The sequence below is a fragment of the Ensifer sp. GW821-FHT05G01 genome (genome assembly GCF_059419585.1).
The window spans coordinates 57672-173014 of the sequence record NZ_JBWKSC010000003.1; the positions used below are offsets into that span (position 1 = coordinate 57672).

Below are 115343 nucleotides of genomic sequence, written 5' to 3' on the forward strand. Positions count from 1 at the left end.
CCCGGCGGACGAGGCGATCACCTTGCTTTCGCCTCGCCGTTCCAGTGAGCCGGCGATCACGCCTGCTTCCGTCCCGAAGATGAAGGGTGCGCTTCCGCTATCGTTGATGCTGATGAGCGCCGATGGCCGTCTGCCTCAGCAGACCGAGGCCGAAACCTTGCGTCGTTATCTCGAATACATGCGCGAGGACGACGACGCGTCGCAAGACCACGAAAGCGAAAGCCGGCAGGAGGACCCTGCCGGCGATGACGATGAGAGCGGCGCCGCCGCCTGAGGCAACGCAGTTCGTCTTGTCGGGTCGTTCAGTGGTGCGAGTGACCGCCGGTTGCGGCAGCACCACCGCCCGCCGTTCCCACGGCAAGCTTGGCATCGACCGTGCCGGCCTTCTCGAAGACCAGCGTCACCGGCACCGTTTCGCCTTCGGCAAACGGCTTCGACACCTGCATGAACATCAGATGCAGGCCGCCAGCCTTGAGTTCGACCGTTTCGCCAGCGGGGATGACGACGCCGTCATCGAGCTTGCGCATCTTCATCACGTCGTTTTCCATCGCCATTTCATGGATTTCGACACGGCCCGCGACCGGGCTTTCGACTGCCACGAGGCGATCATCGGCACCGCCACCGTTCTTGATCGTCAGGAAGCCACCGCCGACCTTGGCGCCGGGCAGCATCGCCTTGGCTGCGCCGCCTGAAATTTCGAGGTCGCCCAGCTTGATTGGCCCGTCAGCGGCCATATGGCCGGCGTGCTCGTCGCCACCGGTGGCCAACTTCACCGTCACTGTAGGAGCTGGGCTCTTCAGATCGTGTGCACTCTGCCCCTCAGCCGCAACCTGGTCCCAGACCACCTTGCCGTCCGTGCCGCACAACTGCACGGTCGGGAAAGCAAGCACCGTTTCCTTGTCAAAGCCCGAGACCTTACCCTTGACGACGAAGGTGTCGTAGAATTCGTCTGGCAGATTGCCACCCTTCCAGCGGATCTCGACCGGGCCGGACGAAACCTTGTCACCGTGATTGTCATAGGTCTTCTTGTAGTCGCCCTTGATGATTTCCAGCTCCCAGCCGGGCTTCGGCTGTGGCTTGGCGAAGACGAAGCCTTCGGGCAGCTTCACCTGCACTTCTGTCGTTGCCTTGCCGTCGCAGCCATGCGGGACTTGCAGCACCGCCTTGAAGCTCTTTTCGGCTTGGGCGGTGTCGCTTTCAAACGTCGCGTGGGCGTGAGCGATGCCGGCGGTCGTGAGCGCGAGGCCGAGGGTAAGCACAGTCAGTCTGGTCGTGTTCATGTCGTAATCTCCTGACCACGGGCCGGTGGGAGCCCGGTCCTGCCGTGGTCGATGCCGCCAACGCGGCGCATTGAATTGAATGCGTTTGGAAGCGTTACGACTGTTGAGGAGGTCCGCGCGGCGGCGGCAGGAGGCGGACCTGCTTGATGGCGACATCGTCGTGCGCCTGCTTCGAGCCGGCGAGCCAATTGCCGGTCTCGGCGCGTTCGCTTTGCTGTGGCGGCGTCGGCAGGAGGGCCGCGCCTGCGAGCCGGCAAGCTTCGCAGACTGGCGCCATGGATTGCGACTTGCCGCTATCGTGGTCGACGCCATCCGTTCCGAAGCAGATTTCGGCGATGGTTCCATCGGGGAGCTGGTAAGCTGCAATCTCACCGGGCGGCAGGCTTTTCGCCATCGCCGGCTTATGGGCGAAGGACAGGAACACAAGCGCGAAAGCGGCGACAATGCGCACAGCAATCGGCAAATGTCCCTTACACCTAGTCATTGTCGTCCCCGGTATCGATCCTGAGTTATCCTCAAGCAGAGGAGAATGCAAAGGCAGAATTGACGCACCCGTTTGTCGCGCCGGAAAATCGCTGCGACAAAAATGTGTTTGACCGCGACACCGCCCCCTTGCCAAGTTCACAGGTTCGCCGTTATTTGGAGGCGATCTTGTTGGGAGAAACCGGTTCGTTCCGGTGCCGAAGGAGCAACCGCCCCGGAAACTCTCAGGCCAAAGGACCAGCAAGGTGCCGGTAGGACTCTGGAGAGAAGCGTTTTTGACGCTCGCCGAAGGGATAACAATCTCAGGCAAAGGGACAGAGGGGGCTCGAATTTGACGGCGTCTGACGCCGGAAGTGTGAGCCGGCGCGCGTGCGCGCCAGACCTGGAGGCCGGAGTTGGAAGACATTTCCCATTTGAAACATACGCCGTTGCGTGCGCTGCACCTTTCGCTGGGTGCCCGCATGGTGCCCTTTGCCGGCTACGAGATGCCGGTTCAATACCCTGATGGCGTGATGAAGGAGCACCTGCATACGCGCACTGCGGCAGGCCTTTTCGACGTCTCGCACATGGGCCAGGTCATCGTCCGGCCGAAGTCCGGCAAGATCGAGGACGCGGCTCTGGCGCTGGAAAAGCTGGTGCCGGTCGACGTGCTCGGCCTTGGCGAAGGCCGTCAGCGCTATGCGATCTTCACCAATACCGAAGGCGGCATTCTGGACGATCTGATGATCGCCAACCGGGGCGACCACCTCTTCCTCGTCGTCAACGCCGCCTGCAAGGATGCGGATTTCGAGCACCTGAAGAAAGGTCTCTCCGACAGCTGCGAAGTCACGATGCTCGATGACCGGGCGCTGATTGCGCTGCAGGGTCCCCACGCAGAGGCGGTCCTTGGTGAATTGTGGGCCGATGTCTCGGCCATGCGCTTCATGGATGTCGCCGAAGCCGATCTGCATGACGTGACCTGCATCATCTCGCGTTCCGGCTACACCGGCGAAGACGGGTTTGAAATTTCGATTCCCTCGATCTCGGCCGCCGATGTGACCCAGCGTCTGCTCGAACACCCTGATGTCAAGCCGATCGGCCTTGGCGCGCGCGATTCGCTGCGTCTGGAAGCCGGCCTTTGTCTCTACGGCAACGATATCGACACCACCACGACGCCGGTCGAAGGCGCGATCGAGTGGGCGATGCAGAAGGCGCGCCGCGCCGGTGGCGCTCGCGAGGGCGGCTTTCCCGGCGCCGATCGCATTCTTGGCCAGTTCGCTCAAGGCGCGTCACGCCGCCGCGTTGGCCTGAAGCCCGAGGGCCGGGCGCCCGTGCGCGGTGGTGCCAATCTGTTTGCCGACACCGAGGGCAAGACGCTCGTCGGCAAGGTGACTTCAGGCGGCTTCGGCCCCACCGTCGATGGCCCTATTGCCATGGGCTACGTCGACGCCACCCATACCGACAACGGCGCGACCGTCTATGCGGAGGTGCGCGGCAAGTATCTGCCTGTCGTCGTCACCGCCCTGCCCTTTGTCAAACAAACCTACAAACGCTGATCAGGAGAGAGCGCAAATGTTGAAGTTCACCGACGAACACGAGTGGCTGAAGGTCGAAGCAGGCGTAGCAACGGTTGGAATCACCGAACACGCGGCCGGCCAGCTCGGCGATCTCGTCTTTGTGGAACTGCCGGAAACCGGCTCCACCTTCGCAAAGGGCGACACGGCCGCGACCGTCGAATCCGTCAAGGCAGCATCCGACGTCTATTGTCCACTTGATGGCGAAATCGTCGAAGTCAACCAGGCGATCGTCGACGACCCGTCGCTGGTCAACAGCGACCCGCAGGGCGCTGCCTGGTTCTTCAAGCTGAAACTCGCCGATCCGAACGCAGCCGACGCCCTTCTCGACGAAGCGGCCTACAAGGAGCTCGTCGCCTGATGAGCATGCCCAAGGACTTCACCTTTACCGACTACAAGCCGTATGACTTCGCCAACCGGCGTCATATCGGCCCGTCGCCGGCGGAAATGGATGAGATGCTGAAGGTCGTCGGTTATCCGTCGCTCGACGCGCTCATCGACGACACCGTGCCGCCGTCGATCCGTCAGAAGACTCCGCTCGCCTGGGGCGCGCCGATGACCGAGCGCGAAGCGCTCGACAAGATGCGCGAAACGGCCAACCGCAACCAGAAGCTCGTGTCGCTGATCGGCCAGGGCTACTACGGCACGATCACGCCGCCGGTCATCCAGCGCAACATCCTGGAAAATCCGGCCTGGTACACGGCCTACACGCCCTATCAGCCGGAAATCAGCCAGGGCCGCCTGGAAGCGCTGCTCAACTACCAGACCATGGTCTGCGACCTCACGGGCCTCGACGTCGCCAACGCCTCGCTGCTCGACGAAGCGACGGCTGCCGCCGAAGCGATGGCCATGGCCGAACGCGTCTCGAAGTCCAAGGCGAAGGCCTTCTTCGTCGACGAGAATTGCCATCCGCAGACGATCGCGCTTCTGAAGACCCGTGCCGAGCCGCTCGGCTGGCAGATCATCATCGGCAATCCCTTCACCGATCTCGATCCGGTCGACGTCTTCGGCGCCATCTTCCAGTATCCGGGAACCTACGGCCAGGTGAACGACTTCACCGGCCTGATCGCGCGCCTGCACCAGACCGGTGCTATCGCAACGGTCGCTGCCGACCCGCTGGCACTGGCGCTCCTGAAGTCGCCGGGCGAAATGGGCGCCGATATCGCCATCGGTTGCACCCAGCGCTTCGGCGTTCCGGTCGGTTATGGCGGTCCGCACGCCGCCTACATGGCCGTCAAGGACGCGCACAAGCGCTCGATGCCGGGCCGCCTCGTCGGCGTCTCCGTCGATGCCCGCGGCAACCGCGCCTATCGCCTGTCGCTTCAGACCCGCGAACAGCATATCCGCCGCGAAAAGGCGACGTCGAACATCTGCACCGCGCAGGTGCTTCTGGCTGTCATGGCCTCGATGTATGCTGTCTTCCATGGACCGAAGGGCATCAAGGCGATCGCCCAGAGCGTTCACCAGAAGACCGTTCGTCTCGCCATGGGCCTCGAAAAGCTCGGCTACACCGTCGAGCCGGACGTGTTCTTCGACACGATCACCGTCGATGTCGGCAAGCTGCAGGGCATCATCCTCAAGACTGCCGTCGCCGAGGAAGTGAACCTGCGCAAGATCGGCGAGACCAAGATCGGCATCAGCCTCGACGAGCGCTCGCGCCCCGTCACGCTCGAAGCCGTCTGGCGCGCCTTTGGCGGCGACTTCAAGGTGGAAGAGTTCGAGCCCGGCTACCGTCTGCCGCAGCCGCTCCTGCGCACCAGCGAGTACCTGACGCATCCGATCTTCCACATGAACCGCGCCGAGAGCGAAATGACGCGGTACATCCGCCGTCTTTCCGACCGCGACCTCGCGCTCGACCGGGCGATGATCCCGCTCGGTTCCTGCACGATGAAGCTCAACGCCACGGCCGAGATGCTTCCGATCACCTGGCCGGAATTTGCCGAAATCCATCCTTTCGTTCCCAAGGATCAGGCAGCCGGCTACCAGCACATGATCGAAGATCTGTCGGAAAAGCTCTGCGCCGTCACCGGCTATGATGCGATTTCCATGCAGCCGAACTCCGGCGCGCAAGGCGAATATGCCGGTCTCCTTACGATCCGCGCCTACCATCTGGCGCAGGGTAACGATCACCGCGACGTCTGCCTGATCCCGACCTCGGCGCACGGCACCAATCCGGCCTCCGCCCAGATGGCTGGCATGAAGGTTGTCGTCATCAAGGTGAGCGAAAACGGCGACATCGACATGGACGATTTCCGTGCGAAAGCCGAGCAGTACGCGGAAAACCTCTCGTGCTGCATGATCACCTACCCCTCGACGCACGGCGTGTTCGAGGAGAACGTTCGCGAGGTCTGCGAGATCGTGCACAAGCATGGTGGCCAGGTTTACCTGGACGGCGCCAACATGAACGCCATGGTCGGTCTTGCCCGCCCTGGCGACATCGGCTCCGACGTCAGCCACCTGAACCTGCATAAGACCTTCTGCATCCCGCACGGCGGCGGCGGTCCCGGCATGGGCCCGATCGGCGTCAAGGCGCATCTGGCGCCCTACCTGCCCGGTCACCCGGAAACGGACGGCAATGACGGTGCGGTTTCGGCGGCTCCCTTCGGCTCGGCTTCGATCCTGCCGATCTCCTGGAGCTATTGCCTGATGATGGGCGGCGAAGGCCTGACCCAGGCGACGAAGGTGGCGATCCTCAACGCCAACTACATCGCTGCCCGGCTGAAGGGCGCCTATGAGGTGCTCTACAAGTCGTCCAAGGGCCGTGTGGCGCATGAGTGCATCATCGACACCCGTCCACTGGTCGAAAGCGCCGGCGTGACTGTTGACGACGTTGCCAAGCGCCTGATCGACTGCGGCTTCCACGCTCCGACCATGAGCTGGCCGGTTGCCGGCACCCTGATGATCGAGCCGACCGAATCGGAAACCAAGGCCGAAATCGATCGTTTCTGCGATGCGATGCTGGCAATCCGCGAGGAAGCCCGCGCCATCGAGGAAGGCCGGATGGACAAGGTCAACAACCCGCTGAAGAATGCACCGCACACGGTCGAGGACCTGGTCGGCGAATGGGATCGTCCCTATTCGCGCGAACAGGCCTGCTACCCGCCGGGCGCCTTCCGGGTCGACAAGTACTGGTCTCCGGTCAATCGCGTCGACAACGTCTTCGGCGACCGCAATCTGGTCTGCACCTGCCCGCCGCTGGAAAGCTACGCGGAAGCAGCGGAATAAGCCTGCGAACAGCGGGGCGCGCCACGACGGCGCGCCCCGTTTTCACTCTATTGCTGAAGGATGGCGCCGCCAGGCGGCAAGGTGTTCTCTATCCAGAAGCGAACGAAAGCCTCGGCGAACTGCCGGTAGCCTGAAAGCGACGACGGCTTGGCCGCATAGGCGTTTGCTCCGGCCTTGTAGGACCTGACGACGTCACTCGGATTGGTAGACGAGGTCAGCACGATCACAGGCAGCACCGATGTGCCCTCATTGGAGCGTATGCGCTCCAGCAATTCCATCCCGTCGATCCCGGGCATCTTAATATCGAGAAGCACATAATCGAAGTGCTCGCGCGCGAGCCGCTGGACGGCCTCGTCGGCGTGGGTGACATGGACGATGTCCAGCGTGTCGTCCGTCTGCGAAAGCGCGCGCGTGACGAAACGCGCGTCGTGCGCGTTGTCTTCCACCACAAGCAATCGCTTCGGTGACTTGGCCAAGCCTGTCGCCTTATCTGGTCTTCCGCATCCGTTTCGGAAGGGTCACCACAAACCGTGCGCCTTCGACAAAGCCGATGTCAAGATGGATCGATCCGTTGTGGCTTTCAGCGATCCGCTTGGCGAGCGCAAGGCCGATGCCGGTGCCGCCATAGGTGTTCTCGTCGTGATGGAGGCGCTGGAACACTTCGAAGATGCGTGTGGCGAAGCGCGGGTCGATGCCGATGCCGTTGTCCTCAACCACAAACTCGACCTGCTGATCGGCGATGCGACCCTTGATGCGCACGACCGGCCGGCGGTCCGGGTGGCGATACTTGATGGCATTGCCGACCAGATTCTGAACGAGCCGGCGCAACAGTTCCGGGTCACCTTGCACCCTCGGCAGCGAGCCGACCTCGAAGCTGACATTCGCCTCACGGGCGTGGCCGTCGAGCACACTGAGCGTGTCGGCGACGATATCGTTGAGGTCAACGTCTGACCACGTGCTGATCTGATAGGCGATCTGCGAATAATCGAGCAGGCTGTCGATAACCCGGTTCATCCGTTTGGCGCTGTCGCGCAGGTGGCGGGCGCTGGCTGAAACTTCATGCTGGTTGCCGGCAGCCAACTCGTCTTCGATCATCTCGGAGAACATCGAGATGTGCCTCAAAGGCGCCTTCAGATCGTGAGAGACGGTTGCCGTGAACTGATCGAGCGCCACGTTCTTGTGCTCAAGCTCCTGTCGCTGGCGTTCGAGCGCCAGCTCTGCGCGCTTGAGTTCGGTCACGTCGACCCGCAGGACGACGGTGTTTCCGTCCTTGGTCTTGATGTTTTCCACCCGCAGCCACCGGTCGCCGGCGTAACTGTAGATCTTCGGCTGGTTGTCCGGTTGACGAAAGTCCTGCAGACGGTGCGCCACCCAGGCCGGCCACTCCGGGTTGCCGGGCAAGGCTTCGGGATAGTGACCTGCTCTCTGCGCAAGCAGAAGGATCTCTTCGGCCGTGATACCGGGGCGCAGCAAAGGGCCGGCCGGGCCGCAGATCGTTACATAGGCGCGATTGTAGACCAGCAGCCTTTCCTCCGCATCGAAGATTGCAAAACCTTCGGGCATGACGTCGAGCGCCGCGTCAAGCATGTCCGACGCCCGCTGCCGCTCCTGCACGGCCTTGGCGAGGTCCGAGACATCGCGAATGATGCCGATCAGGGCCAGTTCCCGCCCGCCGGCATCGACAAGCGGTGTCGTGCGCAAATGACCCGAGAATGTCGAGCCATCGCGCCGGACGTAGCTATAAGTCGAGGTGCGCGCGATCCTTTCATCGACGTTCGCCGCGCGATTGTGCAGGCGCCTCGCATATTCGCTGTCGTCCGCATAGATCAGGCGCGCTGGTTGGCCGATGAACGCATCCGCTGCATAACCGAATTGCGCCAGCGCCGCCGGGTTGGCCGAGCGAATAATGCGCGACGCATCAAGGATGATCACCGGATCCGGAAAGGTCTCATAGAGCGCCTTGAAGACAAGCTCCTCGTCGAACGCCGTCACGCCCTTCTCCCCCCGTCACCCGGCCGCATATCAGCAGAAAAAAGGCCCGGCGAAAAGCCGGGCCTGCCATCTCTAGAAACGCAATGAGCGTGTCAGTTCGCCGGCACCACGGCGTCGCCGCGCGCCGCAAGCGCTGCCAGGTCGGCCGGCTTCAGCTCGACCGATTCGCCGCACCCACAGGCGGATGTCTGGTTGGGATTGTTGAAGGTGAAACCGGAGCGAAGGGTCGTTACCTCGAAGTCCATCTGCGTGCCGAGCAGGTAAAGCACCGCTTCGGGCGCGACCCAGACCTTGGCGCCATCGCGTTCGATCAGATCGTCTTTCGCATTGGGTTCGGTAACGAGGTCAACGGCATATTCCATGCCGGCGCAGCCGCCCTTCTTGATGCCGACGCGGATGCCCAGGGCATCGGCACCGGCATTTTCCACGATCGACCGGACGCGGCTGGCAGCAGCATCGGTCAAGCTCATCACGGCAAAGCCCATCGGCCTTATCTCCTTGTCGCCACCGGGGTTAAGGCCCGGCGCCTTCCAGAATCAAATGTAGTGTCCGCAGCTTAACGGATCAATATGGCGCCTTGCGGTCAGTACCAGCCGATCGCCACTTGGGCCTCTTCCGACATGCGGTCCGGCGTCCACGGCGGGTCGAAGGTCATCGCCACTTCGACGCCCGACACGCCCTCAACGGCGCCAACCGCATTTTCGACCCAGCCGGGCATCTCGCCGGCAACGGGGCAACCGGGTGCCGTCAGCGTCATGTCGATCTTGACCATGCGGTCGTCTTCGATGTCGATCTTGTAAATCAGCCCGAGTTCGAAGATGTCAGCCGGGATTTCCGGGTCGTAGACGGTCTTCAGCGCGCTGATGATATCGTCGCTCAGCCGTGCCAGTTCTTCGGCCGGGATTGCCGAATGCACGATGCCCTCGCGGACGTCGATTTTGTCTTGCGTTGCATCCAGGCTCATGTCGGCCTCCTAGACTTTCTCTTTTGGTTCAGATGCTTGCATGGTAAGCCTGAACCATTTTTCAAACTCGATCAGGCGAAGAACTTACGCGCATGCTCCAGCGCGTCCGCCAACGCGTCCACTTCGGCCCGTGTGTTGTAGAGGCCGAAGGATGCGCGGCATGTGGAGGTGACGCCGAAGCGTTTCAAGAGCGGCTGCGCACAATGGGTGCCGGCACGCACTGCAACACCGGCGCGGTCGATCACCGTCGAAATATCATGGGCGTGAACGCCCGCAATCTCGAAGGAGAAGATGCTGCCTTTGCCGGGTGCGTCGCCGAACACTTTCAGCGAATTGATCCTCGACAGGCGCTCGCGGGCATAGTCCGTCAGGTCAGCTTCGTGTCGTGTGATCGCCGCCCGTCCGATCTTTTCCATGTAGTCGAGCGCATAGCCGAGCCCGATCGCCTGTACGATCGGCGGTGTGCCGGCCTCGAAACGGTGCGGCGGATCGTTGTAGGTGATGCGGTCTTCCGTCACTTCCTCGATCATTTCGCCGCCACCCATGAAGGGGCGCATTTCCTTCAGGCGGTCCATCTTGCCGTAAAGCACGCCAATGCCCGAGGGGCCGTAGAGCTTGTGACCGGTCATCACGTACCAGTCGCAATCGATGTCCTGCACGTCGACAGGCATATGAACAGCGCCCTGGCTGCCGTCGACCAACACCGGGATCCCCCGCTCGCGGGCGATGCGGCAAATTTCCTTGACCGGAACCACGGTGCCCAGCGCATTCGACATATGGGTAATGGCGATGAGCTTGGTGCGCTCCGTCAGGCATTTTACGAAATCTTCGATGTGGAAGGCGCCGTCGTCGTCGATCGGCGCCCAGACCAGCTTGGCGCCCTGGCGTTCCCTGATGAAATGCCATGGTACGATGTTGGAGTGGTGCTCCATGATCGACAGCACGATCTCGTCGCCCTCGCCGAGCTTCGGCATGCCGTAACCATAGGCGACCGTATTGATCGCCTCGGTGGAGGATTTCGTGAAGATGATGTTGTCGGCAGAGGGCGCATTCAGGAAGCGGCGCACCTTCTCGCGCGACGCTTCATAGGCTTCGGTGGCAGCGTTCGAGAGAAAATGCAGCCCGCGATGCACGTTGGCGTATTCATTGGAGTAGGCATGGCTCACCGCGTCGATGACGACCTGCGGCTTCTGCGCCGATGCGCCGTTGTCGAGATAGACAAGCGGTTTGCCATAGACGGTTCGCGACAGGATCGGAAAATCCCTGCGGATCGCTTCGACGTCGTAGGCGGGCACCGGCACAGTGTGTTCCATGTCATTCAATCCAATCAGACGCGCCGATCAGGCGTGCTTTTCGAGCCAGGCCGAGATCACGCTTTCCAGCGCTTCGACCAGCGGTTCGTCGTCGAGTTCCTCGACGATCTCGGCAACGAAGGCATTGACGAGCATCGCCCGCGCCTTGTTCTCCGGGATGCCACGCGCCATGAGGTAGAAGAGCTGCGTGTGGTCGATGTCGGCAACGGTGGCGCCGTGGCCGCACTGCACGTCGTCGGCGAAGATTTCAAGCTCTGGCTTTGCCGACAGATCGGCATCGTCCGAAAGCAACAGCGTGTTGCACGCCATCTTCGCATCGGTCTTCTGCGCGTCCTTGGCGACCAGGATCTTGCCCTGGAACACGCCCTTGGCGCGGTCGAACACGACGTTGCGGATGATCTCCGTCGACGTCGTGTGCGGCACGTTGTGGCCGAGCGTGAAGGTCACGTCCGTGTGGCTTTCGCCGCCGAGCAGGTTGATGCCCCGCAGCTTGAAATCGGCGCCCTCGCCGCTCGTCTTGCCGTGGATCTCCTGGCGCACCAGCTTGCCGCCGGCATTGATGAGGAACAGATGCAGCTTGGCATCCTTGGCGAGATCGAAGCGGATCTGGCCGAGATGGGTATCGGCCGCACCCTGCTGCTGCAGGACGATCCAGGTGATCTCAGCGCCTTCGCCGACCGTTATGTCGCTGACCGACGAGATCAGGCTCTCGGCGGCATTGGTCGACAGATGACGCTCGATGACGGTCGCCTTCGTGTTCGCACCAAAGGAGACCGGGAAGCGCGTATGCGCCTGGCCGAGGCTCTGAACCAGCTGGATTTCCAACGGATCTTCCAGCTCGGTACCATCTGCGATCACAAGCTCCAGGCCACCGCGCACGAGCCCGCCATTGATGCGGCCGATGGCATCGTCCGTGCCGAGCACGGCAAGGCCGGCAGCGGCAGAGCCGTCGAGCAGGCTGTCGGTGTAGGAGCGGATCGTCACGCCCTCGGGCGCATTGCCCTTGAGGTCGGCATGGCCGTTGCGCACCGAAAGCACGGTCGCGCCGGCGACAAGTGCCTCGACACGATCGGCGAACGCCGTCGGGTCAGCGGTCGGCACGGCCCGCAGCAGCGTGCGAAGGTCGGTATAGTGCCAGGATTCGACGCGTCGCGTCGGCAGGCCCGCTGTCTTCAGTTCGTGCACCAAGGTGTCACGCACCGACAGCACCGAGCCGTCGCCCGGCAGATCGCCGATCTGCGCGGTATAGGCATCGACGAGCGCCGTTTCAGCGGCCGTCATCTTGATTGCCTGTTGCATATTCATTCGAACACTCCTTCAACAGGCCCTAGGCTGCAGCTTCGATGATGTCAGCGTAGCCGTTGGCTTCGAGTTCGTGTGCAAGCGTCTTGTCGCCCGACTTGATGACCTGGCCCTTGTAGAGAACGTGGACGGTATCCGGAACGATATAGTCGAGCAGGCGCTGGTAGTGGGTGATGACGATCACGGCACGGTCGGGCGAACGCAGCGCGTTGACGCCGTCGGCGACGATCTTCAGCGCATCGATGTCGAGACCGGAGTCGGTTTCGTCGAGCACGCAAAGCTTCGGCTCGAGCAGCGCCATCTGCAGGATCTCGGCGCGCTTCTTCTCGCCGCCGGAGAAGCCGACGTTGAGCGGACGACGCAGCATTTCCGGCGCGATCTTGAGTTCGGCGGCGGCTTCCTTGACGCGGCGCATGAATTCCGGCGTCGTCAGTTCGTCTTCGCCGCGGTACTTGCGCTGCTCGTTCATCGCCACCTTGAGGAACTGCATGGTGGCAACGCCGGGGATTTCGACCGGGTACTGGAAGGCGAGGAAGATGCCCTTGGCAGCCCGCTCGGAAGCTTCTAGCTCAAGGATGTTCTCGCCGTTGTAAAGGATTTCGCCTTCAGTGACTTCATAGTCCTCGCGACCCGACAGGATGTAGGACAGCGTCGACTTGCCTGAGCCGTTCGGGCCCATGATGGCGGCGACTTCGCCGGCCTTCACGGTCAGGTTCAGGCCACGGATGATTTCGGTGCCGTCTTCGGCGATGCGGGCGTGCAGGTTCTTGATTTCAAGCATTTCTATCGTCCTCTTGGGAAACGAACGTCTGTTCGCGCGCAAGGCAATGCGCGCCATTCAATAATCAGTTCAGGGCGTCAGCCGACCGAGCCTTCGAGCGAGATGCCGATCAGCTTCTGCGCTTCGACGGCGAATTCCATCGGCAGCTCCTGGATGACTTCCTTGACGAAGCCGTTGACGATCAGCGCGATCGCCGCCTCTGTCGGGATGCCGCGCTGCAGGCAGTAGAACAGCTGGTCCTCGGAAATCTTCGACGTTGTTGCTTCATGCTCGAACTGTGCCGTCGAGTTCTTGGCCTCGATGTAGGGCACGGTGTGTGCACCGCACTTGTCGCCGATCAGCAGCGAATCGCACTGGGTAAAGTTGCGGGCGTTCTCGGCCTTGCGGTGGGCCGAAACCTGGCCGCGATAGGTGTTTTCCGAAACGCCGGCAGCAATGCCCTTGGAGACGATGCGGCTCGACGTGTTCTTGCCGAGGTGGATCATCTTGGTGCCCGAGTCGATCTGCTGATGGCCGTTCGAAACCGCGATCGAGTAGAACTCGCCGCGCGAACCGTCGCCACGCAGGATGCAGGACGGATACTTCCAGGTGATCGCCGAACCGGTTTCCACCTGGGTCCAGGAGATCTTGGAGTTCTTGCCGCGGCAATCGCCACGCTTGGTGACGAAGTTGTAGATGCCGCCCTTGCCATGCTTGTCGCCGGGATACCAGTTCTGGACCGTCGAATACTTGATCTCGGCCTCATCCAGAGCAATCAGCTCGACGACAGCCGCATGCAGCTGGTTTTCATCGCGCTGGGGCGCCGTGCAGCCTTCGAGATAGGAAACGTAGGCGTTGTCTTCGGCGATGATCAGCGTGCGTTCGAACTGACCGGTGTTCTTCTCGTTGATGCGGAAGTAGGTCGACAGCTCCATCGGGCAACGAACGCCCTTCGGCACGAAGACGAACGAGCCATCGGTAAAGACGGCGGAGTTGAGCGTCGCGTAGTAATTGTCGGTCGTCGGCACGACGGTCCCGAGATACTTCTTCACGAGATCGGGGTGTTCGCGGATGGCTTCGGAGATCGACATGAAGATCACGCCGGCCTTCTTCAGCTCTTCCTTGAAGGTCGTGACGACGGATACGCTGTCAAAGACGGCGTCGACGGCGATCTTGGACTTCTGTACGCCGGCCAGCATTTCCTGTTCCTTCAGGGGAATGCCGAGCTTTTCGTAGACCTTCAGAAGTTCGGGGTCGACTTCGTCGAGCGACTTCGGACCCGTCGTGCCCTTCGGCGCGGCGTAGTAATAGATGTCGTTGAAGTCGATCTTCGGATAGTTGACGCGCGCCCATGTGGGCTCATCCATCGTCAGCCAGCGGCGATAGGCGTCAAGGCGCCATTCGAGCATCCATTCCGGCTCGCTCTTCTTGGCAGAGATGAAACGGATGATGTCTTCGGAAAGGCCCTTCGGCGCCTTTTCGACTTCGATGGTGGTTTCGAATCCGTATTTGTACTGGTCCACGTCGATCTGACGGACCTGATCAATGGTCTCCTGCACGGCAGGCATGTCGTTCTCCAATCTTTCCGGATCCAAGGTCCGGTAGCTTGTCAACACGATGCGAACTTGGCGCACCGCTTATGTAATGGCTAAAAGGCGCTTTTCACCCCATTTGCCAAGCGGAAAATTGCTTTTCCGCAATTTCGTTCAACCGCACGTTCTCATGCGGCCTGACCTGTGGTTCGGCGCCTTGCGGCAACCTTGGCGAAGACCGTCGCGCAGCGCTCGATCTCGACTTCGGTCGTTGCCGGTCCGATCGAGATGCGCAGAGCCCCCTGGCGCGGGTCGTATCCCATTGCCGTCAGCACGTGGCTCTGGCCGACCTTGCCGGACGAGCAGGCCGAGCCGGCCGAAAGTGCCACCCCCTCGAGGTCGAAGGCGATCTGCCCGGTTTCCGCCTTCATGCCAGGAAGCGTGAAGAAGATGGTGTTGCCAACGCGCGAAACGTCGCGGCCATGGATGACCACATCCGGTGCCGATATCCGCATGTCCTGCTCCAGCCGGTCGCGAAGCGAGGAAATCGATCTCATTCGTTCCGTCAGGCTTTCGGCCGCCTTGCGAGCGGCTGCGGCGAAGCCTGCGATCGCGACTGCGTTCTCGGTTCCCGAGCGGTGACCCTTCTCCTGGCCGCCGCCCCGGATCAACGGCGCCGGCATCATGATCTCGCCGCGGGCGACAAGCGCGCCGGCGCCCTTCGGGCCGCCGATCTTGTGCGACGAGAGGATCAGAAAGTCCGCGCCGAGCTCTTCGATCGAAAGCGGCAACCGGCCGGCAGCCTGGACTGCATCGACGACCAGTATACCACCATGACCACGAACGATCTCAGCAATCTCGGCAATCGGCTGAACGACGCCGGTTTCATTGTTGACCAGCATCACCGCAACCATCGGCAGCCCGCTCTCGCGGTCGTGGTTGGCGAGGAGCGTACGCAGGGCCTCGAGGTCGACGATACCCGCAGCGGTCACCGGGATCTCCGACACGGCCTCGCGCCCAAAACGCCCGCCTTCACGCACCGCCGGGTGCTCGATCGCAGAGGCATAGAGCCTGCCGATCTTAAGCGGCGTGCGACCCATGCGGAAATCGGGCGTCAGCACCATGTTGGCCGCCTCGGTGGCACCGCTGGTAAAGATCACGCTGGCGGCCTTTGCACTGCAAAGCGCTGCCACGTCGCGGCGCGCATTTTCGATCAGCGTGCGGACCGTTCTGCCCTCGCCATGGACCGAGGAAGGGTTGCCGACCAGGTCGAGCGCGGACAGGCACGCATCGCGCGCTTCGGCAAGAAGCGGCGCTGTGGCATTCCAGTCCATATAGATGCGCGAGGTCGACATAATTTCCTTCGCTAGAACAATAGGCTCATCGCAGACAACCACTGACGATGCATTTTCCTTGAATTTTCCGCACCGCTTGCCTTATGAGACGAAACACGGCGGAATGCCCGCACAGAAGTTTTGAACGGTTCTAAACTAGGTTTTAGAAAAGCTGAGTGCTTGCGTCAAGACTCATCGCGATCCGAAACCAAGATTCGAACCAGGAACACCCCCGGAGAGCCAATGCCCGAAATTATCTTCAACGGACCTGCCGGCCGCCTCGAAGGCCGCTATCAGCCTTCGAAGCAGAAAAGCGCCCCGATCGCCATCATCCTGCACCCGCACCCGCAGTTCGGCGGCACGATGAACAACCAGATCGTCTACCAGCTTTTCTACATGTTCCAGAAGCGCGGCTTTACGACGCTGCGTTTCAATTTCCGGGGCATCGGCCGTAGCCAGGGCGAGTTCGACCACGGCGCCGGCGAGCTTTCGGATGCCGCATCGGCGCTCGACTGGGTGCAGAGCCTGCATCCCGATTCGAAGAGCTGTTGGGTTGCCGGTTATTCCTTCGGCGCCTGGATCGGCATGCAGCTCCTGATGCGTCGTCCTGAGATCGAAGGTTTTATGGCCGTCGCACCGCAGCCGAACACCTATGATTTCTCGTTCCTGGCGCCGTGCCCGTCGTCCGGTCTCATCATCAACGGTGATTCGGACAAGGTGGCACCCGAGAAGGACGTCAACGGACTGGTGGAAAAACTGAAGGCCCAGAAGGGCATCCTCATCACCCACAAGACCGTGCCTGGCGCCAACCACTTCTTCAACGGCCAGGTCGAGGGTCTGATGGCGGAATGCGAGGACTACCTCGACCGTCGCCTCAACGGCGAACTGACGCCGGAACCGGCTGCCAAGCGCATTCGCTGATCAAGATCCGGGCGGCTCTTACGGCCGCCCGATCCATTGTGGGACCTGTGGATTGACCACCGTCTGCGGCGCTGCGGCGCATTCCACGCGGTTGCGCCCGTTTTCCTTCGCCGCATAGAGAGCCTTGTCGGCCCGCTGCATCGCCAGTTCGAGCGGCTCATCCTTTGCAATGGCCGCCACACCAAAGCTTGCCGTCACCCTCGCCTGCTCCGCCAGGCCATCGATCTGCTGCGACATCATCGCGGCGCGCATTCCGTGCGCCACCACCCGTGCCTCCTCCAGCTCCGTCGACGGCAGGAACACGGCAAACTCTTCGCCGCCGAGACGACCGGCAACCGCGTGGTTCGGCATGACATCCTTTAGAACTCGCGCGAATTGGCGGATGACCTCGTCACCGGCGTGGTGGCCGTAGCTGTCGTTCACCAGCTTGAAACGGTCCAGGTCAGCCAGGATCAAAGTGCCCGGCAGGCGGCCTTCGCGACGTTGAAGCATGGGGGCGACCCGTTCGGTAAACCCACGCCTGTTGAAGAGCCCGGAAAGCAGGTCGATTTCGGATCGTGCGCGTGCGTCGTCGACGATTTCCATGACCATCACGCCAAGCATGGCAAGACCGGTGCCGACGATGAGGACCGCACCGAGCGCCTGGGAAATCAGCGCGAATGGGCTGGAAACATAGTCCTGCGCCGTTGCCCCCGAGCCGGCGACCACAGCCACAAAGACCTTCAGCACATAGTAGCCGGCGGTCAGAGCCAGCAGTGACAGCAATACTCGGTCCGCCGCCGAGCGTCGCTTGGAGCGGATGACGACGGATGCTGACCACGCCTGAATGATGAAGAACGGCAACTGATAAAGGGAGGAGTGCTGCAGCGTTCCTCTCGGCCATTGATAGATGACCAGATCAAGCGCGACCGAAGCCAGGAAAAACGCGGCAAGCACCTGCCAGTTGGCCGGTACGCGATAAAAGACACCCAGGCCGAACCGCAGCAGGCAGAAACCGGCAAGCACGCTCGCAAACGCGCCGATCGCGAAAAGACGTGGCGTGGATGTAAACGGCACGACGGTTTCGAACACCGCCGCAAGCGATGCAATGGCAAAACCGCCGGCGCAATAGAGTGCGGCCCGTCTGGACCGGCTCTTTGCCGCTATAACAAGAAATGCTGCAGTGAAAATCTGGGCGATGACGAAGTTCACAGCCAGCAGAGAAATCGCACCACCCATCGACGAACCTGAATTGTCTGTTGCTACGGCAGAGCCGCTTCGTGCCACCTCATTTGGCAGCGCCGGACGATACTAAGAGCGGCAGGCGAAAATTTGATTAATCGGTCAAATGCAAACGTGGCGGACGAAGCCTTCTGTTAGTGCGCGCCATGCAATGCGTACTTCCCGCCGGTAACCGGTTGGCGTACCCCGGTTGTGCCGGGATAGGTGAGTGGCAATCCTTCCCGGGCCCGAACAGCGAGATAGGCCCAGGCCTCCGCCTCCATCGAATCGCCATTGAACCCCATTGCCTCGGCTGACAGCACGTTTGCGCCGTGGGTTTTTGCCTGCGACCCGAGATCCCCCATGATCACCGGATTGAGCCGGCCGCCGCCACACACGATGTAGGCCCGGGGCGTTGTAGGCAGGTGACCGGCCGATTTGACGATTGCGGCTGCCGTCACATAGGCCAGCGTGCGTGCACCGTCTTCGAGACTGGCGTCTTTTCCCTCTGGTGCCGCAAAATCGTTGCGATCGAGCGAACGACGCCTGTCCGCCGAGAAGAAGGGATTGAGCAGATAGCGTTCGGCGAGTTCCGGCAGCACGCTGCCTTCGCTGGCAATCATGCCGCCCTGGTCAAAGGGAATGCCGGCATGTGCCTCGACCCATTGATCGATCAGCGTGTTGCCGGGGCCGCTGTCGTAGGCAATCAACCCGTCATCCGCGCCTATGTATGTCAGGTTGGAGATGCCGCCAATGTTGACGAAGACCACCGGCGCTTCCAACTTGCCATCCGCTGTGGCGTTGCGGGCAAGCGCCGCATGATAGACGGGAATGAGCGGCGCGCCCTGGCCGCCATGCTCCATGTCGTTGGCGCGCATGTCGTAGACGATATCGATGCCCGTTTCGCGGGCGAGCAGCGCACCGTCGCCAATCTGCACGGTCAAGGCGTCGTCGGGGCGGTGAAGAACCGTTTGTCCATGAAAACCAATGATATCAACAGCATCTGATTTAATATTGTTGTTCCGCATAAAGGTTTGAACGGCTTCGGCGTGCCTCAGAGTCAGCTCCCGCTCGAGTTCGGCCAGGCTACCTGGCCGTTGCTCGCGGCTTGTGATCGACTTTGCTTCTTCGAGGCCCTGTTTCAGCCGGTCGCGGAAACGCGGATCGTAGGCGTAGCCGGCAGAAGGGCCCCGCTCGACAAACGCGTCGCCATCGGTGCGCAGCAGCGCCACGTCGATTCCGTCCATGCTCGTCCCGCTCATCAAGCCGATCGCTGTCATGATCTTGCCCATGCATTCCTCCAAGGCGTTGCTTGTCTACATAGCAAAAACATCGCCCAAGCAAAGACGTGCACTTTTGCCCAAACAATGCTAAACGCCGCGCGCAGACGTTCTACCCAGCCGAAAGAGACAGGTCATGTCCGAGTTCAAGTCCGATTTCCTCCACACCCTCAGCGAGCGCGGTTTCATTCATCAGAGTTCCGATGATGCCGGTCTCGACCAGCTGTTCCGGACGGAGACCGTGACTGCCTATATCGGCTTCGACCCGACGGCCCCGAGCCTTCACGCCGGCGGCCTCATCCAGATCATGATGCTGCACTGGCTGCAGGCGACCGGCCACCGACCGATCTCGCTGATGGGCGGCGGCACTGGCATGGTTGGCGACCCCTCCTTCAAGGACGAGGCACGCCAACTGATGACGCCGGCGACCATCGACGCCAACATCGCCAGCATCAAGACGGTGTTCTCGAACTATCTGACCTACGGCGACGGCCCCAAGGACGCGTTGATGATCAACAACGCCGACTGGCTGCTTGGCATCAACTACCTCGAATTCCTGCGCGACGTCGGCCGTCACTTCTCGGTCAACCGCATGCTGTCGTTCGATAGCGTCAAGACGCGGCTTGAGCGCGAGCAATCGCTGTCGTTCCTCGAGTTCAACTACATGATCCTGCAGGCCTACGACTTCGTCGAACTGCACAAGCGCACCGGCTGCCGTCTGCAGATGGGCGGCTCGGACCAGTGGGGCAATATCGTCAACGGTATCGACCTTGGCCACCGCATGGGGACGACGCAGCTTTACGCCCTCACCTCGCCGCTTCTGACGACGTCGTCGGGCGCGAAGATGGGCAAGTCGGTCAACGGCGCAATCTGGCTCAACCCGGATATGCTGTCGGCCTACGACTTCTGGCAGTACTGGCGCAACACCGAGGATGCCGACGTAACGCGCTTCCTGAAGCTCTACACCACGCTGCCGATGGTCGAGATCGAGCGGCTTTCGAAGCTCGGCGGTTCGGAGATCAACGAGGTCAAGAAGATCCTCGCGACCGAAATCACCGCCATGCTGCACGGCCGCGCCGCTGCAGAACAGGCGGCCGAGACGGCCCGCAAGACCTTCGAAGAAGGTGCGGTGTCGGAAAACCTGCCGTCGGTCGATGTGCCTGCGTCCGAGCTTGACGCCGGTATCGGCCTGTTGTCGCTGGTTGTTCGCGCGGGACTTGCCGCATCCAACGGCGAAGCCCGCCGCCACGTTCAAGGTGGCGCCGTGCGCATCAACGACCAAGCGATCAGTGACGAACGCCGGCTGATCGGTAGCGGTGACGTGACTTCGGATGGCATCGTCAAGCTGTCGCTCGGCAAGAAGAAGCACATCCTGGTTCGCCCTGCCTGAGTTGAGCGAACGTCAGATCAAATCGAAGGCCGGCCGTTGCGCCGGCCTTTTTATTGGAACTCGAAGATGCTGCGGAAGACGCCGGGAGCGATGATCGAAAGCGGATTGATCGTCAGATTCGGTTGGTTGAACGGGCCATTGAGCTTGAAGGTGATGCCGAGCAAGCCGCGATCGCGGCCATTGCCGAGCAGAACGCCGATCAACGGCAATTCCCCGAAAATGCGGTTCAAGCCGTAGGCAGGCATGAAGGTGCCAGTCATGTCCATGATGCCGTTGCCGTCACGCACGGTTCCCTGGAAGGTTGCGCCGACATCGGTTCCCCTGAGAACGCCGCCATCGACGCGAATGGCGCTGCGATCGAGCGCCAGTTGGGCAAAACCGCGTTCGAAGCGCGCGGTGCTGACGTCAATGTCGCGTTTTACCGCCTGGTTGAGGCTTCGCCCGTCTTGGCCTGCCGGGGTTGACACCATCGACTGCAGGCGCTGCTCGCCGATCAGCGAAAACTTGCGGATGTCGATCGAGCCGCGCCATGATCGGCCGCCGCGGTCACGCAGCTTCAGGTTCAACAGGCCGCCGCGCATGTTGCTGTAGATGTCGGCAAAGCGGGCAAGCGCACCGGCATCGCCGGTCGTCAGTTCAAGGATGTTGTCGGCGCCGGATTTGGCGAGCTTGGCCACGAGCGCCTGGCCGCTACTGGTCACCGCCGACAGATTGATGTCCTCGATCTGTTGGCCGCGCTCCGAATAGGTCAGGTTGACGTTCGACAACACTTCGCCGTTGAAGCCGGAGACGCGACCGAGCTGCCCCTGGATCGTGATGTCATCGCCGCTGCCACCGTTGCCACCCGAGCCGCTCTTCATCTGGGCAAGGATCGGACGGATATCGGCTGCCGATCCGCTCAATGTCACGACGTGGACGCCCTTGCGGCGGTCGATGGCAACGTTGAAATCGTCGCCCTGCGCCAGACGGACATTGGTGAGCTTGGCGGCGACGACGCCGGCGCCGTCGACCTGCAGACTGCCGCGTGCGCCGAAACCATCGCCGGCGATCGCGAAGTCCTTGATCGTTGTGACGCTGTCGCTGATGTCGGATGTGAAGCGCACCTCCGCGGGGATGCCAGCGCCCTTGTTCCAGCCGATCCAAGGCAGAGACAGCCTGGCCTTGGTCAGATCGATGGTGACATGCTGCATATCAGACTCGTCGATCACCAGATCGACGACCATCGGACCAAAGATAATCTTCGACAGCCCGGGCGTCAGCTTCTCCCGAGCTGCCGCATCGAGCGTCCCGCTGATTTCGCGTCTGCGCTTGACCTTCGATTTGCTGTCGACAGGCTCTGTGAGCGCAATCCTGACCTTTGCACCTTCCACCACCGCATCGGCATCGAGAACCGCTTGCTGGTTGTCGACACGGAACGTGCCGGAAAGGTTGGAAATCTCACGACCGGCGATCGGGCGCGTGACAGTGACGTTCTCTAGCTGCATTTCCACTTGCCAGAGCGGCGGCGGAGGGTGCTGGTCGGTGACAAGGCCGAACCGCGCACCGACCTGCGCGGTCAGCGGGCCGGTAAAGTCGCCGGGAACGAAGGGTGTCTTTTGCAGCGCCTGTATCGGCTTGTAGGTGACGAGCTCGGCAATCGCATCCGCCTCACCACCGACCTCGATCTTCATCTCGGCAATCAAGGGTTTGGTGTAGACATCGGGAATGATGAAGTCGCCGCCGTTGAGCGCGACCGATCGCCCGGAGGGGAAATAGGCCGCCCCTTGTTTGACGCCGACTTCCATGCGCTGGCCGCTGAGCTTGAACGTGCCGGATGTGTCGCGCAGCGGCGGTATCTCGCCGGCGATGTTGATGCGTGTACCGTCGATGTTGAACGCGATGTTCAGTTCTTTTTCGTCAAGCTTCAGCTCGCCTTCGTTGGCAGCGATCCGCCCCTCCGCCACCGATACCTCGATGCGCGCATCTGTAACCGTGCCGCCGAAGAGATTGCGGATCGCCCAGCGGCGGGCGCCCTTGGCGAGCCACCACGGCCAGAGCTGCTTGACGGCCGTCGGCTGCATGCGATCGCTGATGGCGGCAAAGCTCACCTGCGGCGAGGTCTTGCCGAAGGCGATCGATAGCGACCCGAACATCGAGCCGAGCGGGCTGGAAACGGCGAGCTGATCAAAGATCAGGCGGTGACGCGCGTCGGATGTGAAGCGGCCGCTCGCCTTGGCGTCAAAGATCAAGGGGCGTTCCGCAATATCCTCCGGTGCTGAGCTTGCATTCTTGAACAGGAGATCGATGGTAAAACCCTGGTCGGTTGCGCCTGCGATCCGATCAAGATCTTTCACAGCGCCGGTAAAGGGGAAAACAGAGCGACCGACATTGACGGTGGATGGCAGGATTTCGACAGAAGCCCGCTCGAAATCATAGGCGATATCCATCTGGGAGGGATTGATCGTCGAGACGAGCCCGCCAGCGTGGAACGCGCCTTCGGACGTCCTGACAGCCACCCGAAGATCTGGCTTGGCGCCCTCGGCCGCGCGCTTCGCGGTGAGCGTCAGCCCCGCCGTTGCGTCGATGCCGAAGGCTGCCTCTTTTCCGAAGGGGCCGTGATAGAAGAATGGTTTCAATGGAACGTTGGAGATCGACGCTTCGAAACCAGCGACATGATTCTGTGCGCCAAGAGCGTTAGCGTTGGCGTTCAGATCGACATCGACACCGTCGACGGTGAGGCTGCCTTTGACATGCATCGAGCCATCGACGTCACGGTTGAACTCCAGTTCCTTCGCATCGACAGGCACGATGTAATCACGCGCACCGGCAACCGTGAAGGAAAAATTGGAAAGCAGGACCGTCTGGTCGCCCCGCCCCGCTGCCATCTGTGACATGCGATCGACGTGCGCAAAAAGCGTCTCCAGCGCCACGCCGACATCCGCGATCTTGATCTTCGTCAGATCGATCGGCTCGCCGCGTGGTAGCAGGCCGGTGTCGAAGTCACCGCCTTCCGCTTCCAGGCGCGAAACCGCAATCCGGCCCGTCAGCAACGCGATAGGGTCGAGCGCAATGGATATTGAACTCAATTTTGCGACCGGCTGACCGGATGTGGTTTCGCTCAGCGCCACCTCCCGCGCCTTCAGTGCCAGTGCCCCATTTGAGGTCATGCGTACGACGGTGCTGCCAACCTCGGCGCGATAGGCTCCGCCGAGTGCGGCGTTCAGCGCCGTGCGCGCGCGCGCGTTGAGTGTACTGTCGATTGCGCCGCTCTCAACGACGGCGATCAGGCCGGCTGCGATGATGAAGGTGAACAGAAAACCGCAAAGAGCTATCTTGCTGAGAAGGCGCAGCAGCCCGCGCTTGTGTGGTGCATGCACGATAACGGGTTCGTGTGCCTGCGCCGAGGGCAACGCATGCAACGCGACGATGTCTTTCTTGCGAAAGCCGACTTTTTCGCCGCGGATATCACTCATCGGCGCGGACGCCCTCCAATTCAAGACGGGAAAGTCCGCCTCTCCCATCGGCGCATCATGCGGCTATGGGGCGACGGGTCATTATCACCGTCACGTAGACCACATCTGTCCAGACGGTGTCACCACACCGCGCTGACCATGCTGTGGAAAGCATTCACACATCCGTGGGTTTCGTGTCAGCGAATGCCGGGCAAAGGGTCCTATCGGCGCAACCCGTCCGGAACCTGTCAAATCTAGCACAAATCCGCTGGACGCAGGTTGTCGAATTTCGATATGCCCTAGCCGGCGATTGTTCACAAATCTTGGCGCAAGGAAGGTTTATTCATGGCAGGACTCAACCCCGGAGATCTCGCTCCTGATTTCACGCTTCCTCGTGACGGTGGAGGTTCACTTTCTCTCTCGGCGTTTCGCGGTCGCCCAGTCGTGCTGTTCTTCTATCCGAAGGACGACACCAAGAGTTGCACTCTGGAAGCGATCTCGTTCACTGAACTTGCTCCTGACTTTGCTGCCGCAGGCGTCGAGCTGATCGGCATCTCTCCTGATTCGGTGAAGCGTCACGACCGTTTCGCCAAAAAACACGGCCTGACGGTTACGCTTGCTGCCGACGAGGAAAAGACCGCCATCAACGCCTATGGGCTCTGGGTGGAAAAGAGCCTCTACGGGCGCAAATACATGGGCGTCGAACGCAGCACGTTCCTGATTGCCGCCGATGGACGGATCGATCGCGTCTGGGAAAAGGTCAAGGTCAACGGCCATGCCCAAGAGGTACTCCAGGCCGCCAAGGCACTCTGAGTGCGAACGACGAGGCCAAGATGACGAGACTTCCCACCTTTCACAGTCTGCGCGGTGCGGCCGTCGAGGCGATCAGTGCGGCCGATCTCGACGTCAAGACGGAGCTTGCCCAGGAAGCAGCGCGCCGCTGGCAGCGCCGGGCGCTGTCGTTGCGCTCACCGCTCGACCGGCCTGTTCCGCTCAGGCCGGGTCGACCGGAAAAGCCTCTTCTGACACCACCAACCCAGGTGAAGAAGCGATCGCTGGGCTCGCTCAAGGGGCGGATCGCGCTTCTGCATTCGATCGCCCATATCGAACTCAATGCCGTCGATCTCGCGCTCGATATTGTCGCGCGTTTTGCGTCCGAATCAGTGCCGAATTCGTTCTTCGATGGGTGGATGAAGGTCGCTTTCGAGGAGGCCAAGCACTTCCGCATGGTCCGCCAGCGGCTGAACGACCTCGGCGCGGACTACGGCGACCTGCCGGCCCATGACGGACTTTGGCAGGCCGCGCACGCGACCCGAAACGATCTGACCGCCAGGCTTGCCGTTGTTCCGCTCATACTGGAGGCGCGCGGGCTGGACGTGACGCCGGCGCTCCAGGCACGGATGCGTGAGACCGGAGACTTCGAGACCGCCGCCGTCCTCGACGTCATCTACGAGGATGAGAAAGGCCATGTGGCCGTCGGCGCCAAATGGTTCCGCTTCCTCTGCGCGCGGGAAAGGAAGGATCCCGCGGCGACCTTCCAGCAACTCGTTCGCGCTAATTTTCGCGGTCCGCTCAAGGCGCCGTTCAACGACATCGCCCGTGCCGAAGCCGGGCTGACGCCGTCCTTCTATCGCTCGATGACGGCTTCCACCAACCTCTCGTAGTGCAGGCACTCAACCAAATATTAACCCTAACGAAGTGTAATGCCCGTCAAGCAATGCGAGACAATTCGCAGACGGCGGGAGTGGTGGAGTGTCTGAACGTTCGGCAAATCGCACCTTCGGAAAGCGCGCGCAAAACCATGTTCTGATCCTGGCGAGCGGCGACAAGGTCCGCCATATGACGGTGCGTCCGTGGATGGCCGCCTTTGCCGTTTCGGCAGTGGGCGTCTTCGGCATCGGCTACCTTGCTGCCACCTCCTATCTCGTCCTTCGCGATGATCTGATCGGTGGGACGATCGCCCGTCAGGCGCGCATGCAGCACGAATACGAAGACCGAATCACCGCGCTGCGGGCACAGGTCGATCGCGTTACGAGCCGACAGCTGCTCGATCAGCAAGTCGTCGAAGAAAAGGTCGAGAAGCTGCTTCAGCAGCAGCAGGCGCTTTCGTCTCGCAACGGCAAGCTCGGCGCGCTGATCGAGCGGGCGGAAAATTCCGGCCTGTCGACCGACTTCACCCAGCCGGCACCGGTCGAACCCCTCGCCTACGAAAAACGCGCCGATGTCACCGGTGGTGTGCAGGCAATCGAAAAGCTGATGGGGCTGAGCGGTGGGCAAACGGCAGCACCTGCCCGTGTCGCCGCCCTTGCCTACGCTCGGCCTTCGCCAAGTGAAAGCACCTCCGATCGCGCCGATCGGCTTTTTTCGAAGGTGACGCTCTCGCTGAAGGATGTGGAACGTGACCAGATGCAAAGGCTTGAGCAACTGACCGATGGCGCTGCCAGAACGTCGCAGGCGATCCGCAAGATCGTCGGCCGCACAGGTGTTGCCCTGCCGGAAAATGATGTCGCCGAACTGGCGCCCTCGGATGAAACCACGGGCTCCACGGACGCCGCGATCGGCGGCCCTTTCGTTGAGCCGGTTAACGACGACGGATTCGGCCAGTCGCTTGCAGCGCTCGATTCGGCCCTTGTCGAGCTTGAACGCACGCGTTCGCAGGTCCGGGAACTGCCCTTCGGCAACCCGTCTCCGGCAAGCGATATCACCAGCGACTTCGGCAACAGGCTTGATCCATTTCTCGGTCGCCTGGCGCTGCACGCAGGGATAGATTTTCGCGCCACGGTTGGCACGCGCATCCGGGCGACAGCCCCGGGGACCGTTACCAGTGCCGGCCAGACGGGCGGCTACGGAAACATGGTCGAGATCGACCACGGCAACGGCGTTGCCAGCCGCTATGCCCACCTCTCGACGGTCCTGGTCAAGGTTGGCGACCGGATCAAGGCCGGTGATGTTGTTGCGAAGTCCGGCAACACCGGCCGTTCGACAGGTCCGCACCTGCATTACGAGATCCGGCTGAACGGTCAGGCGGTCGATCCCATGCGGTTTCTCAACGCCGGGACCAAGCTTGCTAGCTACATGAAATGAGCAGGATACCGACGCGTTCTGCGCTCGCCACTTGACAAGAAACACAACAGATTCGTTGCCATCAACCTTTTCCCGCTTCAACGTGCTGGATTTCTTGACTTTCGACCGTATTCGGCTTAAGAGCCCGGCCACGCGGTGGTGTGTTTTCCACCGATCGAGCAGTGTTCTTATCGAACCGGAACGGAAACAGATTTCCCTTTGACCAATTTTGCTGACCTTGGCCTTAGCCAAAAAGTTCTCTCCGCAGTTACCGATGCGGGCTACACAATCCCGACCCCGATCCAGACCGGCGCCATTCCTCCGGCGTTGCAGCGTCGCGACATCCTCGGCATCGCGCAGACGGGAACCGGCAAGACGGCCTCGTTCGTGTTGCCGATGCTGACCCTGCTCGAAAAGGGTCGTGCACGTGCGCGCATGCCGCGCACGCTGATTCTGGAGCCGACACGCGAACTGGCTGCCCAGGTTGCTGAGAACTTCGACAAGTACGGCAAGAACCACAAGCTCAACATCGCGCTTCTGATCGGCGGCGTCTCGTTCGACGAACAGGATCGCAAGCTGGAGCGCGGCGCCGATGTGCTGATCTGCACGCCCGGCCGCCTGCTCGACCATTTCGAGCGCGGCAAGCTCTTGATGAGCGGCGTCGAGATTCTGGTCATCGACGAAGCCGACCGTATGCTCGACATGGGCTTCATCCCGGATATCGAGCGCATCGCCAAGATGATCCCGTTCACGCGCCAGACTCTGTTCTTCTCGGCCACTATGCCGCCGGAGATCCAGAAGCTTGCCGATCGCTTCCTGCAGAACCCGGAGCGCGTCGAAGTTGCCCGTCCGGCATCGACGGCGCAGACGGTTACGCAGCGCTTCGTCGCCACGCACGGGAAGGATTACGAGAAGCGCGCCGTTCTGCGCGATCTGATCCGCGCCCAGGACGACCTGAAGAACGCCATCATCTTCTGCAACCGCAAGAAGGATGTTGCCGACCTCTTCCGTTCGCTCGAGCGTCACGGCTTCTCGGTCGGTGCCCTGCATGGCGACATGGACCAGCGCTCGCGTATGGCCATGCTTGCCGGGTTCAAGGACAACCATATCACGTTGCTCGTTGCCTCCGACGTGGCGGCCCGCGGTCTCGACATCCCTGATGTCAGCCACGTCTTCAATTTCGACGTACCGATCCATGCGGAAGATTATGTCCACCGCATCGGCCGCACCGGTCGTGCCGGCCGCTCCGGGGCGTCCTTTACGCTGGTCACCAAGCGCGACACGAAGTTCTCCGAGGCCATCGAAAAGCTGATCGGCCAGAAGGTCGAATGGTTGAACGGTGACCTGGCGAACCTTCCCGAGCCGATGGAAAGCCACGACACCGGTCGTCGTGACCGCGGTCGCGATGGTCGCAAGGACCGTAAAAAAGATGGGGACCGTGCACCGCGTGGCCGTTCCGATCACAAAACCGATACGGTTCGTGCCGATAGTGAGGCAGAAATTGAAGCAGTCGTCGAAAGGGTGGAAGCGGTGAAACCGGCACGCAACGCAGAGACAAAGCAGAGCAACGGCCACCGCCCGGAACGTCCGGTTCGCGCGGCAAATCCTGCCAACGACGACAATCGTGATCGCCGCAATCGCCACCGTCGTGACCATGACGACGGCCCGACGCCTGTTGGCTTCGGCGACGAAATCCCTGCATTCATGCTGATCGCCGGCAAGGCCTGACCCTGAAATGGTCCGGCCGGGAATCGACTTTCCGGGCTTCGGCTGCGGACTGGCGATCATGCGCGACGGCAAGCTGCTGCTGTGCAAGCGCCTGAAGGCGCCCGAGGCTGGCCACTGGAACATTGTGGGCGGCAAGGTCGATCACATGGAGCGCAGCGAACTTGCCGCGCGCCGTGAGGCGGAAGAGGAAAGCGGCCTGTCGATCCGTTCGACCCGCTTTCTCTGCCTCAGCGAGCAATTGATCGAAGCCGATCGTCAGCACTGGATCTCGATGATCTACGTCACCGACGACTTTGCGGGCGAACCGCAACTGACCGAGCCGGACAAGCTGTCCGACATCGGCTGGTACGATCTCGATGCCCTACCCCAACCACTTTCGCGGTTTGCCGCTGACGCCGTCCGTGCCATCAGGGCGCAAACGAAGGCGCTCGCTGGCGCTGTCTGAGCGAAGCGGCTTCCCGCCAGGAATGCGCAGAAACAAACAGATAGAGCGTTTCCGTGGTTCTGTCCGAACCGGAAACGAGATCAGTATCTGCCGGCCTATTTCTTGGCCCGCAACGCCGCCTCGTAGGCTAGCCTGACCCATCGCGCCATTTCATCCGGATCGTCGTAGGCCTCTTCCGGGATGCTCCAATAGGGCATATTCACCGGCTTTCCCTTGCCGTCATAGGCCCATCGCCGGGATCCGGCCTCCTCGAAAGTCGGGCCCGTCCTGTCGTCACCCTTCAGGAGAATTTCTCCATCGACTTCGAGCGCGAAGATGACGCCTTCGAAATAGACGCCCTTGCCGCCGAACATGCGTTTGATGGTCACGGGCCCGAGCGTTTCGAACATTTCTTCGATTGCAGCATTGTCCAAGCGTCTATTCCTCCAAAGTTCCGCCGGCAGCGATGATTTGCTCAGGCGTGTCGAGGTCGAGACGGGCGGCAGCGCCTAACTCGACATCGATGACCGGCAGTCCGCATCTCTCGATGATATGCCGTGCGCCAACGTCGCCAAGCAATTGGCCGACGGCGGAAAATGTCTGGCGCGGCAGGACGACCGGGTTGCCGCGCTGACCTTCAGCCGTCGCGCGGATCACTGCACGCCCCCCTTCAGCATTGAACGCATCGGCGATCCGGCGCAGGTCGCCCGCCGTTATCCCCGGCATGTCTGCCAACATCACCAGCATGCCCCCGGCTGCGTGATCGAGCGCGGCAAGGCCAACCGTCAGCGACGACGCCATGCCGGACAGGTAATCCGGATTGGAGACGAGGACGACTGGCAGATCATCGAGCGCAGCCCGGATTTCGGGCTCGCGATGTCCGGTGACGACGATCACCCGGCCAATATCGGCTGCAAGGGCACTGAGGACGGTGCGGCGAATGAGCGGAACGCCATCGAAGGTCGCCAACAGCTTGTGGCCGGCCTCAGGACCCATACGGCTGGCGCGGCCCGCCGCCAGCACGACGATTTCCACCGGCCCCAAAACCATCGGCGCGACGGGCTCGCGCGGCTGTGGCCGGGTGGGTATTTCCTTCAGCAAACCACCGACGCCGAGCCCGGTGATGTCATGCGCGCTTGGCCACTCGCCCGCGAGAATGCGATCGAGCACCCAGTCGAAACCGTTTTCGCGTGGGCTGCGGGCACAGCCCGGCGCTCCGATCACCGGCACCGTTCCGACGCGGCCGAGAACGATGAGATTACCGGGGTCAACCGGCATGCCGACGTGATCGACAGTGCCGCCTGCCCTGCGGATTGCGGCAGGAATGACGTCGTGCGAATCGGCAACTGCCGACGCACCGAAGACGATGAGGAGGTCGTGGTCGGCCTTCAGGTCCGTGATGGCCGCAGCCACAGCGTCTTCCGTATGCGCAACGCGCCGCTCCGTCGCCAACGCGCTTGCGGATTGCCGCAGGCGCGCGGCGAGCACCGCATGGGTTTTGTCCATGACCTGGCGTTTCAATGAGGGCAACTCAGTTGCTATCAGTGCAGCATTGCGTGCGGAAAAGGGTTTCACCTCGAAGGCCGTGGCATCGCGAAGCAATATCTCCGCCCGCTCCACGAGCGTTCCTGCCACTGCCAGAGGTATGATCTTGATCGTCGCCACCATGTCGCCGGGCTGCACCGGTACATGGTCGGCGAGGCAGGCGAGCGTGATAGCCGGATCAATGCGATTCAGCCGGTCGACGGTTTCGCGGGTGGCGACGAATAGCCCGTGTACCCGCGAGTAGATATTGACGCGTCCGGTTGCCGCCGAGGAAAACCGCAGATGGTCGGGAGCAATCGCCGCGGCGATCCGGGCCGCCGCTTCATCTTCCAGCAAATCACCCCGATCCGGTTGGGCGACAATAATCACGTCGATCCCTGCCTGCATCAGCGCGGCAAGATCGGTTGAGGTGAGCACGTGCCCTTTCGGAAAGCGGAGATCGCCGGCTTTGACGGCATGCGCGAGCACGGCGCCTTCAGCCGCGGAAAGCTTGGTGGACCCAAATTTCATCGATGCGCCTCGCTACCGGACAGGATATGCCGCCGCCTGAGCGCTTCGATGATTTCGGCGAGAATCGCAACCGCGATCTCCGCCGGGCTCGCCGCGCCGATGTCGAGCCCGATCGGCGCCTTGATCTGGGCGAGCGCGTCGTCGGAGACCCCGAGCCGCCGCAGGCGCTCGACGCGGCTTGCATGCGTCTTTCTGCTGCCAAGGGCGCCGACATAGAAGCAGCCTGCGGCAAGGGCTACCCGGATCGGTTCGTCATCGATCTTCGGGTCGTGTGTGACGGCGACCACCGCCGTGAACCGATCAAGCGGCCGGGCCTTGAGGACGTCTTCCGGCCACTCCGCTATCAGCTCGACGCCGGAAAAGCGTTCGGCCGTCGCAAAGGCGGTTCGCGGGTCGACGATGGTGAGGTCGAAGCCTGCGACAGCCGCCATCCGCGCAAGCGCTTGCGAGATGTGGACGGCGCCAACAACGAGGATGCGCGGCGGCGGCAGGTACACATTGAGGAACAGGGACCGCCCGCCGGCCATGATCATTCCGGGTTTGCCAGACCGAAGTGCCGCCGTCATCGCGTCGATCCATTCGTCCGCACAGCGTTCACCCTCGACGCAGAGCACGCTTCGGTCGGTCTCGAGGTCGGTAAAGACGACGGCGGCTCGCCTGCCCGCGCGCGCTGCATTCAAGGCTTGAAGGGTTGCGAGATCCATGGTTCAGCCGTCAACCCGCTCGACAAGCACACGGATACGGCCGCCGCAGGAAAGGCCGACACGCCATGCGGTCTCGTCGGCTACGCCGAATTCAAGGATCTTTGCCTTGCCGGTCTCCAGAATATCCGCCGCTTCGCTGATCACCGCACCCTCGACGCATCCGCCGGAAACTGAACCTTCGAAATTGCCGGGCCCGTCGATCACCAGATGGCTGCCGACCGGGCGCGGTGCGGAGCCCCAGGTTTCGATCACCGTTGCAATTGCCACTTGGCGCCCTTCGCCAACCCAGGCTTCGGCAACCGCGAGTGGATCGAGGGTATCGACCAATGCCTGCATGTCACGTCCTCCCAGCCCGGCCACCCAGCACGGTGCGATGCTCGTCCATGAACCGTCGAGGGTCGGCCTCCCCGGACCTCTGGCCCGACAGCGATTTGACGAGCTCGCCCACGGACTCAAGATTGTGCACGGCTCGGAGTTCGTCAACATGCGGCAGCATCGCTTTGACGCCGCGGGCCCGTGCCTCGAAGCCGTCGAATCGCAACAGCGGATTGAGCCAGATCAGTCGGCGACAGGAGCGGTGCAGGCGATCCATCTCCCGCTCCAGATCCAGCGTGTCGTCCCGCTCGAGCCCGTCGGTGATCAAAAGCACGATGGCGCCCTGTCCCAGCACACGCCGCGACCAGCGTCGGTTGAACTCATGCAGGGTTTCGCCGATGCGCGTGCCACCGGACCAATCCTTGACCGCAGAGATGCATTCGTCGAGCGCGACATCCGGGTCGCGGTTTCGCATCGGCCTCGAAACATTGGTCAGCCGTGTACCGAAGAGGAAGGTGTGAACGCGCTGGCGTTTTTCACTGAGGGCATGGAGGAAATGCAGGAAGATGCGGGTGTATTGGCTCATCGATCCCGAAATGTCGGCAAGCACCACCAGCGGCGGATGAACGAGGCGCCGTTCGCGAAAGCGCGGCAGGATCAGTTCGCCGCCGAAGCGCATGGCGTCGCGCATCGTCGCGCGCGGATCGATGCGGATCTGCCGCGAGGAAGGCTGGTAGCGGCGCGTGCGCACCCGGTCGAGCGGCAGCACCAACGACGATAGCGCTCGCCTCGCCTCGGTGATCTCGGCAGCGGTCATCTGGGCGAAATCCGCCTTGCGGAAAAGCTCCCGGCCCGAAACGGTATAGCGGGCGTCGATCTCGATCTCGGGTTCCTCGCGCGGCGGCCGGGCATCATCATGACCGGACATCAAGGCATCGCTGACACGCGTCTCGCCCGCTCGTCGCCGCTGCCGTTCGCTGTCGCGTTCCGGTGCGAGCGGAGACATCATCGCGATCATCTTCTCGACAAGGCCACGCGAGCGCCAGAACAGCCGAAAAGCCTCGTCGAACACCGGCTGGTCCTCGTGGCGCTTGACGAAAATACACTGGAGGGCCGCGTAGAATTCGTCGCGGGCGCCGATGCCGATCAGCGTGACCGCGTCGATGGCGTCGGCCACTGCCCCAGGCCCGACCTTCATCCCGGCGCGCCTGAGGGCGCGGGCAAAGTACACGATGTTGTCGGCCAGCTTGCCGTCGCCGGGCGGGATCGGCGGGAGAATGGCACCATCAGGCGGATGTTCTCCCGGCTCCATTGTCAACCTGCCGCCAGCAGTTCGGCCTTGACCTCGGCAAGCAGCTTGCGCCCTTCGGCTCCGTCGATCCTGGCGATGTCGTCCTGGTACTTGAGCAAGGTGCCGAGCGTGTCGGCGATCGTTTCAGGGTCGAGCGCGAGCCGGTCAAGCTCGGTCAGAGCCGTTGCCCAGTCGATCGTCTCGGCGACACCGGGGTTCTTGAAAAGGTCGATCGTGCGGAGCCGCTGCACGTAGGCGATGATTTCGCGCGACAGGGCGGCGTTGCAGCCTGGTACCTTACGGCGGATGATTTCGAGTTCCTGTGCTGCCTTGGGATAGTCGACCCAATGATAGAGGCAGCGCCGCTTCAAGGCGTCATGGATCTCACGCGTGCGATTGGTGGTGATGATGACAACGGGCGACTCAGTGGCGCGGATTGTGCCGAGTTCCGGAATGGTGACCTGGAAATCCGAGAGAACCTCGAGCAGGAAGGCTTCGAAGGCTTCGTCGGTGCGGTCGAGCTCGTCGATCAGAAACACCGGTGCCCGTCCGTTCTCGGCGGAGATTGCCTGAAGGACAGGACGTCGGATGAGGAAACGTTCGGAAAAGATGTCGCTTTCAACCCTGCCCCGGTCGACTTTACCGGCCGCTTCCGACAGGCGGATCTCCAGCATTTGCGCCGGGTAGTTCCACTCGTAGACGGCGGAGGCGACATCGAGCCCTTCGTAACACTGCAGGCGGATCAGGGGTCGATCAAGGGCCCGGGCCAACACCTTGGCAATCTCGGTCTTGCCGACGCCGGCCTCGCCTTCGAGAAAGAGCGGGCGCTTCATCCTGAGCGCCAGAAATAGCACCGTCGCCAATGCCGTGCCGGCGAGATAATCCTGTGCCTCCAGCATCGCCATCGTTTCATCGATGGATTGGGGCAATACGCCTGTCGCCGGTGCCGCCATGCATCCTCCGCCACGGCCAGTTTCAGTCACTAGGAGTCTTGGTCGATATTATATTTTAGATCATGTACTTACAGGACTGTTCTCATGTTTTGATAGAGGATGTTTTATCCTCTCCTGAAAACCTACAGCGAGTGATATCCGCGGTCCACATAAATGAGTGGCGGACGCGTCGGGCCGAGCGCGACGTCGACAACCTCGCCAAACAGCACGAGATGGGTTGCGATAGTCTTGACCTCGATCAGCCGGCAATCGAACGCGGCCGTCGCATTGACGAGGATCGGCGAACCGGTTGCCAGTTGCGTCCATTGCCCAAGCGCGAAGCGGCGGTCCATATCGAGCTGATCACGGCCGGAAAAGGCATGGGCGAGCGCACGATGCTCGTCGCCGAGCAGGTTCAGCGCAAAGCTGTCGCCTCGCACGAAGATGTCGTTGCGTGGGTTGGCGCCGTTCAGGCAGACGAGAACGGTCGGCGGACTGTCGGAAACCGAGCAGGAAGCCGTGACCGTGACGCCGCGGCGCTCGCCGCCATTGGCGGCGGTGACGAGCTGCACGTGGCCAGCCAGGTGGCTCATCGCGTCGCGATAGCTTATCGGGTCCAGTCTGGTTCTCTCCAACACATCTCTCTCCAGGCGATGTCAGGCACATATAGCCGCTGGAGGAAAATATGAAACCCGCCGGCCGGAGATTCTTGCAGATATGCGACACAGCTATGGCGTGGATCGGATGTCCGTTGTTTCCACTTGCATCTTTTCCTTTGACGCCGGTGGCCACATCCTTAAAACATTCGGCAATTACAGCGCCGCGGGTGACGAAGGTCATGCCGGGGATGCCGTAGCCTTTTTAGACTCGCTGCATAATTTCTTCTTGAAACCATTCCGGGCCCGGAATTATGCAGCAGCGGGGAATTGCATGCGTCGATCGATTGTCTTGAGCCTCATCGTAGCGGGAATGGCGCAAGCCACACCTGCCGCCGCTGCCGGCGTCAAGGTCGCGGTTGTCGCTCCGGTCGAAGGACCGTTCGCCCTGCTCGGCAAACAGATCATCGATGGCGCCTCCTTCCAGGCGGGTGATCGCGGCAGCGAAATCGTCGTCATCCCGGAAACATGTGATGCGGCTGGTGCTGAGGACCTGACGAAGGCTCTTCTGGCGGCAGGCGTCGAAGCGGCCATCGGCTTTCTCTGCACCGAGAGCCTCGAGGCGACACTGCCGGCACTCGCCGAGGCCAACATCCCTGCGATGACCCTGAGTGTGCGCTCCGACATCCTGATGGAGGACGTGCTCAAGAAGAACTGGCCGCTGTTTCGCCTGGCGCCCAGCGGCAAGGCGGAATCGGCAAGCATCGTTGCCGCCATTACCGCGCTTTGGAAGGACAAGCCGATCGCCTTGATCGACGACGGCACCATCCATAGCCGCGAACTGGTTGAGAGCGTTCGCGTAGCGCTTGGTGAAATAGGGCTGACGCCGGTCTTCACGGATGCCTATCGCCCCGCCCAGGAGCAACAGGTCAGCCTCGTCCGCCGCCTCACCAAGAGCGGCGCCACCCATGTCTTCACTGGCGGCGACCGGCAGGATACCGCCGTGATCGCGCGCGATGCGCAGGAGGAAGGCGCAAACCTGACCCTGCTCGGCGGCGATACGTTGAACGCAGCGGACGTCAGCGTGCCGCTCGCCGATGGCGTTCTGGCTCTCACTTTGCCCGATGCGGCACAGTCCGCCGAAGGCAAGCCGGTCGCCGAGGCCATGCGTGCGGCCGGCATTGAGCCCGAAGGTTACGTACTGCCGGCATTCGGCGCCATGTCTGTGCTTGAACAGGCCAAGGATCAGGCTGAGAAGGACGAAAAACCGTTGGTGGAAGCCTTGCTCAAAGGACCTTTCCAGACCGTGCTGGGGCCGATTGCTTTCGATGCCGGACATGAGCGCGCCGACAATCCCTTTCGGTTGATGCAGTGGCAGTCCGGTCGCTTCGTGCCCGTTGCGGACGCTGCCGGAGCGCAATGATGCTGCCGGGCCCGCACAACCTGATCACCGATGTCGCCGGCCTTTCCGTCGGCAACGCCGAAGACCATCGTTTGAAATCCGGCGTCACTGCCATCGTTTGCGATCCGCAGGCAACGGCTGCCGTTCAAGTGCTCGGCGGCGCGCCCGGCACGCGCGAAACGGATTTGCTCGAACCGCACAACACCGTACAGACGGTCGATGCGATCATTCTGTCAGGTGGTTCGGCCTTCGGGCTGGACGCCGCCTCCGGCGCGCAGGCAGCCCTCAGGGAGATGGGGCGGGGATTTGCCGTCGGGCCGCACCGCGTGCCGATCGTACCGTCGGCAATTCTCTTCGACCTGATCAATGGCGGTGAAAAAGATTGGGGCAGGTTTCCGCCCTATCGCGACCTTGGCTATGAGGCCGTGCGCAAGGCCGGCCTGGGCTTTTCGACGGGTTCGGCTGGCGCCGGCACCGGTGCCCTGACCGCGACCTTCAAGGGTGGTCTCGGCTCCGCCTCGATCGTGCTGCCGAACGGGATCACCGTCGGCGCGCTCGTTGCCGTCAACGCACTCGGCTCGGCGACCGTCGGCGGCACCCGGCATTTCTGGGCTGCTCCCTTCGAGAAACTCGAAGAATTCGGCGGGCTCGGTCTGCCCCATCCCCTGCCGGCGGATGCATCCGATATTCGCACGAAACTGCGCCCCAACCTGTCGGCAGCTGCCAACACGACGATCGCGGTCATCGCGACCGACGCTGTTTTGACAAAAGCTGAGGCCAAGCGGCTGGCCATCGCTGCGCATGACGGTTTCTCCCGGGCATTGTGGCCGGCGCACACGCCGCTTGACGGTGACCTGGTCTTCGCGCTCGCGACCGGCGAAAGCGGCAGGACATTGCAGCTCGAGGATTTCATCGACCTCGGCGCTGCTGCGGCGGCGACCATGGCGCGCGCGATCGCCCGCGGTGTTCATGACGCGACACCTGCGGAAAACGATCCGTTGCCGTGCTGGTCGAGCCACCGCTAAAGTGCGATTGCCACCGCACGTGTTGTTTGCGCGGCTGCGGAGTGCTATTGCGCGGGAAACAGCCGGAGCTTGTCATGACCCATCCCATCCGCATTGCACCGTCGATCCTGGCGGCCGATTTCTCGAAGCTCGGACAGGAAGTCCGCGATGTCGTCGATGCCGGCGCGGACTGGATCCATCTCGATGTCATGGACGGCCACTTCGTGCCCAACATCACCTTTGGGCCCGACGTGATCAAGTCGCTGCGCCGCTACACCGATGCTACCTTCGATTGCCACCTGATGATCTCGCCCGCTGACGGTTTTCTCGAAGCCTTTGCCAAGGCCGGTTGCGATATCCTGACGGTTCATGCCGAAGCCGGACCGCACTTGCACCGCTCGCTGCAGACCGTTCGCTCGCTTGGCAAGAAGGCGGGCGTCTCGCTCAATCCCGCAACGCCGGAAAGCGCCATCGAATATGTGCTCGACACCGTCGACCTGGTGCTGGTGATGACGGTCAACCCCGGTTTCGGCGGCCAGAAGTTCATCGATGCGACGGCAGAGAAGATCCGCCGGATCAAGGCGATGATCGGCGACCGGCCGATCGAGATCGAAGTCGACGGCGGCATCGCACCGGAAACGGCTGCGATCGCGGCCGGCGCCGGCGCAAACGTGCTCGTCGCCGGTTCTGCGATCTTCAAGGGCGGTTCGGTCGATGCCTATCGCTCGGCCATCCAGGCGATCCGCGCCCCCGCTGAAAAGGCCCGCTGATGATAACGCGCCTGGCGACGTCGGGCCTGCTTATTGGGGCGGTTGCGCTTGCGGCGTCGCAGGCCTCGGCTGGTGACTACGCAGCCTTCCAGCCAATCGGTTTTTCCTCCGACGGCAATGTCTTTGCGTTCGAGGAATACGGCGTTCAGGACGGTTCGGGTTTTCCCTATTCGACCATCTACGTCATCGATACGCGCAACGACACGTTTCTTCCAGGCGCGCCCGTGCGCGCCGTCGGCCGCGAGGACGGCGCACCCTTGCACCGGACCAGGCACGAGGCCCATCGCCGCGCAGCGCCCCTGATCGATGCCTACCGGCTCGCCGACCAGCCGGGGTTGCTCGTCGCCTACAATCCGATTACCGAGGCCAACGCAACGCCGCTCGCGCTGACCTACGACGCCTTTGCAGCTGACGAAGCTTTCCGCGAGACCTACAGCCTTGCACTCGAAGAAAAGAGCTTCGAGCCGGGCGGGTTGTGCAAGGATTTCCTGAAGGAGGTCAAAGGTTTCCGCCTGTCGATGACGATGAAGGCCGGAAAGCCGGCAACCGACGTGCTTCAGGATGACACGCGTGTACCGGAAAGCCGGCGTTGCCCGACGGGTTACCGCATCGGCGGCGCGATGACCCATATGAATGATGACGGCACGCAGACCCATGTCGTGATGGTGCTCGTCAAGTCACTCGGGTTCGAGGGTACGACCGACGGACGATGGATTGCGGTTCCGACACGGATCGTAAAATGAATGAGACGGGCGCCAGGGCCGAGGCAAAATCAGCCTATGCTTCTGCGGCGGCCCTGAAGCGCTCACGGTTCCTGCGGGCGTTGCCGTCGGCGACTGAAGTTGTCGTCGGCACGCCGGCCTGGGGGCTGCTGATGGTGGCGTCTGCCTGGGTTGCGCTCTGGCTGCGCGAGGGCGCCCTGACCTTCCATCTGGCGGAACTCCTGGTGATGTACGGCATGGGGGGGATGCTTGCCTGGCCGCTTGCCGTTTTTCTGGCGCGTTTCGCAACGCTTGGCCGTCCCGCCGAGACCCGGTTCGCTGCCTATCTGTTGTGTCTGTCGCTCGGCACGATCGCAGTGACGGCGATGCTGTTTGCGCTCGACTATCGCGTCTTTTACGCGCGCTGGCATGCCGATACCGGTACCCGGACCTGGCTCTACCAGTTCGCGTTCACGTCGCTTGTCGCCTTCTACCAGTTCCTGGTGCTGGGCGTTCGGCTCTATCTTCCCGTCGGCGGCGCCGCACTTCTTGCTGTCAGCCTGTGGCTTGCGGGCTCGCAACGGCGTCAACAACGTTGAGCTTGCCGGGCATCTTTGCTAGAGGCACAGCCATCCTCCACTGATGACGAAAGCTGAGAGCCCATGATCCCCCGTTATTCCCGACCGGAAATGGTGGCCATCTGGTCGCCGGAAACCAAGTTCCGCATCTGGTTCGAGATCGAGGCCCATGCCTGCGACGCGCTGGCCGAAATCGGCGTGATCCCGAAAGATGCTGCAAAGACGATCTGGGAAAAGGGCGGCGCCGCCACGTTCGACGTCGATCGCATCGACGAGATCGAAGCCGTCACCAAGCACGACGTGATCGCGTTCCTGACGCATCTGGCAGAGTTCGTCGGTCCGGACAGCCGTTTCATCCACCAGGGCATGACGTCTTCCGACGTGCTCGACACCTGCTTCAACGTCCAGCTCGTGCGCGCGACCGACCTGCTGCTGGCCGATATGGACAAGCTGCTGGAAGCCCTGAAGCGCCGTGCCTTCGAACACAAGGATACGGTCACGATCGGCCGCTCGCACGGCATCCATGCCGAGCCGACGACCTTCGGCGTCAAGCTGGCGCTCGCCTATGCCGAGTTCGATCGCTGCAAGCAGCGCTTGATCGCCGCCCGTGAAGAAATCGCGACCTGCGCCATTTCCGGCGCTGTCGGCACCTTCGCCAATATCGACCCACGCGTCGAGGAACATGTCGCCAAGGCGCTTGGCCTGAAGCCGGAGCCGGTCTCAACCCAGGTCATTCCGCGTGACCGCCATGCGATGTACTTTGCCACCCTCGGCGTCGTCGCCTCGTCGATCGAGCGCCTGGCAACCGAAATCCGCCACCTGCAACGCACCGAAGTCCTGGAAGCGGAAGAGTATTTCTCGCCGGGCCAGAAGGGCTCTTCGGCGATGCCGCACAAGCGCAACCCGGTGCTCACGGAAAACCTGACGGGTCTTGCCCGCATGGTCCGCGCATTCGCCATTCCGGCCATGGAAAACGTGGCCCTCTGGCACGAACGCGATATCTCCCATTCTTCGGTCGAGCGCATGATCGGACCCGATGCGACGGTGACGCTCGACTTTGCGCTGGCTCGCCTGACCAACGTCATCGACAAGCTGCTCGTCTACCCGGACAACATGACGAAGAACATGAACAAGTTCCGCGGTCTCGTTCACTCGCAGCGCGTCCTGCTCGCCCTGACGCAGGCCGGCGTGTCGCGTGAGGATGCCTATCGCCTCGTTCAGCGCAATGCGATGAAGGTCTGGGAACAGGGCAAGGACTTCCTCGAGGAACTGCTTGCCGACGCCGAGGTTCGCGCGGCCCTGTCGGAAGCTGACATCCGTGAAAAGTTCGACCTCGGTTACCACACCAAGCATGTCGACACGATCTTCAGCCGGGTGTTTGGCTGAGACATGCCGCGCAAAGCTGCGCTGCGGCTTTGCGACAACGACAGACGCATGACAGAAGAGCCGGGCGCCAAAGCCGCCCGGTTGGTGCAGAACGAAGCACGTTTCTGTTGTAGTCCGTGATTGTGCCCGCATTTGATGCAGTTCGCTCGAATGCGGGCATTTTTGTTAGCAAGGAATTCAATCTTTGCGTGAGATGATCGAGGCTGATCAATCCAGATCGAGGTTTGACATGCCCTACAAGGACAGTGTTCAGCGCACGGCAGTGCGCACGCAGACGAAGATTACCGGGACAGTCACCGTCAAGACTGGCGCGAGCAACGGCATCGTCACGGATCTTTCCGCCGAAGGGATCTGCTTTCAGCTCTATTTCGACATCAATGCACGAACCGGACAGGAAGTGACGATCCGCAGCGAAGAGCTCGGATTCCTGACCGGAATGGTGCGCTGGTATCGCGGCGACAAGATCGGCATCAAGCTCAATCTCTCGTCGAACACCGCCGCCCAGATTTCCTCCTACTACAAGCATTTCAAGTAGGTCGAGCGATCCTTGCGCGAGAAAGGGCCAGCCTTCCGTGGGCTGGCCCTTTGTCGTTAACGCGCCCGGCTGCGAACTTGCGGCTCGACCATCTTGCGATACATGTGCCACGTCGCATGACCGAGGATCGGCATGATCACTGCGAGGCCGACAAAGACCGGGATTGAGCCGATCAGGAGGCCAGCCGCAACGATCAGGCCCCAGAAGGCAACCGGGATGGGGTTGACGAGGGTTGCGCGGATCGAAGTCTCGACGGCAGCCACGGCGCCGACGTCGCGATCGATCAGCATCGGGAACGACACGACGCTGATCGACAGCACGATGACGGCAAAGACGAACCCGACGGCGTTGCCGACCAGGATCAGATTCCAGCCCTGTTCGGTGCTGACGATGCCGTTCCAGAAGGCCGCGAGCGATGCCGGCGGTTCGGCACCGAAGATCCTGACATAGAGCGCCTGTGCGACCAGCAGCCAGGCGATGAAGATGACAAAAAGCATCGCCGCGACGGCGATGATGGATGGCAGCGCCGGAGAACGATGCAGACGCAAAGCATGAGGCCAGGACGTGTCCATGCCGAGTTCGCGCCGCCTGCTGATTTCATAGAGCCCGATCGCGGCGACCGGCCCGATGAGGGCAAAGCCCGACGCAAGCGGATAGAGCAGCGGCAGCATGTTAGCACCCGCGCTCCATGTCATGAGCACGGCGCCGGCGATGGGGTAGATCAAGCAGAGAAAAACATAGTGAGACGGCTTTTCGCGAAAGTCGTTGAACCCGAGGCGCAACGCGTCCATCACGTCCGCCACGCCGATCTTTCTTATTCCGGGATGGGCGACATTGGCGTCCGCTCCCGACAGAACATGGAATGTTGTCATGGCTCACACTCCTCAACCACCACAGGGCGGCCACGGACCAGCGACAACGGCAAAACTCGAGCCGCATCGACCGCGACCTGCATTGTCGATTATACATAAAATGCAGCCTCTGTCGCCTACGCCTTGACTTCGACGATTTTCGACGCCACATCGCGGCCATTATGAAACTTTCCGACGCCCATATCCTGATCGTTCCCGGTTACACCAACTCTGGCCCTGACCATTGGCAGTCCCGCTGGGAGCGTAAAATGTCCACCGCACGCCGCGTCGAGCAGGCCGAGTGGGCAAAGCCCGTTCGCGAGGATTGGGTGGCGCGCATGGTCGAAGAGGTCAATGCCGCCGAGAAGCCGGTGGTCATCGTCGCCCATTCGCTCGGCGTCGCCACTGCGGTTCACGCCCTGCCCCACATCGAGAAGAAGATCGCCGGCGCCTTCCTAGTGGCTCCGCCTGACGTGGCGAATGCCGGGATCCGGCCGAAGCACCTGATGACGTTCGGCCCCTACCCGCGCGATCCGTTGCCGTTCCCGTCGCTGATGGTCGCAAGTCGCAACGATCCGTTCGGTTCCTATGAGCATGCGGACGATATCGCCAAGTCCTGGGGTTCGCTGTTGGTCGATGCCGGAGAATCCGGCCATCTCAATACCGAGTCAGGCCACGGTCCCTGGCCCGAAGGCACGATGGTCTTTGCGCAGTTCCTCAGCCGTCTTCAGCCCTGACCCTTACTGCGAATAAGACGACTCGGCATTAATCCGAAGTTCATGGTCCGCGATCATGATCTGCCGGCAACAATGCTGGATCGTGGGACACGTGACCGGACCGAAAGATCCCATCAAGGGCGAACGCCGCGTGCCGGCGAAGCCGAAAATTGTGACACAGTCGGCGCTGGACCAGCTGCCGGTGGCGGTACTCGTCGTCGGCGAAAAAGGGGAAATCGTTTCCGCGAACCCCTATCTCCGTGACATTTTGCGCCTGCCGCTCTCTGAGTTGCTCAACCGGCATGTGCATGACATCGTTCATGCCGACGACCATCACGTTTTGGCATCAGCGGCGATGTCGCAAGCTTCTGGGTCCGCCCAGACAATCCGCTTGCATGGCGCAGACGACACCGTTTCGGTGGTCTGCACGTCTTCTGCAGTTGCAAACAACCGTTTGCTGCTGATGCTCCCGGTCGACCACCTGATCGGCGAGATTGCCCGGCTTCGCAACGACGAGACGCGGTGGAAATATGCGCTGGAGAGTGCGCTCGAAGGCGTCTGGGACCACGATTTTTCGACCGGAAACCTTTTCTATTCCGCGACGTGGAAGCGTCTTCGCGGCATGGCGGAAGATGCCGTCGTCGACGGCTCGCTCGATATGTGGATCGAGAACGTGCATCCGGACGATCGAGCCCACGTCCTTGCGTCGATCGAGCGTCAGGACACCGGGCAGGTTACCTACAACACCTTCCAGTACCGCGAACGCCATGCGGACGGTCACTGGGTGTGGATCGAAAGCCGAGGCGCGTCCGTCGCATACGGGCCTGACGGCAAGCCCAGTCGCATCATCGGCACCGATACGGATATTACCCCTCGAAAGGAGGCCGAAGCGCGGCTCGAGGAAATCTCGCGGCGCCTGCGGCTTGCACTCGACGTCTCGAAAATCGGCGTGTTCGACCACAATCTCGAAACCCAGGAGACCATCTGGGATGAACGTATCCTGGCCATCTACGGCCTCAATCCTGATGACGGCGCACCGAGCGGCCGCAGCTGGGAGGATATGCTGCATCCCGACGACCGCGAAATGGCGATCGCCCGCGTCAACGACGGGGTCGCGGCGGGGGCGCCCTTCACCAATGCGTTCCGCATCATCCTGGCGAATGGTGAAATCCGGCACATCCGTGCCAACACGGCATTTTACGTCGACCGTGACGGCACCCGCAAACTGATCGGGGCCAATTGGGATGTGACCGAAGACATCGCGATGCAGGAGGAACTGCGCAAGGCCAAGGCGGCAACCGAGGCCCGCAACCGCGAGCTAGAGGAAGCGCGCATCCGCATCGAATACAACGCACTGCACGATTACCTGACGGATCTGCCGAACCGGCGTTATCTCGACCAGATTCTGGCTGACGACCCGACGCTCAACGCCATCCTTCATCTCGACCTCGATCGTTTCAAGCAGATCAACGACACGCTGGGGCATCAGGCCGGCGACGCGATGTTGACCCATGCGGCCGCGATCCTGCGGTCTCATGCCGACCAGGACGATTTCATCGCCCGCATCGGCGGCGACGAATTCGTCATTCTTTGCCGGCGCGGCCGCAGCCTCGACGAGCTCGGCGATCTCGCTGCCCGCATCGTACACGCCTTCCGGCGACCCATCCCCTATGACGGCCAGCTTTGCCGGCTTGGCGCCAGCATCGGCATCGCGTGGAGGGGCGAGAGCGACACGGATCCCAAACAATTGCTGATGAATGCCGATATCGCGCTTTATCGAGCCAAGAGCCTCGGGCGCGATCGATTCGAGGCATTTTCCGAGCAGATCCAGAACCAGATCCTCAGCGCCAAGCGAACCGGCGACGATATCCGCCAGGCAATCGAGGAAGGGCAGTTCGTGCCCTACTACCAGCCGCAATTCGACGCCCGCTCACTGGAGCTTACCGGCGTCGAGACGCTGGTGCGATGGGACCATCCAGAGCGCGGCATCCTCGCTCCGATCCATTTCCTGAAGGTGGCCGAAGAGATCAACGCCCTGCCCGCGATCGACAAGAACATCGTCGAGATGGCCTATGCCGATTTTGAAGCCTGGCGCCGCGCCGGTCTGGTGGTGCCGAAGATTTCGGTCAACGTCTCCTCGCGGCGGCTGCGTGACCAGAGCCTGATCTCCGACCTTCGCGCCATGCGCATTCCGCCCGGCGTCATGTCGTTCGAACTGCTGGAATCCATCTTCCTCGACGATCTCGAAGACGAGATTGCCGAGACGATCGCCGCGTTGAACGCACTCGGCATCGAGGTCGAGATCGACGACTTCGGCACCGGCCACGCCTCGATCATCGGCCTGCTCAACCTCAACCCGGCCCGTCTGAAAATCGACCGGGCGCTGGTGGGACCGATCACCGAAGGCGCCAAACAAGCCAAACTCGTCCGTGCCATCATCGACATCGGCCATTCGCTCAACATCAAGGTGGTGGCGGAGGGGGTCGAGACCTGGGACCATGCGGCGATACTGAGGGATCTCGGCTGCGACATTCTGCAGGGCTACGCGCTGGCAAAGCCGATGAGCCGTCAGGATTTCGAAGATCGTCTCAAAAGCGGCTGGAAACCCTCGCCGCAGGGCGATGCGACGGCGCAGAAGCGGCCGCGCATGAGGGCCGCAAAATAAAAAACCGCCCGGCCTTTCGGCCGAGCGGCGATGCCAGGGGCTTTTGTCTGCCCGAAATTACTTGTTCTGGATCTGCTCGATCGCTTCGCCCAGAAGCTCGAGCATGCGCACGCGGATCTGCTCCTCGGTCTGCGCCACGCCGGCTGCGTCGAAGTCTGCCTTGATCTTGCGCACGACGTCCTCGTGGCCGGCTTCCTCGAAATCAGCGGCGACGACTTCCTTGGCGTAGGCTTCTGCATCGGACTTACCGAGCAATCCGGCAGCCCAAAGGCCGAGCAGCTTGTTGCGGCGTGCTTCCGACTTGAATCTCAGTTCCTCGTCCAGCGCAAACTTCGCTTCGAAGGCCTTTTCGCGATCCTGCATACCAGTCATCAATTGATCTCCCGTGAGAATTTCATGCCGTAAAGAGTTATGGCCATAAACCAAAACAGTGGTCAAAGTGCAATGCGAAGTTTTCTTGTTTGGCGACTTTCGTGGTACCGTAAGTGTGTCGCGGATAAGCGCGCAGCGGTTTTGAGATAACCGCATGCGACAAAGCAAGGATCTAGGGCGCGAGGAGCGAATCTGGAAGGTCGTGACACGCTTTAGGTAAATCAGGGGATCGGAAGATGCACCGATTGTTAAATCTGTTCATTTCAGCTATGGACCCCCGGAGAAGACTCCACTAGCGCGACCCAAGAGCGCCAACAACCACAGAGACAACATCCATGAATCGTCGCCGCCGTATCTACGAGGGCAAGGCAAAGATCCTTTATGAGGGTCCCGAGCCGGGCACGCTGATCCAGTTTTTCAAGGACGACGCGACCGCCTTCAATAAGAAAAAGCATGACGTCATCGACGGCAAGGGTGTGCTGAACAACCGGATTTCCGAGTATATCTTCACGCATCTGAACCGTATCGGCATTCCGACGCACTTCATCCGCCGTCTCAACATGCGCGAGCAGTTGATCAAGGAAGTCGAGATCATCCCGCTTGAGATCGTTGTGCGCAATGTTGCTGCCGGATCGTTGGCTAAGCGTCTCGGTATCGAGGAAGGCACCGTCCTTCCCCGCTCGATCATCGAGTTCTATTACAAGGCCGATGCGCTCGACGACCCGATGGTCTCCGAAGAACACATCACCGCATTCGGCTGGGCAAGCCCGCAGGAACTCGATGACGTCATGGCGCTGGCCATCCGCATCAACGACTTCCTGACCGGCCTGTTCCTCGGCGTCGGCATCCAGCTCGTCGATTTCAAGATCGAGTGTGGCCGGCTGTTCGAAGGCGACATGATGCGCATCATCCTGGCGGATGAAATCTCGCCGGACAGCTGCCGTCTGTGGGACATCGAGACCAAGGAAAAGCTCGACAAGGACCGCTTCCGCCGCGATCTGGGTGGTCTTGTTGAAGCCTACCAGGAAGTGGCCCGCCGTCTCGGCATCATGAACGAGAACGAGCCTGTGCGTGGCACCGGCCCGGTTCTGGTCAAGTAATTCTGATCAAGTTAGTTCGGGGAAATCGAAAGTGATCAAGGCACGTGTAACCGTGACGCTGAAGAATGGCGTTCTCGATCCGCAGGGCAAGGCAATCGAAGGCGCACTCGGCGCGCTCGGCTTCGACGGCATCGGCCAGGTCCGCCAGGGCAAGGTGTTCGATCTGCAGATCGAGACCGCCGACAAGGCCAAGGCCGAAGCCGACCTCAAGGCGATGTGCGAAAAGCTGCTCGCCAACACGGTGATCGAAAACTACAGCATCTCTTTCGCCTAACGGTGGAGAACGCTGCGGATCGCTCAATGTGTGGCTTGGTTGATCTCTGAGTTTTGAGCGGGCCGTCGTGGGCCGCTCAAGTAGATCGGGCCAAGCCCCATTGATGGGAATGTTGCCTCCGCGGCTCGATAGTTTCGAAGTAGCAGGATGCGTATTGCATCGTATATCGGCCCAATCGCGTAGAATTGCGCTTTGGCCGCATCGGAAACCGCCTCGAATTGCATGAGCTTCAAGAGGCGCAGGCAGGGTTTGAACCGCACCATGAAGTCAGCCGTCGTCCAGCTTCCAGGCCTCAACCGCGATCGTGACATGATCGCTGCCCTCACCAAAATCTCCGGCAAGGCGCCCGTGACCGTCTGGCAGACGGAAACGGAACTTCCCGATGTCGACCTGATCGTCATCCCAGGCGGCTTCTCCTACGGTGATTATCTGCGCTGCGGCGCGATTGCCGCGCGCATGCCGGTCATGCAGGCGATCAAGGCCAAGGCCGAACAGGGCGTCAAGGTTCTCGGCGTTTGCAACGGCTTCCAGATCCTGGTCGAGGCCGGTCTGCTGCCGGGCGCACTGATGCGCAATGCCTCGCTCAAGTTCGTCTGCCGCGAGGTCAAGCTCGAAGTCGTCAACGCCGATACCGATTTCACCCGCGCCTATGCAAAGGGTCAGATCATCCGCAGCCCGGTCGCCCACCACGACGGCAACTATTTTGCCGACGCCGAGACGCTGAAGTCGATCGAAGGCAACGGCCAGGTCGTCTTCCGCTACGCGGAAGGCACCAATCCGAACGGCTCGATGGGCGATATCGCTGGTGTTATGAACACGTCGGGCAACGTTCTCGGCATGATGCCGCACCCGGAGAACCTGATCGAGGCGGCCCATGGCGGCTCCGACGGTCGCGGTATCTTCGCTTCGGCTCTCGAAGTAATCGCCGCTTAACCGTCCCGCTGATAGAAGGCATCCGACCATCCCCTTAACGCAAGCGAGACCGTCGATGCCTTCACTCTTCACCGGACGCCTGATCGGCCCTGCTTGCGCGGCTTTCGCCGCAGCGTTTTTGGCGTCGTGCCAGTCGCCGCGCCCGCCGGCGCCGACCGCAAACTCGGCAGCGCTGCCGACGATGGAACGCGTCGCACTCGGCGCCAACAGTTGCTGGTTCAAGTCGGGCGATGCGGCCTTCAAGAACTACCGGCTCGCGCCTGAACTCAACTCGTTCTCGGGCCGTCCCCGCATCCTGATCGTGCCGCGCAAGTCACCCGAAGCTCGGCCCTTGGCCGTTGTTCAGGCGGAAGGTCAGCCAGCGCGGCTGCAGGCATTCGGGCCTCTCATGAGTGAACCTGTCGGCACGCGCATGAGCGCGGATATCCGCCGTTGGGCCGCCGGCGGCCAGGGCTGCAAGTAATCAGAGTACTGATACAAACGGGCGCTGCAGGTCTGACACCTGCAGCGCCCGTTTGTTTGCGTGCTTAGATTGCCGAGAGTCTGCCGCGGATCATCTCGGAAAAAGCCCTATCGCCAGAACGGCACCGACGATTCCCGCCGTGCATCCCTCTCGTTGACACCGATATCGCTGAGTTGCCAGTCGCTCATCTCTTCAAGAGCGATGCGGCTGCGCCTTTTGGCGGCGAGAAGGCAATAGAGCCGCCAGAGGTGCTGAAGCGTGTTCTTTGCACGCCCAGAGAATTCGACGTCAAATCCGGCCCTGCGGCGCGCGCGCGGGGCCTTGTCTACGGTTGACGAGCAAATTGTATCAATTGCACTCATTGTACTTTCCAATGCATCGATTGACATCATTGCATTGGTGATAATTGACATAAATCGCGGTGTAATCTAGATAATTGTCACTATGACAAATTGGCTCCCGGACATTCAGCAGGGTCATGGTCCGCTTTATGCGCGGATCGCCGACCAGATCGAACAGGCAATCGGCGACGGCGCCCTGCCCGTTGGCGCAAAATTGCCGCCGCAGCGCAACCTCGCCTATGACATTGGTGTCACCATTGGCACCATCGGACGCGCCTACAATATGGTGCGTGAACGTGGGCTCGTCAGCGGTGAGGTCGGGCGCGGAACCTATGTGCTCGATCACCAGGAGAGCCGCCCGCCGGAGCAGGCCGACCCGCTGACCACGTCCTTGGCCGGCACTCGGCCGCTGATTGCGCCCGCCGGCAAGTTGCGCTTTGACAGCACCGCAGCGCCGGATATCGGCCAGGGCTTTGTCCTCAGCGAACTCTTGAGCGAAATCAGCCGCGATCACCACGCAGACATAGCCAGCTACGCCCGCAACTTCCCGGATCACTGGTTCGAGGCTGGGTGCCAATGGCTGGCGCGCGGCGGCTTTCGCCCCTCGCCGGAAACGATTGTCCCGACATTGGGCGCGCACGCCGCTGTCATTGCGGTGATTGCGGCGGTCACCTCGCCCGGTGACCGCATTGCCTTCGAGACCTTGACCTATTCCCAGGTCAGCCGCAGCGCCGGCCTGATCGGGCGGCGCACGACGCTGATGGAATCGGATGAGTTCGGCCTGATCCCAGAGGATTTCGAGCGGGTCTGCGCACAGCAGCATCCCAAGCTCGCCTTCCTGATGCCCAGTGCCCAGAACCCGACGGTGGCCGTCATGCCGCTTGCCCGGCGGCAGGCCATTGCCGACATCGCCCGCAAGTATGGCGTCTGGCTGGTCGAGGACGATCTTTATGGGGCCATGACCGGCGATCCAACGCCGCCCTTGGCTGAGTTGGCGCCGGAGCGGACGTTCCTTGTCGGTGGTCTCTCGAAATCAGTTGCCGCCGGTGTTCGGGGCGGCTGGGTTGCCTGTCCGCCGCATTTCAGCCAGCGCATCCGCATCGCGCACAAGATGGTCAGCGGTGGGCTGCCGTTCATCCTGGCGGAGCTTTGCGCCCGCCTCGTCCTTTCCGGTTCGGCTAACATTCTGCGCGCCAAGGGCATCGAAGAGATAAGGGCGCGCGAGGCGATCGCCCGCGAGGTGTTCGATGGCATCGACTTCAGCTCGCACCCAAGCGTTCCCTTCCTCTGGATGAAGCTGCCGGAACCGTGGCTCTCCGGCACGTTCAAGCAGGCGGCCCTGCAGGAAGGCGTGCTCGTCGACGACGAGGACGAGTTCAAGGCCGGTCGCGCCGACCGCGTCTTTCACCGCATCCGTATCGGCTTCTCCTCTCCTGCCGATCGCGCCGAAGTGCGCCGCGGCTTCCAGACATTGAGGCGTCTGCTCGACAGCGGGCGGGCGGGCTACGATAGTTTCGAGTGATAACCCGATCTACTGGGTGACTTTCGCGCAAGGCTGAGCATCATGTGTTTTAGCAGTTTTGCGTAGATCGATTCGCTTCGGGAACTCGGCATGCCATCATTGCTTTTGGGCTCATCGCTCTGCCTCACGACATCGTCGCTCTTTCTCTTCGGTCTGTTATCGCCAGCTCCGGCCATTGCCGGCGACGGCATCTTCGATGAGATGCGCTTCGCAGCGACCGCCTCGATCAGCAACGGCGACAAGCGCGAAGACGGGGTCTTTCCCTCTATCACCGTCTTCCTTGATCCGCTCGACGCCGACGGTGCCAAGGATCTTGGCGAAAAGCTGTTGCGACCCCGCATCCATGCGGGAGCTGCCGTCGCAACGTCCTCCGAAGGAGCCAACCAAGTCTATGGCGGTTTGAGCTGGACCTTCGATGTGACGAAGCGCTTCTTCGTCGAGCTTGGCGCTGGCGGAACCGTGCATGACGGCAATCTCAACGCTGACGGCACATCCGGACCGAAGCTCGGCTGCCGCCTGCTCTTTCGCGAATATGCTGCGGCCGGCGTCAGATTCGACGATCATTGGAACCTGTCGGCGACGGTGGAGCATGCTTCGCACGCCGAACTTTGCGATGGTCCCAACGACGGCTTGACCCGGGCCGGCCTCGCGCTCGGCTACACGTTCTGACGGGTAAGCGCCGGCGAGGCGCATGGGCGCCTCGAAAAACGCCGCAACCGCTGTTGATCGCCCGTATTTTTCTGTCGCGCCGCGCCGCAGCATACGCTAAAGAAGCCGCAAAGCGCCCCCTGTGTCTGTTGCGGTTCGCACGCGCCATATCCCGTGGAAGGATTGCGCGCCGCCCGAAGGATTTGACGGTCGACGATGACGATTTCCAACACCCGCCCCATCACCCCGGAACTCATCGCCTCGCACGGGCTCAAGCCCGACGAATACGAGCGCATTCTCGGCCTGATCGGTCGTGAGCCGACCTTCACCGAGCTCGGCATCTTCTCCGCGATGTGGAACGAGCACTGCTCCTACAAGTCTTCGAAGAAGTGGCTGCGCACGCTGCCGACCAAGGGCCCGCGCGTCATCCAGGGGCCCGGCGAAAATGCCGGCGTCGTCGACATCGATGACGGCGACTGCGTCGTCTTCAAGATGGAAAGCCACAACCACCCGTCCTACATCGAGCCTTACCAGGGGGCCGCGACCGGCGTCGGCGGCATCCTGCGCGACGTCTTCACCATGGGCGCCCGCCCGGTCGCAGCGATGAACGCCCTGCGCTTCGGCGCGCCGGACCATCCGAAGACCCGCCACCTCGTTTCCGGCGTCGTTGCCGGCGTCGGCGGCTACGGCAATTCCTTCGGTGTTCCGACTGTTGGTGGCGAAGTCGAGTTCGACGCGCGCTACAACGGCAACATCCTCGTCAACGCCTTTGCCGCCGGCCTCGCCAAGAGCGATGCGATCTTCTACTCCAAGGCCGAAGGTGTGGGCCTGCCCGTCGTCTACCTTGGTGCCAAGACCGGCCGCGACGGCGTCGGCGGCGCGACCATGGCATCGGCCGAGTTCGACGAATCGATCGAGGAAAAGCGCCCGACCGTGCAGGTTGGCGACCCCTTCACCGAAAAGTGCCTGCTGGAAGCCTGCCTTGAGCTGATGCAGACCGGCGCCGTCATCGCCATCCAGGACATGGGTGCCGCCGGCCTTACCTGCTCGGCCGTCGAAATGGGCGCCAAGGGCGACCTCGGCATCGAGCTCAACCTCGACACCGTGCCGGTGCGCGAAGAGCGCATGACGGCCTACGAGATGATGCTGTCCGAGAGCCAGGAGCGCATGCTCATGGTGCTGGAGCCGGCAAAGGAAGAAGTCGCCAAGGCGATCTTCGTCAAGTGGGGCCTCGACTTCGCCATCGTCGGCAAGACCACCGACGACCTGCGCTTCCGCATCCTGCATCAGGGTGAAGAGGTCGCGAACCTGCCGATCAAGGAGCTGGGCGACGAAGCGCCGGAGTATGACCGTCCCTGGACGCCGGCCAAGGTGCCGACGGCCCTTGCGACCAACGATATTCCGCGGACCGATGTTGCCGACGCGCTGGTGCAACTGGTCGGCTCGGCCAACAATTCATCGCGCCGCTGGGTTTACGAACAGTACGACACGCTGATCCAGGGCAACTCGCTGCAGCTGCCGGGCGGTGACGCCGGTGTCGTGCGCGTCGAGGGCCACCAGACGAAGGCGCTCGCCTTCTCCTCTGACGTGACGCCGCGCTATGTCGAGGCGGATCCGTTCGAAGGTGGCAAGCAGGCGGTTGCTGAATGCTGGCGCAACCTGACGGCAACCGGCGCGCTGCCGCTGGCCGCCACCGACAACCTCAACTTCGGCAACCCGGAGCGCCCAGAGATCATGAGCCAGCTGGTCCATGCCATCAAGGGCATCGGCGAGGCCTGCACGGCGCTCGATTTCCCGATCGTTTCCGGCAACGTGTCGCTCTATAACGAAACCAACGGCCAGGGTATCCTGCCGACCCCGACGATCGGCGGTGTTGGCCTGATCAAGGACTGGTCGAAGATGGCGCGCATCCGTTTTGCCGCTGCCGGCGAAACGATCCTGCTTGCCGGTGCGCCTGAGGGCCTCGGTTCGCATATCGCCCAGTCGGTCTATATGCGCGACGTCCATGGCCGTACCGACGGTCCGGCCCCGCATGTGGATCTGGCGCATGAGCGCAAGGTGGGTGACTTCGTCCGCAGCCTGATCGTCGACGGTTTGGTGACAGCGGTTCACGACTGCTCGTCCGGCGGTCTGGCCCTCGCCGTTGCCGAAATGGCGATGGCGTCCGATATCGGCGCAACGGTCGATGCGGTCGAAGGTCATGATCCGATTGCTGTTTTCTACGGCGAAGACCAGGGCCGCTACGTGCTGACGGTCGGCGACGCCAACGTTGCCGCCGTTCGGGCCCGTGCGGAAAAGGCCGGCGTTGCTCTTCCCGAAATCGGCAAGACAGGCGGTGATGCCGTCAAGCTCGGCGCTGCTCGCGCCGTGGCAATTCAGCAATTGCGCTCCGCCCATGAATCGTGGTTCCCTGACTTCATGGACGGCTCCAGCAACGCTGCTGCCGCCGCAGAATAATAAAGGGAGTAGGCGTATCATGCCCATGGCACCAGGCGACATCGAAGACATGATCAAGGCAGGAATTCCCGGCGCCAAGGTCACGATCCGCGATCTGGCCGGTGACGGCGACCACTATGCCGCCGAAGTCGTGGCCGAAGCGTTTCGCGGCAAGACCCGCGTGCAGCAGCACCAGATGGTCTATAACGCGCTGAAGGGCAACATGGGCGGTGTTCTGCACGCGCTCGCCCTTCAGACCAGCGCGCCGGAGTAAGCTTGAGATGGCCGATCTGATCAAGGAACTGGTCAGTGGCGTCGTCGACAGCGCGCTGAAGGAAATCCTGAAGAAGACCGGCGTCAAGCGGACCGCGACGAAACGGACCAAGCGCCGGACGCGCAAGGCTGCGTCGGGCGGCATTCTCGGCGATATCCTGGAAGCAGCGATCGGCAAGCCGGCCAAGAAGCAGGTGAGCCGGCGGCGAACCGCCAGCGCACGCAGCAAGACACGCAGACGCTCGGCCTGATGAGTTGTATTAAAACCACATCTTGAGGCCCATCAATATTTGTTGCACTTGGGTGGTGAAAATCACCGATATGCATGCTATCTAAGGCCAAACGGATATCCGGTCCTTGAAACCGGCGCAGGAAGGATGAAAAGATGAGCGGAATTCACGAATTCATCGCGAACGAAGTCAAGACCAACGATGTGGTGCTCTTCATGAAGGGCACGCCGCAGTTCCCCCAGTGTGGCTTCTCCGGTCAGGTGGTCCAGATTCTCGACTACATCGGCGTCGACTACAAGGGCATCAATGTCCTTGCCGACGCGGATCTGCGCCAGGGCATCAAGGATTACTCGAGCTGGCCGACCATCCCGCAGCTTTATGTGAAGGGTGAATTCCTCGGCGGTTGCGACATTGTCCGCGAAATGTTCCAGGCTGGCGAACTCCAGTCGCACCTGCAGGAACAGGGAATTTCGGTCAAGGGTGCTGCCGCCTAAGTCAGGCCGCCAACTCCGATCTTGTCGGAAAAGGCGGGCGACCGCCTTTTTTGATTCCGGAAATAGATCCGGATCATCTAATTTTCGTTGTTCTTTTCTAGGTGGAACGCACTCTCGTTCTGTCATGAAGCGGTCGCGATAACTCGGCATAAGCAGCTTGAAAGGGCGTTTGCCCGCCCCACGCTCCGGCTTGGCCCGGCTGCCGTCGTCGAAAGTCCCTTTCGCTTCACATCGGATGCCGCTTGCACCGCTTTGCCGGACCAGGCCCGTCCCCTCAAACGACACTCGACATGCCGACCGGCATTTTGCCAGCCGACGTCGCCTCTTTCCGGAACAAACTCCGGTCTTGACCTATTTCGGTTGCGCCCGGCGCGCCGCAAGGATTTTGCCTATGACGAGCACGACAGACGAAGCGGCCGCTCCCGGCCTCAGCAAATTTCAGTTCATCGCGCTGATGGCGATGTTGATGGCCGTCAATGCGATCTCGATCGACATCATGCTACCGGGCCTGCAGCAGATCGGCGCCAGCCTCGGCGTGACCGACGAAAACCATCGGCAGTATGTCATCACCGCCTATCTCATCGGCATGGGCGTGGCACAGCTGTTCTTCGGCCCGTTGTCGGATCGCTTCGGCCGCAAGGCACCGCTGCTTGCCGGCCTCGGCATCTATGGTCTCTGCGCGGTCGCAATCGCCATCGTGCCGACCTTCAGCGCCCTGCTTGCTCTTCGCTTCGTCCAGGGCATCGGCGCAGCTGCCACCCGCGTCATCACCGTGTCGATCGTTCGCGACGTCTATGGTGGTCGGCGCATGGCCGAGGTGATGTCGCTGATCATGATGGTGTTCATGATCGTGCCGGTCGTCGCACCGAGCATCGGGCAGCTGATCATGATCTTTGCCGAGTGGCACATGATCTTCGTCGTCATCGCGGTCTTTGCCTTTACGATGGCAACGCTCGTCGTGTTCCGGCTTCAGGAGACGCTGAACCCGGATCATCGCCGCGCGTTCACGCCTTCGGTTATCCTCAGCGGCTTCAAGATCGTTCTGACCAACCGGTTGTCGCTTTTCTATACGCTGGCGACATCGGTCATCCTTGGTGCTCTCTTCGGCTTCATCAACTCGGCGCAGCAGATCTTTGTCGGGGTCTATGGGCTTGGATTGTGGTTTCCGGTCGTATTTGCGGCATTTGCCGGCATGATGGCGGTGGCGTCCTTCACCAACTCGCAGCTCGTGCGGCGTTTCGGCATGCGGGCGCTGTCGCACTCCGCTCTGCTCGGATTCATGTTCGCCAGCTTCCTCTGGATGGCGGCGTCGCTCTACGGGCCGGTGCCCTTCCCGCTCTTCGTGGTCCTCTATGGTGCTGCGATGTTCCAATTCGGGTTGATCGCGTCGAACTTCAACGCGATGGCGATGGAGCCGCTCGGCCATGTCGCCGGCACGGCCTCCTCGGTGCTTGGCTTTACGCAGACCATTGGCGGCGGCGTCATCGGCGCCTTCATCGGGCAGGCCTTCGACGGAACGACGACACCGCTGGCGACCGGCTATTTCACCGTCGCGGCGATCGCTGTCGTCTTCGTTCTGATCGCCGAACGCGGAAAGCTGTTCAAGGCACACAATCCGGCGGGCTGATTTGAGCCCGCCAGCAGTTACTCCTCCCAGATCCGCTCTTTACGGGTACGCACAATGACCACGATCACCACTCAATCAGACCATGTCGACGGGGTTTCAGGCGCCGCGCGCCTGAACATGGGCCTCCTCGAATTCATCATCACCATCGCCGTCATGACAGCGAGCGTGGCGATCGCCATCGACAGCATGCTGCCGGCATTGCCCAGCATCGGCCAGTCGTTGAACGTCGCCAACTCCAACGACACCCAGCTCGTCATCGGCGTCTTCTTCCTCGGCTTTGGCCTGTCGCAGATCTTCTTCGGCAGCCTTTCCGATACGTTCGGAAGGCGCACCGTGTTGCTCGGCGGCCTTGCTTTCTTCACCGTGTCGATGTTTGCAGCCGCCCTCACCCAGAGCTTCGAAATGCTGCTCGTCCTGCGCTTCGTCCAGGGTATCGGGGCAGCTGCCGTGCGGATCACCACCATGGCGATCGTGCGCGACTGCTTCGGCGGCCGCGAGATGGCGCGGGTGATGTCCTACGTCATGATCGTCTTCATGGTCGTTCCGATCGTCGCGCCGTCGATCGGCCAATTGGTCATCCTCTATGCCAACTGGCACTGGATCTTCATCCTGATCGGCATCATCGGCGCGATCCTGTTTGTCTGGGCGCTTGCCCGCATGAAGGAGTCGCTGCCGAAGGAAGAGCGCCTGCCGCTGTCCGTCAAGTCGGTCGCATCCGGCTTCAAGACGGTGCTGACCAACCGCATCACCTGCGGTTACATGATCGGCATGACCATGTTCACCGCCGTCATCTGCGCTTACATCGTCACCGTCCAGCAGATCTTCGGCGAGGTCTATGGCCTCGGTGAATGGCTCCCGATCGCTTTTGCCGGCACCGCCGGCGGCATCGCCGTTGCCAACTTCGCCAACGGCTTCTTCGTGCGCAGCTTCGGCATGCGCCGCATCTCGCATGTGTCGATGATCCTGTTCACGCTGATTTCGGTCATCGGCTTTGCCATGGCGCTATCGGGCACGCCGGCCTTCGTCGTCAGCTACCTGATGTTCTCGGTGCTGTTGATGTTCTTCGCTGTCATCGCCACCAACTTCACCGCGATCAGCCTGGAGCCGATGGGTCACCTTGCCGGAACCGCGACCGCGATCACCGGCTTCGTTTCGACGACGGGCGGCGCCCTTATCGGCGGTCTCGTCGGCCAGCTGTTCAACGGCACGCTGCAGCCGCTGCTCGGCGGTTTTGCGCTCTTCGGCATCGTGACGATCCTCGCCACCCTTTGGGCCGAGAAGGGCAAGCTCTTCACCCATCCGGGCGACAAGGACGTCTCGCTCGACCATGGCGGCGGCCATATGTGATCGCGACGCTACCAAGAAAAAAGCCCGCCCGGAGCGATCCGGGCGGGCTTTTTGTTGGCAGGCCAGTGGCCTCAAACGGTGAAAACTTCGCGGCGCAGCGTTTCCCAGCTGTCCTTGTCGGTGGCGAGCAGCAGGCCGCCATTGAGGTGGGCGGGCAGATAGGGCGAGCCGTCGAAGCGCGCGGCATAGGCGCCCGCTTCCTGCGCGATCAGCGTACCGGCCAGATGATCCCAGGGCATCAGCTTCTGGTACATCAGGAAGTGGATGTGGCCGCCGGCAAGGATGCGGTATTCGTGTGCAGCACACCGGTAGCTCGTAGCAATTCGCACCTTCGCCATGTTGGCCATGACTTCGCGCCGGGCCTCTTGCTTGTAGAAGCCCGTCGAGGCGCCGCCGACCATGGCCTCGAGCGGAACGCCTGCCGTCACCGCCATGCGCTCCTGCGAACCGTCGGGGCGGCACATCCAGGCACCCGAGCCCTTCTCGGCAATCACCCAGTCGTTCCCCAACGGATCATAGATGATGCCGGCAACCGTCTCGCCCTTGGAAACGACGCTCGCCATGACGCCGAAGAGCGGCAGGCCGGCTGCGAAGTTGAAGGTGCCGTCGATCGGGTCGACGACGACGGCGAGATCGGCATCGGCCAGCTTGTCGAGCAGGGCCGGATCGGCGGCGACCGATTCTTCGCCGATGAACACCGCACCCGGAGCGATCTCGTCCATGCGTGCCTTGATCAGGCGCTCGGCCGCCTCGTCACCTTCGGTGACGAGATCGATCGCTTCCGACTTCATCCGCACATCGCCCGCGCCGAGATTGCGAAACCGCGGCAGGATTTCTTTGACCGCGGCCTCCTGCAAGAGATTGGCAAGGGCGGCGATGTCGACGGAATGGCTCATTCTTTGGGCTCCGGTGTGAGGGACTGGAAGTCGAATAGCTTGGGGTCGAGCAGATGCGACGGGTTCACATGGCCAAGTGCGCGCAGCATCGTATCCTTGCGGCCGGGCATGCGTCGCTCGAGATCGGCGAGCATCGCCTTCATCGCGTTGCGCTCCAGCCCGTCCTGCGATCCGCAGAGGTCGCAAGGAATGATCGGGAACTCCATGGCTACCGCGAACTTCGCCAGGTCGTCCTCGGCGGCATAGGCGAGCGGCCGCAGCAGCATCAGGTCGCCTTCATCGTTCAACAGCTTTGCCGGCATCGAGGCGAGCCTGCCGCCGTGGAAGAAGTTCATGAAGAAGGTTTCGAGAATGTCTTCCCGGTGATGGCCGAGGACCAGCGCATCGCAGCCCTCTTCGCGCGCGATCCGGTAGAGATTGCCGCGGCGCAGCCGCGAACAGAGCGAGCAGTAGGTGGCACCCGTCGGCACCTTTTCCTTCACGATCGAATAGGTGTCGCGATATTCGATCCGGTGCTTGACGCCGATCGAGGCCAGATATTCAGGCAGGATGTGCTTCGGAAAGTTCGGCTGGCCCTGGTCGAGATTGCAGGCGACGAGCTCGACCGGAAGCAGCCCGCGCCATTGCAGGTCCATCAGCAGCGCCAGCAGACTGTAGCTGTCCTTGCCGCCGGAGATCCCGACCAGCCAGCGCTTGGCGCCTTTCAGCATGCCGAAATCGTCCATCGCCTGTCGCGTCTGCCGCAACAGCCGCTTGCGCAGCTTGTTGAACGAGACCGACGACGGCATGCGTTCGAAGATCGGGTGAAGGCCCGTTTCGATCTCGCCGTCTTCAACGGCATTGTCGATGGCGTCAGGCGAAAGGGCTGGCGAATGATCCATGGCAACGGTCCTGGAATGGCGGGCGCAGAGAAAAATGCGCGCGGCGCGTCATGGCCAGCACTTGCCCCGTTCCCACTGCAAGATCAAGGGAAAACGGCCTTTTGGGCTGAAATCAGGAACCGAACACCGACCAGCCAGTGCGCGCGGCCAACATCTCGAGCGCTAGCGATCCAAGCAGCGAATTGCCGTTCTCGTTCAGGCCCGGCGACCAGACAGCCACCGACGCCTTGCCGGGCGCGACGGCGAGAATGCCGCCGCCGACGCCGCTCTTGCCGGGCAGACCGACCCGGTAGGCGAAATCGCCCGAACCGTCATAGTGGCCGCAGGTCAGCATCAGCGCGTTGATGCGCCGGGCGCGCTGGCGCGACACGACCGAATGCCCGGACAAGGGATTGGTGCCGCCGGCCGCCAGGAACAGACCGGCCTTGGCGAGCTGGCTGCAGGTCATCGATAGCGCGCAGTGATGGAAATAGACGCCGAGCACATGCTCGACCGGGTGATCGAGCCGCCCGAAGGAGCGCATGAAGTTTGCAAGAGCGAAATTGCGGAAGCCCGTTGCCGTTTCGGAGCGGGCGACCTCATGATCGATGACGATGGCGTCGTCGTCGGCGAGGTAGCGGACGAACTGCACGATCTCGCCGATCAGTTCGCGCGGCGTGTGGCCAGCAAGGATCAGGTCGCTGATGGTGATGGCGCCGGCATTGATGAAGGGATTGCGTGGCTTGCCACCTTCCTGCTCGAGCTGGACGATCGAGTTGAAGGCCGAGCCTGAAGGTTCGCGACCGACGCGATGCCAGATGTTTTCGCCGTGTTTGCCGAGCGCCAGTGTCAGCGTGAACACCTTGGAGACACTCTGGATGGAGAACGGCACCTCGGCGTCGCCGACCCGGTGCACCTGCCCATCCGTTGTGACGATCGCCATGCCGAAGTGCTCGGGATTAACGCGCGCGAGCTGCGGGATGTAGTCCGCGACCTTGCCCTCGCCGAGCCGTGGTGTCAGCTCGCGGTGGATATCCTCGATGATCGCCTGCAGATCCTGCGGCGTCTTCTGCTCCGGCATGCGATTTCCCCTTCCGCCGCGCACGTCAGCGCTTTGTCCGTGACAAGGGCGATGCGCGACAGATCAAAACGCTACGATATCTGAAGAGATCTGAAGAGACAAAAAAACCGCCCGTTTCCGGGCGGTTTTCGAAACGTTCACAAGGCCAAGGCCCCGGATTAACGCGAGTAGAATTCGACGACGAGGTGCGGTTCCATGACGACGGCGTAAGGCACGTCGGAGAGAACCGGAACGCGGACGAAGGTTGCTACCATCTTGTTGTGGTCGACTTCGATGTAGTCAGGAACGTCACGCTCAGCGAGCTGAACCGATTCGAGAACGGTCACGAGCTGCTTGGACTTTTCCTTGACTTCGATGACATCGCCCGGCTTGCAACGGTAGGAACCGATGTTGACGCGAACGCCGTTAACCTTGACGTGGCCATGGTTGACGAACTGGCGTGCAGCGAAAACAGTCGGAACGAACTTTGCGCGGTAGACGATCGCGTCGAGGCGCGATTCGAGCAGGCCGATCAGGTTCTCCGGGGTGTCACCCTTGCGGCGGTCAGCTTCGGCGAAGATCGCACGGAACTGCTTTTCGCGGATGTCGCCGTAGTAGCCCTTCAGCTTCTGCTTGGCGCGCAGCTGCACACCGAAGTCCGAAAGCTTGGACTTGCGGCGCTGGCCGTGCTGGCCCGGGCCGTATTCGCGGCGGTTAACCGGCGACTTCGGACGGCCCCAGATGTTTTCGCCCATACGGCGGTCAATTTTGTACTTGGACGATTCGCGCTTGCTCATCGCATTTCCTTTCAGTCTGTTACACCGGTCTGTTGCCAAACCGGATCAAGGAAACACGCCCTCCTCTGAACCCATTTTGAGAGTTCTGACAGGATTCTCACGATCACGATGCCGGAGAAACCACGGGACATGTCAAATGAAACACCGGACATTTCTGCCCGGCGTTGGGGCGGCTTTAGGGCTTCCGATCGGCATTGTCAAACAAAATCGCCGTATTAGGGGCCATTTCAGGCGGGGTCGCCGGCCTGCTGGCTTTCCAGCGAAACAAGCAGCTTCTTCAGAAGCGCTGCCAGTGCGACACGTTCCTCTGGCCCAAGACCTCCGAGATAGCGCGCCTCGCTCGCCATGTCAGCCCGAAATGCGGCTTCTGCGAGCGCTACGCCCTTCTCCGTCAACCCAACCACGCTGCTGCGTCCATCCGATGCCGAACGCTCGCGCAGGATCAGCCCTGCCTTCTGCAACCGATCAAGCCGATGTGTCAGTCCGCCCGACGAAATCATCAGCAATGTATAGAGGTCGGTCGGCGTCTGGCGATACGGAGGGCCGGAGCGCCTGAGCGTCGAGATCACGTCGAATTCGCCGCGGTCGAGACCGAAGGAGGCAAAGGTCTCCTCGATCGACGGACGCACCAGATTCGAAAGCCGGTAGGCGCGCCCGAGAATGGTCATTGGCTCCGTATCGAGGTCCGGCAATTCGCGATCCCATTGCGCCCGCAACCGGTCGACGTGGTCCCTCTTCACTTGCTCATCCTGCATCGTCTACTCCGCGGCCTCCAGCAATATATCTTGACGAGAAGATATTTTGGCATAATATCTTCTCATCAAGATAACTCATTCGAACCAGCAAACCAACCCGATGGAGATCAGCATGTTTCATGTCATTCCGCGCGCAGAGCAGAAGCAGAGCCCTAACCGGACGATCCTGTTCGAGGGCGGACAATACGGCACGCCGGTTTCACTCTTCCTGATGAATGCGGAGCCTGGCCAAGGTCCGGCGCTTCACCTCCACCCCTATCCGGAGACTTGGCTCATTCACTCCGGCGAGGCGGAGTTCACGGTCGGCGAAGAGACGCTTATCGGCAAGGCCGGCGACATCATCGTCGTCGATCCCGGCACGCCGCACCGTTTCGTCAACAGCGGCGACACCCGGCTGGAGATGACCTGCATCCATGCCTCCGACCGTGTGATTCAGGAATGGCTTTGACGCCACGCACGCGACAGGCGGCGGCGTGCATCGCGGCCGTCTCGTCATTAAGCAACCGGAACTGAAGCCTCGAACGGAGGTCGCGCCTATTCAGCTGCAGCCGCGGACGGATCCATGGCATCCGGCCCGTTCGCGTCGCCCGGAGCGGTTTCGCAGCCAAGGTCGGGAAAGGCCACGATTCGCTTGCCGGTGAAATCGGCATGGACGACGATCAGCCCATTCTCCTCGAAATAGCCGAGCAGCCGCCGGGCGCGACGGGCGGAATGGGTGCCGTAGGCCCGTGCGATCATCGCGTCCGACGGGCATGCAAGGCCGCGCACGGCGGCCTGCGCCATCATCAGGAAAACGCCCTGCAGGTCCTCGGTGACGCGATCAGCTAGCCGGAGAGCAGATGCCCAGGCGTCCGTGGCTGCGGTCGCCGCATCGACGCCCGAGCGGGCGATTGCCATCTTGCGCCGGAAGGCGCTCAGCGACAGGGCTGCACCTGGCACGCGCCGGATTCGGCAGCGCACGAGAAAGTCCTGGAACAGCTCGGCATCAGGCCGGAATGCGGCATCGGGATTGGCAAGAATTTCGGCAAGCAGGCTGTCGAGCAGCGCGCCACGCTCTTCCGACGACATTTCCGGCTGAGCAGGTTTCACCTCGATCGGCGCCATAGGCTCCGGACGCGGACGCGACAGTTCGGCGAGAATATCTGTGGCCGGGCGCGGCGGTGGCGCGGCACGACGCACAAGCGGCCGGGTCAGTTCGTCGGCGTCGGGCGTAAAGATCAGGTCTTCCACATCCTGCGGCGCTTCCGGCAATGGCATCAGCTTGGGGCTCGTCGAGCGTGCCGAGGTCTCGACGGCGCCGATGGTCACTTTCAGCGGACGACGCGACAGCGCCGGGCCGAGGGCGACGAAGGAGCCGCGCTTCAGATCGCGGAACATTTCCGCGGTCCGGCGATCCATGCCGAGCAGATCGGCAGCACGCAGCATGTCGATATCGAGGAAGGTCCGGCCCATCAGGAAGTTGGACGCTTCTGCCGCAACGTTCTTGGCAAGCTTTGCCAGGCGCTGGGTGGCGATGACGCCGGCAAGCCCACGCTTACGTCCACGACACATGAGATTGGTCATGGCGCCGAGCGAAATCTTGCGGACTTCTTCGGTGACATCGCCGGCAACCGACGGCGCAAACATCTGCGCTTCGTCGACGACCACGAGCACGGGGTACCAGTATTCCCGGTCCGCATCGAACATGGCGTTGAGGAACACGCCGGCGCTGCGCATCTGCTGGTCGATATCGAGCCCTTCGAGCGACAGCACGCAGGAAACACGATGCTGGCGAATACGGGTGGCAATGCCGATCAACTCGGCGTCGGTGCGCTCGCCCTCGACCACCACATGGCCGAACTTGTCGGCAAGCGTGACGAAATCGCCCTCGGGGTCGATGATGCATTGCTGCACCCACGGGGCGGATTGCTCAAGCAGACGACGCAAAAGGTGCGACTTGCCGGAGCCGGAGTTGCCCTGCACCAAAAGACGGGTCGCCAGAAGCTCCTCGATATCGAGAGAAGCCGAAGTCCCTTCGGACGTCGCTCCCATGTCGATGCCGACTTTCATCTGTACCTCATCCTGCCTTTAGGGCGTTCGTCGTTTGGGCAGAGCAGCAGATGCGCTCTACCTCTGTTTTACGCATTTCCTGACGGAAAACCGCTTCGCATTTTCCTGGACATGCTCTGGCTGATGTCGGGCGCGCGCCCGCAAGCCCTGAGGTCTAGCACCCTTCCCCGCAGTTTTCCCGGTTCAAAGCGCGAAACCCACAGATAAGAAGACTTCGTTTACCGCACTGTCAGTCCGAAGCCCTGCATCAGCCGGCGGGTCGAAAAATCCGGCTTTCCTGAGGTGAAGATTGCCGGGTCCTCGCCGTTCAACGGTGCGAAGCCATTGGGCAGTGGCACCAGCGAGCGTGCGCGCCGCGCAATCGCCTCGGCCGGATCCAGCCAGTCGACCGGCCATGGCGCGAGCTTGCGGAACAGGTTGGCCATGAACGGATAATGCGTGCAGGCGAGTACGACGATATCGGTCTTGCGGCCGTCCATCTCGATGAAGCACGGCGCGATTTCGGCCAGCACCTCGGCGTCGTCGAGCTTCTCGCCACGAATATAGGCCTCTGCCATCCTGGCGAGGTTTTCCGAGCCGACCAGGCGGACATGACATTGGCTGGCGAAGGACTGGATCAGGTCGCGCGTATAGGCGCGCTTGACCGTGCCCGGCGTCGCCAGAACGGAAACGAGTCCGGAGCGCGTCCGCTCGGCCGCCGGCTTGATCGCCGGCACGGTGCCAACGAAGGTCATCTGAGGAAAAGCGGCGCGCAGATCGGCGCCGACCAGCGTGAAGGCAGTGTTGCAGGCAATGACGCAGATTTCGGGGTCGTGCTCGGTCAAAAGGTGACCGAAGAGCGCGATGACATGTGCCCGCAGCGCCTCCTCCTCCCAGCCCCCATAGGGGAAGCCGGCATCGTCGGCGATATAGATGAAATGCCGCTCCGGCATCAGCACCCGCGCCTCGCGCAGGACCGTCAGTCCTCCGATGCCGCTGTCGAAGACGAGGATGGGTTTCAGGTCAGTCGCTGTCACCGCTGTCTGATGCCTTCTTGTTTGCCTCCGCCCTGCTGCTATCGGCAGGAGCGCCGGAACCCCGGGGATGTTCGCGCGAAAACCGGTCGAGCGACGAGATCACGCCGCGCAGCACCCGGATTTCCGTTTCGGTAAAGGATGGTCTGGTCAGAACGGTTCGCAGATTTTCCACCAATTTCGGCTTTTTGTCGGCGGAGCGGAAATAGTTGCGCGCTTCGAGCGCATCTTCCAGATGATCAAACAGCCCCTGCAGATCGTCCTTCTTCGCCGGACGCTGCTCCAGCGCCTGGAAGGACGTCTGGTCTTCGCTTTCCATGCCGGTTTTCAGCCACTCATAGGACATGAGCAGCACGGCCTGGGCAAGGTTGAGTGAGGCAAAGGCCGGGTTCACGGGAAAAGTGACGATCTCGTCGGCAAGCGCCACCTCCTCGTTGGTGAGGCCTGTGCGCTCGCGACCGAAGATGATGCCGGTCGCCTCGCCGGCGGTGAAGCGTTGCCTCAGCGTACGCGCCGCCACGATCGGCGAGCGCACCGGCTTGTAGCCGTAGCGGTCACGCGCCGTCGTCGCATAGACGAAGTTGAGGTCGGCGATCGCCTCTTCCAGCGTGTCATAGAGCTTGGCGCCCTCGATGACGTGGTCTGCGCGGCTGGCGGCAGATTGCGCCTTTTCGTTCGGCCAGCCGTCGCGCGGGTTGACGAGGCGCAATTCCGACAGGCCGAAATTGGCCATGGCGCGGGCAACCATGCCGATGTTCTCGCCGAGCTGCGGATAGGCGAGAATGATCGCCGGCCCTTCGGTCAGGAGTTCTCGTTCGCTGTTCGTGCCTGCCATGTCTTTCGCCTTCGTCTTCTGTTCGGCGCTTCCCTCGCACAAAAGCCCGGAAAGTTAAAGTCCAGGCATCGGTGGAGGTCAGCCCACCGCTGGATGCAGGCGGTTGAGCGAGATGCCGATCATCTCGAGCCCCAGCCCGGCATCGTCCTTCGATATCGGCAGGTGGCGGTCGACCGGTCCGGCGACGCGGCCGACATCGTAGAAGTAGCCCGCTCCCTTCTCCTCGATCGAACGTACGAGCGCGAGGTTTTCGTCGATGTCGCTGAGGAATGTCGGGTCAACGGCCTCGTCGGCGACGCGTCGGGCAAAGACGCGCGCCCAATAGGTGCAGCCCATGAAGATCGCCAGTGTCTGCCGCACATGTCCAGGCCGCGTGACGAGTTGCCAGGACACGCCGAGCGGCTTTGCGGCGGCCGCAAGATCGCGGTAGGCGCGATCCAGCGCCTGCGACCGCACGATCAGCGCCATGCCCGAGGCACCCTCCTTGGCCGCTTGCAGCAGGCCAGTCAGTTCGCCGCACCAGGATTTGATGGCCAGATCGAGGGACGTTCGCGTTCGTGTCGGAAAGACGACGAAGGCAACCGCAGCACCGGCGATCGAGCCGATCAGGGTTTCCTCCAGGCGCAGCTGCAGCAACTCAGGCGTAAGCACACCCATCAGGCTGTAGAGCAGCGACAGGACGACGGAGACGAAGAACGTCATTGTCGCATAGGAAACAGCAAGGAAGTAGAAGGCAAGAAAGACGCAAAGCGCACTGAGCGGCAGCACGAGATAGATATTGCCGGCGACCAGGGTGCCGGCAACGATGCCAACCACGATCCCGAACAGCGTACCGGCCGAGCGCTGCAGCGCCTTGACCGCCGTGTCGCCGCGCGACCGCGTGTTGGTGAAGACGAGGAAGGCGGCCAGCACCGCCCAGAACCAGCGATCGCGCGACAGCATCAGCCCGAAGACCATGGCGATCCCTGCGGCAAGCGTGATCTGGATTGCGGACTTAAGCGCCGGATTGTCGAACGACAGGTTCAGCCGCGTTGCAGCCCGGCCGCTTTCGGGTTCGCTCGGGTCATCGAGGTCATGCTCGTCGAGCTTTGCCAGGCTGCCCGCCAGCCGCTGCCGGACATTTCGCAGCCATGAGAGCGCCTTAACCGTTTCGGCGAGCCGCTCGTTTGTTCTGTCGATGCGTGTAGTCTCCGCTTCGATTTCGGCGGAGTTGCGTGCAAGCATCGCTTCGATCAAGGCCACGGGCGGCATGGCCTGAAGGCTGAGGACGATCACACTCTCTGCTGCCAGATGCAGGTCGAAGAGGTTGATCACCACATCCGACGAGGCCAAGCCCGGCTCGGGCTCCGGGCGTCGGTTCTCCGTCGGGATGAAACTTTCCGCCATCAACACCGCCTCCTTGAGGCGTTCTTCCCTGCGGTGAAGCCGGGTGCGGTCGGTTTCGAGCAGCATCGGTTTGCGCGCGACGTCGAGCAATTCCTCCAGCATTTGGTCGACGCGCTGCTGGACGCTGGCTGCAGCGCGCATGAGATCGCGGTAGCGGTTGTCGGGCAAAAGGACGGTGCGGACGAGATGTGCAACCGTCGCCGAGACCGCAGCGCCAAGAAACAGTGCCGGCAACTGATCGGCGGTCGGGCGCAGATACGCACCGATGAAATAGGACATGAAGGCGAACATGCCGACGGCGAACCAACGCGCTCCGAACGATCTGCCATAAACCGCCAGGAAGATGATCAGCAGGAAGACGACATCAGAGACATAGCGATGACTCTCGAGCAGCGAGGCCAGTGCCACCATCGAGACGCCGGCGACGACGGCGATCACGCGGGTTACCAGCTGTTCGCCATGGGTGCGATCGCGCACGGCAAGGCCGCCCTCGATGGACAGAGAAACGGCAAGGCCATAGGCGGCCGGTGGCAGTGGCGCTACGAGATAATGGAAAGCCATCAGCAGCAGAACCGACGAAACGATCGTCGCGGTGATGCGCGTTGCCTGCCGCAGCCGGGAAAAGGCGGGGTCGTTGGCGAGAAGCCAGTCGCGCACGCGGGAGCGAATTTCCATCGGTTGCCTTTGCCTGCCGCGGCGGCCAACGAGCGGCGCCGCTTCGCTGCTCTCTTCTGATTAACGTCGCCTCCGATCTTTTCAAGGCATGAGACAGATTAAAACCCCTCGAAAATGCCGTCCGTCCCCCTGCCTTGAGGTCGTTTGAACCTCCACCCAAAGTTTCAGTCAAGCATGCTTTGCCTTGCCGTTTCACAATGCTATAGGGCACTGGATTTTTCTAAAGAGGAAGGGACATCGCTCCCGCTGTCCCGCTAAACTACGAGGCATATTCATGGCAAAGATCAAGGTCGCCAATCCGGTCGTCGAGCTCGACGGCGACGAGATGACCCGCATCATCTGGCAGTTCATCAAGGACAAGCTGATCCATCCCTACCTCGACATCGACCTCGAGTATTATGACCTCGGCATGGAAAACCGCGACGCCACCGACGACCAGGTGACGATCGATGCTGCCAACGCCATCAAGAAGCACGGCGTCGGCGTCAAGTGCGCCACGATTACCCCGGACGAAGCCCGCGTCGAAGAATTCAAGCTCAAGAAGATGTGGAAGTCGCCGAACGGCACGATCCGCAACATCCTCGGCGGCGTCATCTTCCGCGAGCCGATCATCTGCAAGAACGTTCCCCGCCTGGTTCCCGGCTGGACCAAGCCGATCATCGTCGGCCGTCACGCCTTCGGTGACCAGTACCGCGCCACCGACTTCAAGTTTCCGGGCAAGGGCAAGCTGACGATGAAGTTCGTCGGCGAAGACGGCAAGGAAATCGAATACGACGTATTCGACGCCCCGTCGGCCGGCGTTGCCATGGGCATGTACAACCTCGACGATTCGATCACCGAATTCGCTCGCGCTTCGCTCAACTACGGCATTCAGCGCAAGGTTCCGGTTTACCTGTCGACCAAGAACACCATCCTCAAGGTCTATGACGGCCGCTTCAAGGACATCTTCCAGAAGGTGTTCGACGAAGAATTCGCCGACAAGTTCAAGGAACTGAAGATCTGGTACGAACACCGCCTGATCGACGACATGGTCGCATCGGCACTGAAGTGGTCCGGCGGCTACGTCTGGGCGTGCAAGAACTACGACGGCGACGTCCAGTCCGACATCGTCGCCCAGGGATTCGGCTCGCTCGGCCTGATGACCTCGGTCCTGATGACGCCGGATGGCCAGACGGTCGAAGCCGAAGCTGCGCACGGCACCGTGACCCGTCACTACCGCCAGCACCAGAAGGGCGAGGAAACCTCGACCAACTCGATCGCCTCGATCTTCGCCTGGACCCGTGGCCTTGCCCACCGTGCCAAGCTCGACGGCAATGCCGAACTCGCGCGCTTCTCCGAAACGCTCGAAAAGGTCTGCGTCGACACGGTCGAATCGGGCTTCATGACCAAGGACCTGGCGCTGCTCATCGGCCCCGACCAGCCGTGGCTCTCGACCACCGGCTTCCTCGACAAGATCGACGAGAACCTGCGTAAGGCGATGGCTGCCTGATCGGCCCTATCCATCGAATGAAATGCGAAACCCGGCCTGGCGCCGGGTTTCTTTTTGCTCGGTTCAATGGGCATCTTAAAAGCCCGGTGGCGACTCATTATCTCCGTCATGCTCCGGCTTCACCCGAGAATCCGAGTCCAGCCACAAGCCCAAAGACATCGATGCGTTGGGGGTGACGCACCCCTATTTCAGCGGCAGATAGATCTCGCTCAAAAGCTCTGTCGGCGGCACGTCGCGCGGATTGTTGAGATATTTCTCGAACATCAGGCTGTCGCGCACCTCTCGGCCGGACTGCGGCAGCCACGTGCCGTAGAGCCATTGATAAGCCAAGGGCATGTCCGCATAGGGCCCCTTGTGACGCAGGACGGCGTAACGTCCACCATCGAGTGTCTGGGGTGTCAGCGGTGCATCCGAGGGCAAATCCCCTTTGGCCGACACGCAGGCGAAGGAACGCAGCTTGTCTGTCGGCACCAGTTCCGGATCATCCAGGTAGATGCCAATCATCTCCATGTCGGGCCTGAAGAGGTTGCGCGAAAACAGCGTGCCGTAGAGCGTCTCGAACGCCTTGCCGATGCCCATGTAGGACCCGGTGTGGGCGACGCCGACGACGCCAAAACTGTCGATTTCCTTGAGGGTGACTTCATACATGTCCGCAATTCCTTCCGATGAAGCGGTTTCGAAGGTTTTGTGGCTGCCCTCCCTCCGGTATCGCGCCGGCGGCAGTCCGTAGACTGCCTTGAAGGTGCGGTTGAAGGATTGAATATTGGGGTAGCCAGAGCGCTGCGCGATCGCTTCGACAGGAAGATCGGTTTGTACGAGATCGGCGGCGGCCTTCTGCAGCCGTAGCCGCTTGACCGTTGCCGCCAGTGTCTCGCCGTGAACGGCCCGGTAGATCCGGTGCCAGTGGTGCGGCGACAGGCAGGCGATCTCAGCGAGCCGATCTAGATCGAGCTCCTCATTGAGATGGCCGTAAATATAGTCGCTCACCCTGTGCAGACGTCTCTCATAGGTCGCCCAGCTTGCCTGCTCGTCCATGCCGAACCTTTCGCGTTTTGCTCACGGATCGGTAGACCATAGCCGAGTTTGACAAATCCTGCGGAGTTTTGCGGCGAACGAATGCCGTTGGACCGACGGCCAGTCGCCGCCACAAAAAAAAGGCGCCCGAACCGGACGCCTTTTCAAATTCCTGTGTGTGCGCCTGGTCTTAGCCGGCCAGCGCCACAGCAACAGCCTCGATCGCTTCGGCTGCCTTCTCGCCGTCAGGGCCGCCAGCCTGCGCCATATCGGCGCGACCGCCGCCGCCCTTGCCGCCGAGAGCGGCGGAGGCGACACGCACCAGATCGACGGCGCTGACCTTGGAGGTCAGGTCGTCGGTCACAGCCACGACGGCACTTGCCTTTCCGTCACCGGAAACGCCGACAAAGGCGACGACGCCGGAGCCGAGGCTCTTCTTGCCGTCGTCCGCCAGGCTCTTCAGGTCCTTGGGCTCAACACCGGAAACCACCTTGCCGAGGAAGCGCATGCCGGCGATGTCGCGGGCGGCATCGCTCGATCCCGCCTGACCGCCGCCACCGAGTGCCAGCTTCTTCTTGGCTTCGGTAAGCTCGCGCTCCAGCTTGCGGCGCTCGTCGAGAAGTGCCTCGACGCGACCGAGCACGTCGTCCGGCTGAACCTTGAGCGTGTTGGCAAGCGTCTTGACCCGCTCGTCCTGTTCGTTGAGGTAGGCACGGGCCGCCTCGCCCGTCAGCGCCTCGACGCGGCGTACGCCGGCGCCGACGGCGCTTTCGGAAACGACGCGCACGAGGCCGATGTCACCGGTGGCCGACACGTGCGTGCCGCCGCAGAGTTCGACGGAATAGGGACGATTGGCCTTGGAGCCGTGGATGCCCTGGCCCATGGAGACGACACGCACTTCGTCGCCGTATTTTTCGCCGAACAGCGCCATCGCACCTTCGGCAATGGCATCGTCGACGCTCATCAGGCGGGTGGTGACCGGCGTGTTCTGGACGATGATCTCGTTTGCCATCTCTTCGACGATCTTCAGTTCCTCGGCCGACATCGGCTTCGGGTGCGAGACGTCGAAGCGCAGGCGCTCAGGTGCGACCAGCGAACCCTTCTGTGCCACATGTGTGCCGAGCACTTCGCGAAGCGCCTCATGCAGCAAATGGGTGGCGGAATGGTTGGCGCGCAGGCGCGAACGGCGGGCGTGGTCGACTTCGAGCTGCGCCGCATCGCCGGTCTTGATCGTGCCTTCGGCAACGACGCCGAAATGGACGAACAGCCCCTCTCCGCGCTTCTGCGTGTCGGTCACGGTTACCTTGCCGCCGTCGGTGGTGATCGTACCGGTGTCGCCCATCTGGCCGCCCGATTCGCCGTAGAACGGCGTCTGGTTGAGGACGATCTGGACGGTTTCACCCTTGGCGGCCGACTGTGCGACAGCGCCATCGCGCACGATCGCCTGGATCACGCCTTCGGCAATCTCGGTGTCGTAGCCGAGGAACTCGGTCGAGCCATGCTTTTCGCGCAGCTCGAACCAGATGGTTTCGGTTGCCGCTTCACCGGACCCCGACCAGCTCGCACGGGCCTCGGCCTTCTGGCGCTGCATGGCGGTCGTGAAGGCGTCGGTATCGACGGAAATGCCCTTGGCGCGCAGGGCGTCCTGGGTCAGGTCGAGCGGGAAGCCATAGGTATCGTAGAGCTTGAAGGCGGTCTCGCCGTTGAACTGGTCGCCTTCGGAAAGGTCGGCGGACGCTTCGGACAGGAGGTTGAGGCCGCGCTCCAGCGTCTTGCGGAAGCGGGTTTCCTCGAGCTTCAGCGTCTCGGAAATCAGTGCTTCGGCGCGCATCAGTTCCGGATAGGCACGGCCCATCTGGCCGACCAGCGCCGGCAGCAGCTTCCACATCAGGGGATCGCGGGCGCCGAGCAGCTGCGCATGGCGCATGGCGCGGCGCATGATGCGGCGCAGAACGTAGCCGCGGCCCTCGTTCGATGGCAGAACGCCGTCGGCGATCAGGAACGCGGACGAACGCAGATGGTCGGCAATGACGCGGTGGCTGGCGCGCTGGTCGCCCTCGGCCTTGACGCCTGTTGCCTCTTCGGAGGCTGCGATCAGCGCGCGGAAGAGATCGATGTCGTAGTTGTCGTGCTGGCCCTGCAGCACGGCTGCCAGGCGCTCGAGGCCCATGCCGGTGTCGATCGACGGACGCGGCAGGTTGACCCGCTCTTCCTTGGTGATCTGCTCGTACTGCATGAAGACGAGGTTCCAGATCTCGATGAAGCGGTCACCGTCCTCATCGGCAGAGCCCGGAGGTCCGCCCCAGATCTTGTCGCCGTGGTCGTAGAAGATTTCAGAACAGGGACCGCACGGACCGGTATCGCCCATGGCCCAGAAATTGTCGCTGGTCGGAATGCGGATGATGCGGTCTTCGGTGAGGCCGGCGATCTTCTTCCAGAGGTCAAAGGCCTCGTCGTCGGTGTGATAGACCGTCACCAGCAGGCGCTTGGCGTCGAGGCCGTACTCCTTGGTGATCAGGTTCCAGGCAAGCTCGATGGCGTTCTCCTTGAAGTAATCGCCAAAGGAGAAGTTGCCGAGCATTTCGAAGAAGGTGTGGTGGCGGGCCGTATATCCGACATTGTCGAGGTCGTTGTGCTTGCCGCCGGCGCGCACGCATTTCTGCGCGGTCACGGCCGTCGAATAGGGACGCTGCTCCAGCCCGGTAAAGACGTTCTTGAACTGCACCATGCCGGCATTGGTGAACATCAGTGTCGGGTCGTTGCGCGGCACCAACGGGCTCGACGACACCACCTCGTGACCATTCCTGCGGAAATAGTCGAGAAACGTCGACCGGATTTCATTCACGCCGCTCATCTTGCGTCCTATCTGTGCACCAATTCAGGCCCAAGCCCCGGCATTTGCCGTGCCCCTTGCCGTTGTCCTTCAACCCCACAGCCATCGTCGACGGCTGCGCCCTCCAACGCCCTCGGTCGCCGGAACCACAGGCTTTTATCGTTCGCGTATCATGCTGTCCAGACGGCAACAAAAAACCGGCCGCCAATGATGGCGACCGGTTTTGAATGTATGAAGCCTGGCTTGCCGATTATGCTTCGGCAGCGTCGTCGCCGTCATCAGGTTCCGGACCGCCATTCTCCAGGAAACGGTCGGCGATCAGGCCGGCGTTCTGGCGCAGAGCCGTCTCGATCTCGCGCGAAAGATCCGGGTTGTCCCTGAGGAACGACTTGGCGTTCTCGCGGCCCTGTCCGAGACGCTGGCTGTTATAGGAGAACCAGGCGCCGGACTTCTCAACGATGCCGGCCTTGACTCCGAGGTCGACGAGTTCGCCGGTCTTGGACACGCCTTCGCCATACATGATGTCGAATTCGACCTGCTTGAAGGGAGGCGCCATCTTGTTCTTGACGACCTTGACGCGCGTCTGGTTGCCGACGACCTCTTCGCGCTCCTTGACGGAGCCGATGCGGCGGATGTCAAGTCGAACCGAGGCGTAGAACTTCAGCGCGTTACCGCCCGTCGTCGTTTCCGGCGAACCGAACATGACGCCGATCTTCATGCGGATCTGGTTGATGAAGACGACCATGCAGTTCGACTTCGAAATCGAAGCCGTCAGCTTGCGTAGCGCCTGGCTCATCAGGCGGGCCTGCATGCCCGGCAGGCTGTCGCCCATTTCGCCCTCGATTTCCGCGCGCGGCACGAGCGCTGCAACGGAGTCGATGACGAGAACGTCGATCGCACCGGAGCGCACCAGCGTATCGGTGATTTCGAGTGCCTGTTCGCCGGTATCGGGCTGCGAGATCAGGAGGTTTTCGAGGTCAACACCCAGCTTGCGCGCATAAACCGGGTCGAGTGCATGTTCAGCGTCGACGAAGGCGCAGATGCCACCCTTCTTCTGTGCTTCGGCGATCGTCTGCAATGCGAGCGTCGTCTTGCCCGAGCTTTCCGGGCCATAGATTTCAATGATACGGCCCTTCGGCAGGCCGCCAATGCCGAGCGCGATGTCCAGGCTGAGAGAGCCGGTCGAAACCGTCTCGATCTCGATGATGCTGTCCTTCCCACCGAGCTTCATGATCGATCCCTTGCCGAACGACCGTTCGATCTGGGAAAGTGCCGCTTCAAGTGCCTTGCTTTTGTCCACCGATTTGTCCTCTACGAGCCGCAAAGAGTTTTGTGCCATTTGGTCCACCTTTAGGTTATTGAAGCTACCGAGGCAATGAAGCCGCCGCACGAGTTTGTGTACATGTTTTGTTCCTCTTTTGCAAGGGCGGGTCAAGACGTTGAAAAATAGGAATTATTCGGATTGTGTTCGATTCATGTTCACGCTTTGAGGTGTAATTTTCCCGGCAAGACCTGGAACACCTTGAGATGATGAACGCTCCCGATCCGATTCGCCTGAGAGACAGCAGAGGAACATTCATGACGGAAGGCGAAATCGCGGTCTTTGGCGGCGCCCATATCGACAGGCGCGGCAGAATTAGTGGCGCGACCGCACCGGGCTCGAGCAATCCGGGCACCTGGTTCGAAGAGGCCGGCGGTGGTGGCTTCAACGCTGCCCGCAATCTGGCGCGCCTGGGCCATAGTGTGAGAATGGTCAGCACCCGCGGCGGTGACGCCGCCGGGGAGATGGTCACGGCAGCGGCCGCTGCTGCCGGCGTCATCGACACGCCCCTCACCTTTCTCGACCGCCAGACGCCGAGCTACACAGCGATCATCGAGAATGACGGCAACCTGGTGATCGCGCTTGCCGACATGGATCTCTACCGGCTGTTCTCGCCGCGCCAATTGCAGCGGCGCGCCTTGCGCGACGCGATCGCTGACAGTCGGCTGGTGCTGACAGATGCGAACCTGCCGGAAGAAACGATTGCCGCTCTCGTTGAGACGGCTTCGGCCGACCGGCGGATCGTGGCCGGCATTGCCGTATCGCCGGCAAAAGTGGTTCGCTTCCTGCCGGCTCTCTCCAACCTCGGCTTCCTTTTCATGAACGAGGCCGAGGCGCGGGCGCTGACCGGAAAGGATTGCCCGGATGCCGAGGGCTGGCCGCCGCTCCTACGCGCTGCCGGGCTCAACGGTGGTGTCGTTACCCGCGGAGGTCGGGCGGTCGTTGCCTTCGATCGCAATTCTGTCTGTGTCGCGACGCCACCGGCCTTGCCTGCACTTGCCGATGTCACCGGCGCCGGCGATGCCCTGGCGTCGGGTTTCCTCGCGGCGCGCTTGGCTGGCCACGGGCTCGATGAATGCCTCAGGCACGGCATGGCCGCTGCCGGCATTACCCTGCTCTCGCCTCTGGCCGCGTCGGAACAAATGTCGCAGGCCAATCTTGAACAGGCGCTTGCCCTTGTGCCGGCACCTCAAATGCTGGCATGAACGCCGCCAGCCGAACTCCCAAGGAAAAACCATGACCAAACCCGCTTCCCCCTCCCTGCCGATGCAATATTCCGACGAGGTTGCAGCCGCCAAGGCGCGTGGCGCGCCGATTGTGGCACTGGAATCGACCATCATCACCCATGGCATGCCCTACCCGGGCAACCTCAACATGGCTCGCAGCGTCGAAGCGATCATTCGCGAGCAGGGCGCCGTCCCGGCGACCATCGCCGTGATCCATGGCGTTCTGCATATCGGCCTTGATGATGCCAAGCTCGTTGAACTGGCACAAACGGAAGGCGCGATGAAGGTCTCGCGCGCCGATCTTGCCTTTGCGATCGCCGAGCGTCGTACCGGCGCGACCACCGTTGCCGCCACAATGATTGCCGCTGCCCGCGCCGGCATCCACGTCTTTGCGACCGGCGGCATCGGCGGCGTGCACCGTGGCGCCGAGCTGAGCTTCGACATTTCCGCCGACCTCGAAGAACTGGCCCGCACGGCCGTGATCGTCGTTTGCGCCGGAGCCAAGGCCATCCTCGACATTCCAAAGACGCTTGAAGTGCTGGAAACCCGCGGCGTGCCGGTCGTCACTTACGACAGCGACGTCTTCCCGGCCTTCTGGTCGCGCGATTCTGGCCTCAAGAGCCCGCTGATGCTGAACAGCCCGGCGGCGATCGCCAACTTCCAGAACATGCGCGAGCAGCTCGGCGTCGATGGCGGCATGTTGATTGCCAACCCGGTTCCCGCTGAAAGCGAGATCCCGCGCGAGGAGATGGAAATCTATATCGCCCGCGCGATCGACAACGCCGAACGCGACGACGTCACCGGCAAGGCCGTGACCCCCTACCTGCTCGACAACCTTTTCCACCTGACCGAGGGCCGCAGCCTCGAAACCAACATCGCGTTGGTCGAGAACAATGCCCGCCTCGCCGGTGAAATCGCTGTGGCGCTCACAGCGAAGTAAGAGCCTATTCGGGTTGGAGCGCTTCCGCTCCAACCGGGATCGCAGAAGCGTTATTTCCAGGAAATGTTCTCGACGACAAAGAGAAAGCCCGGCGCGCAAACGTCGGGCTTTTTGCTGGAACAGAGGCCGGCAACGACCTCAGGAATCGAGCATTTCGCGCACGGCCACCGCCAGTTGCTTCAGCGAGAACGGCTTCGGCAGGAAGCCGAACTTGGCATCAGCCGGCAGGTTGCGGGCGAAAGCGTCTTCGGCGTAGCCCGAGACGAAGATGAATTTCAGGTCCGGATACTTCTTGCGCAGTTCGGTCAGCAGCGTCGGTCCGTCCATTTCCGGCATCACCACGTCGGAAACGACGATATCAACCGCGCCATCGAGCTCGTCCATGATATCGAGTGCTTCGACGCCGGAGCCGGCCTCATGGACGGTATAGCCGCGTGTCTCGAGCATGCGCTTGCCGCCGCGGCGAACAGCCTCTTCATCCTCGACGAGCAGGACAACGGCCGAATCGCCGGTGAGATCGGTCGGTTCCTCGGTCTTGGCGACCGGCTTGGCAACCGTTTCGACCGGCGGCGCCATCGTACCAACGGAACCACCCTGAGCCTGCTCGCCCGCGACTTCGGGAATATCGATATGGCGCGGCAAGAGGATACGGAAAGTCGTTCCCTTGCCGACTTCGGATTCCGGATAGATGTAGCCGCCGGATTGTTTGACGATGCCATAGACCATCGAAAGCCCCAGGCCCGTGCCCTTGCCGACTTCCTTGGTGGTGAAGAATGGCTCGAAGATCTTGTCGAGAATTTCTGGCGGAATGCCTGTTCCCTGGTCGGAAACCTCCACCATGACGAAATCTTCTTCCGGCAATTCCCGACGGCCGATAGCTGCAATCTCGCTTGACGGCAGATTGCGGGTGCGAAGCGTGATGATGCCGCCTGAGGGCATCGCGTCGCGCGCGTTGACTGCAAGGTTGAGCAGCACCTGCTCAAACTGACCGAGGTCTGTGCGCACCGGCCAGAGATCGCGCCCGTAGTCGACTTCGACCTTGACGTTGGTTCCGGTCATGCGATCGACCAGCATGCGCAGATCGCCGATGACATCGGTCATGCTCAGCACTGTGGGCCGCATTGTCTGCTTGCGCGAGAAGGCGAGCAACTGCCGAACCAGCACTGCCGCCCGGTTGGCGTTGCGCTTGATCTCCATCAGGTCGGCGAAGCTTGCATCCGCCGGGCGGGCCGACAGAAGCAGGTGGTCGGACGAAAGCAGGATCGCCGTCAGAACGTTGTTGAAGTCGTGCGCGATGCCGCCCGCAAGCGTACCGACCGCATTCATCTTCTGGGTCTGCGCCATCTGGTTTTCGAGCGCCTTCTGCTCGGTGATTTCAAGCGCATAGATGATCGCCGCTTCTTCCGGAGCCTGATCGCTCTGGTCGATGACGGCATTGATATAGAAGCGGAAGTGGCGTTCGCCATCGGCCGGGTGCAAGGCGTCGATCGGTGCGATGTCGCCCTGGCGGTCCTTGGCAGCGGCAAGCGCCTCGTGCAGGCGCCCCTTTTCTGTCGGGTGTACGACCGTTTCGATCAGCGCGCCGCGCTCGACGTCGTCCTGGGAGACAAGGCCCGAGAACAGCTTGAGGAACGGGGCATTGGTGCGCAGGATGCGACCGTTGCCGTCGACGGATGCGATGGCCATCGGCGTGTTGTTGAAAAAGCGGGTGAAGCGCATCGCAGCGCTCGACGCCGACTGGTCCTCGTCCTCGCCGCCGTCACGCGACATGACGATCGTCCGGCTTTCGCCCGGCGCGCCGTCGCGTGCCGACGACACCCGGTGCACCATGCGCACCGGCAGGCTCTGGCCGTTGGACTTGCGCAGATCGAGGTCCAGCACCTTGGTCTTCTTCAGGCCAGGTTCGGCCTGCACCGACTGCACCAGCGTCAGCCCCTCGCCGGCAACGAGGTCGCCGATGCTCATCGAGCCCGGCTGGAACTTCGTCAGATCGATGCCGAGCCAATCCGCAAGCGTGGCGTTGATGTAGAAAATCTCGCCCTTGCGGCCGGCGGAGAAGAATCCGGCAGGCGCATGGTCGAGATAGTCGATGGCGTTCTGCAATTCCTTGAAGAACCGCTCCTGATCGTCGCGTTCGGTGGTGATATCGGCGATCTGCCAGAGGTAGAGCGGATTGCGGTCGCTGTCTTCGAGCGGCAGCACGCGGGCCTTCAGGCGGAACCAGTGGGCACCGGAGCCGCTGGCGGTAGCGCCCGTGGCCAGCGGCTTCAGCAGGCGAAATTCTTCGTGCCCCTGCTTGCCTTCGTGCAGGCCGTTGGTGAGGCGGTAGATCGCTTCGGTCGCCTCGCGGTTCCGCGACAGGATCGTTTCAAGCGACTGGATGCCGGCGGCGTTCTTCGCGCCGGTCAGTGCGCCGTAGGCGGCGTTGGCATAGATGATACGGCCCTTGCGGTCCGTTACGATCGTGCCGTCCTCGTGGCCGTCGAGAAAGGCGCGCGCCAACTCATCCGGCCGCGATTGTGGCATCACCTCGATGAAGCCGATGACCGAGGAAACGAGGAAAAAGATCCCGACCATGGCGAGAACGCCAAGAATGCCGAGAACGATCTCATTCTCCAACTCGTTCTTGAAGACCACGAAGGCGATCGCAGAGACGGTCAGAACGATCGCAAGCAGGACGATCCGCATGACGGTTCCTGGCCTGACACCACGGTCAACAACCGGCATCTGGTAGTCACCTGACTGCCGCAATTTCGTCATCGGGTCCTCATCTGCCGCCAATACCGCCCGGCGCAAAACCGATACGGTCCGGCGCTCCGGCCGGCATCCGCGCAATCCGCCAGGTGAATTCGGCCAATACCGACACGCCCTCGATCATTCGGATAGGAATCATCTTTAACGATCAGAGATAACAGCAAAAAGCACCTGTGCGGAAGCGCAGCGCTCAATTCACAGGGAATGTCGGCGAAGTCCTTGTCCAGGCCCGAAAAAAGCCGTCAAATACTGCCACTCGAAAGGCTACAAGGAGTTCAGCCTATGATGGAAACGATCGTCGGAGACAACGGTAGCCGATTCATTATCGCCGCCGGCGCCGTTGCGATCGGGCTTCTGTGCCTCGTAGCGGTGCTCTGGATCATGCGCAACCGGCCGTCTTCGCCCTTCATCCGCGGCGGCAAGAACAGGCAACCGCGCCTTGCGGTGCTCGATGCCGCGGCGGTCGACACGCGCCGTCGCCTGGTGCTGGTGCGTCGGGATGACGTCGAGCATCTGATCATGATCGGCGGGCCGACGGATATCGTCATCGAAAGCCGGATTGCACCGATCGACGAGAGCGCTTCCGTGAATGACGGCCCCGCTGTCGTCGAGCGCAAGCCCATCGAACCGGCGGTTGCCAACGGAACCGAGATGAAGGCCGCAGCGCCGGCGCAGTTGCGTCCCGCCGTCGCCCAGCCGGAAGTGACCGTCGCAACGCCAGTACGCCCGGTGGCGATGCTTCAGGAGCAGCCTGCAGTGCGCAGTGAACCGGCCCCGGCGGTTCGCGCTGTCGCCGAGCAGCGCCCGGCCCCAGTGATGGCCGTCGAGCCACGCCCGGTCGCAAGGGTCGCGCCACCGGCCCCAGAAATCGTTGCCGCAGAAGTCGTTCCCCAGGTGAGCCCGATCGGGGTGCAAGCAATCGGGGTGCAAGCAAATGCTGCCGATAAGGTCGAAGGCATCTTCGACGCGGCGCGCAACCGGGTGCTGCCGGCCCAGCCGCCGGTCCAGGAACGGCGCCCCGCGCCAGTTGCGCAGCCACAGCCCGCAGCTCAAAGTGCGCTTTCCGACTTTGAACGCATCCTCGATGCGGAAATCAGCGGAGACCTGCAACGGCTGACGCCGTCTTCCGCGGCGGCGCGTCCGGAAAACCGGGCGGCGGTGTCCGCCACTGGCCGCCAGGAGCCGCTGCTCGGTGCACCACTCGACGATGCCCGCAAGGAGCCGACGATCGAGGAAGAGATGAACCGTATGCTGGCCGACATCTCCGCTGGGCGTAAGCCCTGACGCAGGTTGCTGCGTCGCTCGGTTCGAACAGGAGCACAAAAGAAAAAGGCGCGGTCAAACCGCGCCTTTTTCTTTCTCTGATGACTGATCCGGAAACCGGATCTTATTCGTCCCTGTAGACCTTTTCCCGACGCTCGTGGCGCTCCTGCGCCTCGATCGAGAGAGTGGCAATCGGTCGGGCGTCCAGACGCTTCAAGCCGATCGGTTCTCCCGTTTCTTCGCAATAGCCGTAGGTCCCTTCATCTAGCCGCTGCAAAGCAGCATCGATTTTCGAGATCAACTTCCGCTGACGGTCGCGGGCTCTCAGTTCAATTGCCCGGTCTGTTTCGGAAGAGGCCCTGTCGGCGAGATCGGGATGATTGGCGCTCTCCTCGGCCAAGTGATCCAGTGTCTCGCGTGCCTCGCGAAGGATGTCGTTTCTCCAAGCATTTAGCTTGGCCCGGAAATAGGCCCGGTGGGTGGCATTCATGAATTCCTCGTCCTCGGAGAGAACAAAGGTACTAAGATCGATCTTCTCACTCAACGCGATTCTCCTGAAGAACATCTCATTGCGGCGGTGTATAGCCCCATGGAAGCCGCGATTCAAGCCTCGGATTAAACACTCAACCGTATTTTAACGATGCTTGCAATTCAGGCTAACTGGCGAATATTTCATCAAAATTACAGATGAGATCTTAATCGTAGAGATAATCACCTACCCGCCCTCAAGAAGACCGGTTGTAACTTGGATGTCCTTGCGCTGGCGCGACGCCGTCCTCGATCCGGTTTTGCCGCTCCGTACGGCAAGAGGGCAATCCCCTGAAAAAAGCGCCTCGCAGCTTGATCTTTGCATCATCGACGGGAAAAGGTGGTGATCCGCCGGCAGACGCGCAAGACCTGTTTCGGCGATACACGATCCGGTCGCGCCCCGCGACCGGCAGCCACCGGAACTCATGCATGCAAGACAGTGCCGCCAGGCCCTTCCGTCTCCTCCTTCTCCGTCATGCCCGCTCGGGCTGGGCTCTGCCGGGACAACGCGATTTCGATCGTGCGCTGGACGATGTCGGATTTGCCGAGGCAGAACTGATCGCGGAGCTGGCTGCCGATCGCGGCATCCGGCCGGACCTGATCCTGTGCTCAACGGCGGTGCGTTGTCGCCAGACCGCGGAACCCTTCTTCCGCACCGTCAGTGAAAACATCGACATCCGATATGTGGACGAGCTCTATACGGGCCCGGCCAGTATCTACACCGACATCATCGACGCAAACAGGCATCTGAATTCGCTGATGATCGTCGGACACAATCCGATGATCGACGAACTGTTCCACCGTCTTGCCGGAAACGAAGCGGCGGCCGAAGCGCTTCCGCATGGATATCCACCCGCAGCCCTCGCGGTTCTGGACGTCCAGGCAGGGATTGGCAGCGCAATCACCGCGACGCTGGTATCGCTGATGCTGCCGACCAGGGAAGTGAAATGACATGCCATTGTTGCGGTGCGGGAAATATTTCCTATATCGCCAAGGCAGCAAGGGCCCATCACACGTCTCGGCTCCAGACATTCGCATGAACGAAAGCGGCACGGTCCGCGAGGGATAGCACGACTTGGCGCCAAATCTGACCAGCTTTAAAGACGACGCCCTGATTGCATTCGACAATCTCACCGATCGTGCATCGGGGCTCGTCAATCCCTCCATCCGGCTTGGTGTCACAGGCCTTTCGAGGGCCGGAAAGACCGTCTTCATCTCATCGCTGGTGCATAATCTCTTGAACGGAGGACGGCTGCCGGTGTTCGAAGCCGTGCGCTCCGGCCGTGTTTCGAAGATCAGGCTTGAGCCGCAGCCTGACGACGCCGTGCCACGCTTTCAATACGAGGATCACATCGCCGCCCTTGTGCGCGATCGTATCTGGCCGGACTCGACGCGCGCGATCTCCCAGCTTCGCATCACCCTCGACTTCGAGAGCGCCAGCGGCTGGAATAGGCTGTTTTCGGCCGGTCGCCTGTCGCTCGATATCGTCGACTACCCCGGCGAATGGCTGCTCGACCTGCCGCTGCTCGCGCAGAATTTCAAGGAGTTCAGCGACAATTCGGTGGCCCGTGCTCGGGCACATGGCCGCGCCAAGCTATCGGCGGATTGGCTGACGCTTGCCCAGTCGGCGGGGCCGACGGCGATTGCGGATGAAAGCAGCGCGCGCCGGCTCGCCGAGAGCTTCACAGCCTACCTCAAGGCCTGCAAGGCGGATGCGAGTTCGCCTTCGACGCTGCCGCCTGGTCGGTTCCTGATGCCAGGCGATCTCGAGGGCTCGCCTGCCCTGACCTTCTCGCCCTTGCCCGACCTGCCCGAGGGCCGTGCTCCCAAAGGCTCTCTCTGGGCTATGATGGAGCGCCGCTACGAGGCCTACAAGAAACACGTCGTCAGCCCGTTCTTTCGCGAGCACTTTGCCCGGCTCGACCGACAGATCGTGCTCGTGGATGCGCTGCAGGCGATCAACGGCGGACCGGAAGCCCTGCTGGATCTGGAGCAGGCGCTGGCCGACGTGCTGGCCTGCTTCCGCCCAGGCACCAACAGTTGGCTCTCTTCGTTCCTGACGCGACGGATCGACAAGGTGCTGATCGCCGCAACAAAGGCGGATCACCTGCATCACGAAAGCCACGACCGTCTGGAACGCATTACGGCCCGTCTGGTCAGCCGGGCGGCTGCCAGCATCGGCATGAGCGGTGCCGGGCTCGAGGTCATGGCGATAGCCTCGGTCCGGGCGACGCGCGAGGCAACCGTCGATCATGGCGGGCATACGCTGCCGGTTATCGTCGGCACACCGATCGCCGGTGAGAAGATCAACGGCGACACGTTTGACGGAGAGCGGAAAACAGCTATATTTCCCGGTGACTTACCGGACGATCCTGAAGTTCTCTTCAAGGCCGTTGATGCGGATGCATCGGCAACGACCTTCGGCGATGCGCATCCGATGCCCGAACTCAGTTTCGTCCGATTCCGGCCGCCGCATCTGGAGGAGACCGGTGGTGGATTGAAACTGTCGGTGCCCCATATACGGCTCGATCGGGCGATGCAGTTCCTGTTCGGAGATCGGCTGGCATGAGCGATGATTTCAATAGCCGAGGCAGAAAGCCCGGTGCCTTTTCGGTCGGCCCCGATCCGGAGCCGAAGGCCTCCGAAAGCGCCCGGCCCCGTCGGGCGCCGGCGAGTTTCGACGACAAGGTGGTGATGACGCCGGACGCGGAGGATCCTTTCCGCGAAACCACGCTCGCGGTTGAGAGCCTTGCGCTGCCCGAGGCAAATCCCCGCAAACGCCGCCTGTCCGTCGGCAAGATCGCCATGGGCGCGCTCGGCATCCTGTTGTCATTGGCGGCTGGCCTTTGGGTCGATCGCCTGATCCGCGACCTGTTCTCCCGCGCCGACTGGCTGGGCTATGCCGCGATGGGTGTGGTTGCCGTCGGACTGCTGGCGCTGCTGGTGGTCGTTGCCCGCGAGCTTTCAGGCATGATGCAACTGACAGCCGTCCAGAGCTTGAAGGCTGAGGCGGAAAGTGCGGCCGCCTCCGGCAATACCAAACTGGCACGATCGGCCGCGGAAAAACTCGTGCATCTCCTCGCCGCCAATCCGCGCACGGCTCGCGGCCGGGCACGTCTCAAGGAAACCGAAGGGGAAATCATCGACGGCCCCCACCTTTTGGAGCTCACGGAGCGCGAATTGTTGACGCCGCTCGATCGCGAGGCGCGCCGCATCATCCTTGCCGCATCCAAGCGGGTATCGATCGTCACTGCCGTCAGCCCGCGCGCGCTGGTCGATCTCGGCTATGTGCTCTATGAATCCGCCAGGATGATCCGGGCCATGGCCGAGCTTTATGGCGGCCGCCCGGGCACGCTCGGCATGATCAGGTTGATGCGCGACGTCGTCGCCCATCTCGCTGTGACCGGCTCGATCGCCGCCGGCGACAGCCTTATCCAGCAGGTGCTCGGCCACGGCCTTGCCTCAAAACTCTCGGCGCGGCTGGGCGAAGGCGTGATCAATGGGTTGATGACGGCGCGCATCGGCATCGCCGCCATGGATTTGTGCCGCCCGATGCCGTTCAGGGCGCTGAAGCGGCCCGGGATCGGCGACTTTCTCTCCGACCTCGCACCCGGCGCCGGCCGCACGGTCGGTCAAAATGGCGACACCTAGAAGCCGGAACTAGATGCCCGCATACCAGTCGTAACCGAGATCTTCCCAGAAGCCGCCGTTGCCACGACCGAATGTCGACAGCTCCGAAACGACCTCGATGGCGCTGAGATATTTCGCCATCTTGTAACCGAGTTGCCGCTCGACACGCACGCGGAGCGGCGCGCCGTTGGCGACAGGTAGCGGCTTTCCGTTCAATCCATAGGCAAGGATCGTCTGCGGATGGCGCGCATCGATGAGATCGATCGATTCGTAGTAGGCCACCGAGCCGGAAAGCCCAAGGTTCATGCGATCGAAACAATGGAAGACGATATAGCGCGCATCCGGCTTGACCTTGGCCTCATCGAGGACCTTGGAAAGCGGAACGCCGGTCCACTTGGCAACACAGCTCCAGCCCTCGACGCAGTCATGACGGGTGATCTGGGTGCGCGACGGCATGTTGCGCAATTCGGTCAAGGTCAGGCTGAGCGGCTTTTCGACAAGCCCGGCAATAGCGAGACGGTATTCGGAGAAGTCCTGCTGTTGGAGGGCAATGTACTGTGGGTCGGTCGGATCGGTCGAGCCGTTCGGCCGTTGCCCCTGTCTGATTTCGCTTTCGCCGAACTCAGGTGCGAGCCGGTCGGCGTCCATCAAGAGCCTCTGCACGCGATAAGTCAGGTCGTTCGCCGCCGCTAGGACATCGCGGACAATGCCTCTGTTTTGCAGAATGCCATCGAATGCATCACAGCCGACAAGTGGCAACGTCGAGGCGGCGACGCCGGCGGCAGTTAGAAAGCGCCTGCGATTGATCAGAAGACGGCTCATCGTCCTGCCTCCTCGCGCTGCGATTCGGCATCAACGCGGTAGCGCCCAGTTATCATCGAGCGCAGTTCGTTGATCGGTCCAGCGGCAAAAACCATGAAAATGTGGACCGCAAAGAAAAGAACGAGCAACAGCATGACGACGAAGTGGATCGTGCGCGCCGTCTGCCGGCCGGCAAAGATGTCGGGCAGCCACGGCCAAGCTGCATCCATGCCCGGCGACATCGTCAGTCCGGTCAGGATCATCAACGGAAAGAAGATCAGCAAAACAGCTGCATACGAAAGCTTCTGCAAGCCGTTGTAACTGCGGCCGTGATCGAATCGGAATTGCAGGTGATTGATGACGCTTCGCGGCAAACCGCGCAGATCTGCGCCGGATGGCAGGATGTCGCGGCGCAGGTGCCCGTTGACCATGCTCGCCCCCATCCAGACGACAAAGACTGCCGCAAAAAGCCACGCGAAGAAGAAGTGTACCACCCGCCCCGTCGCCAGGTCCTGGTAGGAGGGAACTGTCAGCCATGCTGGGAAGGCTCTGTATGCGCGCCGATCGAGGGGGCCGCTGACACCGAGAACGCCAGTCGTGTCGAAACCCTGACCGAGCAGCGTCGTCACGCCCCTGACATCGCCGCCTTCCGTGCGCATGGCGCTGATGGACAGCACACCGTTGTCGAAGTCAAAACCCGATTGTTGCCCGAGGTAAAGCGAGGGATGGGCGTTGAAAATCTGCAGGCCGCTCAGGAGCAGAAAGAACAGGGCGAGTGCCCAGAGCCAATGAGTCAGCCGGGTGACAAGTCCATGACGGCGGATGATCAGTGCCATCGGGACATCCGCTCCCGAGGTGGTGTTGTCCGTCGCAGCCATCATGAAACCTCCGCGTTTCAAGTGGATACGTACGCCGATGCAACAGAGTTTCATAAACACGTTTGCGCCCATCGAAGCACATGACGGTGAGAACGCGGTGCACGCCTTGCGGCCGTGCGATCTGTGTCGCCCGAAGAGGCATCGCCGACACAAAGAAGCCTTGATATCCGCCCGAAAGAAACCGTCCATTAACCATTTGCGCGCAAATGTGGCTTCTAGTTTCGGACGTTGACCCATCAAGGATCGTTTATGTTCTCGCGCCCTTCTTTGATCGCTCGCGGCGCTGCCGCTTTCGCGCTTGCAGCAACCGTCGGCGTTGCGACGCCGGCCTTATCCGGCGGCAAGGACAAGGCTTTCTTCGAGAGAGTCTCCGGCCAATGGACAGGCCCCGGCGAGATCGTCGCCGGCAAATACAAGGGCACAAAGTTCACCTGCGACCTCGCTGGTGAACCGGCCGCCGGCGATGACGCCGGCATCAAGCTCGATGGCTTCTGCCGCGTCGGCGTGTTCAAGCAGCCGATGTCGGCGCTGATCACCCAAAAGGGCAACAGCTACACCGGCAAATTCCTCGATGGCGCCGACGGCAAGGGTCTCGACATCGTGTCCGGCAACGTCGCCAAGGACAAAGTCGTTGTCGGCATAAACCGCAAGAAGCTGAACGGCGCGATGATCGCTCGGCTTCAGAACGACAAGACGATGAACATCACGATCTCGGTCAAGGTCGAGAACACGATGGTGCCGGTAATCGGCGTCAGCCTCAATCGCCAGGTCGACAACATCGCCGTTGGCTCGATCAAGTAGACGACAATTCAGATCAACGACAAAAGCCCTGGCCGAACGCCGGGGCTTTTGTCGTTTATGCCGCTCGATCTCAGGCCTGTGCCCGCCACCAATGCCTGTCTTCGTCCGCCACCTCGATGCCAGTGACGTCGGCATCCGCCAGCCACTCTTTGACCCGCCGTCCGTTCACGCTCATGCCGGAAGCGAAGTCCGCAAGGGGCATCAGCACGAAGCCGCGCGCGGTCATGCGCGGATGCGGCAGTTCCAGCCTGCTCTCGGACAGGGACATGTTGCCGAAGGTCAGGACATCGATGTCGATTGTTCGCGGGCCCCAGCGCTCGTCGCGTACCCGCTTCATCTGACGCTCGATATCGAGGCAGGCTTCGAGCAATGCTTCCGGCCCGAGCGTCGTCTCGACTTCGGCACAGGCGTTGAAGAACCAGGCCTGATCGATCTTGCCCCAGGGTGGTGTGCGAAACAGGCGTGAAACGGCCCGAACCGTGCAATCCGGCCTTGCGTCAAGCATCTGCAGGGCATCGGCCATCGCCCTTCGCGGCTCGCCCAGATTGCCGCCGAGCCCCAGTGTCGCGATCGATCCGCTCATATCAGGCGACATGCTCGACAGTCACCTCGACATAGTCGAGCACGCCGGGCACAGGCGCGTTCGGCTTGCGAACCGAGACCTTCGCCCGCCGGATCTGCGGGAAGCGCACGCAGAGCGTCTTGGCGACCTCAAGCGCCAGTGCCTCGATCAGGTAGCGCCGACGCCCGGTGACGATGCGCTCGATCTCGGTAAAGGCGATCCCGTAATGCACGGTGTCGTCGATCGAATCGTCGACCAGCGCCGTGCCCTGCTCCACTTCAAGTTCCGCATCGACGAAGAACCGCTGCCCGAGGAACTCTTCCTCGTCGAGAACGCCATGGCGCGCGAAGAAGGCACAGTTTTTCAGGGTGATCGTATAGGTGGCGCTCATGGTTTTTCGTCCCGTCAGCTCTTCTTTGCAGCCAGCATAGCATCCGCCATCATCAGCGCATCCCTGCTGTTTGCGACATCGTGTACGCGGAAAATGGCGCCGCCCGCCAGCCGCAAGAGCGCCGTCGTTGCGGCGGTGGCGGCGTCACGGTCAGCCGGCTCTCGTCCGGTGATGGCGCCGAGGAAACGCTTGCGCGACGTGCCGACCAGAAACGGCAGTTCGAACCGGTGCAACTCGGCAAACCGCGCCATCAGTTCCAGGTTTTCTTCCGTATCCTTGGCAAAGCCGAAACCCGGATCGAGCACGATCCGTTCGCGCTCGATCCCGGCTTGCGTCGCGATTTGCAGCGAACGTGCGAGAAAGTGGAACTGGTCCTCGATCACATCGGCAAGCTTTTCGCGGTCTCGGCCGGTGTGCATGATGCAAAGCCCGGCTCCGGTCTGCGCCGCGACGTGTGCGATATCGGGTTCGCGCTGAAGGCCGTGCACATCGTTGACGATATGAGCCCCTGCCTCGACGGCAAAGCGTGCGGTTTCCGCCCTGTAGGTATCCACCGATATGAGCGCATCGGTCTCGCGCGCAAGCGCTGCAATGACCGGGAGGATGCGGCTCTGTTCCTCGTCGGCACTCACCGGTGCGGCATCAGGTCTGGTCGATTCACCGCCGACATCGAGGATCAAGGCGCCATCGCTGAGACAGCGCTTGCCCTGCGCGACCGCAGCTTCCGTGTCGCTGAAACGACCGCCATCGGAGAAAGAATCCGGGGTAACATTGATGATCGCCATCAAAACGCCACGCGGCCCCAGTTCGAGGCTACGGCCATGCGCCAGCGTCCAATGAAAATTTTGAAACGGATTGTAATTCATTCCACCTCACGATGGGCAGCAGCCAACCGTTTCGATTTGCTGTTGCACCCGCGCTGGCTATGCCCCAAGCTTGATTGAAGTTCAACTAAAGAGAACTACGCATTGATGTCTCGAGTACGCGTCCCGCTCAAAGCCGCCCTTCTTGCCCTTCTGGTTGCCATGCCCTTGGGCTCCGCGTCCGGCGAAACGGTGATGAGCAAGAGCTTCTCCTATTTCTCGATCGGCGGCCGCACGGCGGCGGATCTCGACAAGGCTCTGTCCAAGGCAGGGCCGATGATGAAGGCGACTGGCGCACGCCATCCGGGCGCAACGCGCATCAAGTTTGGCGGAACCATCACCTACGTCAACCGTGGGGGACGCTGCGCTGTTGGCGCGGCGGTCGTGACGCTCAACACGCGCATCATTCTGCCGCGTTGGAAGTATCGCAAACAGGCAAGCCGCGACCTCGCCTTGGTTTGGGATACGCTGTCGAGCGACATCAAGCGCCACGAGGAACGCCACGCCGAGATCGCGCGCAACCATGCCCGCAAGATGGAGAAGACGTTCCTGGCGCTCAAGCCACAAGCGGACTGCGAAAAAATGCAGGAAAGCGTGACGCGCGCCAGCGCAGAGGCCATCGCCGCCCACGACAAGGATCAGGCCCGGTTCGACCGGACGGAGGCGGCCAATTTCGACAAGCGTATCATCCGGCTGCTGCAGTACCGGCTGCAAACACTGCAGAAAACACAGGAATAGACAGGGCGGCGTTCCGTCCTCGTGACTGGCATAAGCATAGCGGGAATATACTTGACCGCTACCTGTTTAGCGCGCGCGCACCCACAGTATTTTATTGGTGAAATCTAGCGATAGCTGGAGCGGAACGACTCGCTTATATTCAAAACATGAAACGTGAGGGCGAGATGAAATCCAACCCTCCGTTGTCGGAAGCGATTTGGCGGGCCATGATGATCTCGCAGGACGTATAAATATTGCCGTTACTTGAGTTCGCCAGCGTCGGTTTGTTTGTTGAAGAGCAAAAGCCGATGCCGCAGCGGTACAGGTTCTCCTGGCGTGTCTTGATGCAGCAGATGTTCCCTCCCTCATCTGCGTGCGATACGCCCTCCTAGCCTCGCTCGTCACACGACCAGCGAGGCGCTTTTTTGGCAAATACGGCATCGGTGGATCGAAAAGCAGCAGCTGCGGCGCCGACGGCCGGCGATCAGGCCTGGCGTTCGGGCACGTGCACGACGAGCCCATCAAGCGCATCGCTGACCTTGATCTGACAGGAAAGCCGCGAGGTCGGACGCACGTCGTAGGCAAAGTCCAGCATGTCCTCTTCCATCGCTTCCGGCGCGCCGACGACCGCCGTCCAGGCATCGTCGACATAGACATGACAGGTTGCGCAGGCGCAGGCCCCGCCGCACTCGGCCTCAACACCGGGAACCGAGTTGCGAACGGCGTTCTCCATGACGGTCGAGCCGTTCTCGACATCGAGTTCGTGGCGCGTGCCATCAAAGGCAACGATCGTAAGTTTTGTCATGTCACTTTCCGGAATAAGCTGATGGGACTGGCCGATCGCGCAAAGCCGCGCGGTGCGGCGGGCGCAAATTCAGGGAAGGTTCTTCCAACAATTCGGCCATTCAGTCAACAACAGCCAGTGAGCGCATCGCGGACGCGGCGTTTCAGCGTGCGCGATGCGCCTTTCCAGCCGGTTGCGATCAGCGGCAGAGTTTGAGGATGAACAGCTCGGCCTCAAGCACGCTCGTTGCAAGCACGTCGGGCAGAGTTGGATCGGTCGGACGCTGCTCGATTGCGCCCGCGGCGGCCGCGACATCGACGGCGCCGACGGCAAGGGCTGCCCCTTTCAGTTGATGGGCGGCCTGCGCGCGTCCATTCCCCTCGCCTTCGGTGATTTCCTTCATCACCTTGCGCGCCTGACGCGCGAACAATTGCAGCACTTCTATTTCAAGCGCCTTGTCGCCCATCGTCTGCGCGGTCAGATGGGCAAAGTCGATGGGCTTCCTGCCGGAGGAAGAAGAGCTACCCGGAGTATCGGGAGCTTCAAAGGCAATTCTGAGGGCCGCCATCAGCCAATTTCCCTATTGTTTGTATAGTGTTGTCCATGTCCGCTGCCACCTTGCCGTCGCGCATAGTTTGCGCATTGACTGGAAAGGGTGGCACGGGCGCCATGCCAGACCGCGCCTGTTCACCAGGCGTCGTCACAGGACGATCGCTGCAGTTTCTGCAGCTATCATCCTCCACGGGCGGGCGCTGCTATCGGCTTAAAACGGGGCGCAATATAGGCAGGAATCTGGGAAAATGGTTAATGACCGTTAAACCTGCTGTTTTCCTTGTCTTTTCCGCCCTAACCCCCTCTATCGCATTAAGAATTCATTAGGATTTTAATGAAGCCGGAGTGCTCTTAATTGTAAGAACCCGGCTAATGTGTCACTACGATACGGTTAGGAACGGGCCTGCGTACGAAAATGGCAACCGTTCCGGTGGATAAGCGTTGCGGGTGGTGCCCTCGAGGCACAATTCCGACTATCCATCGAGGAAATGATGTGGGTGTTGAGTAGGGTATTGCGTAGATGTGATGCGCGTATCTTGCCGTCACCGCCCCGGTGAAGAGGGTGCCCGGCCGCAGTTGCGGTTTGAATGGGCACGCTTCGGCGGAGGCAAAAGGTAATGAGGCGTATCCCTATGGCGACGAAGAAGAGCAACGAGTCGATTGACGAAAAGGCCTTCCAGGCTCTGGAAGCGGCCCTTAAGATCGATTTTGACGAGCTTAAGTCGAGCCCTAACGACAAGACTTCCTTGGATGATCCGGAGGAAAATGTGTCTGACTCCACCCATCAGGCTGCCCAGCCCGATCACAGTCGAAATGCCAAGCCTCAGCAGGAACCACCCCGCGCCGCGCGAGCCAATGACGCCGCACGCGGGCTCGCTCCCGAACCCGCGCCGAAGTCGCCTCCCCTTTCCCCGGCAAACGACGATGGTCGCCGCTCGCCGGCAGCCATGTTGCGCGCCCTCGACGTACGCTCGAACCGTGCCGCCATCCGGGTCGCAGCCCTCGTCTCCATCGTCTGGGCCGTCGCCGGCCTTGGTGTCGCAAACCTGCTCTATGGTCCGCAGATCTGGCAGATCCGCACGCTGAGCGATCTCGCCGCCACCCCGGGTGCAGTCGGTGTTGCCATCGGCATCCTGCTGCCCATCATGCTCTTCTTCTCCTTCGCCATCATGATCGCCCGCGCGCAGGAACTGCGTAACGCCGCGCGTTCCATGGCCGAAGTGGCACTGCGCCTGGCCGAGCCGGAAACTGCAGCCGCCGACCGGGTCATGACCGTCGGTCAGGCCGTTCGCCGCGAAGTCTCCGCGATGAACGAAGGCATCGAGCGCACGATTGCCCGCGCTACCGAGCTTGAAACGCTGGTTCACTCCGAGGTCAACGCACTCGAGCGCAGCTACAGCGAAAACGAACTGCGCGTACGCACGCTGGTTCAGGAGCTGGGCCTCGAGCGCGAAGCCATCATCGGTCACTCCGAGCGTATCCGCTCCACCATTGCCGGTGCACACGGCAAGCTGAAGGACGATCTCGACCAGGCGGGCGAAGACATTGCCTCGCGCATCGCGATCTCTGGCGAAGCCTTCGCCTCGCTGATCGATACGCGCGCCGCGGCTCTCAGTGAAAAGTCCGATGCTGCCCTGCAGAACATCGGCACCATGTTGACGAACCGCACGGACTCGCTGCTATCAGGCCTGACCGCTGCCGGCCTCGGGCTCAGCAGCGAATTCGACACCCGCCTCGATCAGCTGAGCGATACGTTGACCAAGCGCGGCGAGCAGCTGCTCGGCCAGTTCGAGACCCGCGCCTCCTCGCTCGACGCCAACACAGAAAAGCTGAATGCAGCCCTGAACGAGCGTGCCCGCCAGCTCAATGAAACGCTGATTGCCCGCACGCGCGACCTCAACGAAAGCCTGAGTGTCGGCCAGAGCGCGATCGCCGGCGGTCTTGAGGACGTGCTTGCAACGCTCAATGCCACGCTCGACGAAAAGGGTGCACATTTCCGCCAGAGCCTGCGCTCCAGCGCCGACGACGCGATCATGGATCTCGACCTACGCGGCGGCTTCTTCGAGGAGAAACTGCAGACGACGGTCGGCCAGCTGGCTACCGCGTTCGACGAACGCTTCCACGAGTTCGCCTCGGCCTTCGACAAGCGGGCCAGCATGCTCGACACCAAGCTGATGGAAAGCCTGCACCGCATCAACGAAACGGTGACCGGCGGTTCGGATGCCATTGGCAGCGCTCTTGACGGCAGCATCGAGAAGATCGGCTCGGCCCTTTCTGATCAGTCGTTGTCGCTTGCGACCGCGCTCGGCGCCACGCACGACTTCATCGAGGAAACGATCGGCAGCCGCACATCCGACCTCAGCAACCTGATCGGCGGCGCTCACAGCCGCATCGACAGCGTGCTTTCCGAAAAGACCAGCAGCCTGATGGGTGCTCTTTCCGAGGCACAGGATCGCATCGAAAACGGTTTCGGCCAGCGCGCCGATGCGCTTGCCAATGCCCTGACCTCGAGCGAACAACGTCTGACCGAAGGCCTCGACACCCGCACGGCGCAGTTCGTTGACGGCTTGCAAGCGGCTCACGCTCGCATCGAGCAGACGCTGACCGGGTCGACCGACGAGATCACCAGTGCCATCGCTGCAAGCCAGCACCGTCTCGACAACACCCTGTCCGAGCGCACCCTTGCCCTTTCGACCGTGCTGTCGACCGGCACGGACGCGATCGAAGGCGCCGTCGGCGAAACGGCCGACCGGCTGGAGCGCGTTCTGTCGGAACGCAGCCAGGCGATTGCAGAAACCCTGTCAAACCAGACATCGGCGCTCGACGGCGTTCTTGCCGACCGGTCTTCCCACATCACTTCGACGATGACGGCCCGCGCCAACGAGATGGCGGAGTCCTTGAGCCGCCATGCCGAAGACGTCGCCGACAACCTGACGTTCCGCGCCACGGCCGTTGCCGAGACGATGACGGACCGCGTCGGCGAAATCGAACAGAAGCTGTCGGACAGCGTTTCCGTGATTGCCGAAAACCTCGGCGGCCGCGTCAGCGAGATTTCCGATACCCTCACCAACACCAGCGCCCGCATCGCCGAAGACCTGAGCGGTCGCGTCGGCAAGATTTCGGATGCGCTGACCGCCACGAGCGCACAGATCGCCGAAGCGCTGACGGCGCGCACGACCGAGGCGACCGCCTCGCTTGCCGGCAAGGCAACGGAAATCGAACAGACGCTCACCGGCCGTGCCGAGCACTTGCGCGAAACCCTGTCTTCGACCCACGAGCAGATCCGCGCCACGCTCGACGACCGGATCAACGCGATCAACCTCGCCGTCGATCAGGGCCGAGATCAGCTGGAAGGCATGCTGTCCGACCAGTCCATGTCGATTGCCACCAGCCTTGCCACCAGCGCCAGCATGCTCGAAATGTCGCTCGAAGAGCGCCAGGCCGCTCTTGCCGGCATCATCGACCGCAGTGGCGAAACGCTGGAAGCCCGCATGCGCTCGACCACCGGCAACATCGCCGAGCGGCTAGCGGAGACAGCGGGCCAGATCAGCCTTGCTGCCGACACTTTGACCAATCGGGTCGATATGTCGATCAACGGTCTCAACGACCGTCTCGACGACACCGGCCTGCGCATCGAGACGAGCCTTGGCGCGCTTGAAGAACGCATGCGCGACAGCGCAGAAAATGTCGGCATCATTGCCGATACGGCAGGTGTTCGTGTCGAGACCCGCTTGGGCTCGCTCGAAGAGCGCATGCGCGGCGGCGTCGATAATGTCAGTGCGATTGTCGACGATACGGCAGCTCGCATCGAAGCGCGCCTCGGCTCGCTTGAAGGCCGGATGCACGGCAGCGTCGACAAGGTTGGCGCCATCGTCGACGAAACCGGCAATCGCATCGAATCCCGTCTCGGTACGATGGAAGACCGCATCCGTGACAGCGTCGGCAATGTCAACGCCATCGTCGACGACACCGGCTTCCGCATCGAGGCCAGCATCGGCACGCTTGAGGATCGCATCCGCGATAGCGTCGGAAGCGTCAACGCCATTGTCGACGATACCGGCGCCAAGATCGAGACAAGCCTCGGTTCTCTGGAAGGCCGTATCCGCGGCAGCGTCGGCAGCGTCAACGCACTCGTCGATGACACGGGCCTGCGTCTTGAAACGAGCCTCGGCTCGTTGGAGGATCGCGTCCGCGAAAGCGTCGACGGCGTCAACGCGATCGTTGGCAGCGCTGGACAGCGTATCGCCGACAGCCTTGGCGAACGCGCGGGCGAAATCGACCGCGCCAGCGAGGAAGCCGCAAGCCGTATCTCCAGCGCCATCAATGCCGGCACGGACCGCATCGAAGAGCGCCTGGGCACCATGGACCGCGCCCTCAACATCGGCCTCGAAAACGTCAACCGGACCATCGAAGGCAAGGCAGCGGTGCTCGTCACCAGTCTGCGCGGCGCCGTTAGCGACGTAACGCACGAGATCGACGCCGAAGCCGGCCGCATCGAAGGCAAGACTGCGGACCTCGTCACCAGCCTGCGCGGTGCCGTCAGCGAAGTCACCCAGGAGATCGACGCCGAAACTGGTCGTATCGAGGACAAGACTGCCGACCTCGTTAGCAACCTTCGCGGCGCCGTCGGCGAAGTCACACGGGCGATCGACGCCGAAACGGGCCGCATAGAGGGCAAGACTGCCGACCTCGTCAGCAACCTTCGCGGCGCCGTTGGCGATGTTGCCCAGGAGCTCGACGCCGAGGCAGCCCGCATCGGGGGCAAGGCCGCGGGTCTGGTCAGTACCCTTCGCGGCGCCGTCAGCGAGGCAGCACAGGAACTCGACGCGGAAGCTGCCCGCTCAGCCGGCCTTCTTTCCAAGGCTGGTCAGGACTTTGCAAACGTACTCGCATCCCGCAACGCCGACTTCGCCAACGCGATCGAACAGACCGCAGCGTCAACGGCCTCACGCCATGCCGAACTCGCCCGGTCGGTCGCCGACGCCTCCGACAGCGCCACTGCGCGCCTTGCCGCCACCCATGGTCAGGTCGCCAGCCACGCCCAGAACATCCAGCAGGGTCTTGCCGATGCGGAGAAGGCATTGGAAGCGCGCAGCGAAGCAATCCGCAGCACGCTCGACGATCGCACCCGCGAACTCAACTCGATGCTCGCAGGTCGCTCGATGGAGCTGTCACGCATCATCGACGAGCAGGCTCGTCCGGTTATCGATCAGTATGCCGCAACCGGCCGCGAGGCTGCTGAGCGCATCGCCAGCGTGACGCAGGACAGCACCGACCGCCTGCGTGCGGAAAATGCCGCGCTGGTCAACGCCATCACCGAACGCACCGGCGAGACGCTCAACGCCATTTCGCTGCGCGCCGAAGAGACGGCGAAGGCGATGAAGATGGTCGAGAACCGTCTGCAGTCGACGGCCCTCGGCCTGATCGACCAGCTCGCTGCCAACAACACAGCGATTGCAACCGTCATCGACCAGGCAAGCAATAACCTCGGTGACATGGATCAGCGGCTCGAGGCGACGGCCAGCCGCTTCTCCGAAACCACGCGCCAGGCCTCCGACATGCTGTCGACCTCCACCCGCCTCATCGAAGGCAAGGTCGACAAGCTCTCGGACATCTCCGCTTCCACGCTGTCGCAGATCGGCGGTATCGTCGGGCGCTTCGAGGATCACTCCAAGGTGCTCGGCCAGGCTTCGGACCTCTTGGGCGCCGCCCAGTCGAACCTCGTCAGCACGCTCGAAGAACGTCAGGATGCCTTGCGCACCCTCTCCGTCGGCCTCGTGCAGCGCTCGGAGGAAATCGAGCGCACCATGCGTGCCCTCGAAGGCTTCGTCGATGGCGCCTTCCAGCGCGCCGAAGAGCGTTCGGGTCTGGTTGCCGGCAACCTGCGCAGCGGCATCCAGCAGTCCTTCTCGGATGTCGGTCGCCTGCTGTCGAGCACCGAACAGCGTGCAGCCGAAGCCGCCGAATCCATGCGCAATGCGCTGGCACAGGCCGGCGACGAAGCGGGTGCGTCTGTTGAAGCCGTCTTCTCGCGCGCCGAAGAACGGTCGCGCCAGATTGCCGATACGCTGCGCTCCGGCGTCGAAACCTCGTTTGCCGACGTCAACAAGACACTCACGGCGGTTGAAGGCCGTGCGCTCGGCGCCTCCGAAGCGCTTCGTCAGGCGATTGCCAAGGTTGGCGAAGATGCCGGCTCCTCGATCGAAGGTGCCTTCGCAAACGCCGAGGAACGCTCCAAGGAAGTGGCGAACCGTCTGCGTGGCAGCGTTGCCTCGTCGGTCTCCGATGTCGAGCGCATGCTCAACGAGAGCGGCAAGAAGTCCGACGGCGTGGCAACCCAGCTGCGCGACGCCGTTCGCATCGCGATCGACGAAGCCATCGGCCGCTTCAGCGGTGCGACCGACGACATCCGCCGCTCGGCTGGCGAGATCCGCAAGGAACTCGACATGACCCGCGAAGAACTGAAGCGCAGCGCCTTCGACTTGCCGGAAGAAGCCAAGGAAAACGCCGCCGTCATGCGTCGCGCCGTGGCCGAGCAGATCAAGGCATTGCAGGAATTGTCCGACATCATCGGCAAGTCCTCGACGCAGCTCGAAGTCGCCCAGCCGCTGCGCCAGCAGCCGGTTGCCGCCGCCCCCGTGGCTGCTGCACCTGTTGCTGTCGCCAGTCCGGTCGAGCAGCCGGCCGCGGAGCCGCGCCGCCAGGAACCCGCACCGACGCTGCGCGGCAGCCTCGGCATCGAGCAGGCAACCATTCAGCAGCCTGCCCCCGTCCAGCAGCCCGTCGCAGTCCAGCCTGTCCGCGCCCAGCCGGCCACACAGGCCGTCACCAGCGAGGTCGCAGAAGGCGGCGGCTGGATGCGCGACCTGCTGCGCGCCGCTTCCCGTGAGGAGGCCCCGGCGGCCGCACCGCAGCGCCCGGCTGAAAGCCAGCCTGCGACCCGCAGCGGCGACACCCGCAATCCGCGGCACGTGGTGGAATCGCTGAACTCGCTGTCGGTCGATATTGCCCGCGCCATCGATCACGATGCGTCGGTAGACCTGTGGCGCCGCTACCAGCGCGGCGAGCGCGACGTCTTCACCCGTAGGCTCTATACGCTGAAGGGCCAGCAGACCTTCGACGAGATCAAGCGCAAATACGACCGCGAGCCGGAGTTCCGCACCGCCGTCGATCGCTACATCGCTGACTTCGAAAAGCTGCTCGCTGACGTCGCGCGCAACGATCCGGACAAGCGCATCACCCAGACCTACCTCACGTCCGACACGGGCAAGGTCTACACGATGCTCGCCCACGCAGCCGGCCGCTTCAACTGAGGCAGCGTCAATCGGAAAGATCAGACGGCCCCATCGCAAGGTGGGGCCGTTTTCGTATCAACAGCCAGAGCGGGAGCCAAAGCCTCGTTGGCACTGGTTTGGCTGTCGCTAGAGCAGTATCGGCAATTGCGTTTCGGCTCCGGGCGAGAATGCCATATCTTACTCTGGTACCACAGAGTATCTTGATACCACATGCACTGCCGGTGCCCTTCCCGCGTCCTCACCGCCATAGAACTTCGCCCAACCGGTAGGCCGACCCTTGGGTTGCAGCACCTCCGACGGAATTGGGGCATTGGAGAGCGACCGCGATCCGCCTCGAAATTGCGATCGGTGCGGGATCTCTGCCCTTTGCGCTGAACATTTGTCGATTGCGACGTCGTTGTTACGGACCTTCGATCCTGCGAGCGACGTCTCATGCCGATACCGGCGCGGCGCTCTGGCATTGCGCATCACCGGCACCGCCGTGCCAGCTTCTGTTGCGCAAGCTGTCATGCCGCTTCGGCAGTGGTGCGATTAGGCGAGCCAGACAAAGCGTCCGCAATGGATGGCAAATTCACGGAAAACCATCGGTGGCAAGCTCCGCCTGCCGCCAAAACGCGCAGCATCCTTCCGGGGATCGGAACGCGAACTCTACCGCGAATTCCCACCGATAGGATTGCGTCTGCAGTCGGGACTAGATCTTGTGATCTGAACGCCGAACGACCATCAGACGCACCACGGATGCTGTTTGAACGACGGAAACAACCTTGGTCTCCGCTCCTTGCGGCACTGTTGCGCGCGTCATTTGCATCTGTCGGTTGCCTGATGCGGCTACCCTACGCTCGCTCTTGCGCAGCTGTGAACGGAACGGCGGTCCACCAACGCTTTGACCTCAACTTCCCACTGACTGCGCGTGCTTGCGGCCAGATCGACGGTTGAGGCGTGACATGCTGCTGACGCTGCTCGTGGAGACGACGGCATCACCGCGTGGCATGGATCCGCAGCGCGAGGCGGATTGCGGGATAACAAGCCCGCTTTCGGGCGCGAGAGCAAACGACGCGAAACGATGGTGCCGCGGTAGGCACGTCGCTGTGCAGACAGGGCAGCCCAGATGCCTTTCGCGGCGACGGGCGAAAACCACATCGCACAAAAGAAAAGGCCCCGGACGAACCCGGGGCCTTTTCTCGATTTCGATCACATGCCGGCCGAGCCGGCAGAAGATCAATGTTCCTTGTTGGCGTAAACCGACTTCTTGGTCAGGTAGATGAGACCGGTGAAGATCAGCAGGAACACAATGACCATGAAGCCGGTGCGCTTGCGATCTTCCAGGTGCGGTTCGGCTGCCCACATCAGGAAGGCCGAAACGTCCTTGGCGTACTGGTCCACCGTCTGCGGAGCACCATCGTCGTAGGTAACCTGATCGTCGGAGATCGGCTGAGCCATCGCCAGCGCCGAAGCGTTGGCGAAGTAAGGGTTGTAGTGTGTGCCTTCGGCGACCTGAACGCCTTCCGGCGGCTCATGGTAGCCGGTCAGCAGCGCATGGATATAGTCCGGGCCGCCTTCCTGGTAGGGCACGAACATATCGAAGACGAACTGCGGGAAGCCGCGCTCGATGCCGCGCGCCTTGGCAATCAGCGAGAAGTCCGGCGGTGCAGCACCGTTGTTGGACGCAGCAGCTGCTTCCTTGTTCGGGTACGGCGACGGGAAATGATCCGAAGGCACGGCCTTGCGGGTGAACATTTCGCCGTCTGCGTTCGGGCCGTCCTGAACTTCGTAGTTCGCGGCGAAGGCCTTCACCTGGGCGTCGGAATAACCGAGACCCGAGAGCGTGCGGAATGCCACCAGGTTCATCGAGTGGCAGGCCGAACAGACTTCGGTGTAGACCTTCAGGCCGCGCTGCAGCTGGCCCCTGTCATAGTTGCCAAACGGGCCGGCAAACGACCAGTCCTGCTGCTCGGGCTTGTGGATCGGATAGTGGGGCGTGCCGCCGCCATGCTCCGCGCCACCTGCAGCCTCTTCAGCGACAGCAGCTCCGAGACCGAGGCCAGCGACGACAGCAAGTGACAGAATACCTGTTACAAGCTTTTTCATTGTTGTGAGTTCCTTATCAATCGCTGTTCTGATCAGGCGCGTGCGGTGGCCGGCTGAGCCTTCGCATTCTTCTTTTCCAGCACCGCTTCGGTGATGGAGTTCGGAATGCGCTTGGGCGTCTCGATCAGGCCGAGAACCGGCATGATGACGAGGAAGAAGCCGAAGTAGTACAGCGTGCCGATCTGCGACATGACGACATACAGGCCTTCTGCAGGGCGCGAACCCAGCCAGCCGAGCATGATGGCGTTGACCACGAAGATCCAGAAGAACAGCTTGTACCACGGACGGTAGACAGCCGAACGGACCTTCGACGTATCGAGCCAGGGCAGGAAGAACAGGATGATGATCGAGCCGAACATCACCAGAACGCCGCCGAGCTTGGAGTCGATCGGGCCGACATTGAAGGTGATGGCGCGCAGCATCGCGTAGAACGGCAGGTAGTACCATTCAGGAACGATGTGAGCAGGCGTCTTCAGCGCATCAGCCGGAATGTAGTTGTCCGGATGGCCGAGGAAGTTCGGCTGGTAGAAGACGAACCATGCATAGATCAGCAGGAAGATGGAAACGCCGAGTGCGTCCTTCAGCGTCGCGTAGGGCGTGAAGGGAACAGTATCGGTCTTCGACTTCACTTCGACGCCGGTCGGGTTGGTCTGGCCGGTGACGTGCAGGGCCCAGACGTGAAGCACGACGACGCCGGCGATCATGAAGGGCAGCAGGTAATGCAGCGAGAAGAATCGGTTCAGCGTCGGCTGGTCGACGGCAAAGCCGCCAAGCAGGAACTGCTGGATCCACTCGCCCACCAACGGGAAGGCCGAGAAGAAGCCGGTGATAACCGTCGCGCCCCAGAAGGACATCTGACCCCAGGGCAGAACGTAGCCCATGAAGCCGGCAGCCATCATCAGGAGATAGATGACCACGCCGAGGATCCAGAGGATTTCGCGCGGTGCCTTGTACGAGCCGTAGTAGAGGCCGCGGGCGATGTGCAGGTAGACGGCGATGAAGAAGAACGACGCGCCGTTGGCGTGCATGTAGCGCAGCAGCCAACCGTGGTTGACGTCACGCATGATCTTTTCGACCGAGTTGAACGCAACGGTCGTGTCGGCAGCATAGTGCATGGCGAGCACGATACCGGTCAGGATCTGGACGACCAGCATGACGGAAAGCATGGCGCCAAAGGTGTATGCGTAGTTCAGGTTCCGGGGAACCGGATAGCTGATGAAGCTGTCGTGAATCATACGCGGCAGCGGAAGACGGGAATCAACCCATTTCTCAATGCCAGTCGTTGGCGTGTAGGTTGAATGTTCAGCACTCATTATCAGTAGTCCCCTCAACCGATCTTGATAACTGTGTCGGAAACGAACGAGAAGGTCGGCACGGGGAGGTTTTCCGGCGCCGGACCTTTACGGATTCGGCCAGCCGTATCGTAGTGCGAACCGTGGCAGGGACAGAACCAGCCACCGAAATCACCGGCCTGACCAAGCGGCACGCAGCCGAGATGGGTGCAGGAACCGATCATTACGATCCAGTTTTCCTTGCCTTCGCCGGCGGAGCGATCGAGATCGTTCGCCTCGGCGCTGGTCGGAAGGTTGGCGTTGCGCGCAACCGGGTCCTTGAGGTCGGCAAGAGCGACCGCCTTGGCCTCTTCCACTTCCTTCTCGGTACGGTTGCGGATGAAAATCGGCTTGCCGCGCCATTTGGCCGTCAGCGACATGCCGGCCTGAAGGCTCGACACGTCGACCTCGATCGAGGCGAGCGCGAGCGTCGAGGCATCCGGACGCATCTGGTCGATGAATGGCCAAGCGACCGCGCCGGCGCCAACGACGCCCGCCATGCCGGTGGCCAGGTAAAGGAAATCGCGGCGAGTGGGCTCGCCCGAGGTCTCGCTTGAAATGTCGTGTTCGCTCACGGCTAAACCATCCTCTCACGCAATGTTGCGGAAACCGCATCCGCCCAGCGAGATCCCTGCCCTTGCGGTTTGACCTAGGTCAAGGAAACACGCCCAATCAAAGTGCTGACACCTTAGCCGGTTTGCTGCTGCAAACACACTTTAGGCGCCAGAATCCGTAAATTTCTGCGCGCGCACGGCTCGCAGATTCCCCGTCAATCCGGCGCGTTCTATGCTTGATCGCAAATTATGTCCAGCCTTGACAAGGGTGGGTGGGCAGATTGTCGCGGGGAAAAGCGCGGCCAATTGGCACAAGGACTTGACGGTTTGCGCTACGGCCGTCGAACCACCTTGAAAAGGCAGTTGGGCCGCCCTACTCCGCCGCCTCTTCACGCGCCAGAAATCCGCCGGATTGTCGCGACCAGAGATCGGCGTAAAGACCGCCACGCGAGATCAGTTCGGCGTGGGTTCCGTCCTCGACGATCCGACCCTTGTCCATGACGACGAGCCGGTCGAGAGCGGCAATCGTCGAGAGCCGGTGCGCGATGGCCAGAACCGTCTTGCCCTGCATCAGCCGGTCGAGATTGGACTGGATCGCCGCTTCCACTTCGGAATCGAGCGCCGAGGTCGCCTCGTCGAGAACGAGGATCGGCGCATCCTTGAGCATGACGCGCGCAATGGCGATGCGCTGCCTCTGTCCGCCCGAAAGCTTGACGCCGCGTTCGCCGACATGGGCATCAAAACGCTTGCGGCCGCGCTGGTCCTCGAGGTCGCGGATAAACTCGTACGCCTCGGCCTTCTCGGCGGCCATGATCAGTTGTTCTTCTGTCGCATCCGGGTGTCCGAAGAGGATGTTGTCGCGGATGGAGCGATGCAGAAGCGATGTGTCCTGGCTGACCATGCCGACCTGCGCGCGCAGCGATTCCTGTTTCACCGTCGAAATATCCTGGCCGTCGATCAGGATGCGCCCGCCCTCGAGGTCGTAGAAGCGCAGAAGGAGATTGACGAGCGTCGACTTGCCGGCGCCCGAACGGCCGACGATGCCAACTTTCTCTCCTGGGCGAATGACGAGCGTGAAGTCGTCGATGACGCCTGCCCCCTTGCCATAGTGAAACTTGACATGCTCGAAGCGGATCTCCGGCTCGCTGACCGACAACTCCCTGGCATCCGACCTGTCGACCAGACCGATCGGCTGCGAGACGAGTTCGGCCGAATTCTGGATCGTGCCGATGTTGCGCATGATCGAGTTGAACTGCGTCATCATCCGCCCGAGCAGCATGTTGAGCCTGAGCACCAACGCCAGCGTGAAGGCGACAGCGCCCGAACTGATCGAACCGCCAAGCCACAGGTGAATGGCATAGATCGCGATCGCCGCAATCATCATGCCCGACAGAAGCGCCAGCGAGGCGCGCACCGCCGTGAGCAGCCGCGTAAACGGAATGACTGCCCGCTGGAAGCGATCGAAGCCGGCGCGGATATAGCGGTCGTTCTCGTCGTCGCGCCCGAACAGCTTCAATGTCTGGATATTCGAATAGGCATCCACCATGCGTCCGTTCAGCATCGAGGCCATTTCGGCCGTATCGCGCGCATGCTTGCGGATGCGAGGAACGAAATAGCGCGCCAGCGCCAGGAAGATGACGATCCAGAACGCGACCATGGCCGCAAGCCGCCAGTCGAGCTGGGCAACCAGCGCCATGGTCGAGGCGGTATAGATGACGATGAACCAGACGACCTGCAGCAGCGACACGATCAGGTCGCTGGTCGCCTGTGCGCCAGACCAGACTTTTGTCACGATCCGGCCGGAAAAGTCGTTCTGGAAGAAGGAAAGCGATTGCCGCGCGACGTGCGTGTAAGACTGCCAGCGCACCAGATTGAGGAAGCCGGTGATGATCGACTGCTCCTCGACGAGCGCCGCCAGCGACACCGCGACGAAGCGGAACACCAGCACCGTCAGCAGCATGAACAGCAGTTCGGGCCCGTTGGCGGAAATCAACCCGCTCCAGCCCGCTTCGGGCTTCACGGTGTCCAGCAGATCGACAAGCCGCCCGACGAAATAGAAGAGCCCCGCCTCCAGCATGGCGACAAGGCCGCCGAGGATGGCCATCGCCAGAAACGGCCCCTTGGCCTGGCGGGCATAGAACCAGGCAAATGCCCACAGCGACTTCGGCGGTTGCAATTGCTCCCGCGGCGCAAACGGCTTGATCCAGTTCTCGAAGATGCTGACGATGGCGCTGAGCATGGTTCCGATATAGGCGGTTCGGCGGCAACAGCAATCCGTTTCCACCATTGGGCGCATTACAAATGCGTAACGTCAATTCTGCAGTCCCGCCGCCACTGGGGCGGCGGGACTGCCGCGGATCACTCCGCCGCTTCTTCCTTTTCGGCATCGTCGGCGATGAAACCGCCCGACTGGCGCGACCAGAGGTCGGCATAGAGGCCACCCTTGGCGACAAGCTCTGCATGCGAACCGGTTTCAACGATCCGGCCAGCCTCGAGGATGACCAGTCGGTCCATTTCCGTCAGCGTCGACAGGCGATGAGCAATCGCGATCACCGTCTTGCCGGCCATCAGCGCGAACAGGTTCTCCTGGATCGCCTGCTCGACTTCGGAATCGAGCGCTGATGTCGCCTCGTCGAGGACTAGGATCGGTGCGTCCTTGAGGAAGACACGGGCAATAGCGATGCGCTGCCGCTGGCCGCCGGAGAGCTTGACGCCCCTTTCGCCGACCTGGGCATCGAGCCCCTTGCGCCCCTGGTTGTCCTCAAGCGCCTGGATGAACTCCCAGGCGTTCGCTCGTTTCGCTGCCGCCGTGATCGCTTCGTCGTCCGCTTCCGGATGTCCATAGGCGATGTTGTCGCGAATCGAGCGATGCAGCAGCGAGGTGTCCTGCGTGACGACGCCGATCTGGGCGCGCAGGCTATCCTGCGTGACGGTGGCGATATCCTTGCCGTCGATCCGGATTGCGCCCGATTCCACGTCATAGAACCGCAACAGCAGGTTCATCAGCGTCGTCTTGCCGGCGCCGGACCGGCCAACCAGACCGATCTTCTCACCCGGCTTGATGTCGAGCGACAGGTGATCGATGACGCCCTTCGCCTTGCCGTAATGGAAGCGAACGTTGTCGTAGGTGATCCCACCCTTTTCAGCCTTGAGCGCCGTGGCATCCGGCTCGTCGACGATGTCGTGCGCCTTGGTCATCATGCCGATGCCGTCATAGACCGTGCCGATGTTCTCGAACAGCGCCGAGACTTCCCACATGATCCACTGTGACATGCCGTTGATGCGCATGGCGAGACCGACGGCGATCGCGATCGCGCCGACCGAGATGGCGCTCGTCAGCCACAGGTGAATGCCGAGCGCACTGATGGCAAACAGCGCGATGCTGTTGTTGGCATAGACCAGCACGTGGAACAGCGTCACCTTGCGCATCTGGCGATGCACGGTGCTGAGGAAGCCATCCATTCCGTCGCGCGCGTAGGTTTCCTCGCGGCCCGCATGCGAGAACAGCTTGACGGTACCGATGTTGGTATAGCTGTCGACGATACGGCCCGTCATCATCGAGCGCGCGTCGGCCTGCTCCTTGGAAATCTTCTGCAGCCGCGGCACGAAATAGCTGACGATACCGATGTAGATCACCAGCCAGACGGCAAGCGGCGTCACCAGCCGCCAGTCGGCGGCGGCAACGACGATCAGCATCGTGACGAAGTAACTGACGACGTATACGAAGACGTCGAGGATCTTCATCACCGTTTCGCGAACAGCAAGCGAGGTCTGCATGACCTTGGTCGCGACGCGTCCGGCGAACTCGTTTGCGAAGAACGTCATGCTCTGGCGCAGCAGATAGCGGTGCATCTGCCAGCGGGCGATCATCGGGTAATTGCCGAGCAGTACCTGGTGCATGATCAGCGAATCGATTGCCACCAGCAGCGGCAGGCCGATCAACACCAGGCCGCCCATCCAGATGAGCCTGTGGCCCTCCGCTTCCAGGAAGGTGTCGCGATTGGCGCTCGACAGCCAGTCAACCATGTTTCCGAGAAACTGGAACAGCGCCACTTCGCCGATGGCGATCAGCATGGTGCAGACTGACATGATGAGCAGCCACGGAACCGCGGGCTTGGAATAGTGCCAGCAGAAGGCAAAAAGGCCTTTCGGCGGAAGCACGGGCTCTTCCGTCGGATAAGGATTGAGGCGGGATTCAAACCAGCCAAACATTGTCTAGCTCCTTCAGAGTATTTTGAAGGAAGGCGGGTGTCTCTCCCCGCATTCTTTATCGTGAAAATTTCAGTCCGGAAATGCTGTCCCGCAAAAGCGGGTCTATCTTCCGGAGTTCCGGAAGCGCGCATAAATCTCTTGAAAGATAGGTCGCGAAACCGGTCAGGCCAAACGGTGGCCCATCACTCCAGGAAGGCGTGTCAACATCAATACAGTCATCGTTGCCTCCGTCGGTTCGCGTTGAAGAGAGGTCCTGTCTACCTCCATTCGCGCAGAGATGCCAGATTGTCGCAGACACTTTCTTGCCTGTTTTTTCATCGCTTCGTCGGATGTTGCCAGTTCGGCACAGATTAGCGACTACAAAATCAGCGAGAACACGACCGACATGTGTAGGAAACACCCATGAATGCATCATCGACGCCCCCTATTGATTTGAAGGGGCAGGATTTCCTGCTGAGGCGCGCGCAGGAAAACGATGTCGAGGCGCGGTTGGCACTCGGGCGGGACCCGGAGATCTACCGCATGTTTGGCGGCGACGCATTCGTGACTCGCCCCTACACGCAAGCGGACGCCGAAGCGTGGTTGCGGGCCAATATCGAGCACCCGGCCGCCTGGATTATCGACCGCGACGGGTTGATCGGCGAGGTCAGGCTCGACAATATCGATCGGCACGACCGGCGCGCCTCTTTCGCCATCGGCATCCTTGATCGGAAATTGCTGGGCCAAGGGATTGGCACTGCCGTTGCGAAGCTTGTATTGGGCCACGCATTCGGTGCACTCGCCCTGCACCGGGTTTCGCTGCGCGTTCTTGCTTTCAACGAGCGTGCCATTGCCAGCTACCGCAAATGCGGCTTTTCGATTGAGGGGCGCGAGCGGGAGGCGGCGCTGGTCGATGGCGAATGGCACGATGACATCATGATGGGGATTCTCGCGCACGAGTTCTCCGCACCAAAAGACACACCGCAAGGAAAGTGACCAGACGTGAGTGACCTTCGCATTGCCCTCTACCAGCCGGACATTCCCGGCAACACCGGCACGATCCTGCGCCTTGCCGCCTGCCTGGGGCTTGCCGTCGATGTCATCGAGCCTGCGGGTTTCGATCTTTCCGACAGAAATCTGAAGCGCGCGGGCATGGACTGCATCGCCTCGGTCACCCTCACCCGCCACATCAACTGGGAACGGTTCGAGGCATGGCGGGCCTCTACCGGGCGAAGGCTCGTCCTGGCCTCCACCAAGGCCGCCGAACCCTACACCCGCTTCCAGTTCCGCCCCGATGACATCCTGCTCTTCGGGCGCGAAAGCGCTGGCGTGCCAGACCATGTGCATGATCGCGCGGAAGGCCGCATCCTCATCCCGATGGCCGAGGGGCAACGGTCGTTGAATGTCGCCATGTCCGCGGCCATGATCGCCGGTGAGGCCATCCGGCAAGTCCAGCTGGTCTGAAAAGCTTCGCATCGCTCTTCCCCGCTTTCCCGATGAGGTTTTGATGGGCGCCGCCGACGGCAGCGCCCATAAAAGTCAGGCAGCAATCTCGTTGTAGGGCGTCGACTTGCGCGCCTGCTTCAACGTCCGCGCCCACCAGAGAAGCCGGTCCATCATCAGGAACAGCGGCGCGCGCATCTCCTCGGGTTTATAGAGGTTGCCTGCCGCATCGAATTTCGACCAGGCCTTGGCAAACTGGACGCCGTCGCGCAGCGTCACAGCGTGCAACTCGCCGAAGACCTGCCGCAGCTGTTCGACGGCGCGGATACCGCCGGATGCGCCGCCATAGGAGACGAAGGCAATGGGCTTGGCATGCCAGGGCTCGTAGACCGAATCGATCAGCTCCTTCAGCGCGGCCGGGTAGCCGTGGTTGTATTCCGGCGTCACCACCAGAAAGGCGTCCGCTTCCGCGACCTTGCGCTCCAGCCACTCGCCGGGATTGACCGCAGCACCGACGCCGCGCGACGCCCGCAGCCGCGCCGGGTCGATGACCGTGAGATTGAACACGGTCGAATCCGAAATCTCGCGGATCAGCCAGTTGGCGACCGTATCGCAGAAGCGTCCCTGCCGGGCGCTGCCGTAGATCACCGCAAGCGTCATTTTCTCTGTCATGGGGATCAGCTCCTTGTTGTGACTTTCATGGAGCTCATGCTATAAAACCTCAACATTAGTTGAGGTCAATAGGCGTCATGACGATTGTCAGAAACAGCGAGATGCGACGTGAACTCACGGTCGGCGAAGTCGCCGAGCGCAGCGGCGTCGCCGTTTCCACTCTCCACTTTTATGAAGCCAAGGGGCTGATCAGCAGCAACCGCAGCCGCGGCAACCAGCGTCGTTATCCGCGCAGTGTTCTGCGTCGCGTGGCAGTAATCAAGGTCGCGCAGCGCACGGGGATTCCGCTTGCGGAAATCCAGGCGGCGTTGACGGTCCTGCCGGACGATCGTCCCTTGACTGTTCAGGATTGGGCGCGCCTGTCGGAGAGCTGGCATGAGCAACTGAACGAGCGCATTGCGAGCCTGATGGCGCTGCGCGACCATCTGACAAGCTGCATCGGCTGCGGATGTCTGTCGCTGCGGGAATGTCCGCTACGCAATCCGCACGACGTGCTTTCGATGGAGGGCGCCGGCCCGCGGTTGATGGATGCAACCGAAGAGGACGGCCAGCCTTAGAAGACTTGACTGTCCGAAGCTGTGCTCGCCGGGAGCATCAATCCGCGGTCGGGAGGCGGCGCATGGTAAATTCGATCTGGTCGCCATCAAGCTGACGCCAGCTTTCCACCTCGGTCCAGTAGGCGGCTTTCGGCCAGGTATCGAACCATTCGCGTGCCTTGGCACGGGCAGCACTTCGATCGAGCCGAAAGGTTTCACGCACGAAAAGGCCATCGCCTCGGGCTGGATTGTCCCGGCGATGCCGGGCGATCTGACGCCGCAAACCATCAAGCGGCGGAGCTGCGGGTATTCTCGCCATGGACCATACCTCTGAGGGTAAAGATAGTGTGGGTATGGATCCATTGCGAGTCCGTTTTACACCGTCCATCCGATGCGGCAGACTACAGCCCCGCGCGTCGAATATGATGCGCTAACGACGCTGTAGCACTTTAGACTTGCTGCATAATTTTCGCCTTGAATCGAATCCGATTTAAGGAATCTTGCAGCAACCCGATACGCCAACCGCCGTTGCCAATCCGGCGGAAATATGAACTGTGGCGCACATCAACGAATCGGCGGCTTTCCGGCGCGCAAAGCCGCGAACAGGACAAATTTTCATGGAACGACCGCAACTGCCCCAGGGGCTGCCTGCCGATATCGAAGACAAGAAGGCCGCAGCCAGGGCCTGGTTCGAAAGCCTGCGCGACACGATCTGCGCCGCCTTCGAAGCGGTCGAAGATGACCTGAGCGGGCCGTTGTCCGACCGTGAACCGGGCCGCTTCGTCGGCAAGGAGTGGAGCCGGGACGGCGGCGAAGGCGGCGGCGGTCGCATGTCGATGATGGAAGGGCGCGTCTTCGAGAAGGTCGGCGTACACACCTCGACCGTCTTTGGCGAATTCTCGCCCGAGTTCCGCGAGCAGATCCCCGGCGCCAGTGAAGACCCACGCTTCTGGGCATCGGGCATTTCACTGATCGCGCATCCCGTGAACCCGAACGTGCCTGCCGTTCACATGAACACCCGCATGGTCGTTACCACCAGCAACTGGTTCGGCGGCGGCGCCGACCTGACACCGGTTCTCGACCGCCGCCGCGTCATGACCGATCCGGACACGCAGCTGTTCCACCGCGCCATGGAGATCACCTGCAATCGCCACGCGGTCGCCGATCACGCCAAATACAAGCAATGGTGCGACGACTACTTCTTCCTGAAACACCGGAATGAGCCGCGAGGCACGGGTGGTATCTTCTACGATTGGCTGCGTTCCCCGGATGAGCAGGGCGGCTGGGAAGCCGACTTCGCCTTTACGCGCGACCTCGGCAAGGCTTTCGCTCTCGTCTATCCCAAGATCGTCCGCAGCAATTTCAACACGCCATGGACCGAGGAAGATCGCGACGAACAGCTCGTGCGCCGGGGCCGCTACGTCGAGTTCAACCTGCTTTACGATCGCGGCACCATCTTCGGGCTGAAGACCGGGGGCAACGTCGAGTCGATCCTCTCGTCCCTGCCCCCGGTCGTGCGCTGGCCTTGATATGCTCCGTGGCCCGACCGATCTGAGAAGAGATCGGTCGGGGTCAGTCTTGTGATGGGCGCTGGCAGAAAGCCGGCAGGACCGGCTTCCAGATTGCGAGTTGGGACCAGGCGCCCGTCAGCCTTTGCCGAACGCATCGGCGTCGCCATCTGAAACTCTCTCCGAACACTTCAACGTGCTGGTGACGACCAGTTCACTGCGCCCTGCGCCGTGAACTGCGCTCAGGCCCTTGTGCTTTTCCAGACCCATGAACATCTACTAGACGTGGTGCCGTAAAAGCTCTTCGCGCCGCTACGCAAGCATGCCGTTTTACAGAGATCCCAGTCCCAATCTGTCCGTCCCCATCGGCTCCGTTGCAATACTTGGATCTGGAGCATGATCCGGGTGGCGACGCGTGTCCCCAAAATGGCATCGACGGATGACAAGTCATCACCACGCGAGAAGGACGAACGTATGTCGAACGAGAACACGGCACCTGCTGCTGACCGGCGCAAGAAGCGCGTCCCGCGGTGGCTCAAGTTATCCGCGATCACGATCGCGCTGTTGGCCCTTCTCATCCTGACACCGCTTGCGTTTATCGCTTACCCGACGCTGAAGACCTATCCGACGGCTCCTCCCGTCCAGGCAGGCGTTTCGCAGCTGGACGCAAATAGGCAGGACCTCGCCCATTTGCGGCATTTTCCGGATTTCGAACGGAGCTTCACGCCGGAATCCAAGGCCGCCTTCGCGCTCGCCCTCAGCGAGATGGAACAACGCGCCGGGGATCTCGACCGGGCTGGACTGGCAATGGCGACGGCGAAGGCAGTGGCGCTCGCCGACAACGGGCACACCAATGTTGTCGGGCTCGTCGGCGGTCGCAGCTTCAATGCCGTGCCTATTCGTTTCGGCTGGTTTGCCGATGGGCTGTTCGTGATCGCCGCAGCTGAAGGTCAAAGCCACCTGCTTGGGAGGCAGATCCTCAGTGTGAATGGCAAAACGACGGATGCCTTGGTGGCGGCGCTGCGGCCATATGTTGGCGGCCCTGCCAATCTTGCAAAGGAGCTGGCGCCAAACTTCCTGATCTCACCGGAGCTTCTCCATGCCGCCGGCCTTGCTGAAACGGCGGCAAGCAGCACCTATGACATACGGCTGGCAGATCGGAGCGTCGTTTCGGTGGAACTCGCCGCGATGCCCGGTACCCAAGAGCCCCAGAACACCAACTTCTGGCCCGCACGTGATCTGAGCCCAATCGCGCAACCCGGCGGTACATCCGGGTGGCGACATGCCCTCGATGGTACAGTGCCGCCGCAATATCTCTCCCAACCTGATCGCAATTACTGGCACTCCTATCCTCTGCCAGACCTGCTTTACGTTCAAATCAACCACGTCCGCGACCAGGCGCCGCTCGATCTGTCCGCGTATCTTTCCAACATCCTCGATGAATCCGCTGAGAAGCCAATTCGCAACGCCGTCGTCGACCTGCGCTTTAACAATGGCGGCAACTACGTGCTCGCCGCTGACTTTGGCCGACGTTTGCCGGAGATTCTGCCACCGACGGGGCGGCTGTTCATACTGACCAGCGGGAACACGTTCTCCGCGGCGATCAGCACCGCAGCTTGGCTGAAACATTACGGTGGAGCCCGTGTCACTATCATTGGCGAGCCCGTGGGTGATCGCATGCAGTTCTGGGGCGAAGGAGGCCTCGCCGTTCTGCCAAATTCCAAGCTTGCGATCCGCTATACAACTGGCTTCCATGACTGGAAGAACGGATGCAGCCTAGCGCAGCTCAGGACGTGCTTTCTGTTGAACTACATCTATGACGTCCCGGCAGGCTCCCTTGAACCGAACGTGCCGGTCAAGCCGACCTTTGCGGACTATGTCGCCGGCGAGGATCGGTCCATGTCCGCTGTCATGGAGATGCTCGCGACCGGCCGCACACCCGGGTAATCAGCCCGCCTGCTTGTCTCGGTGATGACGTGTCAAACCTGCCACAACATGCTACCGAGGCCATGCAGGCGTCACTTGCAGATGCGCACCTTCTTCATCACCACCCGGCCATAGGCACCGTAGTTCTTTATTGTCTTGACGACACAGGTCTGTCGATAGCCGTAACTGTAGGTGCCAGCCTCGGCAGGCATAGTGACGGCAAAGGCGGTCGTCATCGCAGTAGCGATGGCGATGAAAGAATGGCGCATGGATGTTCCCCGTTCGAATTCAGCGGCCAGGAATGACGTGCGATCCGCATGTCAGAGCCATCGCATGAAAACCGATTTCGCACTGTTTCGATTGGAACAGCTGAACAAATGACGGTCGCTGGCGTTGTCCTTGGCAAGGCACGGAGGGACCCGGTCATGATCTTCAAGAAGCGCACATTCCACGGCATGGAGCCTGAGCGGACGGCGGGTGATCAGCCGGCGGAGCTGGAACGTCGCGTTGCTCACGGTCTGGCCGTGACACCGGGGCTCGATGCCGCCGATGTCATCGTCATTTGCACGGGAAATACGATCATGCTCTCCGGTCATGTCGCCACCCAGGCAGAGCGTGCGCGCGCCGAAGAGGCCGCAAGGTTGACAGAAGGTGTCGCCGAGGTCGTCAACCGCATCGAGGCGGCAGAAGTCGGACAGCGTTAACTCAGATCGAACTCAGCGTCCAACCGACGATCTCGGACGCGACGGTGGCGAATGCCTGGTCGAGTGCCTTGACGAAAGCCGGATTTCCGGTGCCCTTGACGCCGACTGTAGCGCGGAACGCCTTCTGCGCTCGCACGGTACCGTTCCGGTCGTTGACGACCTTTGCGAAGATCTCGACGACAGCCGTGTCGGAGCCTTCAGTCGAGATCTCGAAGGACCGGATTTCGCTGATCACCTGGTAGTCGATCGCCAGGCCTTCGCCCGGCTTGCCGACGCCGCCGACCTTGCCGGTATTCTCGAACGCCTGAACCAGCTTTGCCTGAACCATGCGCGGCAGGCGGTCGCTCCATTGCGCCTTGGAAAGATACTGCAGTTCCGAGCCGGACAGACGGATGACGATCTGGTCGCTGTCAAGCGCCTTCAAGGCCGTTGGTTCCGGCACCAGGATCTGCTTATTGGTCGACACGCGCCCTTCGACGACGGGGGACGAGGACAGGTTGAACGTGTCGTTGACGGCGGCACCGGCTCCGCAGCCCGCCAGCAACACAGCCAGCGTGAAGATCATCGCGGAGCGTTTCGCTCCGGTCTTACGCACACACACCAGCCCCGGAAAATTCATACTGCCCAAACCCTTGTCCAATACGCAGCACCTTAGAGCGCTCTTTATTGAAAGCAACCCGCCCGGCCCCGCGCCGGCCTTGTCTTACCTGATTCACCGTCGGGTGCGACCATCATATTGCTTGACCGTTTCGCCGCCGAACAGCAGGCGTTGCGGGTTCTTGTCGAATGTCGAAATCGTATTCTCGAGGCTCTGCACCGTCCGGCGCGTATCGGACACCAGCGCCTCGACATCGCGAAGACCTCCCCCGGAGAACCGCTTCAGATTATCGGCAATCGGTCCGATCTGGGCGTTGAGGTTCTCGGCCACCTTGCGGAACGATTCGAGAGTGCTGCGCGCCTCGGCCGAAAGCGATGGCGCGTCGGCATCGCCGAGGAAACCATCCACCTTGACAAGTATGCTGTCGACCCGGTTCGATGCTGCATTCAGCTTGCTCGCCATCTGGGTCACGTCGGTGATGGTGCGATCGATGTCCTGCTGGCGCGCCGTGATCTTCGCGGCAAACTGTGTGATGTTTGCGACCGCCTTGCGGGCATCGGCACTTGCCGCCGAGATGTCGTTGACGACCAGTTCGACCTTCTGCTTGTCGACGGCAGCCACCAGCGTATCGACGCGCTCGAGCGTCTTCTGCGCGTTCTTGCCGAACTGGTCATAGGTCTCGACCGTACGCTTGAACGCCGCAATGGTCTCCGAAACCCCGCCGGAGGCGGCCTTCAGGTCATTGCTCATCTGCTCGACATTGCTGACGATACGATCGATCTTCTTCGGATCCACCGACTTCACCAGCACATCGGCAGAAGCAAGCGTCGAATCGAGCTTCTTCGATGCCGCATTGATCGACGCAGAAAGCTCGGTGACGCTCTTCAGGAAATCGTCGATCGCGCCGGAATTGTCGGCAAGCGCCTTGGAGAATTTTTCGGCATTGCTGATTGTGCCGGTCAAGGGACCGCGCACGTCCTTGACGAAGCCCTGAATGTCGGTGATCGCGTCGTTGGCGCGGTCCATGATCTTGTCGGCGGTCGCAAGAAGGCTGGTAACGCTCGACTGGTCGGCGAGGATGCGCGCCT

At 61.8% G+C, this 115343-nt stretch carries 104 protein-coding genes and 1 riboswitch (2 of these 105 cut by a window edge); of the genes, 49 read left to right on the forward strand and 55 right to left on the reverse strand.

Annotated elements, in window-relative coordinates:
* Positions 1-274: the 3' portion of a hypothetical protein gene (locus AC07UR_RS09040; RefSeq protein WP_173420020.1), read on the forward strand. Its footprint begins 86 nt before the window's first position; 274 of the gene's 360 nt are visible here — the last part of the coding sequence; the start codon falls outside the window, past its left edge; the stop codon is at positions 272-274.
* 28 nt (positions 275-302) lie between these two features.
* Here the strand turns inward: AC07UR_RS09040 and AC07UR_RS09045 are convergent, their stop codons facing one another.
* Both AC07UR_RS09045 and AC07UR_RS09050 read right to left on the reverse strand, forming a co-directional pair.
* Positions 303-1280 (reverse strand): DUF1775 domain-containing protein, encoded by a 978-nt coding sequence (locus AC07UR_RS09045; protein WP_209791839.1) that lies wholly within the window; start codon positions 1278-1280, stop codon positions 303-305.
* A gap of 94 nt (positions 1281-1374) precedes the next feature.
* Positions 1375-1764, reverse strand: a complete 390-nt coding sequence (locus AC07UR_RS09050) for a hypothetical protein (protein ID WP_209791841.1) — start codon at positions 1762-1764, stop codon at positions 1375-1377.
* 161 nt (positions 1765-1925) lie between these two features.
* A riboswitch (glycine riboswitch) is annotated at positions 1926-2013 on the forward strand.
* A 145-nt stretch (positions 2014-2158) separates the two neighbouring features.
* On the opposite strand from AC07UR_RS09050, the gene gcvT reads away from it, so the two are divergent.
* From gcvT to gcvP, 3 genes are read left to right on the forward strand one after another with little or no spacing between them, the layout of a single operon-like run.
* Positions 2159-3298: a glycine cleavage system aminomethyltransferase GcvT gene (gene gcvT / locus AC07UR_RS09055; RefSeq protein ID WP_209791844.1), complete on the forward strand. Its 1140-nt coding sequence runs from the start codon at positions 2159-2161 to the stop codon at positions 3296-3298.
* A 16-nt stretch (positions 3299-3314) separates the two neighbouring features.
* A complete protein-coding gene (gene gcvH, locus AC07UR_RS09060; RefSeq protein WP_025427112.1) occupies positions 3315-3677 on the forward strand; it encodes a glycine cleavage system protein GcvH in 363 nt (120 codons plus the stop codon).
* Entirely contained in the window at positions 3677-6541 is a 2865-nt protein-coding gene (gene gcvP / locus AC07UR_RS09065; RefSeq protein ID WP_209791846.1) for an aminomethyl-transferring glycine dehydrogenase, read from the forward strand. The genes gcvH and gcvP overlap by 1 nt, the downstream gene beginning before the upstream one ends.
* Before the next feature lie 47 nt (positions 6542-6588).
* Here the strand turns inward: gcvP and AC07UR_RS09070 are convergent, their stop codons facing one another.
* From AC07UR_RS09070 to AC07UR_RS09110, 9 genes are all read right to left on the reverse strand, one after another.
* Entirely contained in the window at positions 6589-7017 is a 429-nt protein-coding gene (locus AC07UR_RS09070; protein ID WP_209791848.1) for a response regulator, read from the reverse strand.
* Positions 7018-7027: 10 nt separating this feature from the next.
* Positions 7028-8533, reverse strand: a complete 1506-nt coding sequence (locus tag AC07UR_RS09075; protein ID WP_209791850.1) for a sensor histidine kinase — start codon at positions 8531-8533, stop codon at positions 7028-7030.
* A 92-nt stretch (positions 8534-8625) separates the two neighbouring features.
* Positions 8626-9018: a Fe-S cluster assembly scaffold SufA gene (gene sufA / locus AC07UR_RS09080; RefSeq protein WP_209791852.1), complete on the reverse strand. Its 393-nt coding sequence runs from the start codon at positions 9016-9018 to the stop codon at positions 8626-8628.
* A gap of 98 nt (positions 9019-9116) precedes the next feature.
* Positions 9117-9497, reverse strand: a complete 381-nt coding sequence (locus tag AC07UR_RS09085; protein WP_173420028.1) for an SUF system Fe-S cluster assembly protein — start codon at positions 9495-9497, stop codon at positions 9117-9119.
* Between the two features lie 71 nt (positions 9498-9568).
* Positions 9569-10810, reverse strand: coding sequence for a cysteine desulfurase (locus tag AC07UR_RS09090; protein WP_209791854.1), 1242 nt, complete (start codon positions 10808-10810; stop codon positions 9569-9571).
* A 27-nt stretch (positions 10811-10837) separates the two neighbouring features.
* Positions 10838-12115, reverse strand: coding sequence for a Fe-S cluster assembly protein SufD (gene sufD / locus AC07UR_RS09095; protein ID WP_173420030.1), 1278 nt, complete (start codon positions 12113-12115; stop codon positions 10838-10840).
* Between the two features lie 22 nt (positions 12116-12137).
* Complete coding sequence (gene sufC / locus AC07UR_RS09100; RefSeq protein ID WP_112804995.1) at positions 12138-12893, reverse strand: Fe-S cluster assembly ATPase SufC; 756 nt, start codon at positions 12891-12893, stop codon at positions 12138-12140.
* A gap of 77 nt (positions 12894-12970) precedes the next feature.
* On the reverse strand, positions 12971-14440 hold the full coding sequence (gene sufB / locus AC07UR_RS09105) for a Fe-S cluster assembly protein SufB (RefSeq protein ID WP_173420031.1): 1470 nt from the start codon (positions 14438-14440) through the stop codon (positions 12971-12973).
* A 152-nt stretch (positions 14441-14592) separates the two neighbouring features.
* Positions 14593-15759 (reverse strand): cysteine desulfurase family protein, encoded by a 1167-nt coding sequence (locus AC07UR_RS09110; RefSeq protein ID WP_209791856.1) that lies wholly within the window; start codon positions 15757-15759, stop codon positions 14593-14595.
* Between the two features lie 222 nt (positions 15760-15981).
* Between AC07UR_RS09110 and AC07UR_RS09115 the strand changes: the two genes are divergently transcribed.
* A complete protein-coding gene (locus tag AC07UR_RS09115) occupies positions 15982-16659 on the forward strand; it encodes an alpha/beta hydrolase (protein ID WP_025427123.1) in 678 nt (225 codons plus the stop codon).
* An 18-nt stretch (positions 16660-16677) separates the two neighbouring features.
* On the opposite strand, the gene AC07UR_RS09120 is transcribed toward AC07UR_RS09115, so the two are convergent.
* Together AC07UR_RS09120 and AC07UR_RS09125 are read right to left on the reverse strand one after the other, a co-directional pair.
* Entirely contained in the window at positions 16678-17877 is a 1200-nt protein-coding gene (locus AC07UR_RS09120; RefSeq protein WP_209791858.1) for a GGDEF domain-containing protein, read from the reverse strand.
* A 137-nt stretch (positions 17878-18014) separates the two neighbouring features.
* Positions 18015-19151, reverse strand: coding sequence for an anhydro-N-acetylmuramic acid kinase (locus AC07UR_RS09125; RefSeq protein ID WP_209791860.1), 1137 nt, complete (start codon positions 19149-19151; stop codon positions 18015-18017).
* 124 nt (positions 19152-19275) lie between these two features.
* Between AC07UR_RS09125 and tyrS the strand changes: the two genes are divergently transcribed.
* Positions 19276-20529, forward strand: coding sequence for a tyrosine--tRNA ligase (tyrS, locus tag AC07UR_RS09130; protein ID WP_209791862.1), 1254 nt, complete (start codon positions 19276-19278; stop codon positions 20527-20529).
* Positions 20530-20579: 50 nt separating this feature from the next.
* Here the strand turns inward: tyrS and AC07UR_RS09135 are convergent, their stop codons facing one another.
* Positions 20580-23981, reverse strand: a complete 3402-nt coding sequence (locus AC07UR_RS09135) for a YhdP family protein (RefSeq protein WP_209791863.1) — start codon at positions 23979-23981, stop codon at positions 20580-20582.
* A gap of 324 nt (positions 23982-24305) precedes the next feature.
* On the opposite strand from AC07UR_RS09135, the gene AC07UR_RS09140 reads away from it, so the two are divergent.
* The 5 genes from AC07UR_RS09140 (at position 24306) to AC07UR_RS09160 (ending at position 29196) form a co-directional block, all read left to right on the forward strand.
* The gene (locus AC07UR_RS09140; RefSeq protein ID WP_209791864.1) at positions 24306-24773 is read left to right on the forward strand and encodes a peroxiredoxin; all 468 of its coding nucleotides are present in this window, start codon (positions 24306-24308) and stop codon (positions 24771-24773) included.
* 20 nt (positions 24774-24793) lie between these two features.
* Positions 24794-25624 (forward strand): ferritin-like domain-containing protein, encoded by an 831-nt coding sequence (locus tag AC07UR_RS09145; protein WP_173420038.1) that lies wholly within the window; start codon positions 24794-24796, stop codon positions 25622-25624.
* 88 nt (positions 25625-25712) lie between these two features.
* The gene (locus AC07UR_RS09150) at positions 25713-27044 is read left to right on the forward strand and encodes a M23 family metallopeptidase (protein ID WP_209791865.1); all 1332 of its coding nucleotides are present in this window, start codon (positions 25713-25715) and stop codon (positions 27042-27044) included.
* A 198-nt stretch (positions 27045-27242) separates the two neighbouring features.
* The gene (locus tag AC07UR_RS09155) at positions 27243-28751 is read left to right on the forward strand and encodes a DEAD/DEAH box helicase (RefSeq protein ID WP_173420040.1); all 1509 of its coding nucleotides are present in this window, start codon (positions 27243-27245) and stop codon (positions 28749-28751) included.
* 7 nt (positions 28752-28758) lie between these two features.
* Positions 28759-29196 (forward strand): NUDIX hydrolase, encoded by a 438-nt coding sequence (locus AC07UR_RS09160; RefSeq protein WP_209791870.1) that lies wholly within the window; start codon positions 28759-28761, stop codon positions 29194-29196.
* A 95-nt stretch (positions 29197-29291) separates the two neighbouring features.
* Here AC07UR_RS09160 and AC07UR_RS09165 read toward each other — a convergent pair whose 3' ends face one another.
* The 7 genes from AC07UR_RS09165 to AC07UR_RS09195 form a co-directional block, all read right to left on the reverse strand.
* Positions 29292-29609 (reverse strand): TfoX/Sxy family protein, encoded by a 318-nt coding sequence (locus AC07UR_RS09165; RefSeq protein WP_209791872.1) that lies wholly within the window; start codon positions 29607-29609, stop codon positions 29292-29294.
* A 4-nt stretch (positions 29610-29613) separates the two neighbouring features.
* Positions 29614-31230: an NTP transferase domain-containing protein gene (locus tag AC07UR_RS09170; protein ID WP_209791874.1), complete on the reverse strand. Its 1617-nt coding sequence runs from the start codon at positions 31228-31230 to the stop codon at positions 29614-29616.
* Positions 31227-31934 carry an XdhC family protein gene (locus AC07UR_RS09175; RefSeq protein ID WP_209791876.1) on the reverse strand — a complete coding sequence of 236 codons (708 nt, stop codon included), beginning with the start codon at positions 31932-31934 and terminating at the stop codon, positions 31227-31229. Before AC07UR_RS09175 ends, AC07UR_RS09170 begins: the two co-directional genes overlap by 4 nt.
* A 3-nt stretch (positions 31935-31937) precedes the next feature.
* Positions 31938-32270 carry an XdhC family protein gene (locus AC07UR_RS09180; protein WP_209791878.1) on the reverse strand — a complete coding sequence of 111 codons (333 nt, stop codon included), beginning with the start codon at positions 32268-32270 and terminating at the stop codon, positions 31938-31940.
* Position 32271: 1 nt separating this feature from the next.
* Complete coding sequence (locus AC07UR_RS09185; protein WP_209791880.1) at positions 32272-33561, reverse strand: vWA domain-containing protein; 1290 nt, start codon at positions 33559-33561, stop codon at positions 32272-32274.
* Positions 33562-33563: 2 nt separating this feature from the next.
* Complete coding sequence (locus tag AC07UR_RS09190) at positions 33564-34493, reverse strand: AAA family ATPase (protein WP_209791882.1); 930 nt, start codon at positions 34491-34493, stop codon at positions 33564-33566.
* A 122-nt stretch (positions 34494-34615) separates the two neighbouring features.
* Positions 34616-35065, reverse strand: coding sequence for a flavin reductase family protein (locus AC07UR_RS09195; protein ID WP_173421020.1), 450 nt, complete (start codon positions 35063-35065; stop codon positions 34616-34618).
* 337 nt (positions 35066-35402) lie between these two features.
* Here AC07UR_RS09195 and AC07UR_RS09200 point away from each other — a divergent pair, with 337 nt between their 5' ends.
* The 7 genes from AC07UR_RS09200 to AC07UR_RS09230 all read left to right on the forward strand — a co-directional run bounded on the left by AC07UR_RS09200 (position 35403) and on the right by AC07UR_RS09230 (position 41444).
* Positions 35403-36491, forward strand: coding sequence for a branched-chain amino acid ABC transporter substrate-binding protein (locus tag AC07UR_RS09200; RefSeq protein WP_173420048.1), 1089 nt, complete (start codon positions 35403-35405; stop codon positions 36489-36491).
* Positions 36488-37495: a P1 family peptidase gene (locus tag AC07UR_RS09205; RefSeq protein ID WP_412728403.1), complete on the forward strand. Its 1008-nt coding sequence runs from the start codon at positions 36488-36490 to the stop codon at positions 37493-37495. Before AC07UR_RS09200 ends, AC07UR_RS09205 begins: the two co-directional genes overlap by 4 nt.
* Positions 37496-37569: 74 nt before the next feature.
* Positions 37570-38244: a ribulose-phosphate 3-epimerase gene (rpe, locus tag AC07UR_RS09210; RefSeq protein ID WP_209791886.1), complete on the forward strand. Its 675-nt coding sequence runs from the start codon at positions 37570-37572 to the stop codon at positions 38242-38244.
* A complete protein-coding gene (locus AC07UR_RS09215; RefSeq protein ID WP_209791888.1) occupies positions 38244-38987 on the forward strand; it encodes a DUF2259 domain-containing protein in 744 nt (247 codons plus the stop codon). The genes rpe and AC07UR_RS09215 overlap by 1 nt, the downstream gene beginning before the upstream one ends.
* Complete coding sequence (locus tag AC07UR_RS09220) at positions 38984-39544, forward strand: hypothetical protein (protein ID WP_234941999.1); 561 nt, start codon at positions 38984-38986, stop codon at positions 39542-39544. The genes AC07UR_RS09215 and AC07UR_RS09220 overlap by 4 nt, the downstream gene beginning before the upstream one ends.
* A 63-nt stretch (positions 39545-39607) precedes the next feature.
* Complete coding sequence (gene purB / locus AC07UR_RS09225; RefSeq protein WP_173420051.1) at positions 39608-40909, forward strand: adenylosuccinate lyase; 1302 nt, start codon at positions 39608-39610, stop codon at positions 40907-40909.
* 229 nt (positions 40910-41138) lie between these two features.
* Entirely contained in the window at positions 41139-41444 is a 306-nt protein-coding gene (locus AC07UR_RS09230) for a PilZ domain-containing protein (protein WP_173420052.1), read from the forward strand.
* Positions 41445-41500: 56 nt separating this feature from the next.
* On the opposite strand, the gene AC07UR_RS09235 is transcribed toward AC07UR_RS09230, so the two are convergent.
* Complete coding sequence (locus AC07UR_RS09235; protein WP_173420053.1) at positions 41501-42316, reverse strand: DUF2189 domain-containing protein; 816 nt, start codon at positions 42314-42316, stop codon at positions 41501-41503.
* Between the two features lie 161 nt (positions 42317-42477).
* Here AC07UR_RS09235 and AC07UR_RS09240 point away from each other — a divergent pair, with 161 nt between their 5' ends.
* Both AC07UR_RS09240 and AC07UR_RS09245 read left to right on the forward strand, forming a co-directional pair.
* On the forward strand, positions 42478-43032 hold the full coding sequence (locus AC07UR_RS09240; protein ID WP_173420054.1) for an RBBP9/YdeN family alpha/beta hydrolase: 555 nt from the start codon (positions 42478-42480) through the stop codon (positions 43030-43032).
* Positions 43033-43123: 91 nt separating this feature from the next.
* On the forward strand, positions 43124-45676 hold the full coding sequence (locus tag AC07UR_RS09245) for a sensor domain-containing protein (protein WP_209791890.1): 2553 nt from the start codon (positions 43124-43126) through the stop codon (positions 45674-45676).
* Between the two features lie 57 nt (positions 45677-45733).
* Here the strand turns inward: AC07UR_RS09245 and AC07UR_RS09250 are convergent, their stop codons facing one another.
* On the reverse strand, positions 45734-46051 hold the full coding sequence (locus AC07UR_RS09250; RefSeq protein WP_173420056.1) for a DUF1476 domain-containing protein: 318 nt from the start codon (positions 46049-46051) through the stop codon (positions 45734-45736).
* A gap of 332 nt (positions 46052-46383) precedes the next feature.
* Between AC07UR_RS09250 and purC the strand changes: the two genes are divergently transcribed.
* From purC to AC07UR_RS09270, 4 genes are all read left to right on the forward strand, one after another.
* On the forward strand, positions 46384-47148 hold the full coding sequence (gene purC, locus AC07UR_RS09255) for a phosphoribosylaminoimidazolesuccinocarboxamide synthase (protein WP_025427151.1): 765 nt from the start codon (positions 46384-46386) through the stop codon (positions 47146-47148).
* A 31-nt stretch (positions 47149-47179) separates the two neighbouring features.
* The gene (gene purS, locus AC07UR_RS09260; protein WP_173420057.1) at positions 47180-47422 is read left to right on the forward strand and encodes a phosphoribosylformylglycinamidine synthase subunit PurS; all 243 of its coding nucleotides are present in this window, start codon (positions 47180-47182) and stop codon (positions 47420-47422) included.
* A gap of 261 nt (positions 47423-47683) precedes the next feature.
* Positions 47684-48355 carry a phosphoribosylformylglycinamidine synthase subunit PurQ gene (gene purQ / locus AC07UR_RS09265; protein ID WP_112815721.1) on the forward strand — a complete coding sequence of 224 codons (672 nt, stop codon included), beginning with the start codon at positions 47684-47686 and terminating at the stop codon, positions 48353-48355.
* Between the two features lie 55 nt (positions 48356-48410).
* Positions 48411-48818 (forward strand): hypothetical protein, encoded by a 408-nt coding sequence (locus AC07UR_RS09270; protein WP_173420058.1) that lies wholly within the window; start codon positions 48411-48413, stop codon positions 48816-48818.
* Between the two features lie 107 nt (positions 48819-48925).
* On the opposite strand, the gene AC07UR_RS09275 is transcribed toward AC07UR_RS09270, so the two are convergent.
* Positions 48926-49231, reverse strand: a complete 306-nt coding sequence (locus AC07UR_RS09275; RefSeq protein ID WP_234942001.1) for a DUF1127 domain-containing protein — start codon at positions 49229-49231, stop codon at positions 48926-48928.
* Positions 49232-49262: 31 nt separating this feature from the next.
* On the opposite strand from AC07UR_RS09275, the gene AC07UR_RS09280 reads away from it, so the two are divergent.
* The 8 genes from AC07UR_RS09280 to AC07UR_RS09315 all read left to right on the forward strand — a co-directional run bounded on the left by AC07UR_RS09280 (position 49263) and on the right by AC07UR_RS09315 (position 57736).
* The gene (locus tag AC07UR_RS09280) at positions 49263-50681 is read left to right on the forward strand and encodes an aminotransferase-like domain-containing protein (RefSeq protein ID WP_173420059.1); all 1419 of its coding nucleotides are present in this window, start codon (positions 49263-49265) and stop codon (positions 50679-50681) included.
* Between the two features lie 90 nt (positions 50682-50771).
* Positions 50772-51350: an acyloxyacyl hydrolase gene (locus tag AC07UR_RS09285; RefSeq protein ID WP_209791892.1), complete on the forward strand. Its 579-nt coding sequence runs from the start codon at positions 50772-50774 to the stop codon at positions 51348-51350.
* Positions 51351-51545: 195 nt separating this feature from the next.
* Positions 51546-53786 carry a phosphoribosylformylglycinamidine synthase subunit PurL gene (gene purL / locus AC07UR_RS09290; RefSeq protein WP_494700039.1) on the forward strand — a complete coding sequence of 747 codons (2241 nt, stop codon included), beginning with the start codon at positions 51546-51548 and terminating at the stop codon, positions 53784-53786.
* Positions 53787-53805: 19 nt separating this feature from the next.
* The gene (locus AC07UR_RS09295; RefSeq protein ID WP_053247510.1) at positions 53806-54039 is read left to right on the forward strand and encodes a BolA/IbaG family iron-sulfur metabolism protein; all 234 of its coding nucleotides are present in this window, start codon (positions 53806-53808) and stop codon (positions 54037-54039) included.
* Positions 54040-54046: 7 nt separating this feature from the next.
* Entirely contained in the window at positions 54047-54289 is a 243-nt protein-coding gene (locus AC07UR_RS09300; protein ID WP_173420062.1) for a hypothetical protein, read from the forward strand.
* Positions 54290-54423: 134 nt separating this feature from the next.
* Positions 54424-54762 carry a Grx4 family monothiol glutaredoxin gene (gene grxD, locus AC07UR_RS09305; protein WP_173420063.1) on the forward strand — a complete coding sequence of 113 codons (339 nt, stop codon included), beginning with the start codon at positions 54424-54426 and terminating at the stop codon, positions 54760-54762.
* 391 nt (positions 54763-55153) lie between these two features.
* Positions 55154-56389, forward strand: coding sequence for a multidrug effflux MFS transporter (locus AC07UR_RS09310; protein ID WP_173420064.1), 1236 nt, complete (start codon positions 55154-55156; stop codon positions 56387-56389).
* Positions 56390-56443: 54 nt separating this feature from the next.
* Positions 56444-57736: a multidrug effflux MFS transporter gene (locus tag AC07UR_RS09315; protein WP_209791894.1), complete on the forward strand. Its 1293-nt coding sequence runs from the start codon at positions 56444-56446 to the stop codon at positions 57734-57736.
* Between the two features lie 71 nt (positions 57737-57807).
* On the opposite strand, the gene AC07UR_RS09320 is transcribed toward AC07UR_RS09315, so the two are convergent.
* The 5 genes from AC07UR_RS09320 to AC07UR_RS09340 form a co-directional block, all read right to left on the reverse strand.
* Positions 57808-58632, reverse strand: a complete 825-nt coding sequence (locus AC07UR_RS09320; protein WP_112804919.1) for an inositol monophosphatase family protein — start codon at positions 58630-58632, stop codon at positions 57808-57810.
* Positions 58629-59513, reverse strand: a complete 885-nt coding sequence (gene ttcA, locus AC07UR_RS09325; protein WP_209791895.1) for a tRNA 2-thiocytidine(32) synthetase TtcA — start codon at positions 59511-59513, stop codon at positions 58629-58631. The genes AC07UR_RS09320 and ttcA overlap by 4 nt, the downstream gene beginning before the upstream one ends.
* Before the next feature lie 112 nt (positions 59514-59625).
* Positions 59626-60573: a glutaminase gene (locus AC07UR_RS09330; RefSeq protein WP_209791896.1), complete on the reverse strand. Its 948-nt coding sequence runs from the start codon at positions 60571-60573 to the stop codon at positions 59626-59628.
* Between the two features lie 158 nt (positions 60574-60731).
* A complete protein-coding gene (gene rpsD / locus AC07UR_RS09335) occupies positions 60732-61349 on the reverse strand; it encodes a 30S ribosomal protein S4 (protein ID WP_173420068.1) in 618 nt (205 codons plus the stop codon).
* A 227-nt stretch (positions 61350-61576) separates the two neighbouring features.
* The gene (locus AC07UR_RS09340; protein ID WP_209791897.1) at positions 61577-62104 is read right to left on the reverse strand and encodes a MarR family winged helix-turn-helix transcriptional regulator; all 528 of its coding nucleotides are present in this window, start codon (positions 62102-62104) and stop codon (positions 61577-61579) included.
* Between the two features lie 112 nt (positions 62105-62216).
* On the opposite strand from AC07UR_RS09340, the gene AC07UR_RS09345 reads away from it, so the two are divergent.
* Positions 62217-62552: a cupin domain-containing protein gene (locus tag AC07UR_RS09345; protein WP_173420070.1), complete on the forward strand. Its 336-nt coding sequence runs from the start codon at positions 62217-62219 to the stop codon at positions 62550-62552.
* Between the two features lie 86 nt (positions 62553-62638).
* On the opposite strand, the gene AC07UR_RS09350 is transcribed toward AC07UR_RS09345, so the two are convergent.
* From AC07UR_RS09350 to AC07UR_RS09365, 4 genes are all read right to left on the reverse strand, one after another.
* A complete protein-coding gene (locus AC07UR_RS09350; RefSeq protein ID WP_209791898.1) occupies positions 62639-64153 on the reverse strand; it encodes a helicase HerA domain-containing protein in 1515 nt (504 codons plus the stop codon).
* Between the two features lie 218 nt (positions 64154-64371).
* Positions 64372-65169, reverse strand: coding sequence for a glutamate racemase (gene murI / locus AC07UR_RS09355; RefSeq protein WP_209791899.1), 798 nt, complete (start codon positions 65167-65169; stop codon positions 64372-64374).
* Positions 65156-66001, reverse strand: coding sequence for an RNA methyltransferase (locus AC07UR_RS09360; protein WP_173420073.1), 846 nt, complete (start codon positions 65999-66001; stop codon positions 65156-65158). The genes murI and AC07UR_RS09360 overlap by 14 nt, the downstream gene beginning before the upstream one ends.
* A 78-nt stretch (positions 66002-66079) precedes the next feature.
* Positions 66080-68062, reverse strand: a complete 1983-nt coding sequence (locus AC07UR_RS09365; protein ID WP_209791901.1) for an FUSC family protein — start codon at positions 68060-68062, stop codon at positions 66080-66082.
* Between the two features lie 274 nt (positions 68063-68336).
* On the opposite strand from AC07UR_RS09365, the gene AC07UR_RS09370 reads away from it, so the two are divergent.
* Positions 68337-69551, forward strand: a complete 1215-nt coding sequence (locus AC07UR_RS09370; protein WP_173420075.1) for an NADP-dependent isocitrate dehydrogenase — start codon at positions 68337-68339, stop codon at positions 69549-69551.
* Between the two features lie 183 nt (positions 69552-69734).
* On the opposite strand, the gene AC07UR_RS09375 is transcribed toward AC07UR_RS09370, so the two are convergent.
* From AC07UR_RS09375 to recA, 3 genes are all read right to left on the reverse strand, one after another.
* Positions 69735-70586 carry an AraC family transcriptional regulator gene (locus AC07UR_RS09375; RefSeq protein WP_209791903.1) on the reverse strand — a complete coding sequence of 284 codons (852 nt, stop codon included), beginning with the start codon at positions 70584-70586 and terminating at the stop codon, positions 69735-69737.
* Between the two features lie 169 nt (positions 70587-70755).
* Positions 70756-73419, reverse strand: coding sequence for an alanine--tRNA ligase (gene alaS / locus AC07UR_RS09380; RefSeq protein ID WP_209791904.1), 2664 nt, complete (start codon positions 73417-73419; stop codon positions 70756-70758).
* A 229-nt stretch (positions 73420-73648) separates the two neighbouring features.
* On the reverse strand, positions 73649-74737 hold the full coding sequence (recA, locus tag AC07UR_RS09385; protein WP_077503639.1) for a recombinase RecA: 1089 nt from the start codon (positions 74735-74737) through the stop codon (positions 73649-73651).
* 239 nt (positions 74738-74976) lie between these two features.
* On the opposite strand from recA, the gene AC07UR_RS09390 reads away from it, so the two are divergent.
* Both AC07UR_RS09390 and AC07UR_RS09395 read left to right on the forward strand, forming a co-directional pair.
* Positions 74977-75924: a carbohydrate kinase family protein gene (locus tag AC07UR_RS09390; protein ID WP_209791905.1), complete on the forward strand. Its 948-nt coding sequence runs from the start codon at positions 74977-74979 to the stop codon at positions 75922-75924.
* Positions 75925-75955: 31 nt separating this feature from the next.
* Positions 75956-76885: a pseudouridine-5'-phosphate glycosidase gene (locus AC07UR_RS09395; protein ID WP_173420080.1), complete on the forward strand. Its 930-nt coding sequence runs from the start codon at positions 75956-75958 to the stop codon at positions 76883-76885.
* A gap of 138 nt (positions 76886-77023) precedes the next feature.
* Here the strand turns inward: AC07UR_RS09395 and cckA are convergent, their stop codons facing one another.
* Positions 77024-79645, reverse strand: coding sequence for a cell cycle histidine kinase CckA (gene cckA, locus AC07UR_RS09400; RefSeq protein ID WP_209791906.1), 2622 nt, complete (start codon positions 79643-79645; stop codon positions 77024-77026).
* 276 nt (positions 79646-79921) lie between these two features.
* Between cckA and AC07UR_RS09405 the strand changes: the two genes are divergently transcribed.
* Positions 79922-80923, forward strand: a complete 1002-nt coding sequence (locus AC07UR_RS09405; RefSeq protein WP_209791907.1) for a flagellar biosynthetic protein FliO — start codon at positions 79922-79924, stop codon at positions 80921-80923.
* Between the two features lie 103 nt (positions 80924-81026).
* On the opposite strand, the gene dksA is transcribed toward AC07UR_RS09405, so the two are convergent.
* Positions 81027-81446, reverse strand: coding sequence for an RNA polymerase-binding protein DksA (dksA, locus tag AC07UR_RS09410; protein ID WP_025427181.1), 420 nt, complete (start codon positions 81444-81446; stop codon positions 81027-81029).
* Positions 81447-81859: 413 nt separating this feature from the next.
* Between dksA and AC07UR_RS09415 the strand changes: the two genes are divergently transcribed.
* From AC07UR_RS09415 to AC07UR_RS09425, 3 genes are all read left to right on the forward strand, one after another.
* A complete protein-coding gene (locus AC07UR_RS09415; RefSeq protein WP_173420083.1) occupies positions 81860-82381 on the forward strand; it encodes a SixA phosphatase family protein in 522 nt (173 codons plus the stop codon).
* A gap of 124 nt (positions 82382-82505) precedes the next feature.
* The gene (locus AC07UR_RS09420; protein WP_173420084.1) at positions 82506-83999 is read left to right on the forward strand and encodes a YcjX family GTP-binding protein; all 1494 of its coding nucleotides are present in this window, start codon (positions 82506-82508) and stop codon (positions 83997-83999) included.
* Positions 83996-85081 (forward strand): YcjF family protein, encoded by a 1086-nt coding sequence (locus AC07UR_RS09425; RefSeq protein ID WP_209791908.1) that lies wholly within the window; start codon positions 83996-83998, stop codon positions 85079-85081. Before AC07UR_RS09420 ends, AC07UR_RS09425 begins: the two co-directional genes overlap by 4 nt.
* A 9-nt stretch (positions 85082-85090) precedes the next feature.
* On the opposite strand, the gene AC07UR_RS09430 is transcribed toward AC07UR_RS09425, so the two are convergent.
* Positions 85091-85882: a molybdopterin-binding protein gene (locus tag AC07UR_RS09430; RefSeq protein ID WP_209791909.1), complete on the reverse strand. Its 792-nt coding sequence runs from the start codon at positions 85880-85882 to the stop codon at positions 85091-85093.
* Positions 85879-86742 carry a cytochrome b/b6 domain-containing protein gene (locus tag AC07UR_RS09435; protein ID WP_209792013.1) on the reverse strand — a complete coding sequence of 288 codons (864 nt, stop codon included), beginning with the start codon at positions 86740-86742 and terminating at the stop codon, positions 85879-85881. The genes AC07UR_RS09430 and AC07UR_RS09435 overlap by 4 nt, the downstream gene beginning before the upstream one ends.
* 246 nt (positions 86743-86988) lie before the next feature.
* Here AC07UR_RS09435 and AC07UR_RS09440 point away from each other — a divergent pair, with 246 nt between their 5' ends.
* The gene (locus AC07UR_RS09440) at positions 86989-87540 is read left to right on the forward strand and encodes a hypothetical protein (protein ID WP_209791911.1); all 552 of its coding nucleotides are present in this window, start codon (positions 86989-86991) and stop codon (positions 87538-87540) included.
* A 70-nt stretch (positions 87541-87610) separates the two neighbouring features.
* Here the strand turns inward: AC07UR_RS09440 and folK are convergent, their stop codons facing one another.
* The 3 genes from folK to folP are packed head-to-tail and all read right to left on the reverse strand — an operon-like array spanning position 87611 to position 89359.
* Entirely contained in the window at positions 87611-88135 is a 525-nt protein-coding gene (gene folK / locus AC07UR_RS09445) for a 2-amino-4-hydroxy-6-hydroxymethyldihydropteridine diphosphokinase (RefSeq protein ID WP_209791913.1), read from the reverse strand.
* Positions 88125-88493 (reverse strand): dihydroneopterin aldolase, encoded by a 369-nt coding sequence (gene folB / locus AC07UR_RS09450; RefSeq protein ID WP_053247535.1) that lies wholly within the window; start codon positions 88491-88493, stop codon positions 88125-88127. Before folB ends, folK begins: the two co-directional genes overlap by 11 nt.
* Positions 88494-88507: 14 nt before the next feature.
* A complete protein-coding gene (folP, locus tag AC07UR_RS09455) occupies positions 88508-89359 on the reverse strand; it encodes a dihydropteroate synthase (RefSeq protein ID WP_209791916.1) in 852 nt (283 codons plus the stop codon).
* Positions 89360-89464: 105 nt separating this feature from the next.
* Between folP and AC07UR_RS09460 the strand changes: the two genes are divergently transcribed.
* Entirely contained in the window at positions 89465-90094 is a 630-nt protein-coding gene (locus AC07UR_RS09460; protein WP_209791917.1) for a DUF922 domain-containing Zn-dependent protease, read from the forward strand.
* A gap of 463 nt (positions 90095-90557) precedes the next feature.
* On the opposite strand, the gene AC07UR_RS09465 is transcribed toward AC07UR_RS09460, so the two are convergent.
* The gene (locus tag AC07UR_RS09465; RefSeq protein ID WP_025427192.1) at positions 90558-90878 is read right to left on the reverse strand and encodes a 2Fe-2S iron-sulfur cluster-binding protein; all 321 of its coding nucleotides are present in this window, start codon (positions 90876-90878) and stop codon (positions 90558-90560) included.
* A 178-nt stretch (positions 90879-91056) separates the two neighbouring features.
* Positions 91057-91425, reverse strand: coding sequence for an Hpt domain-containing protein (locus AC07UR_RS09470; RefSeq protein ID WP_173420091.1), 369 nt, complete (start codon positions 91423-91425; stop codon positions 91057-91059).
* Between the two features lie 616 nt (positions 91426-92041).
* Between AC07UR_RS09470 and AC07UR_RS09475 the strand changes: the two genes are divergently transcribed.
* Complete coding sequence (locus AC07UR_RS09475) at positions 92042-98722, forward strand: apolipoprotein A-IV repeat region-like domain-containing protein (RefSeq protein WP_209792015.1); 6681 nt, start codon at positions 92042-92044, stop codon at positions 98720-98722.
* Between the two features lie 1200 nt (positions 98723-99922).
* On the opposite strand, the gene AC07UR_RS09480 is transcribed toward AC07UR_RS09475, so the two are convergent.
* The 5 genes from AC07UR_RS09480 to AC07UR_RS09500 form a co-directional block, all read right to left on the reverse strand.
* Complete coding sequence (locus AC07UR_RS09480; RefSeq protein ID WP_173420093.1) at positions 99923-100792, reverse strand: cytochrome c1; 870 nt, start codon at positions 100790-100792, stop codon at positions 99923-99925.
* A 32-nt stretch (positions 100793-100824) separates the two neighbouring features.
* On the reverse strand, positions 100825-102105 hold the full coding sequence (locus tag AC07UR_RS09485; protein WP_077503654.1) for a cytochrome b: 1281 nt from the start codon (positions 102103-102105) through the stop codon (positions 100825-100827).
* 14 nt (positions 102106-102119) lie between these two features.
* Positions 102120-102698 carry a ubiquinol-cytochrome c reductase iron-sulfur subunit gene (gene petA / locus AC07UR_RS09490; protein WP_173420094.1) on the reverse strand — a complete coding sequence of 193 codons (579 nt, stop codon included), beginning with the start codon at positions 102696-102698 and terminating at the stop codon, positions 102120-102122.
* A 352-nt stretch (positions 102699-103050) separates the two neighbouring features.
* The gene (locus AC07UR_RS09495; protein ID WP_209791919.1) at positions 103051-104916 is read right to left on the reverse strand and encodes an ABC transporter ATP-binding protein; all 1866 of its coding nucleotides are present in this window, start codon (positions 104914-104916) and stop codon (positions 103051-103053) included.
* Positions 104917-105035: 119 nt separating this feature from the next.
* Complete coding sequence (locus AC07UR_RS09500) at positions 105036-106889, reverse strand: ABC transporter ATP-binding protein (RefSeq protein WP_209791922.1); 1854 nt, start codon at positions 106887-106889, stop codon at positions 105036-105038.
* Between the two features lie 402 nt (positions 106890-107291).
* On the opposite strand from AC07UR_RS09500, the gene AC07UR_RS09505 reads away from it, so the two are divergent.
* Both AC07UR_RS09505 and AC07UR_RS09510 read left to right on the forward strand, forming a co-directional pair.
* A complete protein-coding gene (locus AC07UR_RS09505) occupies positions 107292-107864 on the forward strand; it encodes a GNAT family N-acetyltransferase (RefSeq protein ID WP_209791924.1) in 573 nt (190 codons plus the stop codon).
* Positions 107865-107870: 6 nt separating this feature from the next.
* The gene (locus AC07UR_RS09510) at positions 107871-108332 is read left to right on the forward strand and encodes a tRNA (cytidine(34)-2'-O)-methyltransferase (RefSeq protein ID WP_209791927.1); all 462 of its coding nucleotides are present in this window, start codon (positions 107871-107873) and stop codon (positions 108330-108332) included.
* A 75-nt stretch (positions 108333-108407) separates the two neighbouring features.
* Here AC07UR_RS09510 and AC07UR_RS09515 read toward each other — a convergent pair whose 3' ends face one another.
* The gene (locus AC07UR_RS09515; RefSeq protein WP_173420099.1) at positions 108408-108983 is read right to left on the reverse strand and encodes an NADPH-dependent FMN reductase; all 576 of its coding nucleotides are present in this window, start codon (positions 108981-108983) and stop codon (positions 108408-108410) included.
* Positions 108984-109060: 77 nt separating this feature from the next.
* Here AC07UR_RS09515 and soxR point away from each other — a divergent pair, with 77 nt between their 5' ends.
* Complete coding sequence (gene soxR / locus AC07UR_RS09520; RefSeq protein ID WP_209791928.1) at positions 109061-109540, forward strand: redox-sensitive transcriptional activator SoxR; 480 nt, start codon at positions 109061-109063, stop codon at positions 109538-109540.
* 37 nt (positions 109541-109577) lie between these two features.
* Here the strand turns inward: soxR and AC07UR_RS09525 are convergent, their stop codons facing one another.
* Complete coding sequence (locus AC07UR_RS09525) at positions 109578-109838, reverse strand: hypothetical protein (RefSeq protein WP_173420101.1); 261 nt, start codon at positions 109836-109838, stop codon at positions 109578-109580.
* A 298-nt stretch (positions 109839-110136) separates the two neighbouring features.
* Here AC07UR_RS09525 and hemF point away from each other — a divergent pair, with 298 nt between their 5' ends.
* Both hemF and AC07UR_RS09535 read left to right on the forward strand, forming a co-directional pair.
* Positions 110137-111048, forward strand: a complete 912-nt coding sequence (gene hemF, locus AC07UR_RS09530) for an oxygen-dependent coproporphyrinogen oxidase (RefSeq protein WP_173420102.1) — start codon at positions 110137-110139, stop codon at positions 111046-111048.
* Positions 111049-111423: 375 nt separating this feature from the next.
* Positions 111424-112974: a S41 family peptidase gene (locus AC07UR_RS09535; RefSeq protein ID WP_209791930.1), complete on the forward strand. Its 1551-nt coding sequence runs from the start codon at positions 111424-111426 to the stop codon at positions 112972-112974.
* 71 nt (positions 112975-113045) lie between these two features.
* Here AC07UR_RS09535 and AC07UR_RS09540 read toward each other — a convergent pair whose 3' ends face one another.
* Positions 113046-113222, reverse strand: a complete 177-nt coding sequence (locus tag AC07UR_RS09540) for a hypothetical protein (protein WP_209791932.1) — start codon at positions 113220-113222, stop codon at positions 113046-113048.
* A gap of 156 nt (positions 113223-113378) precedes the next feature.
* On the opposite strand from AC07UR_RS09540, the gene AC07UR_RS09545 reads away from it, so the two are divergent.
* Positions 113379-113657: a BON domain-containing protein gene (locus AC07UR_RS09545; protein ID WP_209791934.1), complete on the forward strand. Its 279-nt coding sequence runs from the start codon at positions 113379-113381 to the stop codon at positions 113655-113657.
* Between the two features lies 1 nt (position 113658).
* Here AC07UR_RS09545 and AC07UR_RS09550 read toward each other — a convergent pair whose 3' ends face one another.
* Together AC07UR_RS09550 and AC07UR_RS09555 are read right to left on the reverse strand one after the other, a co-directional pair.
* Complete coding sequence (locus AC07UR_RS09550) at positions 113659-114276, reverse strand: ABC-type transport auxiliary lipoprotein family protein (protein WP_209792017.1); 618 nt, start codon at positions 114274-114276, stop codon at positions 113659-113661.
* A gap of 93 nt (positions 114277-114369) precedes the next feature.
* A protein-coding gene (locus tag AC07UR_RS09555; protein WP_173420106.1) for an MlaD family protein crosses the window boundary here: on the reverse strand, positions 114370-115343 show its 3' portion. 397 nt of this gene lie beyond the right edge of the window; only the last 974 of its 1371 coding nucleotides appear in the window; its start codon lies off the right edge, out of view; the stop codon is at positions 114370-114372.

Excerpts from the sequence above, each read along its gene's own strand:
- AC07UR_RS09320 (WP_112804919.1), bottom strand. The coding sequence starts at position 58,632 with ATGAGCCATTCCGTCGACATCGCCGCCCTTGCCAATCTCTTGCAGGAG.
- AC07UR_RS09110 (WP_209791856.1), bottom strand. The coding sequence starts at position 15,759 with ATGTCGACCTCGCGCATCTATATGGACTGGAATGCCACAGCGCCGCTT.
- AC07UR_RS09230 (WP_173420052.1), top strand. The coding sequence starts at position 41,139 with ATGCCCTACAAGGACAGTGTTCAGCGCACGGCAGTGCGCACGCAGACG.
- AC07UR_RS09440 (WP_209791911.1), top strand. The coding sequence starts at position 86,989 with ATGTTCTCGCGCCCTTCTTTGATCGCTCGCGGCGCTGCCGCTTTCGCG.
- AC07UR_RS09160 (WP_209791870.1), top strand. The coding sequence starts at position 28,759 with ATGGTCCGGCCGGGAATCGACTTTCCGGGCTTCGGCTGCGGACTGGCG.
- AC07UR_RS09375 (WP_209791903.1), bottom strand. The coding sequence starts at position 70,586 with ATGGACGAGCAGGCAAGCTGGGCGACCTATGAGAGACGTCTGCACAGG.
- sufB (WP_173420031.1), bottom strand. The coding sequence starts at position 14,440 with ATGCCTGCCGTGCAGGAGACCATTGATCAGGTCCGTCAGATCGACGTG.
- gcvH (WP_025427112.1), top strand. The coding sequence starts at position 3,315 with ATGTTGAAGTTCACCGACGAACACGAGTGGCTGAAGGTCGAAGCAGGC.
- AC07UR_RS09480 (WP_173420093.1), bottom strand. The coding sequence starts at position 100,792 with ATGAAAAAGCTTGTAACAGGTATTCTGTCACTTGCTGTCGTCGCTGGC.
- AC07UR_RS09515 (WP_173420099.1), bottom strand. The coding sequence starts at position 108,983 with ATGACAGAGAAAATGACGCTTGCGGTGATCTACGGCAGCGCCCGGCAG.
- AC07UR_RS09390 (WP_209791905.1), top strand. The coding sequence starts at position 74,977 with ATGACGGAAGGCGAAATCGCGGTCTTTGGCGGCGCCCATATCGACAGG.
- AC07UR_RS09345 (WP_173420070.1), top strand. The coding sequence starts at position 62,217 with ATGTTTCATGTCATTCCGCGCGCAGAGCAGAAGCAGAGCCCTAACCGG.
- AC07UR_RS09495 (WP_209791919.1), bottom strand. The coding sequence starts at position 104,916 with ATGCTCAGCGCCATCGTCAGCATCTTCGAGAACTGGATCAAGCCGTTT.
- purQ (WP_112815721.1), top strand. The coding sequence starts at position 47,684 with ATGAAGTCAGCCGTCGTCCAGCTTCCAGGCCTCAACCGCGATCGTGAC.
- AC07UR_RS09350 (WP_209791898.1), bottom strand. The coding sequence starts at position 64,153 with ATGAAAGTCGGCATCGACATGGGAGCGACGTCCGAAGGGACTTCGGCT.
- AC07UR_RS09205 (WP_412728403.1), top strand. The coding sequence starts at position 36,488 with ATGATGCTGCCGGGCCCGCACAACCTGATCACCGATGTCGCCGGCCTT.
- rpsD (WP_173420068.1), bottom strand. The coding sequence starts at position 61,349 with ATGAGCAAGCGCGAATCGTCCAAGTACAAAATTGACCGCCGTATGGGC.
- AC07UR_RS09415 (WP_173420083.1), top strand. The coding sequence starts at position 81,860 with ATGCAAGACAGTGCCGCCAGGCCCTTCCGTCTCCTCCTTCTCCGTCAT.
- sufA (WP_209791852.1), bottom strand. The coding sequence starts at position 9,018 with ATGGGCTTTGCCGTGATGAGCTTGACCGATGCTGCTGCCAGCCGCGTC.
- AC07UR_RS09395 (WP_173420080.1), top strand. The coding sequence starts at position 75,956 with ATGACCAAACCCGCTTCCCCCTCCCTGCCGATGCAATATTCCGACGAG.
- purL (WP_494700039.1), top strand. The coding sequence starts at position 51,546 with ATGACGATTTCCAACACCCGCCCCATCACCCCGGAACTCATCGCCTCG.
- AC07UR_RS09460 (WP_209791917.1), top strand. The coding sequence starts at position 89,465 with ATGTCTCGAGTACGCGTCCCGCTCAAAGCCGCCCTTCTTGCCCTTCTG.
- AC07UR_RS09280 (WP_173420059.1), top strand. The coding sequence starts at position 49,263 with ATGACAAATTGGCTCCCGGACATTCAGCAGGGTCATGGTCCGCTTTAT.
- AC07UR_RS09430 (WP_209791909.1), bottom strand. The coding sequence starts at position 85,882 with ATGAGCCGTCTTCTGATCAATCGCAGGCGCTTTCTAACTGCCGCCGGC.
- AC07UR_RS09190 (WP_209791882.1), bottom strand. The coding sequence starts at position 34,493 with ATGGCGGCACCGGCGACAGGCGTATTGCCCCAATCCATCGATGAAACG.
- AC07UR_RS09185 (WP_209791880.1), bottom strand. The coding sequence starts at position 33,561 with ATGGAGCCGGGAGAACATCCGCCTGATGGTGCCATTCTCCCGCCGATC.
- gcvP (WP_209791846.1), top strand. The coding sequence starts at position 3,677 with ATGAGCATGCCCAAGGACTTCACCTTTACCGACTACAAGCCGTATGAC.
- AC07UR_RS09315 (WP_209791894.1), top strand. The coding sequence starts at position 56,444 with ATGACCACGATCACCACTCAATCAGACCATGTCGACGGGGTTTCAGGC.
- AC07UR_RS09170 (WP_209791874.1), bottom strand. The coding sequence starts at position 31,230 with ATGAAATTTGGGTCCACCAAGCTTTCCGCGGCTGAAGGCGCCGTGCTC.
- folP (WP_209791916.1), bottom strand. The coding sequence starts at position 89,359 with ATGAATTACAATCCGTTTCAAAATTTTCATTGGACGCTGGCGCATGGC.
- tyrS (WP_209791862.1), top strand. The coding sequence starts at position 19,276 with ATGTCCGAGTTCAAGTCCGATTTCCTCCACACCCTCAGCGAGCGCGGT.
- rpe (WP_209791886.1), top strand. The coding sequence starts at position 37,570 with ATGACCCATCCCATCCGCATTGCACCGTCGATCCTGGCGGCCGATTTC.
- AC07UR_RS09145 (WP_173420038.1), top strand. The coding sequence starts at position 24,794 with ATGACGAGACTTCCCACCTTTCACAGTCTGCGCGGTGCGGCCGTCGAG.
- folB (WP_053247535.1), bottom strand. The coding sequence starts at position 88,493 with ATGAGCGCCACCTATACGATCACCCTGAAAAACTGTGCCTTCTTCGCG.
- AC07UR_RS09405 (WP_209791907.1), top strand. The coding sequence starts at position 79,922 with ATGATGGAAACGATCGTCGGAGACAACGGTAGCCGATTCATTATCGCC.
- AC07UR_RS09545 (WP_209791934.1), top strand. The coding sequence starts at position 113,379 with ATGATCTTCAAGAAGCGCACATTCCACGGCATGGAGCCTGAGCGGACG.
- AC07UR_RS09465 (WP_025427192.1), bottom strand. The coding sequence starts at position 90,878 with ATGACAAAACTTACGATCGTTGCCTTTGATGGCACGCGCCACGAACTC.
- recA (WP_077503639.1), bottom strand. The coding sequence starts at position 74,737 with ATGGCACAAAACTCTTTGCGGCTCGTAGAGGACAAATCGGTGGACAAA.
- AC07UR_RS09090 (WP_209791854.1), bottom strand. The coding sequence starts at position 10,810 with ATGGAACACACTGTGCCGGTGCCCGCCTACGACGTCGAAGCGATCCGC.
- AC07UR_RS09200 (WP_173420048.1), top strand. The coding sequence starts at position 35,403 with ATGCGTCGATCGATTGTCTTGAGCCTCATCGTAGCGGGAATGGCGCAA.
- AC07UR_RS09275 (WP_234942001.1), bottom strand. The coding sequence starts at position 49,231 with ATGTCAATTATCACCAATGCAATGATGTCAATCGATGCATTGGAAAGT.
- AC07UR_RS09240 (WP_173420054.1), top strand. The coding sequence starts at position 42,478 with ATGAAACTTTCCGACGCCCATATCCTGATCGTTCCCGGTTACACCAAC.
- folK (WP_209791913.1), bottom strand. The coding sequence starts at position 88,135 with ATGTCGCCTGATATGAGCGGATCGATCGCGACACTGGGGCTCGGCGGC.
- AC07UR_RS09300 (WP_173420062.1), top strand. The coding sequence starts at position 54,047 with ATGGCCGATCTGATCAAGGAACTGGTCAGTGGCGTCGTCGACAGCGCG.
- AC07UR_RS09310 (WP_173420064.1), top strand. The coding sequence starts at position 55,154 with ATGACGAGCACGACAGACGAAGCGGCCGCTCCCGGCCTCAGCAAATTT.
- AC07UR_RS09470 (WP_173420091.1), bottom strand. The coding sequence starts at position 91,425 with ATGGCGGCCCTCAGAATTGCCTTTGAAGCTCCCGATACTCCGGGTAGC.
- cckA (WP_209791906.1), bottom strand. The coding sequence starts at position 79,645 with ATGACGAAATTGCGGCAGTCAGGTGACTACCAGATGCCGGTTGTTGAC.
- ttcA (WP_209791895.1), bottom strand. The coding sequence starts at position 59,513 with ATGGATCATTCGCCAGCCCTTTCGCCTGACGCCATCGACAATGCCGTT.
- AC07UR_RS09435 (WP_209792013.1), bottom strand. The coding sequence starts at position 86,742 with ATGATGGCTGCGACGGACAACACCACCTCGGGAGCGGATGTCCCGATG.
- AC07UR_RS09195 (WP_173421020.1), bottom strand. The coding sequence starts at position 35,065 with ATGAGCCACCTGGCTGGCCACGTGCAGCTCGTCACCGCCGCCAATGGC.
- AC07UR_RS09215 (WP_209791888.1), top strand. The coding sequence starts at position 38,244 with ATGATAACGCGCCTGGCGACGTCGGGCCTGCTTATTGGGGCGGTTGCG.
- AC07UR_RS09475 (WP_209792015.1), top strand. The coding sequence starts at position 92,042 with ATGGCGACGAAGAAGAGCAACGAGTCGATTGACGAAAAGGCCTTCCAG.
- AC07UR_RS09340 (WP_209791897.1), bottom strand. The coding sequence starts at position 62,104 with ATGCAGGATGAGCAAGTGAAGAGGGACCACGTCGACCGGTTGCGGGCG.
- soxR (WP_209791928.1), top strand. The coding sequence starts at position 109,061 with ATGACGATTGTCAGAAACAGCGAGATGCGACGTGAACTCACGGTCGGC.
- AC07UR_RS09525 (WP_173420101.1), bottom strand. The coding sequence starts at position 109,838 with ATGGCGAGAATACCCGCAGCTCCGCCGCTTGATGGTTTGCGGCGTCAG.
- AC07UR_RS09500 (WP_209791922.1), bottom strand. The coding sequence starts at position 106,889 with ATGTTTGGCTGGTTTGAATCCCGCCTCAATCCTTATCCGACGGAAGAG.
- AC07UR_RS09285 (WP_209791892.1), top strand. The coding sequence starts at position 50,772 with ATGCCATCATTGCTTTTGGGCTCATCGCTCTGCCTCACGACATCGTCG.
- purB (WP_173420051.1), top strand. The coding sequence starts at position 39,608 with ATGATCCCCCGTTATTCCCGACCGGAAATGGTGGCCATCTGGTCGCCG.
- AC07UR_RS09120 (WP_209791858.1), bottom strand. The coding sequence starts at position 17,877 with ATGGGTGGTGCGATTTCTCTGCTGGCTGTGAACTTCGTCATCGCCCAG.
- AC07UR_RS09175 (WP_209791876.1), bottom strand. The coding sequence starts at position 31,934 with ATGGATCTCGCAACCCTTCAAGCCTTGAATGCAGCGCGCGCGGGCAGG.
- AC07UR_RS09485 (WP_077503654.1), bottom strand. The coding sequence starts at position 102,105 with ATGAGTGCTGAACATTCAACCTACACGCCAACGACTGGCATTGAGAAA.
- AC07UR_RS09425 (WP_209791908.1), top strand. The coding sequence starts at position 83,996 with ATGAGCGATGATTTCAATAGCCGAGGCAGAAAGCCCGGTGCCTTTTCG.
- sufD (WP_173420030.1), bottom strand. The coding sequence starts at position 12,115 with ATGAATATGCAACAGGCAATCAAGATGACGGCCGCTGAAACGGCGCTC.
- AC07UR_RS09125 (WP_209791860.1), bottom strand. The coding sequence starts at position 19,151 with ATGGGCAAGATCATGACAGCGATCGGCTTGATGAGCGGGACGAGCATG.
- AC07UR_RS09050 (WP_209791841.1), bottom strand. The coding sequence starts at position 1,764 with ATGACTAGGTGTAAGGGACATTTGCCGATTGCTGTGCGCATTGTCGCC.
- AC07UR_RS09115 (WP_025427123.1), top strand. The coding sequence starts at position 15,982 with ATGCCCGAAATTATCTTCAACGGACCTGCCGGCCGCCTCGAAGGCCGC.
- purC (WP_025427151.1), top strand. The coding sequence starts at position 46,384 with ATGAATCGTCGCCGCCGTATCTACGAGGGCAAGGCAAAGATCCTTTAT.
- AC07UR_RS09330 (WP_209791896.1), bottom strand. The coding sequence starts at position 60,573 with ATGCCGGAGCAGAAGACGCCGCAGGATCTGCAGGCGATCATCGAGGAT.
- AC07UR_RS09235 (WP_173420053.1), bottom strand. The coding sequence starts at position 42,316 with ATGACAACATTCCATGTTCTGTCGGGAGCGGACGCCAATGTCGCCCAT.
- AC07UR_RS09505 (WP_209791924.1), top strand. The coding sequence starts at position 107,292 with ATGAATGCATCATCGACGCCCCCTATTGATTTGAAGGGGCAGGATTTC.
- AC07UR_RS09540 (WP_209791932.1), bottom strand. The coding sequence starts at position 113,222 with ATGCGCCATTCTTTCATCGCCATCGCTACTGCGATGACGACCGCCTTT.
- AC07UR_RS09360 (WP_173420073.1), bottom strand. The coding sequence starts at position 66,001 with ATGGCAGGCACGAACAGCGAACGAGAACTCCTGACCGAAGGGCCGGCG.
- AC07UR_RS09365 (WP_209791901.1), bottom strand. The coding sequence starts at position 68,062 with ATGGAAATTCGCTCCCGCGTGCGCGACTGGCTTCTCGCCAACGACCCC.
- AC07UR_RS09135 (WP_209791863.1), bottom strand. The coding sequence starts at position 23,981 with ATGAGTGATATCCGCGGCGAAAAAGTCGGCTTTCGCAAGAAAGACATC.
- alaS (WP_209791904.1), bottom strand. The coding sequence starts at position 73,419 with ATGAGCGGCGTGAATGAAATCCGGTCGACGTTTCTCGACTATTTCCGC.
- AC07UR_RS09295 (WP_053247510.1), top strand. The coding sequence starts at position 53,806 with ATGCCCATGGCACCAGGCGACATCGAAGACATGATCAAGGCAGGAATT.
- AC07UR_RS09140 (WP_209791864.1), top strand. The coding sequence starts at position 24,306 with ATGGCAGGACTCAACCCCGGAGATCTCGCTCCTGATTTCACGCTTCCT.
- AC07UR_RS09220 (WP_234941999.1), top strand. The coding sequence starts at position 38,984 with ATGAATGAGACGGGCGCCAGGGCCGAGGCAAAATCAGCCTATGCTTCT.
- hemF (WP_173420102.1), top strand. The coding sequence starts at position 110,137 with ATGGAACGACCGCAACTGCCCCAGGGGCTGCCTGCCGATATCGAAGAC.
- AC07UR_RS09085 (WP_173420028.1), bottom strand. The coding sequence starts at position 9,497 with ATGAGCCTGGATGCAACGCAAGACAAAATCGACGTCCGCGAGGGCATC.
- AC07UR_RS09180 (WP_209791878.1), bottom strand. The coding sequence starts at position 32,270 with ATGCAGGCATTGGTCGATACCCTCGATCCACTCGCGGTTGCCGAAGCC.
- sufC (WP_112804995.1), bottom strand. The coding sequence starts at position 12,893 with ATGCTTGAAATCAAGAACCTGCACGCCCGCATCGCCGAAGACGGCACC.
- grxD (WP_173420063.1), top strand. The coding sequence starts at position 54,424 with ATGAGCGGAATTCACGAATTCATCGCGAACGAAGTCAAGACCAACGAT.
- AC07UR_RS09270 (WP_173420058.1), top strand. The coding sequence starts at position 48,411 with ATGCCTTCACTCTTCACCGGACGCCTGATCGGCCCTGCTTGCGCGGCT.
- AC07UR_RS09550 (WP_209792017.1), bottom strand. The coding sequence starts at position 114,276 with ATGAATTTTCCGGGGCTGGTGTGTGTGCGTAAGACCGGAGCGAAACGC.
- AC07UR_RS09045 (WP_209791839.1), bottom strand. The coding sequence starts at position 1,280 with ATGAACACGACCAGACTGACTGTGCTTACCCTCGGCCTCGCGCTCACG.
- AC07UR_RS09535 (WP_209791930.1), top strand. The coding sequence starts at position 111,424 with ATGATCCGGGTGGCGACGCGTGTCCCCAAAATGGCATCGACGGATGAC.
- AC07UR_RS09370 (WP_173420075.1), top strand. The coding sequence starts at position 68,337 with ATGGCAAAGATCAAGGTCGCCAATCCGGTCGTCGAGCTCGACGGCGAC.